Annotated in this window: 104 protein-coding genes, 2 tRNA genes and 3 pseudogenes (2 of these 109 running past the window's edge); 52 read left to right on the forward strand and 57 right to left on the reverse strand. The window is 63.0% G+C overall.

Going from position 1 to position 112,053, the window contains the following annotated elements; translation table 11 throughout:
* On the reverse strand, positions 1-1,210 hold the 5' portion of the coding sequence (locus ACNQP3_RS25970; protein ID WP_060493402.1) for a glutamate-5-semialdehyde dehydrogenase. Its footprint begins 62 nt before the window's first position; only the first 1,210 of its 1,272 coding nucleotides appear in the window; the start codon lies at positions 1,208-1,210; its stop codon lies off the left edge, out of view.
* A 294-nt stretch (positions 1,211-1,504) separates the two neighbouring features.
* On the opposite strand from ACNQP3_RS25970, the gene ACNQP3_RS25975 reads away from it, so the two are divergent.
* Positions 1,505-2,173 (forward strand): DNA-3-methyladenine glycosylase, encoded by a 669-nt coding sequence (locus tag ACNQP3_RS25975; protein ID WP_012274381.1) that lies wholly within the window; start codon positions 1,505-1,507, stop codon positions 2,171-2,173.
* Positions 2,174-2,175: 2 nt separating this feature from the next.
* The gene (locus ACNQP3_RS25980; RefSeq protein ID WP_012274382.1) at positions 2,176-3,492 is read left to right on the forward strand and encodes a bifunctional DedA family/phosphatase PAP2 family protein; all 1,317 of its coding nucleotides are present in this window, start codon (positions 2,176-2,178) and stop codon (positions 3,490-3,492) included.
* Between the two features lie 65 nt (positions 3,493-3,557).
* Here the strand turns inward: ACNQP3_RS25980 and ACNQP3_RS25985 are convergent, their stop codons facing one another.
* The 3 genes from ACNQP3_RS25985 to ACNQP3_RS25995 are packed head-to-tail and all read right to left on the reverse strand — an operon-like array spanning position 3,558 to position 5,233.
* Complete coding sequence (locus tag ACNQP3_RS25985; RefSeq protein WP_012274383.1) at positions 3,558-4,148, reverse strand: LON peptidase substrate-binding domain-containing protein; 591 nt, start codon at positions 4,146-4,148, stop codon at positions 3,558-3,560.
* Positions 4,149-4,157: 9 nt separating this feature from the next.
* The gene (locus ACNQP3_RS25990; RefSeq protein ID WP_012274384.1) at positions 4,158-4,874 is read right to left on the reverse strand and encodes an LrgB family protein; all 717 of its coding nucleotides are present in this window, start codon (positions 4,872-4,874) and stop codon (positions 4,158-4,160) included.
* A complete protein-coding gene (locus tag ACNQP3_RS25995) occupies positions 4,871-5,233 on the reverse strand; it encodes a CidA/LrgA family protein (protein WP_012274385.1) in 363 nt (120 codons plus the stop codon). The genes ACNQP3_RS25990 and ACNQP3_RS25995 overlap by 4 nt, the downstream gene beginning before the upstream one ends.
* Before the next feature lie 143 nt (positions 5,234-5,376).
* Between ACNQP3_RS25995 and ACNQP3_RS26000 the strand changes: the two genes are divergently transcribed.
* The 11 genes and pseudogenes from ACNQP3_RS26000 (at position 5,377) to ACNQP3_RS26050 (ending at position 17,176) form a co-directional block, all read left to right on the forward strand.
* The gene (locus tag ACNQP3_RS26000; protein WP_012274386.1) at positions 5,377-5,832 is read left to right on the forward strand and encodes a MaoC family dehydratase; all 456 of its coding nucleotides are present in this window, start codon (positions 5,377-5,379) and stop codon (positions 5,830-5,832) included.
* Positions 5,833-6,033: 201 nt separating this feature from the next.
* The gene (gene prmA / locus ACNQP3_RS26005; RefSeq protein ID WP_012274387.1) at positions 6,034-6,912 is read left to right on the forward strand and encodes a 50S ribosomal protein L11 methyltransferase; all 879 of its coding nucleotides are present in this window, start codon (positions 6,034-6,036) and stop codon (positions 6,910-6,912) included.
* 42 nt (positions 6,913-6,954) lie between these two features.
* Positions 6,955-7,065, forward strand: a pseudogene (locus ACNQP3_RS26010) (MJ0042-type zinc finger domain-containing protein); the annotation flags it as partial.
* A gap of 858 nt (positions 7,066-7,923) precedes the next feature.
* Positions 7,924-8,529 carry an acyl-homoserine-lactone synthase gene (rhlI, locus tag ACNQP3_RS26015; protein WP_003138177.1) on the forward strand — a complete coding sequence of 202 codons (606 nt, stop codon included), beginning with the start codon at positions 7,924-7,926 and terminating at the stop codon, positions 8,527-8,529.
* Positions 8,530-8,922: pseudogene (locus tag ACNQP3_RS26020) on the forward strand (DUF3426 domain-containing protein); the annotation flags it as partial.
* Between the two features lie 175 nt (positions 8,923-9,097).
* A complete protein-coding gene (gene dusB / locus ACNQP3_RS26025; protein ID WP_012274389.1) occupies positions 9,098-10,111 on the forward strand; it encodes a tRNA dihydrouridine synthase DusB in 1,014 nt (337 codons plus the stop codon).
* The gene (fis, locus tag ACNQP3_RS26030; RefSeq protein ID WP_012274390.1) at positions 10,108-10,428 is read left to right on the forward strand and encodes a DNA-binding transcriptional regulator Fis; all 321 of its coding nucleotides are present in this window, start codon (positions 10,108-10,110) and stop codon (positions 10,426-10,428) included. Before dusB ends, fis begins: the two co-directional genes overlap by 4 nt.
* Before the next feature lie 81 nt (positions 10,429-10,509).
* Positions 10,510-12,117 (forward strand): bifunctional phosphoribosylaminoimidazolecarboxamide formyltransferase/IMP cyclohydrolase, encoded by a 1,608-nt coding sequence (gene purH, locus ACNQP3_RS26035; protein WP_060493405.1) that lies wholly within the window; start codon positions 10,510-10,512, stop codon positions 12,115-12,117.
* A gap of 170 nt (positions 12,118-12,287) precedes the next feature.
* Positions 12,288-13,583: a phosphoribosylamine--glycine ligase gene (purD, locus tag ACNQP3_RS26040; RefSeq protein ID WP_012274392.1), complete on the forward strand. Its 1,296-nt coding sequence runs from the start codon at positions 12,288-12,290 to the stop codon at positions 13,581-13,583.
* 135 nt (positions 13,584-13,718) lie between these two features.
* Positions 13,719-16,490: a hybrid sensor histidine kinase/response regulator gene (locus tag ACNQP3_RS26045; protein WP_012274393.1), complete on the forward strand. Its 2,772-nt coding sequence runs from the start codon at positions 13,719-13,721 to the stop codon at positions 16,488-16,490.
* 89 nt (positions 16,491-16,579) lie between these two features.
* Positions 16,580-17,176 carry a MarC family protein gene (locus ACNQP3_RS26050; protein ID WP_012274394.1) on the forward strand — a complete coding sequence of 199 codons (597 nt, stop codon included), beginning with the start codon at positions 16,580-16,582 and terminating at the stop codon, positions 17,174-17,176.
* On the opposite strand, the gene ACNQP3_RS26055 is transcribed toward ACNQP3_RS26050, so the two are convergent.
* The 7 genes from ACNQP3_RS26055 to cobG form a co-directional block, all read right to left on the reverse strand.
* Positions 17,173-17,796, reverse strand: coding sequence for a hypothetical protein (locus tag ACNQP3_RS26055; protein ID WP_012274395.1), 624 nt, complete (start codon positions 17,794-17,796; stop codon positions 17,173-17,175). The genes ACNQP3_RS26050 and ACNQP3_RS26055 overlap by 4 nt on opposite strands.
* Positions 17,789-18,481 carry a hypothetical protein gene (locus ACNQP3_RS26060; RefSeq protein WP_264316590.1) on the reverse strand — a complete coding sequence of 231 codons (693 nt, stop codon included), beginning with the start codon at positions 18,479-18,481 and terminating at the stop codon, positions 17,789-17,791. Before ACNQP3_RS26060 ends, ACNQP3_RS26055 begins: the two co-directional genes overlap by 8 nt.
* Before the next feature lie 59 nt (positions 18,482-18,540).
* Positions 18,541-19,221 carry a hypothetical protein gene (locus ACNQP3_RS26065; RefSeq protein ID WP_264316591.1) on the reverse strand — a complete coding sequence of 227 codons (681 nt, stop codon included), beginning with the start codon at positions 19,219-19,221 and terminating at the stop codon, positions 18,541-18,543.
* A 93-nt stretch (positions 19,222-19,314) separates the two neighbouring features.
* A complete protein-coding gene (cobJ, locus tag ACNQP3_RS26070) occupies positions 19,315-21,012 on the reverse strand; it encodes a precorrin-3B C(17)-methyltransferase (protein WP_041166603.1) in 1,698 nt (565 codons plus the stop codon).
* Entirely contained in the window at positions 21,000-21,734 is a 735-nt protein-coding gene (locus tag ACNQP3_RS26075; RefSeq protein WP_171577229.1) for a precorrin-2 C(20)-methyltransferase, read from the reverse strand. The genes cobJ and ACNQP3_RS26075 overlap by 13 nt, the downstream gene beginning before the upstream one ends.
* Positions 21,731-22,357: a precorrin-8X methylmutase gene (locus ACNQP3_RS26080; protein ID WP_012274400.1), complete on the reverse strand. Its 627-nt coding sequence runs from the start codon at positions 22,355-22,357 to the stop codon at positions 21,731-21,733. The genes ACNQP3_RS26075 and ACNQP3_RS26080 overlap by 4 nt, the downstream gene beginning before the upstream one ends.
* Entirely contained in the window at positions 22,350-23,681 is a 1,332-nt protein-coding gene (gene cobG / locus ACNQP3_RS26085; protein WP_012274401.1) for a precorrin-3B synthase, read from the reverse strand. Before cobG ends, ACNQP3_RS26080 begins: the two co-directional genes overlap by 8 nt.
* A 145-nt stretch (positions 23,682-23,826) precedes the next feature.
* Here cobG and cbiE point away from each other — a divergent pair, with 145 nt between their 5' ends.
* The 17 genes from cbiE to ACNQP3_RS26170 all read left to right on the forward strand — a co-directional run bounded on the left by cbiE (position 23,827) and on the right by ACNQP3_RS26170 (position 41,323).
* The gene (gene cbiE, locus ACNQP3_RS26090) at positions 23,827-25,038 is read left to right on the forward strand and encodes a precorrin-6y C5,15-methyltransferase (decarboxylating) subunit CbiE (RefSeq protein WP_264316592.1); all 1,212 of its coding nucleotides are present in this window, start codon (positions 23,827-23,829) and stop codon (positions 25,036-25,038) included.
* Positions 25,031-26,125 carry a cobalt-precorrin-5B (C(1))-methyltransferase gene (locus ACNQP3_RS26095; protein ID WP_012274403.1) on the forward strand — a complete coding sequence of 365 codons (1,095 nt, stop codon included), beginning with the start codon at positions 25,031-25,033 and terminating at the stop codon, positions 26,123-26,125. The genes cbiE and ACNQP3_RS26095 overlap by 8 nt, the downstream gene beginning before the upstream one ends.
* Positions 26,122-26,841 carry a cobalt-precorrin-6A reductase gene (locus ACNQP3_RS26100; protein ID WP_060514272.1) on the forward strand — a complete coding sequence of 240 codons (720 nt, stop codon included), beginning with the start codon at positions 26,122-26,124 and terminating at the stop codon, positions 26,839-26,841. Before ACNQP3_RS26095 ends, ACNQP3_RS26100 begins: the two co-directional genes overlap by 4 nt.
* A 123-nt stretch (positions 26,842-26,964) precedes the next feature.
* Entirely contained in the window at positions 26,965-27,402 is a 438-nt protein-coding gene (locus ACNQP3_RS26105; RefSeq protein ID WP_012274405.1) for an NfeD family protein, read from the forward strand.
* A 27-nt stretch (positions 27,403-27,429) separates the two neighbouring features.
* On the forward strand, positions 27,430-28,284 hold the full coding sequence (locus tag ACNQP3_RS26110) for an SPFH domain-containing protein (RefSeq protein ID WP_012274406.1): 855 nt from the start codon (positions 27,430-27,432) through the stop codon (positions 28,282-28,284).
* A 217-nt stretch (positions 28,285-28,501) separates the two neighbouring features.
* Entirely contained in the window at positions 28,502-28,891 is a 390-nt protein-coding gene (locus tag ACNQP3_RS26115) for a DUF2946 domain-containing protein (protein ID WP_012274407.1), read from the forward strand.
* A gap of 47 nt (positions 28,892-28,938) precedes the next feature.
* Positions 28,939-29,424: a copper chaperone PCu(A)C gene (locus ACNQP3_RS26120; protein ID WP_012274408.1), complete on the forward strand. Its 486-nt coding sequence runs from the start codon at positions 28,939-28,941 to the stop codon at positions 29,422-29,424.
* A 22-nt stretch (positions 29,425-29,446) separates the two neighbouring features.
* A complete protein-coding gene (locus tag ACNQP3_RS26125) occupies positions 29,447-29,878 on the forward strand; it encodes a DUF2946 domain-containing protein (RefSeq protein WP_012274409.1) in 432 nt (143 codons plus the stop codon).
* A gap of 66 nt (positions 29,879-29,944) precedes the next feature.
* Positions 29,945-32,011: a TonB-dependent copper receptor gene (locus ACNQP3_RS26130; protein WP_264316593.1), complete on the forward strand. Its 2,067-nt coding sequence runs from the start codon at positions 29,945-29,947 to the stop codon at positions 32,009-32,011.
* Between the two features lie 58 nt (positions 32,012-32,069).
* The gene (locus tag ACNQP3_RS26135; RefSeq protein ID WP_264316594.1) at positions 32,070-33,437 is read left to right on the forward strand and encodes a PepSY-associated TM helix domain-containing protein; all 1,368 of its coding nucleotides are present in this window, start codon (positions 32,070-32,072) and stop codon (positions 33,435-33,437) included.
* 222 nt (positions 33,438-33,659) lie between these two features.
* The gene (cycA, locus tag ACNQP3_RS26140; protein WP_264316595.1) at positions 33,660-35,066 is read left to right on the forward strand and encodes a D-serine/D-alanine/glycine transporter; all 1,407 of its coding nucleotides are present in this window, start codon (positions 33,660-33,662) and stop codon (positions 35,064-35,066) included.
* Between the two features lie 188 nt (positions 35,067-35,254).
* Positions 35,255-36,520: an urea ABC transporter substrate-binding protein gene (gene urtA / locus ACNQP3_RS26145; RefSeq protein ID WP_012274414.1), complete on the forward strand. Its 1,266-nt coding sequence runs from the start codon at positions 35,255-35,257 to the stop codon at positions 36,518-36,520.
* A gap of 86 nt (positions 36,521-36,606) precedes the next feature.
* Complete coding sequence (gene urtB, locus ACNQP3_RS26150; protein WP_374701313.1) at positions 36,607-38,127, forward strand: urea ABC transporter permease subunit UrtB; 1,521 nt, start codon at positions 36,607-36,609, stop codon at positions 38,125-38,127.
* Entirely contained in the window at positions 38,127-39,206 is a 1,080-nt protein-coding gene (gene urtC, locus ACNQP3_RS26155; protein WP_012274416.1) for an urea ABC transporter permease subunit UrtC, read from the forward strand. Before urtB ends, urtC begins: the two co-directional genes overlap by 1 nt.
* Positions 39,203-40,060, forward strand: coding sequence for an urea ABC transporter ATP-binding protein UrtD (urtD, locus tag ACNQP3_RS26160; RefSeq protein WP_264316596.1), 858 nt, complete (start codon positions 39,203-39,205; stop codon positions 40,058-40,060). The genes urtC and urtD overlap by 4 nt, the downstream gene beginning before the upstream one ends.
* Positions 40,061-40,077: 17 nt before the next feature.
* Positions 40,078-40,776, forward strand: coding sequence for an urea ABC transporter ATP-binding subunit UrtE (urtE, locus tag ACNQP3_RS26165; RefSeq protein ID WP_012274418.1), 699 nt, complete (start codon positions 40,078-40,080; stop codon positions 40,774-40,776).
* 31 nt (positions 40,777-40,807) lie between these two features.
* Complete coding sequence (locus tag ACNQP3_RS26170; RefSeq protein ID WP_264316597.1) at positions 40,808-41,323, forward strand: GNAT family N-acetyltransferase; 516 nt, start codon at positions 40,808-40,810, stop codon at positions 41,321-41,323.
* Between the two features lie 68 nt (positions 41,324-41,391).
* On the opposite strand, the gene ACNQP3_RS26175 is transcribed toward ACNQP3_RS26170, so the two are convergent.
* Both ACNQP3_RS26175 and cbpA read right to left on the reverse strand, forming a co-directional pair.
* Entirely contained in the window at positions 41,392-41,697 is a 306-nt protein-coding gene (locus tag ACNQP3_RS26175; protein WP_012274420.1) for a chaperone modulator CbpM, read from the reverse strand.
* Positions 41,698-41,699: 2 nt separating this feature from the next.
* Positions 41,700-42,656: a curved DNA-binding protein gene (cbpA, locus tag ACNQP3_RS26180; protein WP_012274421.1), complete on the reverse strand. Its 957-nt coding sequence runs from the start codon at positions 42,654-42,656 to the stop codon at positions 41,700-41,702.
* A 164-nt stretch (positions 42,657-42,820) separates the two neighbouring features.
* Between cbpA and ACNQP3_RS26185 the strand changes: the two genes are divergently transcribed.
* The gene (locus ACNQP3_RS26185) at positions 42,821-44,092 is read left to right on the forward strand and encodes an Hsp70 family protein (protein WP_012274422.1); all 1,272 of its coding nucleotides are present in this window, start codon (positions 42,821-42,823) and stop codon (positions 44,090-44,092) included.
* Between the two features lie 36 nt (positions 44,093-44,128).
* On the opposite strand, the gene ACNQP3_RS26190 is transcribed toward ACNQP3_RS26185, so the two are convergent.
* From ACNQP3_RS26190 to ACNQP3_RS26200, 3 genes are all read right to left on the reverse strand, one after another.
* Positions 44,129-45,136 carry an AI-2E family transporter gene (locus ACNQP3_RS26190; RefSeq protein WP_012274423.1) on the reverse strand — a complete coding sequence of 336 codons (1,008 nt, stop codon included), beginning with the start codon at positions 45,134-45,136 and terminating at the stop codon, positions 44,129-44,131.
* Positions 45,137-45,206: 70 nt separating this feature from the next.
* Positions 45,207-45,494: a PsiF family protein gene (locus tag ACNQP3_RS26195; RefSeq protein WP_012274424.1), complete on the reverse strand. Its 288-nt coding sequence runs from the start codon at positions 45,492-45,494 to the stop codon at positions 45,207-45,209.
* A gap of 63 nt (positions 45,495-45,557) precedes the next feature.
* Entirely contained in the window at positions 45,558-46,346 is a 789-nt protein-coding gene (locus ACNQP3_RS26200; protein WP_060514279.1) for an AraC family transcriptional regulator, read from the reverse strand.
* Between the two features lie 162 nt (positions 46,347-46,508).
* Between ACNQP3_RS26200 and ACNQP3_RS26205 the strand changes: the two genes are divergently transcribed.
* Positions 46,509-47,381, forward strand: a complete 873-nt coding sequence (locus ACNQP3_RS26205) for a DMT family transporter (RefSeq protein WP_012274426.1) — start codon at positions 46,509-46,511, stop codon at positions 47,379-47,381.
* Here the strand turns inward: ACNQP3_RS26205 and ACNQP3_RS26210 are convergent.
* Positions 47,378-48,268 (reverse strand): esterase/lipase family protein, encoded by an 891-nt coding sequence (locus ACNQP3_RS26210; RefSeq protein ID WP_264316598.1) that lies wholly within the window; start codon positions 48,266-48,268, stop codon positions 47,378-47,380. The two genes, ACNQP3_RS26205 and ACNQP3_RS26210, sit on opposite strands and share 4 nt — an antisense overlap.
* A 122-nt stretch (positions 48,269-48,390) precedes the next feature.
* On the opposite strand from ACNQP3_RS26210, the gene osmE reads away from it, so the two are divergent.
* Together osmE and ACNQP3_RS26220 are read left to right on the forward strand one after the other, a co-directional pair.
* A complete protein-coding gene (gene osmE / locus ACNQP3_RS26215; protein ID WP_004576961.1) occupies positions 48,391-48,732 on the forward strand; it encodes an osmotically-inducible lipoprotein OsmE in 342 nt (113 codons plus the stop codon).
* A gap of 36 nt (positions 48,733-48,768) precedes the next feature.
* The gene (locus tag ACNQP3_RS26220; RefSeq protein ID WP_012274428.1) at positions 48,769-49,299 is read left to right on the forward strand and encodes a ferritin-like domain-containing protein; all 531 of its coding nucleotides are present in this window, start codon (positions 48,769-48,771) and stop codon (positions 49,297-49,299) included.
* A gap of 111 nt (positions 49,300-49,410) precedes the next feature.
* On the opposite strand, the gene ACNQP3_RS26225 is transcribed toward ACNQP3_RS26220, so the two are convergent.
* Positions 49,411-51,477 (reverse strand): AsmA family protein, encoded by a 2,067-nt coding sequence (locus ACNQP3_RS26225; RefSeq protein ID WP_012274429.1) that lies wholly within the window; start codon positions 51,475-51,477, stop codon positions 49,411-49,413.
* 341 nt (positions 51,478-51,818) lie between these two features.
* Between ACNQP3_RS26225 and ACNQP3_RS26230 the strand changes: the two genes are divergently transcribed.
* The 3 genes from ACNQP3_RS26230 (at position 51,819) to ACNQP3_RS26240 (ending at position 54,215) form a co-directional block, all read left to right on the forward strand.
* On the forward strand, positions 51,819-52,316 hold the full coding sequence (locus ACNQP3_RS26230) for a hypothetical protein (protein WP_012274430.1): 498 nt from the start codon (positions 51,819-51,821) through the stop codon (positions 52,314-52,316).
* Positions 52,317-52,438: 122 nt separating this feature from the next.
* A complete protein-coding gene (locus tag ACNQP3_RS26235) occupies positions 52,439-53,074 on the forward strand; it encodes a TetR family transcriptional regulator (protein ID WP_012274431.1) in 636 nt (211 codons plus the stop codon).
* A 43-nt stretch (positions 53,075-53,117) separates the two neighbouring features.
* Entirely contained in the window at positions 53,118-54,215 is a 1,098-nt protein-coding gene (locus tag ACNQP3_RS26240; protein WP_041166604.1) for an AGE family epimerase/isomerase, read from the forward strand.
* A 127-nt stretch (positions 54,216-54,342) separates the two neighbouring features.
* Here the strand turns inward: ACNQP3_RS26240 and ACNQP3_RS26245 are convergent, their stop codons facing one another.
* The 6 genes from ACNQP3_RS26245 to ACNQP3_RS26270 form a co-directional block, all read right to left on the reverse strand.
* Positions 54,343-55,110 carry an SDR family oxidoreductase gene (locus ACNQP3_RS26245; protein ID WP_012274433.1) on the reverse strand — a complete coding sequence of 256 codons (768 nt, stop codon included), beginning with the start codon at positions 55,108-55,110 and terminating at the stop codon, positions 54,343-54,345.
* A gap of 594 nt (positions 55,111-55,704) precedes the next feature.
* A complete protein-coding gene (locus ACNQP3_RS26250; protein ID WP_004576969.1) occupies positions 55,705-56,421 on the reverse strand; it encodes an ABC transporter ATP-binding protein in 717 nt (238 codons plus the stop codon).
* Positions 56,418-57,293, reverse strand: a complete 876-nt coding sequence (locus ACNQP3_RS26255) for an ATP-binding cassette domain-containing protein (RefSeq protein ID WP_010955466.1) — start codon at positions 57,291-57,293, stop codon at positions 56,418-56,420. The genes ACNQP3_RS26250 and ACNQP3_RS26255 overlap by 4 nt, the downstream gene beginning before the upstream one ends.
* Positions 57,290-58,591, reverse strand: coding sequence for a high-affinity branched-chain amino acid ABC transporter permease LivM (gene livM, locus ACNQP3_RS26260; protein WP_264316599.1), 1,302 nt, complete (start codon positions 58,589-58,591; stop codon positions 57,290-57,292). The genes ACNQP3_RS26255 and livM overlap by 4 nt, the downstream gene beginning before the upstream one ends.
* Before the next feature lie 5 nt (positions 58,592-58,596).
* Complete coding sequence (locus tag ACNQP3_RS26265) at positions 58,597-59,511, reverse strand: ABC transporter permease subunit (protein ID WP_012274436.1); 915 nt, start codon at positions 59,509-59,511, stop codon at positions 58,597-58,599.
* Between the two features lie 154 nt (positions 59,512-59,665).
* On the reverse strand, positions 59,666-60,802 hold the full coding sequence (locus ACNQP3_RS26270) for a branched-chain amino acid ABC transporter substrate-binding protein (RefSeq protein WP_264316600.1): 1,137 nt from the start codon (positions 60,800-60,802) through the stop codon (positions 59,666-59,668).
* 448 nt (positions 60,803-61,250) lie between these two features.
* Between ACNQP3_RS26270 and pncB the strand changes: the two genes are divergently transcribed.
* On the forward strand, positions 61,251-62,456 hold the full coding sequence (gene pncB / locus ACNQP3_RS26275) for a nicotinate phosphoribosyltransferase (protein WP_012274438.1): 1,206 nt from the start codon (positions 61,251-61,253) through the stop codon (positions 62,454-62,456).
* Positions 62,457-62,459: 3 nt separating this feature from the next.
* Entirely contained in the window at positions 62,460-63,287 is an 828-nt protein-coding gene (gene nadE / locus ACNQP3_RS26280) for an ammonia-dependent NAD(+) synthetase (RefSeq protein WP_060494309.1), read from the forward strand.
* A gap of 114 nt (positions 63,288-63,401) precedes the next feature.
* On the opposite strand, the gene azu is transcribed toward nadE, so the two are convergent.
* Entirely contained in the window at positions 63,402-63,851 is a 450-nt protein-coding gene (gene azu / locus ACNQP3_RS26285; protein ID WP_008099951.1) for an azurin, read from the reverse strand.
* Between the two features lie 349 nt (positions 63,852-64,200).
* On the opposite strand from azu, the gene ACNQP3_RS26290 reads away from it, so the two are divergent.
* On the forward strand, positions 64,201-64,788 hold the full coding sequence (locus tag ACNQP3_RS26290; protein WP_060494310.1) for a TIGR00730 family Rossman fold protein: 588 nt from the start codon (positions 64,201-64,203) through the stop codon (positions 64,786-64,788).
* A 43-nt stretch (positions 64,789-64,831) separates the two neighbouring features.
* Here ACNQP3_RS26290 and ACNQP3_RS26295 read toward each other — a convergent pair whose 3' ends face one another.
* Entirely contained in the window at positions 64,832-67,132 is a 2,301-nt protein-coding gene (locus tag ACNQP3_RS26295; RefSeq protein ID WP_041166605.1) for a YgiQ family radical SAM protein, read from the reverse strand.
* A gap of 476 nt (positions 67,133-67,608) precedes the next feature.
* On the opposite strand from ACNQP3_RS26295, the gene ACNQP3_RS26300 reads away from it, so the two are divergent.
* Complete coding sequence (locus ACNQP3_RS26300; RefSeq protein ID WP_060514284.1) at positions 67,609-68,547, forward strand: RHS repeat-associated core domain-containing protein; 939 nt, start codon at positions 67,609-67,611, stop codon at positions 68,545-68,547.
* A 42-nt stretch (positions 68,548-68,589) separates the two neighbouring features.
* Here ACNQP3_RS26300 and dnaB read toward each other — a convergent pair whose 3' ends face one another.
* The 7 genes from dnaB to rnr form a co-directional block, all read right to left on the reverse strand.
* The gene (gene dnaB / locus ACNQP3_RS26305) at positions 68,590-69,987 is read right to left on the reverse strand and encodes a replicative DNA helicase (protein ID WP_012274444.1); all 1,398 of its coding nucleotides are present in this window, start codon (positions 69,985-69,987) and stop codon (positions 68,590-68,592) included.
* A 113-nt stretch (positions 69,988-70,100) separates the two neighbouring features.
* Entirely contained in the window at positions 70,101-70,547 is a 447-nt protein-coding gene (rplI, locus tag ACNQP3_RS26310) for a 50S ribosomal protein L9 (RefSeq protein WP_012274445.1), read from the reverse strand.
* Between the two features lie 20 nt (positions 70,548-70,567).
* Positions 70,568-71,431, reverse strand: coding sequence for a hypothetical protein (locus ACNQP3_RS26315; RefSeq protein WP_012274446.1), 864 nt, complete (start codon positions 71,429-71,431; stop codon positions 70,568-70,570).
* 33 nt (positions 71,432-71,464) lie between these two features.
* Positions 71,465-71,695 carry a 30S ribosomal protein S18 gene (gene rpsR, locus ACNQP3_RS26320; protein WP_003249563.1) on the reverse strand — a complete coding sequence of 77 codons (231 nt, stop codon included), beginning with the start codon at positions 71,693-71,695 and terminating at the stop codon, positions 71,465-71,467.
* A 28-nt stretch (positions 71,696-71,723) separates the two neighbouring features.
* On the reverse strand, positions 71,724-72,149 hold the full coding sequence (gene rpsF, locus ACNQP3_RS26325) for a 30S ribosomal protein S6 (RefSeq protein ID WP_003249557.1): 426 nt from the start codon (positions 72,147-72,149) through the stop codon (positions 71,724-71,726).
* Between the two features lie 285 nt (positions 72,150-72,434).
* A complete protein-coding gene (gene rlmB / locus ACNQP3_RS26330; protein ID WP_060494312.1) occupies positions 72,435-73,181 on the reverse strand; it encodes a 23S rRNA (guanosine(2251)-2'-O)-methyltransferase RlmB in 747 nt (248 codons plus the stop codon).
* On the reverse strand, positions 73,178-75,751 hold the full coding sequence (gene rnr, locus ACNQP3_RS26335) for a ribonuclease R (RefSeq protein ID WP_060494313.1): 2,574 nt from the start codon (positions 75,749-75,751) through the stop codon (positions 73,178-73,180). The genes rlmB and rnr overlap by 4 nt, the downstream gene beginning before the upstream one ends.
* Positions 75,752-76,022: 271 nt before the next feature.
* Here rnr and ACNQP3_RS26340 point away from each other — a divergent pair.
* The 4 genes from ACNQP3_RS26340 (at position 76,023) to ACNQP3_RS26355 (ending at position 79,062) form a co-directional block, all read left to right on the forward strand.
* Positions 76,023-76,109, forward strand: a tRNA-Leu gene (locus tag ACNQP3_RS26340).
* A gap of 88 nt (positions 76,110-76,197) precedes the next feature.
* Positions 76,198-76,284, forward strand: a tRNA-Leu gene (locus tag ACNQP3_RS26345).
* A 199-nt stretch (positions 76,285-76,483) separates the two neighbouring features.
* Entirely contained in the window at positions 76,484-77,497 is a 1,014-nt protein-coding gene (locus ACNQP3_RS26350) for an extracellular solute-binding protein (protein WP_012274449.1), read from the forward strand.
* On the forward strand, positions 77,497-79,062 hold the full coding sequence (locus ACNQP3_RS26355; protein ID WP_264316602.1) for an ABC transporter permease: 1,566 nt from the start codon (positions 77,497-77,499) through the stop codon (positions 79,060-79,062). Before ACNQP3_RS26350 ends, ACNQP3_RS26355 begins: the two co-directional genes overlap by 1 nt.
* A 50-nt stretch (positions 79,063-79,112) precedes the next feature.
* On the opposite strand, the gene ACNQP3_RS26360 is transcribed toward ACNQP3_RS26355, so the two are convergent.
* The 14 genes and pseudogenes from ACNQP3_RS26360 to ACNQP3_RS26425 all read right to left on the reverse strand — a co-directional run bounded on the left by ACNQP3_RS26360 (position 79,113) and on the right by ACNQP3_RS26425 (position 94,082).
* Complete coding sequence (locus ACNQP3_RS26360; RefSeq protein WP_012274451.1) at positions 79,113-79,583, reverse strand: DUF2867 domain-containing protein; 471 nt, start codon at positions 79,581-79,583, stop codon at positions 79,113-79,115.
* An 89-nt stretch (positions 79,584-79,672) separates the two neighbouring features.
* The gene (locus ACNQP3_RS26365; RefSeq protein ID WP_370739372.1) at positions 79,673-80,557 is read right to left on the reverse strand and encodes a methyl-accepting chemotaxis protein; all 885 of its coding nucleotides are present in this window, start codon (positions 80,555-80,557) and stop codon (positions 79,673-79,675) included.
* A 21-nt stretch (positions 80,558-80,578) separates the two neighbouring features.
* A pseudogene (locus ACNQP3_RS26370) lies at positions 80,579-81,271 on the reverse strand (methyl-accepting chemotaxis protein); the annotation flags it as partial.
* 522 nt (positions 81,272-81,793) lie between these two features.
* The gene (locus tag ACNQP3_RS26375; protein WP_264316603.1) at positions 81,794-83,086 is read right to left on the reverse strand and encodes an adenylosuccinate synthase; all 1,293 of its coding nucleotides are present in this window, start codon (positions 83,084-83,086) and stop codon (positions 81,794-81,796) included.
* 56 nt (positions 83,087-83,142) lie between these two features.
* Positions 83,143-84,330: an ATP phosphoribosyltransferase regulatory subunit gene (locus tag ACNQP3_RS26380; protein ID WP_060494316.1), complete on the reverse strand. Its 1,188-nt coding sequence runs from the start codon at positions 84,328-84,330 to the stop codon at positions 83,143-83,145.
* A 301-nt stretch (positions 84,331-84,631) separates the two neighbouring features.
* Positions 84,632-85,501: a protease modulator HflC gene (hflC, locus tag ACNQP3_RS26385; RefSeq protein ID WP_012274454.1), complete on the reverse strand. Its 870-nt coding sequence runs from the start codon at positions 85,499-85,501 to the stop codon at positions 84,632-84,634.
* Positions 85,501-86,682 (reverse strand): FtsH protease activity modulator HflK, encoded by a 1,182-nt coding sequence (gene hflK / locus ACNQP3_RS26390; protein WP_012274455.1) that lies wholly within the window; start codon positions 86,680-86,682, stop codon positions 85,501-85,503. Before hflK ends, hflC begins: the two co-directional genes overlap by 1 nt.
* Before the next feature lie 96 nt (positions 86,683-86,778).
* On the reverse strand, positions 86,779-88,080 hold the full coding sequence (gene hflX / locus ACNQP3_RS26395) for a ribosome rescue GTPase HflX (protein ID WP_012274456.1): 1,302 nt from the start codon (positions 88,078-88,080) through the stop codon (positions 86,779-86,781).
* A 12-nt stretch (positions 88,081-88,092) separates the two neighbouring features.
* The gene (gene hfq, locus ACNQP3_RS26400; RefSeq protein WP_012274457.1) at positions 88,093-88,353 is read right to left on the reverse strand and encodes an RNA chaperone Hfq; all 261 of its coding nucleotides are present in this window, start codon (positions 88,351-88,353) and stop codon (positions 88,093-88,095) included.
* Between the two features lie 94 nt (positions 88,354-88,447).
* Positions 88,448-89,419 carry a tRNA (adenosine(37)-N6)-dimethylallyltransferase MiaA gene (gene miaA / locus ACNQP3_RS26405; protein ID WP_012274458.1) on the reverse strand — a complete coding sequence of 324 codons (972 nt, stop codon included), beginning with the start codon at positions 89,417-89,419 and terminating at the stop codon, positions 88,448-88,450.
* A gap of 1 nt (position 89,420) precedes the next feature.
* Positions 89,421-91,319: a DNA mismatch repair endonuclease MutL gene (mutL, locus tag ACNQP3_RS26410; protein WP_264316604.1), complete on the reverse strand. Its 1,899-nt coding sequence runs from the start codon at positions 91,317-91,319 to the stop codon at positions 89,421-89,423.
* Positions 91,319-92,749 (reverse strand): N-acetylmuramoyl-L-alanine amidase, encoded by a 1,431-nt coding sequence (locus tag ACNQP3_RS26415; RefSeq protein WP_060493949.1) that lies wholly within the window; start codon positions 92,747-92,749, stop codon positions 91,319-91,321. Before ACNQP3_RS26415 ends, mutL begins: the two co-directional genes overlap by 1 nt.
* 11 nt (positions 92,750-92,760) lie before the next feature.
* A complete protein-coding gene (tsaE, locus tag ACNQP3_RS26420; protein ID WP_256667174.1) occupies positions 92,761-93,219 on the reverse strand; it encodes a tRNA (adenosine(37)-N6)-threonylcarbamoyltransferase complex ATPase subunit type 1 TsaE in 459 nt (152 codons plus the stop codon).
* 2 nt (positions 93,220-93,221) lie between these two features.
* A complete protein-coding gene (locus ACNQP3_RS26425; protein WP_041166606.1) occupies positions 93,222-94,082 on the reverse strand; it encodes an NAD(P)H-hydrate dehydratase in 861 nt (286 codons plus the stop codon).
* Positions 94,083-94,147: 65 nt separating this feature from the next.
* Between ACNQP3_RS26425 and queG the strand changes: the two genes are divergently transcribed.
* Positions 94,148-95,212, forward strand: a complete 1,065-nt coding sequence (queG, locus tag ACNQP3_RS26430) for a tRNA epoxyqueuosine(34) reductase QueG (RefSeq protein ID WP_264316605.1) — start codon at positions 94,148-94,150, stop codon at positions 95,210-95,212.
* Positions 95,213-95,237: 25 nt separating this feature from the next.
* Here the strand turns inward: queG and ACNQP3_RS26435 are convergent, their stop codons facing one another.
* Together ACNQP3_RS26435 and orn are read right to left on the reverse strand one after the other, a co-directional pair.
* On the reverse strand, positions 95,238-95,849 hold the full coding sequence (locus ACNQP3_RS26435) for a trimeric intracellular cation channel family protein (RefSeq protein ID WP_012274464.1): 612 nt from the start codon (positions 95,847-95,849) through the stop codon (positions 95,238-95,240).
* Positions 95,850-95,940: 91 nt separating this feature from the next.
* Positions 95,941-96,483, reverse strand: a complete 543-nt coding sequence (gene orn, locus ACNQP3_RS26440) for an oligoribonuclease (protein WP_012274465.1) — start codon at positions 96,481-96,483, stop codon at positions 95,941-95,943.
* 152 nt (positions 96,484-96,635) lie between these two features.
* Here orn and rsgA point away from each other — a divergent pair, with 152 nt between their 5' ends.
* A complete protein-coding gene (gene rsgA, locus ACNQP3_RS26445; RefSeq protein WP_012274466.1) occupies positions 96,636-97,667 on the forward strand; it encodes a small ribosomal subunit biogenesis GTPase RsgA in 1,032 nt (343 codons plus the stop codon).
* Between the two features lie 134 nt (positions 97,668-97,801).
* Positions 97,802-98,281, forward strand: a complete 480-nt coding sequence (locus ACNQP3_RS26450) for a hypothetical protein (RefSeq protein ID WP_012274467.1) — start codon at positions 97,802-97,804, stop codon at positions 98,279-98,281.
* Between the two features lie 89 nt (positions 98,282-98,370).
* On the opposite strand, the gene motB is transcribed toward ACNQP3_RS26450, so the two are convergent.
* On the reverse strand, positions 98,371-99,423 hold the full coding sequence (gene motB, locus ACNQP3_RS26455; protein WP_264316606.1) for a flagellar motor protein MotB: 1,053 nt from the start codon (positions 99,421-99,423) through the stop codon (positions 98,371-98,373).
* A 3-nt stretch (positions 99,424-99,426) separates the two neighbouring features.
* Positions 99,427-100,278, reverse strand: a complete 852-nt coding sequence (motA, locus tag ACNQP3_RS26460; protein WP_012274469.1) for a flagellar motor stator protein MotA — start codon at positions 100,276-100,278, stop codon at positions 99,427-99,429.
* A 130-nt stretch (positions 100,279-100,408) separates the two neighbouring features.
* On the opposite strand from motA, the gene ACNQP3_RS26465 reads away from it, so the two are divergent.
* From ACNQP3_RS26465 to asd, 3 genes are read left to right on the forward strand one after another with little or no spacing between them, the layout of a single operon-like run.
* A complete protein-coding gene (locus tag ACNQP3_RS26465; protein ID WP_264316607.1) occupies positions 100,409-101,944 on the forward strand; it encodes an HDOD domain-containing protein in 1,536 nt (511 codons plus the stop codon).
* A gap of 44 nt (positions 101,945-101,988) precedes the next feature.
* The gene (locus ACNQP3_RS26470; RefSeq protein WP_264316608.1) at positions 101,989-102,798 is read left to right on the forward strand and encodes a rhodanese-like domain-containing protein; all 810 of its coding nucleotides are present in this window, start codon (positions 101,989-101,991) and stop codon (positions 102,796-102,798) included.
* 9 nt (positions 102,799-102,807) lie between these two features.
* Positions 102,808-103,671, forward strand: coding sequence for an archaetidylserine decarboxylase (gene asd, locus ACNQP3_RS26475; RefSeq protein ID WP_264316609.1), 864 nt, complete (start codon positions 102,808-102,810; stop codon positions 103,669-103,671).
* A 108-nt stretch (positions 103,672-103,779) separates the two neighbouring features.
* Here the strand turns inward: asd and serB are convergent, their stop codons facing one another.
* Positions 103,780-104,994: a phosphoserine phosphatase SerB gene (gene serB / locus ACNQP3_RS26480; protein ID WP_012274473.1), complete on the reverse strand. Its 1,215-nt coding sequence runs from the start codon at positions 104,992-104,994 to the stop codon at positions 103,780-103,782.
* A 134-nt stretch (positions 104,995-105,128) separates the two neighbouring features.
* On the opposite strand from serB, the gene ACNQP3_RS26485 reads away from it, so the two are divergent.
* Positions 105,129-106,589 (forward strand): AhpA/YtjB family protein, encoded by a 1,461-nt coding sequence (locus ACNQP3_RS26485; RefSeq protein WP_041166607.1) that lies wholly within the window; start codon positions 105,129-105,131, stop codon positions 106,587-106,589.
* A gap of 78 nt (positions 106,590-106,667) precedes the next feature.
* On the opposite strand, the gene ACNQP3_RS26490 is transcribed toward ACNQP3_RS26485, so the two are convergent.
* From ACNQP3_RS26490 to parE, 5 genes are all read right to left on the reverse strand, one after another.
* Complete coding sequence (locus ACNQP3_RS26490; RefSeq protein WP_041166608.1) at positions 106,668-107,378, reverse strand: PqiC family protein; 711 nt, start codon at positions 107,376-107,378, stop codon at positions 106,668-106,670.
* A gap of 172 nt (positions 107,379-107,550) precedes the next feature.
* Positions 107,551-109,809 (reverse strand): DNA topoisomerase IV subunit A, encoded by a 2,259-nt coding sequence (parC, locus tag ACNQP3_RS26495; RefSeq protein ID WP_012274476.1) that lies wholly within the window; start codon positions 109,807-109,809, stop codon positions 107,551-107,553.
* A gap of 10 nt (positions 109,810-109,819) precedes the next feature.
* Positions 109,820-110,338, reverse strand: a complete 519-nt coding sequence (locus ACNQP3_RS26500) for a retropepsin-like aspartic protease family protein (protein ID WP_012274477.1) — start codon at positions 110,336-110,338, stop codon at positions 109,820-109,822.
* Positions 110,335-111,321 (reverse strand): esterase-like activity of phytase family protein, encoded by a 987-nt coding sequence (locus ACNQP3_RS26505; RefSeq protein WP_012274478.1) that lies wholly within the window; start codon positions 111,319-111,321, stop codon positions 110,335-110,337. The genes ACNQP3_RS26500 and ACNQP3_RS26505 overlap by 4 nt, the downstream gene beginning before the upstream one ends.
* Positions 111,318-112,053 carry the 3' portion of a DNA topoisomerase IV subunit B gene (gene parE, locus ACNQP3_RS26510; RefSeq protein ID WP_060493956.1) on the reverse strand. It continues 1,169 nt past the right edge of the window, so 736 of the gene's 1,905 nt are visible here — the last part of the coding sequence; the start codon falls outside the window, past its right edge — the gene reads right to left on this strand; it ends in the stop codon at positions 111,318-111,320. The genes ACNQP3_RS26505 and parE overlap by 4 nt, the downstream gene beginning before the upstream one ends.

A 112,053-nucleotide genomic window follows, 5' to 3' on the forward strand; every position in this document is an offset into this window, starting at 1 on the left:
GGCCTTCCAGGCCGACCGGGCCACGGGCATGCAGCTTGTCGGTGGAAATACCGATTTCCGCGCCCAGGCCGTACTCGAAGCCGTCGGCAAAGCAGGTCGGAGTGTTGAGCATGACCGACGCCGAATCGACTTCAGCCATGAACTGGCGGGCTTCACCCTGGTGTTCGCTGATGATCGAGTCGGTGTGGTGCGAGCCATAGTGGTTGATGTGCTCGATGGCCTGGTCCAGGCCATCGACGACGCGGATCGACAGGATCGCGTCCAGGTACTCGGTGTGCCAGTCGTCTTCAGTGGCCGGTTTGGCCTCGACCAGCGCGCGAGTACGCTCGCAGCCACGCAGCTCCACGCCCTTCTCCTGGAAGCGGCGGGCCATTTCCGGCAGGAAGCGCTCCGCCACCCGCTGGTCGACCAGCAGGGTTTCCATGGCCCCGCAAATGCCGTAGCGGTAGGTCTTGGCGTTGAAGGCCACATTCCAGGCCTTGTCCAGGTCGGCATGCTGGCTGACATAAACGTGGCAGATGCCGTCCAGGTGCTTGATCACCGGTACGCGGGCATCGCGGCTGATGCGTTCGATCAGGCCACGGCCGCCGCGCGGCACGATGACATCGACGAATTGCGGCATGCTGATCAGCGCGCCCACGGCTTCGCGGTCAGTGGTCTCGACCACCTGCACCACGGCTGCCGGCAAGCCGGCTTCGGCCAGGCCACGCTGGATGCAGGTGGCAATGGCGCGGTTGGAATGGATGGCTTCGGAGCCGCCACGCAGGATGGTCGCGTTACCCGACTTCAGGCACAGGCTGGCGGCATCGATGGTCACGTTCGGGCGCGACTCGTAGATGATCCCGATCACCCCCAGCGGCGTGCGCATTTTGCCGACCTGAATACCCGATGGGCGGTAGCTCATGTCGCGGATGGCACCGACCGGGTCCGGCAGGCTGGCCACCTGGCGCAGGCCGGTGATCATGCCGTCGATGCGTGCCGGGGTCAGCGCCAGGCGGTCGAGCAGCGCTGGCTCCAGGCCATTGGCGCGGCCAGCGGCCAGGTCCAGCTCATTGGCAGCAGTGAGCTCGGCACGGGCGGCGTCCAGCGCGTCGGCGGCGGCTTGCAGGGCGCGGTTCTTCTGCGCGGTGCTGGCACGGCCGATCACCCGGGAAGCCTCACGGGCAGCGCGACCCAGGCGGGTCATATAGTCAAGAACGGACTCAGTCATGGGTTCGGTGTCTTGGCGAAGGGGAAATCGGCTGATTATAACTGCCGCGCAGGTGTACGCCCAGCGGCGGGTGGCGGATGGTAGAAAATGGCTGGGGCAATGGACGGGAAAGATGTAACCAGGGTTATCGAAAAATTCACCACCCGTTGTGGCCTTTTCGCGGGCACGCCCACGCCCACAGGGCTTTCATAAGGCCTGCCCCCTTACAACGACACTGCCAACATCACGATCGATTCAGCCTCGATTAAGCCATTCATTGCTATCATCCCGCCTCCCCAGCCACGAACCGCCCGCATGCCAGCCCTGCCCGACAGCTTTTTCGACCGTGATGCCCAAACCGTGGCCAAGGGCCTGCTCGGCAAGGTTATCCGCCATCGCCACGGCGACCTGTGGCTGGCTGCGCGCATCATCGAGACCGAGGCCTACTACCTCACCGACAAAGGCAGCCACGCCTCGCTCGGCTACACCGAAAAGCGCAAGGCGCTGTTCCTTGATGGCGGGCATATCTACATGTACTACGCCCGCGGCGGCGACTCGCTGAACTTCAGCGCTCACGGGCCGGGTAACGCGGTGCTGATCAAGTCTGCCTATCCTTGGCAGGACGCCCTCTCGGGGCCCAACAGCCTGGCGCAGATGCAGCTGAACAACCCCGACGCCAGCGGCAAGCTGCGCCCGGATGAGCGCCTGTGCGCCGGCCAGACCCTGCTGTGCCGGGCCCTGGGCCTGAAAGTACCGCACTGGGACGCCCAGCGTTTCGACGCCGAACGCCTGTACGTCGAGGATTGTGGCAACGCCGTGCCCCGGGTAATCCAGGCCGCCCGCCTGGGCATCCCACACGGGCGCGACGAGCACCTCCCGTACCGCTTCGTCGACGCCGAGTACGCGCGCTTCTGCACGCGGAACCCGTTACGTCGCGGCCAAGTCGAAGGCCGTGACTTCTTCATTCTCGAACAAGGAAGCTGAACATGGGCCAATGGCTCGACAGCCTGACCGGCTGGCTAAGCGCCAACCCCCAGTGGCTTGGCCTGGCGATTTTCCTGATCGCCTGCATTGAATGCCTGGCCATCGCCGGCATCATCGTGCCAGGCACCGTGCTGCTGTTCGCCGTCGCGGTACTGGCCGGCAGCGGCGCATTCACCCTGGGCGAAACCTTGCTGCTGGGCTTTCTAGGTGGCCTGCTGGGCGACGCCTTGTCATACACGGTGGGCAAGTACTTCCACCAGAACATCCGCCGCCTGCCCCTGCTGCGTCACCACCCGGAATGGATCGGCAGCGCCGAAAGCTACTTCCAGCGCTACGGCATTGCCAGCCTGCTGGTAGGCCGCTTCATCGGTCCGCTGCGGCCCATGCTGCCCATGGTCGCCGGCATGTTCGACATGCCACTGCCGCGCTTCATCGCCGTCAGCCTGGTGGCGGGCGCCGGCTGGTCGGTCGCGTACTTACTGCCCGGCTGGGCCACCGGTGCTGCCATGCGCCTGCCTCTGCCAGAAGGCTTCTGGCTGGATGCCGGGATCATCGCCGGTACCCTGGCGGTGCTGATCGGCCTGAGCCTGAACAGTAGCCTGCGTGACCAGCGCCACGGTACTCGGCTGGTGGCCGCCCTCAGTTTCATCGCCCTGGCCGGCGTGTTCCTCGGCTGGCCCTACCTGCATGAGTTCGACCAAGGGGTGATGACACTGGTGCAGGAACATCGCAGCCAGGCCATCGACGGCATTGTGGTCCTGGTGACGCGGCTGGGCGACTTCCGCACCCAACTGTTCCTCGGCGGCCTGCTGACCGGCCTGCTGCTGCTTGCCCGTCAGTGGCGGCATGCGTTTTTCGCCGCCGGCGCACTGATGGGCACGGCGATCGCCAACGGCACCCTGAAATGGCTGTTTGCCCGGGCCCGGCCGGAAGTGTTGACCGACCCGCTGACCAGCTACAGCATGCCCAGCGGGCACAGTTCGGCGTCGTTCGCGTTCTTTCTGGTGATGGCAGTGCTGGCCGGGCGCGGACAGCCGCCACGGATGCGCCTGACCTGGGTGATGCTGGGTTGTATTCCGGCGCTGGCGATTGCCCTGTCACGGGTTTACCTGGGGGCGCACTGGCCGACCGACATCCTGGCTGGGGCCTTGCTGGCATGTTGCGTGTGCGCGCTTAGCCTGACCCTGGTACAGCGCCAGCAGACGCTACCGGCCCTGCCGCTGCGGGTGTGGTGGCTGGTGTTGCCGGCGTGCCTGGCTTTGCTGGCGTTCTTTGCCATGCATGCACTGCCACAGGCTTTGCTCAGGTACCAATATTGAGGTCGCCAGTGCCTGCCCCTTCGGGGTGTACCCGCGAAGGGGCAGGCACAAGCAAAACAGAACCATCAGGCGAATAGCTCACCCTGAATCCGCTCCAGCAGCTTTTGGATCTCCCCCAACCGTAGCTGCGGCGAATCGATTGCCAGCAGATCCAGCTTGTCCTCTTCCATGAACGGCAGCAGGTACGCCAGCTGATTGGCCAACGCCTGGCGCCCATCCACCGGGCGCGGCATGTCCAGCGCCTCGACCATGGGGTGCTCGCCCAACGCCACCAACAGCGCCATCAGGTCGTCATCGGCCTCGAGCAACGGGCTGTCCACTTGCTCCGGCAGCCATTGCACCTGCCCCACCAGCAACTGGTCCTTCTGCACTTCGGTGCTTCCCAGATTGAAGCGTCGCACGCCCTCGACACGGATACCCAGCAAGCCGTTGTCCTGCTGCACGAAGTCGCGAATGACGGCCTCGCAGCCGATCGAGGCCACCACTGGCGGAGCCTTGCCGACCTGCTCCCCTTCAAGGATGCACACCACACCAAAACCTTCGCCCTGCTTCATGCAGCGCCCGATCATGTCCAGGTAGCGCGCCTCGAAAATCTGCAAATCGAGAAAGCAGCCGGGAAACAACACGGTATTGAGCGGAAACAGCGGTAGCGTCATCACAACTCCTCAAGCCACCAGGCTGACTGCCAGCGGCAGGAACACCGCCGTGGCCACGCCCATCAGGCTCATCGCCAGCGCGGCAAAGGCGCCGCATTCGTCACTTTCCTGCAGGGCCACCGAAGTGCCCACCGCGTGTGCAGTCACCCCCAGCGACATGCCGCGCGCCTCGGGGCTGTGCACGCCAAAGCGGCTTAGCAGGGCCGGGCCGAAGATGGCCCCGATTACCCCGGTAATCAGCACGAACACCGCTGCCAGGGCCGCCACACCGCCAATTTGCTCGGCGACCAGCATGGCGATCGGCGAGGTGACCGACTTTGGCGCCATGGTCATCAGGATCATGTGCTCGGCACCGAACCACCAGCCCAGCACCAGGCAACAGAGCGTGGCGAACAGGCCTCCGACTACCAGCGTAGTAAATGTCGGCCAGAACAGCTGGCGGATACGCCGCAGGTTGAGATAGAGCGGTACAGCCAAGGCCACGGTGGCGGGCCCCAGCAGGATGTTCATGATTTCGGTGCTCTTGCGGTATTCCCTGTAATCGATGCCACACAACAGCAGCACACCGATCACCAGCAACATCGATACCAGTACAGGTTGCAGGAAGATCCAGCGGGTTTTCTCGTAGGCTGCCAGCACCACCTGGTAGGCCCCAAGGGTGATGCCGATGCCGAACAACGGGTGATGCACGACCGCATCGAGTGCACCTTGCCAGTCGAGCATCATGGCTGCTCCTCACGCTTGCCCTGGCGATGGATGAGCTTTTGCATCAGCACACCGACGAACACCAGGGTCATCAGACAAGAAATCAGCAAGGCCCCGGCAATCGCCCAGAAGTCGGCGGCAATGTCCTTGGCATACACCATCACCCCCACTGCCGGCGGCACCAGCAACAGCGGCAAGTAGCGCAACAGGCTACTGGCGGCCTCGTTCAGCGGCTTGCCCACCTCGCCGCGAGCCATGAGGAAGAACAGCAGCAACAACAGGCCGATGATCGGCCCAGGCAAGAACGGCACAAACAGGTGATTGATCGCCGTCCCCAAAAGCTGGAACAGCACCAGCCAGGTCAAACCACGCAACAGCATAAGCATCTCCCTCGGGCATGGCCGCCATTATAAGCACGCGCGGCTATAGACCGATATTCGCCGAAAAGCAGGTAACTTGACTGAAACGGTTCGCCGTGCTGATCTTGCACTTTCGTACCAACTGACAACCCGGAGAGTCCGCGATGCCCTATGTACCGGTTACAGAGCTTTCGCAGTACGTTGGTAAGGAACTGGGCCGCTCTGCCTGGCTGAAGATCGACCAGCAGCGCATCAACCTGTTCGCCGAGGCGACTGGCGACTTCCAGTTCATCCATGTCGACCCTGAAAAAGCGGCAAAAACCCCGTTTGGCGGCACGATCGCCCACGGGTTCCTGACCTTGTCACTGATTCCCAAACTGATCGAGGACATCCTGGTCCTGCCACAAGGGCTGAAAATGGTGGTGAACTACGGGCTGGACAGCGTGCGCTTCATCCAGCCGGTCAAGGTAGACAGCCAGGTTCGGCTGAAGGTGGACCTGGCCGAGGTGGTGGAGAAGAAGCCGGGGCAGTGGCTGCTCAAGGCGATTGCCACGCTGGAGATCGACGGCGAAGAAAAGCCTGCCTATATAGCGGAGTCGCTCTCGCTCTGCTTCGTCTAGGCCGCACGGTACTTGTGGGGGCGGGCTCACCCGCGAAGCATCCGCTGCGTGGCATGGCACCGGCGTTGCCGGTGTTCGCGGCTAAAACCGCTCCCACAGGGTGTGCGCCCGGCCTTCTCTACAAACCCTGCGCACTCGCGTAAACTACCAGCCTTCGCGCAGCCAAGGGCTGCCCCTGTCGATTTACCAAAGGTGCCCGCCATGCCCTGGCTGCAAGTACGCCTGGCCATCAGCCCGGAACAAGCCGAAACCTACGAAGACGCCCTGCTTGAAGTAGGCGCCGTCTCGGTCACGTTCATGGATGCCGAAGATCAACCGATCTTCGAACCCGACCTCAACACCACACCGCTGTGGTCGCACACCCACCTGCTGGCCCTGTTCGAGGCCGATGCCGACCCAGAGCAGGTGTTCGCCCACCTGCGTTTGCTGACTGGCGCCGAGCTGCCCGAACACCAAGCCGAGGTGATCGAGGACCAGGACTGGGAACGCAGCTGGATGGACAACTTCCAGCCGATGCGCTTCGGCCGCCGTCTGTGGATCGTGCCCAGCTGGCACGAAGCCCCGGAAAAAGATGCCGTCAACCTGTTGCTCGACCCAGGCCTGGCCTTCGGTACCGGCACCCACCCCACCACGGCTCTGTGCCTGGAATGGCTCGACGGCCAGCAACTCGACGGCACCCAGGTGCTGGACTTTGGCTGCGGCTCGGGCATCCTCGCCATCGCCGCACTGCTGCTGGGCGCCCGTGAAGCGGTAGGCACCGACATCGACGTGCAGGCCATCGAGGCTTCGCGCGACAATGCCCAGCGCAACGGCGTTGCCGATGAGAAGCTGGCACTGTACCTGCCCGAGCACATGCCAGCGATGCAGGCCGACGTACTGGTCGCCAACATCCTCGCCGGCCCACTGGTGTCGCTGGCACCGCAGTTGTCCGGCCTGGTTCGCCCAGGTGGCCTGCTGGCGCTGTCGGGTATCCTTGCCGAGCAGGGCGAGGAAGTAGCCGCCGCCTACGCCGCCGACTTTGATCTGGACCCTATCGTCGTGCGCGACGGCTGGGTGCGCATCAGTGGTCGGCGCCGCTAAGCGGGCCTAGAATACTTTTCTGCACAGCTCCCGGATTGCCGCATGACCGACAGTTTCGTCACCCAGTGCCCGCATTGCCAGACCAGCTTTCGCGTCACCCACCACCAGCTGAGCGTGGCCCGTGGCGTGGTGCGCTGCGGTCACTGCCTGCAGGTGTTCAACGCCGCCAAGCAGTTGCTGGAGCAGAACCGTGCCGGTACCGCCAGCGCGGCTGCGGCACCTGCGCCGGCACCTGCCGCGCCTGCCGAGCCGCTGATCGAGCCTGCCAGTACCCCTGAGCCTACCGTCGAAGTACGCAGCAGTACCCTTGACCAGGACTGGGCGCTTACCGCCCAGGCGCTGGACGAGCTTGACCTCGACAAGGAACTGGAACGCCTGGAGCGTCGCGGCCAAACCGCCCCGACACGCCCGGCCAGCCAGGATGACGGGCTGCAGGCACGGCGCGACGAACTGCACCTGGACGAGCACGCAGACGACCTGTTCGGCACGGCCACCGATGAGCCCTTCGAGCAGCAGCACCCGGCAGAGCCCGCCCCAGTATTGCTGCAGCCGGAACCCCTTGAGCTGGACCTGGGCCCTGCACCCGGCGAGCGCACCGAGCCGACCCTGGGCAGCAACCTTGACCTGGACATCGAAGACGAGCCGCCCGCGCACCGCGCGGCCGAAACCGATGAACAGCCCGCATTCGGCGAACCGCTGCGCGCCAGCGATGACGAAACCCCGGAAAGAGGCCTGAGTGCCCGCGACGATGAGCCGCTGGCGCTGCACCTGTCGGCGCGCGACGACGAACCCGTCGAGGTACTGCCCGGGGAGCGCCTGGAACCGGGCCTTACCGGCAAAGCCGAACGCCCCTCGCGCAAGGAGCCACTGGTCGACGTGGTCGACGATCCGCTGCAACTGGGCTGGGAAAAGCCCGCGCCTAACTGGGGCAAGCGCCTGCTGTGGGGTTTTCTGACCCTGCTGGCCGCCGGCCTGCTGGCGTTTCAGTACGTGTGGTTCCACTTCGACGAAATGATCGAATTGCTCTCTGAATCGCTGGAAGGGCTTTCCGCCGCCATGATCGCCGAGCTGGGACGCTACCGGCATCAAGTCTTCATCGAGAAGCTGGGCTGGGACGTGGTCTCCACCTCCAGGGTCCGCGACCAGGAATTCGACCAGTTCGACCATCCGCAAACCCGCTACATCGTCGCCATGGGCCGCCAGGGCATCTGCGGTTGCGCCCGCCTGCTGCCGACGACCGACGCCTACCTGCTCAAGGACGTCTTCGCCTACCTGTGCAGCGAAACCCCGCCGAGCGATCCGTCGGTCTGGGAGCTTTCGCGCTACGCCGCCAGCGCGGCGGACGATCCGCAGCTGGCGATGAAGATATTCTGGTCCAGCCTGCAATGCGGCTGGTACCTGGGGGCCAGTTCGGTGGTGGCGGTGACCACCACGGCCATGGAGCGCTATTTCGTTCGCAACGGCGTGATCCTCCAGCGCCTCGGCCCGCCGCAGAAGGTCAAGGGCGAGACGCTGGTCGCGATCAGCTTCCCGGCCTACCAGGAGCGCGGCCTGGAGATGCTGTTGCGCTACCACCCGGAATGGCTGCAGGGTGTACCGCTGTCGATGGCGGTGTGAATGGCCCGCCAGGACCAGTATCGGCCGATCTTCCAGCAAATCTGCCCGATGGTCGGCTGCCAGGTACCCACCCGCGTCGACATTGCCCGTATCAAGAGCAGCAACCTGGTGGTGCGTAGCCACCCGGACTTCAAGGGCGCATTGATCGTCGACGCGATCATCTACAACCGCGCACCCTTCGCCCAGCCGTTCCCGCTGCTGGAGCTGCGCTTCGCCGACCTCAATGGCCAGCTGATCGCCAGCCGTCGCTTCAAGCCCAGCGAGTACCTGTCCGGCGAACTGGCAGGGCGTGGCGAAATGCCCAGCCAGACGCCAATCCACATCGCCCTGGACATCCTCGACCCGGGGCCGAAGGCCGTGAATTACAGCCTGAGCTTCCGTTCGCCGGAATGAAGGGCCGGCTTGCCGGGGGCTGCAACACAGTAACAAGCCCCCGCGCTTACCAAATGTCATAAGCCGACAACTGTTCAGATTTTATCCAAATCCATCTTTATCCGGTCACCGAGAGCGGGTATCATGCCAACCCTTTTTCGAACTCCAAGATTCGGCCCCACAACAGGGATCACCTATGTCGGCGGTACGCATCGGCCAATACACACTACGTAACAACCTGATCCTCGCGCCCATGGCCGGGGTCACGGACCAGCCTTTCCGTACACTTTGCCAGCGCCTGGGCGCCGGCATGGTGGTGTCGGAAATGGTCAGCAGCGACATGAGCCTGTGGAACAGCCGCAAGTCGAGCCTGCGCCGCATCCATGAAGGCGATCCCGAGCCACGCTCGGTGCAGATCGCCGGCGGTGATGCGCAGATGATGGCGGCGGCGGCGAAGGCCAACGTCGAAGCGGGTGCCCAGATCATCGATATCAACATGGGCTGCCCGGCAAAAAAAGTCTGCAACAAAGCTGCAGGCTCTGCTTTATTGAGAGATGAAGCCTTGGTCAGTGAGATCCTCCATGCCGTGGTCGGCGCTGTGGACGTTCCGGTGACCCTGAAGATCCGCACCGGCTGGGACCGGGCGAACAAGAACGGCCTGAACGTGGCGAAGATCGCTGAACAGGCCGGCATCCAGGCGCTGGCGGTGCATGGCCGCACACGCGCCGACCTGTACACCGGCGATGCCGAATACGACACCATCGCTGCCATCAAGCAGGCGGTGTCAATCCCGGTTTTTGCCAACGGCGATATCACTTCGCCAGAAAAGGCCCGAGCGGTGCTGGACGCCACCGGGGTCGATGGCCTGCTGATTGGCCGGGCTGCCCAGGGGCGGCCATGGATCTTTCGCGAGATCGAGCATTACCTGCGCACTGGCGAACATTTGCCAGCGCCGCAGCTGGACGAAGTGGAACGCATCCTGCTGGAGCACCTGGCCGCGCTGCATGCCTTCTATGGCGATGTGATGGGCGTTCGTATCGCCCGCAAGCACGTTGGCTGGTACCTGGCAACACGACCCGGCGGCAAGGAGTTTCGCTCCCGGTTCAACGCTTTGGAAGACACACAAGCGCAGTGCGCCAACGTTCGCGCGTTTTTCAGCGAACGTCGACAGAGCCTTGAGACAGAGGACGGACAAGGGGTGGCCGCATGACGATGATGACCGAGACATTTGTGAGTGGAACAACGCCCGTGAGCGACAACGCCAACCTGAAACAGCACCTCAACACGCCGAGCGAAGAGGGCCAGACCCTTCGCGACAGCGTCGAGAAGGCGCTGCACAACTACTTCGCCCACCTGGAAGGCGCGACCGTGACGGACGTGTACAACCTGGTGCTCTCCGAAGTCGAGGCGCCCCTGCTCGAAAGCGTGATGAACTACGTGAAGGGCAACCAGACCAAGGCCAGCGAGATGCTCGGGCTGAACCGAGGCACCCTGCGCAAGAAGCTCAAGCAGTACGACTTGTTGTAAGCCAGAATCCCATCCAGAAAAGGCGGCTCCCTGAACAGAGGCGCCTTTTTTGCTGACTCCACCGCGTTATTGGAACCCGAAATGACCGACCAGACTACCCGCCTGCCAGTCCGCCGCGCCCTGATCAGCGTCTCCGACAAGACCGGTATCCTCGAATTCGCCCGTGAGCTGCAGCAGCTCGGTGTCGAGATCCTGTCCACCGGCGGCACCTACAAGCTGCTCAAGGACAACGGCGTGAACGCGGTGGAAGTGGCCGACTACACCGGCTTCGCCGAAATGATGGATGGCCGGGTCAAGACCCTGCACCCGAAAATCCACGGCGGCATCCTCGGCCGTCGCGGTACCGACGACGCCATCATGAACGAGCACGGCATCAAGCCGATCGACCTGGTTGCGGTCAACCTGTACCCGTTCGAAGCCACCATTTCCAAGCCTGGCTGTGACCTGCCGACCGCCATCGAGAACATCGACATCGGCGGCCCGACCATGGTCCGCTCGGCAGCCAAGAACCACAAAGACGTCGCCATCGTGGTCAACGCCAGCGACTACGCCGGCATCGTCGAAGGCCTCAAGGCCGGCGGCCTGACCTACGCCCAGCGCTTCGACCTGATGCTCAAGGCGTTCGAACACACCGCCGCCTACGACGGCATGATCGCCAACTACATGGGCACCATCGACCAGGCCAAGGACACCCTTTCGACTGCCGATCGCAGCGAATTCCCGCGCACCTTCAACAGCCAGTTCGTCAAAGCCCAGGAAATGCGCTACGGCGAAAACCCGCACCAGAGCGCGGCGTTCTACGTCGAAGCCAAAAAAGGCGAAGCCAGCATTTCCACCGCCATCCAGCTGCAAGGCAAGGAACTGTCGTTCAACAACGTGGCCGACACCGACGCCGCGCTGGAGTGCGTGAAGAGCTTCGTCAAGCCAGCCTGTGTCATCGTCAAGCACGCCAACCCATGCGGCGTGGCCGTTGTGCCTGAAGAGGAAGGCGGCATCCGTAAGGCCTACGACCTGGCCTACGCCACCGACACCGAGTCGGCATTCGGCGGCATCATTGCCTTCAACCGCGAACTGGACGGCGAAACCGCCAAGGCCATCGTCGACCGCCAGTTCGTCGAAGTGATCATCGCCCCGAAAATTTCTCAGGCTGCCCGCGACGTGGTAGCGGCCAAGCAGAACGTACGCCTGCTGGAGTGCGGCGAGTGGCCAGCCGAGCGCGCTGCCGGCTGGGACTTCAAGCGCGTCAACGGTGGCCTGCTGGTGCAAAGCCGCGATATCGGCATGATCACCGCCGATGACCTGAAGATCGTCACCAAGCGTGCCCCGACCGAGCAAGAAATCCACGACCTGGTATTCGCCTGGAAAGTGGCCAAGTTCGTCAAGTCCAACGCCATCGTCTACGCCAAGCAGCGCCAGACCATCGGCGTCGGCGCTGGCCAGATGAGCCGCGTCAACTCCGCTCGCATCGCTGCAATCAAGGCCGAGCATGCTGGCCTGCAGGTGCAGGGCGCGGTCATGGCATCGGATGCGTTCTTCCCGTTCCGTGATGGCATCGACAATGCGGCTAAAGTGGGTATCAGCGCCGTGATCCAGCCGGGTGGCTCGATGCGTGATGCTGAAGTCATTGCCGCTGCCGACGAAGCCGGCATCGCCATGGTGTTCACCGGTATGCGCCACTTCCGCCACTAATATAGTTGTCGGGCCAATCCCGACCCTTGTGTCGCGATAGGGCCGCAGAGCGGCCCCAGCAAGTTCTGCTGCGAAGCTGAAACCCAGGGGCCGCTACGCGCCCCTTTCGCGACACAAGGCCGCTCCTACAGAAAGCGGGATCGGCGCCAAACAGAATTCGAGGTTTTGACATGAAAGTTTTGATCATCGGTAGCGGCGGCCGTGAGCACGCCCTGGCCTGGAAAGTCGCCCAGGACCCACGCGTCGAAAAAGTCTTCGTTGCCCCTGGCAACGCCGGCACCGCCATTGAAGCCAAGTGCGAGAACGTCGCCATCGACGTCTGCGCCCTGGAGCAACTGGCCGACTTCGCCGAGAAAAACGTCGACCTGACCATCGTCGGCCCGGAAGCACCACTGGTCATCGGTGTGGTCGACCTGTTCCGCAGCCGTGGCCTGGACTGCTTCGGCCCAACCAAGGGCGCGGCCCAGCTGGAAGGTTCCAAGGCCTTTACCAAGGACTTCCTGGCGCGTCACAAGATCCCGACCGCCGACTACCAGAACTTCACCGAAATCGAACCGGCCCTGGCCTACCTGCAGGAAAAAGGCGCGCCGATCGTGATCAAGGCCGACGGCCTGGCCGCGGGCAAGGGCGTGATCGTCGCCATGACCCTGGACGAAGCCGAAGCCGCCGTGCGTGACATGCTGGCTGGCAACGCCTTCGGTGAAGCCGGTTCGCGTGTGGTGATCGAAGAGTTCCTCGACGGCGAGGAAGCCAGCTTCATCGTCATGGTCGACGGCCACAACGTGCTGCCCATGGCCACCAGCCAGGACCACAAGCGCGTCGGCGACCAGGACACCGGCCCGAACACCGGCGGCATGGGTGCCTACTCCCCTGCCCCGGTGGTTACTGCCGACGTGCACCAGCGCGTGATGGACCAGGTGATCTGGCCAACCGTGCGCGGCATGGCCGAGGAAGGCAACGTCTACACTGGCTTCCTCTATGCCGGCCTGATGATCGACAAAGCGGGCAACCCCAAGGTCATCGAGTTCAACTGCCGCTTCGGCGACCCAGAGACCCAGCCAGTCATGCTGCGCCTGGAGTCGAGCCTGGTGTTGTTGATCGAAGCTGCCTTCGCCAAAGCGCTGGACAAGGTCGAAGCACAGTGGGACCCGCGCCCGAGCCTGGGCGTGGTCCTGGCCGCTGGCGGTTACCCAGGCGACTATGCCAAGGGCGACGTGATCAACGGTCTGGACGCTGCCGCAAAGATCGAAGGCAAGGTGTTCCATGCCGGTACCGCGCTCAAGGATGGCCAGGTGACCACCAACGGTGGGCGCGTGCTGTGTGCCACCGCCATGGGCAGTACTGTCGCCGACGCGCAGCAGCAGGCTTATCGCCTGGCCAAGGAAGTCAGCTGGAACGGCAGTTTCTACCGTACCGACATCGGCTATCGGGCCATCGCCCGCGAGCGCGGTGAGCACCAGCAGTAAGAAACACCGGAATGCCGCAGCACTTTCAGGCTGTGGCATCCGGCTCGTCGACAGGGCCCGGCATGGGCCTTGCCTTCGACTTGGCGCGCCGCGCATAGTTAGTACCCGGCACATCGGCTAAGAAGGGATTTCGTAGTGCGTCGGCTTCGGATTGCCTCAGCTCTGATCGTCAGCTTGCTGACCCTGCTCTTCATGTTTCCGGCTGCGGCCGAACATGACGGAGGCTGGACCGTACTGCTTGACGAACAGGCCAACCTGCAACTGAGCGATGTGCGCTCCGAGCGCTACCGCAACCAGTTCAGCCCCCTGGTCCTCGCCGAGCTGGATGCTGCCCCAGCAGAACAGGCCCTGTGGCTGCACTATCGCCTGCAACCAGGCGACCAGGAACAACTGCTGCGGGTATTCGCCCCAGACCTGTCTGGCCTGGACCTCTACGCCCTGGAAGGCGACCAACTTCTGCGTCAGCTGCACCACGGGCGGCAGGCAGGCAATGCCAGCCCTACCCTGCGCGGCAGCGACCATGTACTGCCCCTGCCCAACAGCAAGCAGCCGCTGGACATCTACCTGCGCCTGGTTTCCGAGCACCAGCTGCGCCCGGCCATCAGCCTGGAGCCGGCGGCCGAGGCCGCGTCGGACCAACGCCAGCCGCTGCTGTTCGGCATGCTGTTCGGCGGCCTGGTGATGCTGATCATGCACAACCTGATCCGCTTCCTTTACAGCCGCTCCAGCACCACCCTGATCCTGGCGCTGTACCACGGCCTTATGCTGCTCAGCGGCCTGATCCTGCTGAACCTCAGCGGCCCCTGGTGGCATGTGTGGCACAGTGCACAAACGCCTGCTGCCTACCTGACGCTGGTCCTGGCTGGCCTGTCCGGGCTGTATTTCACCCAGCATTTCTTCTCGCCATGCAACTCGCCACGGCTTAACCGCTTGCTGCAGGGTGAAATGTTGATTGTCGGGGTCAGCGGCCTGGTGTTGCTGTTCGTCGATACGCTGCCCCTCAACCTGATGACCTACGCCCTGATGGCGCTGGGCAGTGTGAGCATGCTGCTGGTCAGCAGCTATCACTGGTACAAAGGCTATGCACCCGGTCGCCTGTTCAGCCTGGCCATGGTGGTGTTCAACCTCGGTGGCCTGGTGCTGCTGCCAGCCCTGCTGGGCCTGACCCGCACCTCGACGCCCTGGCTGTTGTGTATCCTGCTGGGCCTGACCGTGGTCAGCGGCCTGCTGCTCAACCTGGCCGTCAGTGAACGCCTGCGGCGCATGAGCGAGGAGCGTTTCAGCGCCAGCCGCGCGCTGGCCGCCAGCGACGCCGAAATCAATGCCAAGGCCGAGTTCCTGGCTAAGATCAGCCACGAAATCCGCACCCCCATGAACGGTGTGCTGGGCATGACCGAGCTGTTGCTGGGCACACCGCTGTCGGTCAAGCAGCGCGACTACGTGCAGACCATCCACAGCGCCGGCAACGAGTTGCTCACGCTGATCAACGAAATTCTCGATATTTCCAAACTGGAATCCCGGCAGATCGAGCTGGATGACGTGCAGTTCGATCTCAACGCGCTGATCGAGGATTGCCTGAACATCTTCCGCGCCAAGGCCGAGCAACAAAACATCGAACTGATCAGCTTCACCCAGCCGCAAGTACCACGGGTCATCAGCGGTGACCCGACGCGGCTGCGCCAGGCCTTGTCGAGCCTGCTGGAAAACGCCCTGAAAAACACCGACCAGGGTGAAATTCTGCTGGTGGTGGCACTGGATCAACGCGGCGAGCTGCCACGCCTGCGCATTGCCGTGCAGGACAGCGGCGAGCCGCTGCCCGCCGCCGACCGCGACGCTTTGCTGCAAGCCGAACTGCACAGCCACCACTTCCTGTCCAGCAACAAGCTGGGCGGGCATCTGGGCCTGGTCATCGCCAAGCAACTGATCGGCCTGATGCAGGGCGAGTTCGGCATCAAGAGCAGCACTGGCATGGGCAACACCCTGTGGCTGACCTTGCCGCTGGACCCTTCGCGCCTGGAACAGCCGCCCGCCGACCTCGACAGCCCGCTGCGCGATGCCCGCGTGCTGGTGGTGGACGACAACGACACCTGCCGCAAGGTACTGGTCCAGCAGTGCAGCGCCTGGGGCATGAACGTCAGCGCGGTGCCGTCTGGCAAGGAAGCCCTGGCCCTGCTGCGCACCAAGGCGCACCTGCGCGACTACTTCGACGCCGTACTGCTGGACCAGAACATGCCCGGCATGACCGGCATGCAACTGGCCGCCAAGATCAAGGAAGACCCAAGCCTGAACCACGACATCCTGGTGGTGATGCTCACCGGCATCAGCAATGCGCCGAGCAAGGTCATCGCGCGCAACGCTGGGGTCAAGCGGATCCTTGCCAAACCAGTGGCCGGCTACACGCTGAAGACCACCCTGGCCGAGGAACTGGCCCAGCGCGGCCGCGAGCAGGCAGTGCCTGCCAGCCTGCCTGGCATCCCGCAGGCGCTGGACCTGCCTGGCGACTTCCGCGTGCTGGTCGCCGAAGACAACAGCATTTCCACCAAGGTTATCCGCGGTATGCTCGGCAAACTCAACCTTGAACCCGACACTGCCTGCAATGGCGAAGAAGCCTTGCAGGCGATGAAAGCGCAGCACTATGACCTGGTGTTGATGGACTGCGAAATGCCGGTGCTGGACGGCTTCTCGGCCACCCAGCAGCTGCGGGCCTGGGAAACGGCCAACCAGCGCCAACGCACACCGGTGGTGGCGCTGACCGCGCACATTCTTGCCGAGCACAAGGAACGCGCGCGGCTGGCGGGCATGGACGGCCACATGGCCAAACCGGTGGAATTGTCGCAGTTACGCGAACTGATCCAGTATTGGGCCAACCAGCGCGAAGCCAAGGCAGACCCGGCGCATACTTCCTAGGCTACGCTGTCGCACAGAGAACAGTATTCGAAAGCCCGATACGGCCCCTGTGGGAGCGCAAGCTTCAGATTGCCCAAGGAATAGTGCTCATGCTCCATGAGTTGTTCAGCGTCTACCTGAAAATGCTCGTGCTCTACAGCCCGTTCTTCGTGCTGTCGTGCTTCATCAGCCTGACCCGCGGCCACTCCAGCAAGGAGCGCAAGCAACTGGCCTGGAAGGTCGCCTTCGCAGCCTTGGTCGCCAGCGTGCTGCTGTACCTGTTCGGGCGGGTGATCTTCGGCATTTTCGGCATCACCGCCGACGCCTTCCGCATCGGGGCCGGTAGCGTGCTGTTCATTTCTGCCTTGGGTATGGCCCAGGGCAAGCCGGCGGTGCAGGCCGACAACGTGCAGCAGGATGTGACCATCGTGCCGCTGACCATTCCACTGACTGTCGGCCCTGGCACCATCGGCGCCCTGCTGGTCATGGGCGTGGGCCAGCCGCATTGGGATGACAAATTGCTGGCCATCGTCAGCATCGCGCTGGCCAGCTTTACCGTCGGCCTGGTGCTGTACTTGTCACACGGCATCGAACGCATCCTTGGCGACCAAGGGCTGCAGATCGTCAGCCGGCTGATGGGGTTGTTCGTCTGCGCCTTGGCTGCGCAAATCATCTTTACCGGCATCAAGGGCTACCTGGTGCCCTAAAGGGCGTAATCCAGAATGCGTTGCAAAGAGACCTGAACGACACGTTCCTGCACTTTTGGCAAAAAGCTGTGCTCGAACGCCAGCATGTTGAAACGTATCAACTCCGCACGCACATTCCGATGGCTGCGCCTATGGCTGATGAAGCCTGCACGGAAGGCCGAACGCACATCCGCTTCATGGTAAAGCACCATGTCCACCCGGTTGGCACCGGCCGGAGCGCAAGGCAGCAGCTGGAAATGCTGGCGTTCGTAGGCGCACCGCTCAAGCGACTGCAGCACCGACGGGTTGGCCAACAGCTTGCGCATGGAAATGCCGATCGCCGAGGCAAAGTGCTCGCCAGCCGTTGCCGCAATGGTTTCCAGCACCTGGTCGGCCTGACGGGCGCGCTGTCCATCCGGCCAATGAACCTGCTCGGCAGACACTGCATCCCAGCCCATATATTTGAGCTGGTTGCGGTAGTAGGCAAACCAGTCCTCGATCAACCCTTCTCGAAACGCCGTCTCGGTAGCACGTTCGGCCATTGCCAGGGCCAGTTTCACCTTGTTTTGCAAAGCGGCCGGAATACCTGGCAAGAACGAAACGATGCCCGCGCCGATCACGGCAGACGTGGCGTCACTCATGATGTGCTCCCGTTATCGGCGCATAAGGGTCAAACCGGTAAGCGCCTTGTGCATCCTTGGTTTTCATCAACGCCTGCAGTTCATCGCGCTGGGGTTGAAACCGAATGTTATCCAATGCCAGGGAAACGCCGTTGAACTCTGCCTCTCCTTGAAGCACCTGTTCACTCAGCCAAGTGCCCAGCGGGATATTCGAAATCGACTTGCCGACCTGCATCGAGATGCTGCACAGATCCAGCACCGGCCCTGCCTTGAGCACGCCCAGCTCGATCACAAGCTTCGCCCCCTGCGTCTGCTCCTGCGTGCTGTACTTCAGCAAGTGGCCAAAACCTTCCAGTGATCGGCTCAAACCCGTTTTCACCGCTGCCAGCACGGCCTCGTGACGGATAGAGCGCATTCTCAGCCATGCCTCAAGTGGCTGCACCGGCGCGGTGCGCAAGGGCTGCCCCAAGTGCTTGAGGTCGTGGGTAGTGGCCAGTTTGATCCAGCCAAGTTGGCGGTATGCATCCCTGTAGGCGGAGTACCAACGCTCGTAGTCGTTGAAGCGTGGCCCGGCATTCTTGTTGGCCAGCAACTGCGCATAAAGTATCGAATCGAACGCAGCTTGGCGTTGCTCCTCGGTGGCGCCTGTGGAATACAGCAATGCCGTCCCACCAATCAACATCAGCTGTTCAACTGAACTATTCATAGTCTTGTCTCATTGCAAACAAGCGAACAAGGCGGCGTTGGTGCAACGCCGCCGCGCTATCAGATGTCGTATTGGAGTACGCTCTCGACGCTGCGCACGCCGAGTTTGTTTTCCACGGTTTCGCGAACTTTGTCGTACACGAAGTTGTTGAGCGTGAGCACCGCGGTGCCGGCGTAGTAGTGGGTCTTGTCCAGCTTCCACTGGATGCCCAGCACGTCATCGTCCAGTGTCGGGGCAGATGCCTGGATGCAGCTCACGACCATGACCACATCGTTGCTCTCTGTTTCGATGCAGGCAGCCAGGCCAACCATGCCCCTGGATTTGTTCTTGCGTTTGTGGTCGAGCACCTTGGCGTCGTTTTCGACGGTGGTCATTTTATCGAAGGCCATCTTGGCCAGAGCACCCAGCTTGGTGCCCCCCAGCAGTGCGTTGCCAGCAACACCGATCGCCCGGACGGCAACGGCGCCTACGGTGACAGACAGCTCCGCCGACGTTTCCAGCTCGAAGGTGCGTCGAGGGATGGTAAAGCCAAGATCACGCATCACATCGATGAATTTGTCGTACCACTCCCGGCTCTGCTTTTCGGCATCGAACGCTTTGTCGGCCACTAATGTGGCGAAGTGGAAGGCGTTCTTGACGTCGTGACGGCTTTTCGCAGACATACCTGCGCCGCAGGCCAGCAGGTTGCCTTCGACCAGGATGGCGGTGTTGTTGGTGGTGACTTGTGTTTCATCGGACATGTAGAAACTCCTTGATGGTTGCCCCTTGAGTCAGGGGCAATCACCTTATCCAGCCCGCTGGCGATTCAGCGCGCTGAAGAGTTTCCGACGCAACTAGTTGGTGGTGGGGTACCAACGCGGGGTGTAGGCCCATACCCCGCCCGACAGACGAGGGAATACGCAGGTTGTAGAGGAGCCGACCAACACCATGGTGCGCATATCGACCATTTCTGGCTGCAGCTCGGCCAAGGTGACTACCTTCAGCGTCTGCCCCGGCCTACCGATGTCACGCCCAAGGACTACAGGCGTGCTCCCGTCGCGGTGCCGACGCACCACCTCCAGCGCCACCCCTAGCTGGTGCGGCCTGGCTTTGGAGATCGGGTTGTAGAACGCCAGCACCAGGTCGGCCTGAGCCGCCAGGTCCAGGCGCTTTTCGATGATCGACCAGGGCTTGAGGTTGTCCGACAGCGACATCACGCAGAAGTCATGCCCCAGCGGTGCTCCCGCCTGGGCGGCGGTTGCCAGCGAGGCCGACACCCCTGGCAGAATCTCAAGGTCCACGCGGTGCCAGGCGGGATCGCTGGACTCATGCAACGCTTCAAGCACCGCAGCGGCCATGGCGAACACGCCCGGGTCACCCGACGAAACCACCACCACCGAACGGCCCTGGGCCGCCAGCTCGAAGGCATGCCGGGCGCGCTGCATCTCTTCACGGTTGTCGGTGCAGTGCAGGATCTGGTCATCACGGAACGGCCCGGCCATGCGCACGTAGGTTTCGTAGCCGAGCACATCCTCAGCCTGTGCCAGTTCGGCCTTGACCGCCGGCACCATCAATTGCGCCGCACCTGGACCAAGGCCGATAACCGCCAGACGACCGCGACGGCGGCCGATTTGTGCTACATCGACCGGCGCAGGCGCCACCGCGATGACTACATCCCCATGCGTTATCAACTCGGCATTGGGCAATGCCGCAGCAACCATGCTGGCCACGTCGCCTGGGTTGCTGGCAAAGCGCAAGGCGACACCCAAGGTCTGCGCAGCCTCGTGCAAGGCACTGTCGGCCATGGCGCGCTCGTCCGCCAGCACGCAGGCTACCGATGGCTCGGCGATGCCGGCCTGCTGCAATGCCGCACGCATGCTGTGCAGGTTGCCACCGGCAACACCCACGACCACCGAGCGCGGGTGGATCAGCAGTTCGTCGCGGTTGGCCGGGCGCACCTGATGCCCCACATGGATGGTGCGCTGCGCCGCTTCGCTGGCGGGCAACTGCACCTGCTGCAACCACGGGGCGTCACCCTCGATGCGCACCGACTCACCTGCCAGCAAATCGGAAACGAAACGCTTGCCTTGCTCGATGTCCGCCAGTGCGTAACCTTGCGGCGGGTTCAACAGGCAAGTGCCGAAGCGCAGCTCACCACTGGTGGTAATGGCGGCGGCAACGCCCAGCGCTTCTGCGATTTCGCGCGCCATCAGGTTGACCCCACCGAGGCCACCGAGCAACGGCACTACCGCGCTGCCATCCTCGGCCACGGCCAGTACCGGCGGCTCGCTGCCCTTCTCGCTAAGCACGCTGGCCAGGCTGCGAATGACGATACCGGCAGCACACAGGGCAATGATCGGCATGTCCTGCTGGTACAGCCCGCGCAGGGTATCGCCGAACGCGGTGTACGACTGGTCTGCCCCCTCGACACGCCCCTGCAGGCCATGGATTGTGGCCTGTGGGTAGCACTGCTGGATTCGCTGCGCGGTGGCCAGGCTACCCGGGCCAAGGATGACGATTGCCGGTGCCTTGTGCATGTTCAACCCTGCCATTTTTCCCCCGGCACGATGATCAGCGAGAAGTACGGCGACGACTGCGGGTCGACCTGGTCCAGCGGCACGATCTTCTGGTTGGCCATGGTCGCCCGCTCCACATACAGCGCACGCCCGTCCAGGCCCAGTTCGGCCAGCACTTCGCGCACCTTGGGGAAATTGCGCCCAAGCTTCATGATCACCGCTGCATCGGCATCGGCCAGGCGGCGCTTGAGCTCTTCGGCGGGCAACACACCAGACAATACCGACAGGCTCTGGTTGCGGTACACCAGCGGCGCGCCCAGTACCGAAGCACCACCAAGCATCGAGCAGACACCGGGGATCACTTCGGCCTCATAGCGCTGCGCCAGGCGGTCATGCAGGTACATGTAGGAGCCGTAGAAGAACGGGTCACCTTCGCAGATCACCGCCACGTCGCGGCCGGCATCCAGGTGCTCGGCCACTTGCACGCTGGCTTCGTCGTAGAAGTCGCTGATCACCTGCTCATAGGACAGCGGCGCCGGCAGGGCTTCGGTGGTTACCGGGTAGACCAGCGGCAGCAGGGTCTGCTCGGGCTGCAGGTGTGCTTCGATGATCCCAAAAGCGTTACCACGCTTGCCCTTGGCCACGAAGTAACCGACCACCGGCGCCTCGCGCAGCAGGCGCAAGGCCTTGAGGGTAATCAGTTCCGGGTCGCCAGGGCCCACGCCCAGGCCCAGCAGTCGTCCACGCGGCAGCATCATTCCACCTCCGTGGCCAGGGCGTTGACCGCGGCGGCAGCCATCGCGCTACCGCCCAGGCGGCCTTGCATGATCACGAACGGCACGCCGCGGCTGTCAGCGGCGAGCATGGCCTTGGACTCGGCAGCACCGACGAAACCGACCGGAAAGCCGAGGATCAGCGCAGGCTTGGGTGCGCCAGCATCGAGCATTTCCAATAGGTAGAACAGGGCGGTGGGGGCGTTGCCGATCACCACCACGCTGCCTTCCAGGTACGGCCGCCACAGCTCCAGGGCCACGGCGGAACGGGTGTTGCCGGCGTCTTTGGCCAAGCCCGGCACGCTGGGGTCGCGCAGGGTGCAAATGACTTTGTTGTCTGCTGGCAGCCGGGCCCGGGTAATGCCTTCGGCCACCATGTGCGCATCGCACAGGATCGGCGCGCCGTTGAGCAGCGCCTCTCGCCCGGCCCGTCCGGCACCTTCGGAAAACTGCAGGCCATCGATGGCGTCGACCATGCCGCAGGCGTGGATCACGCGCACGGCGAGCTTTTCCAGGTCGGCGGGGATCCGCTCAAGCTTGGCTTCCTCTCGGATGATCCGAAAGGAATTGCGATAGATCTCCTGACCATCGCGGATGTAGTCAATCATCAAGGTGCTCCGTCGGCAGGTCGAGCATGGCGCCTGCTTCATTCAAGGTAAGGTCGGTGGCGCGCAGGGCACCGAAGCCCGGCTGGCGCGCATCACGCAGGTACAGGTCGTAACGGCCCGGCGAACGGGCCAGCAGCGTGGCCGGGGCAACATGGGCCACGGCGCAGGAACGAGGGCAACCGGACAGGTGCACGCTGGCGGGCACGCCAGGGCCCAGCAGCGCGGCCAAGGCAACGGCGTCGGCCTTGGTCTCGCCAAGGGCCTTGGCGCAGCCGCTGGCACCGGTGCAGGCGCTGATGCGCGCCAGGGGTTCGTGGTCATGGCACAGCAAACCCAGCGCAGACAGTTCGGCTTGGGCTTGGTCGATGTGTTGTGCTTGCAGGTTGGTCAGCACCAGGCTTTGCCAGGGGCTCAGACGCAGGCTGCCATCGCCCAGTTCGCGGGCAATGCGCGCGGCACCACGCAGCATGGCGGGGGTCAGGCGGCCTTGCGGCGGGGCCACGCCAAGGGCAACACCGTGCGTCTGGGGCAGCGTGCCCAACCACGAGGCGCGGTGCTCTTCACGGCGCCATCCGAGCACGGCGGCATCACGGCGGATATCCAGGCCCAGCCCGTCGACGAAATCAGTTGCCGAGTGCACTTCAAGCAACTGGCGCATGCGCGACTGCGTCGGGGTTGCCAGGTCGAGGAAGCGTTCCAGCACTGCGCGCACCAGCGCCAGGCCCTGCGCCAGCGGCACCGCGCCGAGCACTTTGCCGTCCGCCGGGCAGCCCGCCAAACCAAACGCCAGCCAGGTCTGCTGCAGCAGGCGTAGGGGCGATAGCCACAAGTCATGGGGGTGCTCAAGCATGGCCAGGCGTTCGCCAGCATCCAGTTGCACGGCGAACTTGGCCGACAACTGGTGAAAGCGCGGGGTGCCTTCCAGCAGGTCGAGGATCTGCCCGGCCAGCGGCCGCGCGTCCAGCAGCATTGCCGGGTCATGCCCGGCCAGCGGGCTGAGCATCAGGTTGCGCACATCGTCACCGGCCGCCTCGCGCGGGCCCAGGCCGGCTGCGAGCAGGGTCTCGACCAAAGCACGATGCTCGCTGCCAATGCCGCGGATCTGCAGGTTGCCACGGTTGGTGGCCTCGATCACACCACCGGCAAAACGCTCAGCTGCCGCCGCTACCGCTTCGGCCTGCTCGGCCAGCAGCAGGCCGCCAGGCAGCTTGATGCGGCAGATGCCGCCATCACGGGCACTGACGATGCGCCACAACCCCGGGCAGGCCGAGGGGCGAGACGAAACGTTGGGGGCATGGGCCTGCGTCAAAGGGGTATCCGGCAATCTGTGAAAATGCGCTTGAGTGTAGAAGGCGCGGTATTATGCCTGCTTTGTCCGGCGGCATGAAAAGCCGGTGGTCGAGCACCGTTCGAGTTTTAGCTGAAATGTTGGGGCTGCCATGCAGCTCCAACATATTGAAGAGGTACACATGGCACCCTGGCTGACAGTAGTAGGCATCGGCGAAGACGGCTTCAGTGGCCTGGGCAAACAGGCCCGGCGTGCGCTGTTGGGCGCTGCGCAGATCTTCGGCAGCCCACGCCAGCTGGCCCTGCTACCGCGCTGCGTGCCCGGCGAGCGGCTGGGCTGGCCAAGCCCGTTTTCGCTGGCCCCGGTGCTGGCCCTGCGTGGCGAGCCCGTGTGCGTACTGGCCAGCGGCGACCCGATGTTCTACGGCGTCGGTGCCAGCCTTGCACGCCAGGTACCCGCCGATGAAATGCGCGTACTGTCGATGCCCACCTCCTGCGCACTGGCCGCCGCCCGCCTGGGCTGGCCGCTGCAGGATGTGCAGGTGGTGTCTCTGGTAGCCCGCCCCCTGGCGGCGCTCAATGCTCACCTGCACAGCGGCGTACGTTTGCTGGTGCTGAGCAACGACGGCGACAGCCCGGCGGCCATTGCCACGCTGCTGCGCGAGCGTGGCTACGGGCCAAGCCGCCTGCGTGTGTTCGAACACCTGGGAGGCCCGCACGAACGTGTGTTGGCCGGCACCGCCCAAGACTGGCCACACGCCGATATCGCAGCGCTCAACCTGGTGGCCATCGAATGCCTGGCCACGCCCGAAGCGCCGCGTCTGCACCGGCTGGCCGGGCTGCCGGACAGCGCCTTCCGGCATGACGGCCAACTGACCAAACGCGATGTCCGCGCCATCACCCTGGCGCGCCTGGCGCCGCAGCCCGGTGAACTGCTGTGGGACGTGGGCGCGGGCTGCGGCTCGATCGGCATCGAATGGATGCGCGCCCACCCGGCCTGCCGCGCGCTGGCCATCGAGGCCGACGAAGGCCGCCAAGGCTTCATCGAACATAACCGCGATGCATTGGGTGTACCCGGCCTGCAGCTGGTGCGCGGCAAGGTCCCAGCGGCACTGCAAGGCCTGGAACGCCCGGATGCGATCTTCATCGGCGGCGGCGTCACCCGCGAGGGTGTGCTTGACCTGTGCTGGGCCAGCCTGCGCCCCGGTGGCCGGCTGGTAGCCAACGCGGTAACCCTGCAAAGCGAACTGGCCCTGGCGTCTTTTCGCGAGCAGCACGGTGGTGAGCTGACCCGCATCCATGTCGCCCACGCCCAGCCCTTGGGTGCGTTCGACACCTGGCGCCAGGCGCTGCCGATCACCCTGCTGGATGTGGTGAAGCCCGCCGATGCGTGAAGAGACCCGCGAACAGCCCGCGCCCCTGCGCAGCGGCCTGACCACCGGCAGCTGCGCCACCGCCACCAGCCTGGCGGCCGCTCGCTTGCTGCTGAGCGGCGAAACCAGCGATGCCGTCAGCATTACCTTGCCCAAGGGCAAGGTGGTGCAGATGCGCCTGGAGTTCTGCCGATTAGCCGGCGAAAGCGCCGAAGCCGGCACACTCAAGGACGCTGGCGACGACCCGGACGTGACCCACGGCGCCCTGCTCTACAGCCAGGTGCGCTTGCTGGACGAGCCAAGCATCCGCTTTGTCGCCGGCAGCGGTGTCGGCACCGTGACCCGGCCGGGGCTGGTGCTTGCGGTGGGTGAGCCGGCCATCAACCCGGTGCCGCGCCGCATGATCAGCGAGCACCTGCAACGCCTGGCCGACGAATGCGGCTACTTCGGCGGCTTCGAGGTCACGGTCAACGTGCAGGGCGGCGAACAGCTGGCACTCAAGACCATGAACCCGCGCCTGGGCATCCTCGGCGGGCTGTCGATCCTCGGCACCAGCGGCATCGTGCGGCCGTTCTCCTGTGCGGCCTATATCGCCTCGATCCACCAAGGTATCGACGTGGCCCACACCAACGGCTACACGCATATCGCCGCCTGCACTGGCAACGCCAGCGAAGACACCATGCGCCGGGTCTACGGCCTGCCGGAAATCGCCCTGATCGAAATGGGCGACTTTGTCGGCGCGGTGCTCAAGCACCTGCGCAAGGTGCCGGTGCCGCGCCTGACCCTGTGTGGTGGTTTTGGCAAGATCAGCAAACTGGCCGCCGGGCACATGGACCTGCACAGCCGCCATTCCAGCATCGATCTGCCGCAACTGGCGGGCTGGGCCGCAGACATTGGTGCTGACGCAGCGCTGCAGGCCGCCATCATCGGCGCCAACACTAGCCAGCAAGCGCTCGCGCTGGCGCATGCGGCCGGCATTGCCCTCGGGGACGCGGTATGCGCCCACGCCCTGGCGTTCGCCCGCAGCGTGGTGCCGGCGCAGGTGCAAGTGGAAGTGTTCGCCATCGACCGCCAAGGCGGTATCGTTGGCCGGGCAGGTGTGCAATGACTGCGCGCATCCTGCTGCTGGGCGGTGTCACTGAAGCCCTGGCCATCGCTCGTCGCCTCGGCCCGCAGCATGTCTACAGCCTGGCCGGTATCGGCCGCGTACCGCAGGACCTGCAATGCCAGGTACGGGTCGGCGGCTTTGGCGGCGCCGAGGGCTTGGCCAACTACCTGCGCGAGGCGTGTATCACCCTACTGGTCGATGCCACCCACCCCTACGCTGCACAGATCAGCCGCAATGCTGCCAGCGCTGCGCGTAGCGCCGGCGTCACGTGCTGGGCCTTGCGCCGCCCGGCCTGGCAAGCGCAAGCGGGGGACGACTGGCGTGAGGTCGAGGACTGGGCGGGGCTGAGAGAGGCACTCAAGCCGTTCCGCAGGCCTCTGTTCACGCTAGGCCGCGAGCCGTTGCAACACCTGGACGAGATTCCGCCGGAGCAGTTCTGGACGTTGCGAGCGCTGGAAGCCTGCCCAGGCAATGAGCGCTGCGAAGTGATCGGTGCACGCGGGCCGTTCCATATCGAGGATGAACGGGCATTGTTCCAGCGTCGCAGCATCGATGTGCTGATCAGCAAGAACAGCGGCAGCGTGGCGACCGAACCAAAGCTGGAGGTAGCACGGGAGCTGGGCGTACCGGTGTTGGTACTGAAGCGGCCAGCTTTACCGGATGTGGACCGCGCTTTCGAATCACCCTCAGACCTGGCTGCAGCGCTCGACCTGTAATCTCAAACTACGTACGGCGGCGGTCCTACAACCATTTCGGATCTTTCTGGCAACTTGTCAAATGGCGCTGCATCACTGTCCTCCCTTAAACTCAACACCCCTCCCCCGCAAGGTTTCACCCATATGGAAATGCAATGGTGGATCTGGCTGGTCTTCGGCATCGCGCTGATCCTGCTCGAACTGGTCCTGCCGACGTTCTTCATCCTCTGGTTCGGCATCGGTGCCGTGTTGGTCTCGCTGATCTCGCTCGCTGCTCCCAGCCTGCAACTGGACATGCAGGTGCTGCTGTGGGTACTGCTGTCATCAGTCACCACGGCGCTCTGGTTCAAGCTGTTCCGACGCAAGCAGCCAGATGTGCGCTGGACCGCCGACAGCGTGATCGGCGAAGTGGGCCTGCTGACCGCTGGGGTGTCGGAGTTCCACAAAGGCCGTGTGCGTTTCCAGAAGCCGATTCTCGGCAACGAAGAATGGACCTGCATCGCTGACAGCGAAATCCCGGCCGGCGAACGGGTGCGCCTGACCGCCATCGAGGGGAACACCGCCCGCGTCGTCCGGGCCTGAATCCGCAAAAAAAGGAATTAAAGCACCATGACCAGCCTCATCGTCGTCGGCGCCATCGCCCTGTTCGTCCTGATCACCGTGTTCAAAGGGGTGCGCATCGTGCCCCAAGGCGAGGAATGGATCGTCGAGCGCCTGGGCCGCTATCACAGCACGCTCAAACCGGGCCTGAACATTCTCATCCCGTACATGGACGTGGTCGCCTACCGCCTGCCGACCAAGGACATCATCCTCGATGTGCAACAGCAGGAAATCATCACCAGGGACAACGCCGTAATCGTCGCCAACGCCCTGTGCTTCGCCAAGGTGGTCGACCCGCAGAAAGCCTCGTATGGCGTGCAGAATTTCTCGTTCGCTGTCACCAGCCTGACGATGACCTCGCTGCGCGCCATCGTCGGCGCCATGGACCTGGACGAAGCGTTGTCCAGCCGCGAGCAGATCAAGGCCCGCCTGCGCGAGGCAATGTCCGAGCAGACCGAAGACTGGGGCGTTACCGTGCGTTCGGTGGAAATCCAGGACATCAAGCCTTCGGAAAACATGCAACTGGCCATGGAACGCCAGGCCGCCGCCGAGCGTGAGCGCAAGGCCGATGTAACCCGCGCCGAAGGTGCCAAGCAGGCAGCGATCCTTGAAGCCGAAGCACGCCTGCAGGCAGCCAGGCTGGATGCAGAGGCGCAGATCAGCCTGGCCGAGGCCTCGGCGCGGGCGATTTCGCTGGTCAAGGAAGCGGTGGGCAACGAGACCGTGCCGGCCATGTACCTGCTGGGCGAGCGCTATATCGGGGCCATGGAGAACCTGGCGGGCAGCAACAATGCCAAGGTGGTGGTGTTGCCGGCGGACCTGCAAGAGACCGTGCGCGGGTTGATGGGCCGTAACAAGGCTTGAGATTGTCGGGGGCGCTTTGCGCCCCATCGCGACACAAGGCCGCTCCTACAGGGACCGCTGCCCAACGGTACGCGGTCCTTGTGGGAGCGGCCTTGTGTCGCGATGGGCTGCGCAGCAGCCCCGTTACCCGACCACCTGCGTCACTTCACCGCACCCCGTCATTTTTACCTATACTCCGCCTTACAATACCCACCACGATTCCTGACCGGATCTCTCCATGCCCCCACGTCGGCACATTGCCTGGATAGCCTGCCTTGCAGTGCTGTTCAACCTGCTGGCCATGCCGCTGTCCTCTGCTGCGCCCAAGGGCCCGGCCGAACAGCTGCTGTGGGGGGCTTTCTGTTCCAGCATGGCCAACAAGGCCAACGTCGATGTCCAGGCCCTGGCCAAGATCGACCTCGGCCCGCAAAGCGACGACAGCGCCAGCATGATGAATTGCTGGTGCTGCTCTGGCGCCGCGCCGCTGCTGGCCCTGCCCGGCTACCCGCCACAGTTGCACAACCCGCCGACACTGCTCGCCGGCCTGTTGCCGCCGCCTGCCAAGTACCAACCCACGCCGCGCCAACTCTGGCCTGCGCTAAACCCCCGTGCCTCTCCGCTGGCCTGAGTTCATCACGCTGTCTGCCTGAACCTGAACAGAAACGGAGATTCACCATGCTCAAGCACGCCCTCGTCATGGCCGCCCTGCTGCTGCCTGGCGCCTTTGCCAATGCCCACGAATACAGCGTGGGTGACCTGCACATTGCCCACCCCTGGTCGCTGCAGCTGCCACCCAACGCGCCCAACGTCGCCGCGTATTTCGTGGTGCACAACAATGGCCAGGCCGACGACCGCCTGCTCAGTGTCGACAGCCCCATCAGCGATGACGCGCAACTGCACGAACATGCCATGAGCGCCAGCGGCGCCATGAAGATGCAACAGGTGCCCAGCGTGGTGGTGCCTGCCGGCAAGGACCTGACCTTCGCCCCCAGCGCCTACCATGTGATGCTGATGCAGCCCAAGGACCGCAGCCTGCTCACGGATGGCAAACGCTTCCCGTTGACCCTGCATTTCGAAAAGGCCGGCGACATCACCGTCGAAGTGGCTGTGCAGAAGCAGGCGCCAGCGGACCAGCCGCAAGCCCACGAACACGCGCACTGACACCTGCTGACAGGCACTCGCCATGAGCCTGCCGCGCAACAGCATCAGCCGTACCACCCGCCCTGACCGCAGGCGCGCCGGTGGCGGATGGCTGAGCCTGTTCGCCATGTGGATGATCTTCATCGGCCCGCTGATTTCCCAGTCGATGCCGATGGACCACCACGCCGGCATGAGCATGCCAATGGACATGCCGATGGCGGCTGCCCATCAGCATGGCGGCGACAGCCATCACGGCCATGGCGGCGATGGCCAACTGCACGTGATGTGGGAAAAGTGCGGTTACTGCAGCCTGTTGTTCAATTGCCCGGCCCTGCCCCAGGCCCTCAGCCCGCTCAGTGCCGGCAGCGTAATCCCCACCAGCCATCTGCTTGCGCCAACGCACCAAGGCCATGCCCGGCAGGCTGTATTCCCCGGTGCGCGCAGCCGCGCCCCGCCTTCCTCGATCAGCGTCTGAACCCACATTTTGCGCACGGAGCCAGGAGGCTTCGCGCTAACTCATGACTGATCGACTGGAATCATTATGTCCGGCTGCACCCCTGTTTTTGCCTTGTCCCTGCGTGGGACTCTCGCCGCCGTGTGCGGCTCGCTGCTCGCGCCCGTGGCCCTGGCCGCCGACCCTGGCCATGAAGGCCATGCGCACGACGCACCCGAGCTGAGCCCGACGGTGATCACCGCCGTGGCCCCAAGCTCGCCACTGACCGTGGTCACCAACCCGAAAGACCCGCGCCAGCCAGTGCCGGCCAGCGACGGCGCCGACTACCTGAAGACCATCCCCGGCTTCTCGGCGATCCGTGCCGGTGGCACCAACGGTGACCCGGTATTGCGCGGCATGTTCGGCTCGCGCCTGAACATCCTCACCAATGGCGGCCTGATGCTCGGTGCCTGCCCCAATCGCATGGACGCACCCACGTCCTACATCTCGCCGGAAACCTACGACCGCCTGACCGTCATCAAAGGCCCGCAAAGCGTGATCTGGGGCCCGGGCGGCTCGGCAGGTACCATCCTTTTCGAGCGCGAACCGGAGAAGTTCGGCACCCTCGGCAGCCGGGTCAACGCCAGCCTGCTGGCCGGCTCCAACGGCCGTTTCGACAAGGTGCTGGATGCCGCTGCCGGTAACAGCCAGGCCTATGCCCGCTTTGTCGGCAACCAGTCACGCTCGGACGATTACCACGACGGCAACGACGACACCGTGCCATCGCGCTGGGAAAAGTGGAACGGCGATGTCGCCCTAGGCTGGACTCCCGACCAGGACACCTTGCTGGAACTCACGGCCGGCAAGGGCGATGGCGAGGCCCGCTACGCCGGGCGTGGCATGGACGGCTCGCAGTTCAAGCGCGAAAGCCTGGGCCTGCGCTTTGAAAAGTCCAACCTCGGCGAAGTGCTCGACAAGGTCGAGGCGCAGGTCTACTACAACTACGCCGACCATGTGATGGACAACTACAGCCTGCGTACCCCGTCGGGCAGCGGCATGATGGGCATGCCGATGGTCAGCAACGTCGACCGGCGCACCCTGGGCGCACGCATCAAAGCCACCTGGCGCTGGGCCGATGTGCAGCTGATCAGCGGCATCGACGCGCAAACCAACGAACATCGCCAGCGTGGCGGCATGGGTGTGGACGCACACAAGGGCCAGGCCTGGACCAAGGACGCCGACTTCCACAACTACGGCGCTTTCAGCGAACTGACCTGGTATGTCAGCGGTGAAGACCGGCTGATTACCGGCGCCCGCCTGGACCGCGCCTCAGCCCGTGACTTCCGTAAAGGCAGCGCCACCGAAGGCGATACCCGCGCCGACACCCTGCCCAGCGGTTTTATCCGCTACGAGCACGACCTGGCAGCCCTCCCGGCCACCACTTACATTGGCCTCGGCCATGCCCAGCGCTTCCCTGACTACTGGGAGCTGTTCTCGCCCAAGCTGGCACCGCCTGGGGCGGCCAACGCCTTCGACGGCATCAAGCCAGAGAAGACCACCCAACTCGACTTCGGCATCCAGTACCGCACCGAACGCCTGGAGGCCTGGGCGTCGGGCTATGTCGGGCAGATCCGCGACTACATCCTGTTCGACTACCGCACCGGCATGATGGGCATGAGCACTTCCCGGGCACAGAACATCGACGCCCGCATCATGGGCGGCGAACTGGGCGCGGCCTACCTGCTGACCGAAAACTGGAAGGCCGACGCCACGCTGGCCTACGCTTGGGGCAAGAACAGCAGTGATGGCAAAGCGCTACCCCAAATGCCACCACTGGAAAGCCGTCTGGGCTTGACCTACAGCCGCGATGTGTGGAGCGTCGGCGCACTGTGGCGGCTGGTGGCGGCGCAAAACCGCATTGCCGAGAACCAAGGCAACGTGGTCGGCAAGGACTACGACAAGAGCGCCGGCTTCGGCGTGTTCTCGCTCAACGGCGCCTACAAGGTGAACAACAACCTCAAGCTCAGCGCAGGGGTCGACAACCTGTTCGACAAAACCTACGCCGAGCACTTGAACCTGGCCGGGAACGCCGGGTTCGGCTACCCGGCTACCGATCCTCAGCCGGTCAACGAGCCAGGCAGGACCTTCTGGACCAAGGTCGATTTCAGCTTCTGACAACAACAACGGGCGCAGCTTCGGTTGCGCCCATCAGCTGGTCAAACAGGAGGTTCCCATGAGAGGAACACGCAGCAATTTCTATAACCTGGCCTGGCGTTGGCACTTCTATGCGGGGCTGTTCGTGGCCCCGTTCATGATCCTGTTGGCGATCACCGGGATCATCTACCTGTTCAAGCCGCAGCTCGACCCGCTGCTGTACCGCGACTTGATGGTGGTCGAAGCCGGCCACCACCGGCAGGGCGCGGACATGATGCTGGCCGAAGTACGCCAGGCTTACCCCAAGGGCCATGTCGGCCAGTACCTGCCGCCACTGAGCGCCGAGCGCAGTGCACAGTTCGTGGTGCATGACGGCGGGCGCGAACTGAACGTTTTCGTCGACCCCTACAACGGCAAGGTCCTCGGTGAGCAGGACGGCAAGCAGAACCTGCAGGCCATCGCCCGTGCGCTGCATGGTGAACTGATGGTCGGCACGCTCGGCGACCGCCTGGTGGAACTGGCCGCCGGCTGGGGCATCGTGCTGGTGGTGTCGGGCCTGTACCTGTGGTGGCCACGCGGACGCAATGGCGCTGGCGTGCTGTGGCCCCGGTTCAGTGCGCGCGGCCGCTTGTTCTGGCGCGACCTGCATGCGGTAACTGGCTTCTGGGGTTCGGCCCTGTTGTTGCTGATGCTGGTCAGCGGCATGACCTGGACCGGCCTGTGGGGCAAGCAGTATGCCGATTTGTGGAACCGCTTCCCGGCCGCCATGTGGAACGACGTGCCCAAGTCGGACCAACAGGCGGGTGAGCTGAACAACGCACACCGCCAAACCGTGCCCTGGGCGATGGAAAACACGCCAATGCCGCAGTCTGGCGCACACGCCGAACACGCCGGCCACTCCATGATGTCAGACATGCCCGCAGCGCCTCAGGTGAGCGTGCAGCAGGTCGAGGACATCGCCACTTCGCGCCAGGTCGAGCCGGGCTACAGCATCACCCTGCCCACCACTGCCGACGGGGTGTTCACCATTGCCGTGTTCGCCGACGACCCGCGCAACGACGCTACCTTGCATGTCGATCAATACACCGCCAAGGTTCTGGCCGATGTGCGCTGGCAGGACTACAGCCCGGTCGCCCGCGCCACCGAGATGGGCGTGATGCTGCATGAAGGCAAGATGTTCGGGGCGTTCAACCAGGTCGTCATACTGCTGGTGTGCCTGATGATTCTGCTGGGCTCGGTGAGCGGCCTGGTGATGTGGTGGAAGCGCCGGCCAGCCGGTGGGCTGGGCGTGCCGCCGCTGCGTCATGACCTGCCGCGCTGGAAGACGGCGGTGGGGGTAATGCTGGTGCTGGGGGTGATGTTCCCGCTGGTGGGGGTATCGATGGTGGTGATGTGGGTTGTCGATAGCCTGGTGGTAAGGCGCCGTCGGATGCTGGTTCAGGCTTGAGATTGCCGGGGGCGCTTTGCGCCCCTTTCGCGACACAAGGCCGCTCCTACAGGAATGCGCGATCATTGTAGGAGCGGCCTTGTGTCGCGAAAGGGCTGCACAGCAGCCCACAGCTGCCACCCAAAAGTAGAGTCGATCTGTCGCGCCCTGAACTGGAACGCGCGTGTTAGCCTAGCCGGCTACCTCAGACAAGAAGACCGACCTTACAAGGGAATGCAGCCTATGACGCAAACCTCACACTCAACGCCAGATGAACAGCATCTGCAGCGCAACCTGACCAACCGCCACATCCAGCTGATCGCCATCGGCGGCGCGATCGGTACCGGCCTGTTCATGGGCTCGGGCAAAACCATCAGCCTGGCCGGGCCGTCGATCATCTTCGTCTACATGATCATCGGCTTCATGCTGTTCTTCGTCATGCGCGCCATGGGCGAACTGCTGCTGTCGAACCTGAACTACAAGTCGTTCATCGACTTCTCCGCCGACCTGCTCGGCCCCTGGGCCGGCTATTTCACCGGCTGGACCTACTGGTTCTGCTGGGTGGTCACCGGCATCGCCGACGTGGTCGCCATCGCCGCCTACACACAGTTCTGGTTTCCCGACTTGCCACAGTGGATACCGGCGCTGACCTGCGTCGGGCTGCTGCTGTCGCTGAACCTGGTGACGGTGAAAATGTTCGGCGAGCTGGAATTCTGGTTCGCCCTGGTCAAGATCGTCGCCATCCTTGGCCTGGTCGCGACTGGCCTGTACATGGTGATCACCGGCTTCACCTCGCCCAGCGGGCGCACCGCACAGCTGGCCAACCTGTGGAATGACAGCGGCATGTTCCCCCATGGCCTGATGGGCTTCTTCGCCGGTTTCCAGATCGCGGTGTTCGCCTTCGTCGGCATCGAGCTGGTGGGTACCACCGCCGCCGAAGCGAAGAACCCGGAGCGCACCCTGCCGCGGGCGATCAACTCGATCCCGATCCGCATCATCGTGTTCTATGTGCTGGCGCTGATCGCGATCATGGCCGTGACCCCATGGCGCGACGTGGTGCCAGGCAAGAGCCCGTTCGTCGAACTGTTCGTGCTGGCGGGCCTGCCGGCAGCGGCGAGCATCATCAACTTCGTGGTACTGACCTCGGCGGCCTCGTCGGCCAACAGCGGCGTGTTCTCCACCAGCCGCATGCTCTACGGCCTGAGCCAGGAGGGTGATGCGCCCAAGGCCTTCGAGAAGCTGTCGAGCCGCTCGGTACCGGCCAACGGCCTGTACTTCTCCTGCACCTGCCTGCTGCTGGGCGCGGTACTGATCTACCTGGTACCGGACGTGGTCGAGGCGTTCACCCTGGTGACCACGGTGTCGGCGGTGCTGTTCATGTTCGTCTGGACGCTGATCCTGCTGTCGTACCTGAAGTACCGCAAAAACCGCGCAGCGCTGCACCAGGCGTCGAAGTACAAGATGCCCGGCGGGCGCTTCATGTGCTACGTGTGCCTGGTGTTCTTCGCCGGCATCCTGGTGCTGCTGAGCCTGGAGGCCGACACCCGCTCGGCGCTGGTAGTGACGCCGATCTGGTTCATGATTCTGGCGGTGACGTATCAGTTCGTGCGCAGCAGACGCCATCCACGCACGGCTGTGCGTAACGGCTGATGGCCTCGGGGGCCGCTATGCGGCCCCAATCCTGTGCACACAAATATTCCAGGCACCAAGCTGGACCTCGCCAACGCCCCATCACCTCGCACAACCCTTCTATTACGCCAGTTTCGCCACTAGGCACACCCCTTGCAACGCCCCTCCCCGCTGCCCAACACCCTAAAAGAACTCAGCGGAGAGAGCACATGAAGCGTCGCAGTCTGATCAAGGCTTTTACCCTCAGCGCATCGATTGCGGCGATGGGCCTGAGCTGGAGCATCCAGGCCGCCGAGACCATCAAGGTTGGCATCCTGCATTCGCTGTCGGGGACCATGGCCATTTCCGAGACCTCGCTCAAGGACATGGCGCTGATGACCATCGACGAGATCAACGCCAAGGGTGGCGTGAACGGCAAGATGCTCGAGCCGGTAGTGGTCGACCCAGCCTCCAACTGGCCGCTGTTCGCTGAAAAGAGCCGTCAGTTGCTGACCCAGGACAAGGTCGCCGTGGTGTTCGGCTGCTGGACCTCGGTGTCGCGCAAGTCAGTGCTGCCGGTGTTCGAAGAGCTCAACGGCCTGCTGTTCTACCCGGTGCAGTACGAAGGTGAAGAGATGTCGCCGAACGTGTTCTACACCGGCGCCGCGCCCAACCAGCAGGCGATTCCGGCCGTGGAATATTTGATGAGCGAGGACGGCGGTAGCGCCAAACGCTTCTTCCTGCTGGGCACCGACTACGTCTACCCGCGCACCACCAACAAGATTCTGCGCGCCTTCCTGCATAGCAAGGGTGTGGCCGACAAGGATATCGAAGAGGTGTACACGCCGTTCGGCCACGCCGATTACCAGACCATCGTCGCCAACATCAAGAAGTTCTCCGCCGGTGGCAAGACGGCGGTCATTTCCACGGTCAACGGCGACTCCAACGTGCCGTTCTACAAGGAGCTGGCCAACCAGGGCCTGAAGGCTACCGACGTGCCAGTGGTGGCCTTCTCGGTGGGCGAAGAGGAGCTGCGCGGCATCGACACCAAGCCACTGGTGGGCCACCTGGCGGCGTGGAACTACTTCGAATCGGTGGATAACCCGGTGAACCAGAAGTTCGTCGCCGACTGGAAGGCCTATGCCAAAGCCAAGGGCCTGCCGGGTGCCGACAAGGCCGTAACCAACGACCCGATGGAAGCCACCTATGTGGGCATCCACATGTGGGCGCAAGCAGTGGAAAAAGCCAAGTCCACCGACGTCGACAAGGTGCGTGAGGCGCTGGCCGGGCAGAGCTTCAAGGCGCCCTCGGGCTTCACCCTGACCATGGACAAGACCAACCACCACCTGCACAAGCCGGTGATGATCGGCGAGATCCAGGATGACGGGCAGTTCAGCGTGGTGTGGGAAACCGAGCAGCCGCTGCGGGCGCAGCCATGGAGCCCGTTCATCCCAGGCAACGACAAGCGCCCGGACTATGCAGTGAAAGGTAACTGAGCACTGGGGCCGCCATGCGGCCCCATCGCGAGCCAGCTCGCTCCTACAAATGAAGTGCTTCCCCTGTAGGAGCGAGCTGGCTCGCGATGTATCCACCGCCGATCTCCAGGATTACCCGCATGCTCAGACTCCTGCTCACCCTGCTCCTGCTACTGCCGCTGGCAACCCAGGCCAGCGAGGGCGAATTCTTCCTTACCGCCAAGCCCGCCGAGCAAGCCCGTCTGCTCGAAGGCTGGGCGGCGCAACCAGATGCCGCGCGCCTGCCACTGCTGAATGAACTGCGCCAAGGCCGCATCGCCGCCGATGACACCCGCAAGTTACGCCTGAACAACCGCCTGCGCGGCCTGATCGACAACGCCCTGGCCAGCCACCAGTTGCTCAGCGACAACAGCGACACCCGCCTGGCCGCCGCCCAACACCTGCAAAAAAGCGCACAACCGGCGCAGATGGCCTTCCTCGACCGGCGCTTCGCCGCCGAGCCGGACGCCGCCGTCCACGCCGCCCTGGGCCTGGCCCTGGCCAACCTGCAACTGGGCGCCAGCGAACCCGCCGTTCGCCTGGCCGCCGTGCGCCTGCTGGGTGAAACCGGCGACCCGCTGGCCCGCACCCGCCTCGAAGCGCTGCTGCAACCGGATGCGGAAGCCGATGCCGGCGTACGCACCGCCGCCGAAACCAGCCTGGCCCAGGTCAAGCGCAAGCTGCTGGTCGGCGAACTGCTCGGCCAGGCATTCAGTGGCCTTTCGTTGGGTTCGATCCTGCTGCTGGCGGCGCTCGGCCTGGCGATCACCTTTGGCCTGCTCGGGGTGATCAACATGGCCCACGGCGAGATGCTGATGCTCGGCGCGTACAGCACCTACATGGTCCAGGTGCTGCTGCAGCGCTACGCCCCAGGCGCCATTGAGTTCTACCCGCTGATCGCCCTGCCGGTGGCCTTCGCGGTCAGTGCCGGTGTGGGCATGGCGCTGGAGCGCGCGGTCATCCGCCACCTGTACGGCCGCCCACTGGAAACCCTGCTGGCTACCTGGGGCATCAGCCTGATCCTGATCCAGGCCATTCGCCTGCTGTTCGGCGCGCAGAACGTCGAGGTGAGCAACCCGGCCTGGCTGTCCGGCGGTATCCAACTGCTGCCCAACCTGGTGCTGCCGTACAACCGCCTGGTGATCATCGGTTTCGCCCTGGCCGTGGTCCTGCTCACCTGGCTGCTGCTCAACCGCACGCGGCTGGGCCTGAACGTGCGCGCAGTCACCCAGAACCGCAACATGGCGGCTTGCTGCGGGGTGTCCACCGGGCGCGTCGACATGCTCGCCTTTGGCCTGGGTTCTGGCATCGCCGGGCTCGGCGGCGTAGCCCTGAGCCAGGTCGGCAACGTCGGCCCCGATCTGGGCCAAAGCTACATCATCGATTCGTTCCTGGTGGTGGTGCTGGGCGGCGTGGGGCAACTGGCCGGCAGCCTGTGGGCCGCCTTCGGCCTTGGCATCGCCAACAAGCTGCTGGAGCCGCAGATCGGTGCCGTGCTCGGCAAGATCCTCATCCTTGCGTTGATCATTCTGTTCATCCAGAAGCGTCCGCAAGGCCTGTTCGCCCTCAAGGGACGGGTAATCGACTGATGAACCAGCCACTGCTTGTCACCGCTACGCAAAAGGCCGGGCCACGCCTGACCCTGGCCATCGGCGCCGTCGTCGTGCTGCTGCTCGTCGCCCTGCCGCTGCTCTCGCTGCTGCCGGCGGACCATGCCCTGCAGGTGTCGGCCTACACCCTGACCCTGGTCGGCAAGATCCTCTGTTACGCCATCGTCGCCCTGGCCCTGGACCTGGTCTGGGGCTATGCCGGGCTGCTGTCGCTGGGCCATGGCCTGTTCTTCGCCCTGGGCGGCTATGCCATGGGCATGTACCTGATGCGCCAGGCGGCCGGCGACGGCCTGCCGGGGTTCATGACCTTTCTGTCGTGGACCGAGCTGCCGTGGTACTGGGCCGGCACCCAGCATTTTGCCTGGGCCCTGTGCCTGGTGGTGCTGGCACCGGGGCTGCTGGCGCTGGTGTTCGGCTGGTTCGCCTTCCGCTCGCGGATCAAGGGCGTGTACTTCTCGATCATGACCCAAGCCCTGACCTTCGCCGGCATGCTGCTGTTCTTCCGCAACGAAACCGGTTTTGGCGGCAACAACGGGTTTACCAACTTCCGCACCATCCTCGGCTTCGACATTACCGCGCAAGGCACTCGCGCGGTGCTGTTCCTGCTCACGGTCGGCCTTTTGCTGGCCAGCTTGTACCTGTGCTGGCGCCTGACCCGCAGCAAGTTCGGCCGCCTGCTCACGGCGGTGCGCGATGCCGAAAACCGCATGATGTTCTGCGGCTACGACCCACGCGGCTTCAAGCTGCTGGTGTGGGTCCTGAGCGCCGTGCTGTGCGGCCTGGCCGGGGCGTTGTATGTGCCACAGGTGGGCATCATCAACCCCAGCGAAATGTCGCCGACCAACTCCATCGAAGCCGCCGTGTGGGTGGCCTTGGGCGGGCGCGGCACGCTGATCGGCCCGTTGCTCGGCGCCGGCCTGGTCAATGGCATGAAAAGCTGGTTCACCGTGGCCTTCCCGGAGTTCTGGCTGTTCTTCCTGGGCGCACTGTTCATTCTTGTCACCCTGTACCTGCCCAAGGGCGTGGTCGGCCTGTTGAAGAAAAGGAGCCAGCCATGAGAGGCGTGCCCCCGGTTCACCCGGAATTCATGTTGGAGCCGGTGTTCGACCACCTCGGCGCCGGTCGCGACGCCATCGGCCTGGGCCAAAGCCGCAAGGCTGGCCTCGACACCCGCCACGGCACGGTGCTGAGCCTTGAAGACATCAGCGTCAGCTTCGATGGTTTCAAGGCGCTCAACGCGCTGAACCTGTACATCGGTGTGGGCGAGCTGCGCTGCATCATCGGTCCCAACGGCGCCGGCAAGACTACGATGATGGACGTGATCACCGGCAAGACTCGCCCTGACACCGGCAGCGCTTTCTTTGGCGACACCCTCGACCTGACCCGCATGAGCGAATACCAGATCGCCCAGGCCGGCATTGGCCGCAAGTTCCAGAAGCCCACGGTATTCGAGGCGCTGACAGCGTTCGAAAACCTGGAGCTGGCGCTGAAGGCCGACAAGTCGGTATGGGCCAGCCTGGCAGCGCGGCTGAGCGGCGAGCAACGCCAGCGCATCGAAGAGGTGCTGAGCACCTTGCGCCTGCTGCCCCTGGCCCAGCGCCAGGCTGGCTTGCTGTCGCACGGACAGAAGCAGTTTCTGGAGATAGGCATGCTGCTGGTGCAGGAGCCGAAGTTGCTATTGCTGGATGAACCGGTGGCGGGCATGACCGATGCCGAGACCGAGTTCACCGCCGAGTTGTTCAAGGGCCTGGCTGGCACGCATTCGTTGATGGTGGTGGAGCATGACATGGGCTTTGTCGGCAGCATCGCCGACCATGTCACGGTGCTGCACCAGGGCAGTGTGCTGGCAGAAGGGTCGCTGGAGCAGGTGCAGGCGGATGAGCGGGTGGTCGAGGTGTATCTGGGCCGATGATCAATCGAGGACATGACATGCTTAAAATCGACACCCTGCACCAGTACTACGGCGGCAGCCACATCCTGCGTGGCCTGTCTTTCGAAGCCAAGGTCGGCGAGGTTACCTGCCTGCTGGGCCGCAACGGCGTGGGCAAGACCACCCTGCTGCGCTGCCTGATGGGCCTGGTACCCGCCCGTGACGGGCGTATCGAATGGGAAGGCAAGCCCATCACCAGCCTCAAGCCCCAGCAACGGGTCCACGCTGGTATCGCCTACGTGCCCCAGGGCCGCGAGATATTCCCGCGCCTTACCGTCGAGGAAAACCTGCTGATGGGCCTGTCGCGCTTCCCCGCCCGTGAAGCCCGCGAAGTGCCGACCTTCATCTACGAGCTGTTCCCGGTGCTGGAGCAGATGAAGCAACGCCGTGGCGGCGATTTGTCTGGCGGCCAGCAGCAACAGCTGGCCATCGGCCGCGCCCTGGCCAGCCGCCCGCGCCTGCTGATTCTCGACGAGCCCACCGAAGGCATCCAACCTTCGGTGATCAAGGAAATCGGCGCCGTAATCCGCCGCCTGGCGCAGCGCGGCGACATGGCGATTCTGCTGGTGGAGCAGTTCTACGACTTTGCCGAAGAACTGGCCGACCAATACCTGGTCATGTCCCGCGGCGAAATCGTCCAGCGCGGCCGCGGTGAAAACATGCAAGCCGAAGGTGTGCGCGGGCTGGTAACCATTTAATCTGCATTCAACGACCCTGCGAGACGCTGTCATGAGTTACGAAATCCGCGATGCCCTGCCCACCGACGTGCCCGGCATCCTCGACATCTACAACGACGCCGTGCGCAACACCACGGCGATCTGGAACGAAACGCCGGTAGACCTGGCCAACCGCCAGGCCTGGTTCGAAGCGCGGGCGCAGCAGGGTTATCCGATCCTGGTCGCGGTAGATGAGACAGGCGTGCTGGGCTATGCCTCGTTTGGCGACTGGCGGCCGTTCGAGGGCTTTCGCCTGACCGTGGAGCACTCGGTGTATATCCGGGGTGACCAGCGCGGAAAAGGGCTGGGACCGGTGTTGATGGCAGCGCTGGTCGAGCGTGCGCGTGGTTGCGGCAAACATGTGATGGTGGCGGCCATCGAGAGTGGCAATGCGGCCTCGGTGCGCCTGCATGAGCGACTGGGCTTCGTGGAGACCGGGCAAATGCCGCAAGTGGGGGTGAAGTTTGGCCGCTGGCTGGATTTGACCTTCATGCAACTGGTGTTGAACCCAGGGGCCGAACCAACCTGAAATACGGCCCATTGTGGGAACGGCCTTGCGCGACGCAAGGCCGCTCCCACAGGCGCCAGCATGATCGCCTACATCTGGGTAAACCTGCCCAGCCGCTGGCGCAGCATGCTGTTCTCGCTGCGCAACTGCTGCACTTCCTGCAACAGCTCCAGCGCCAGCGCCACCCCTTCCCACTCCAGTTCCAGCTCCTGGTGCAGCTTGGCCGCACGCCTGGTCAGCAGCGGCGCCTGATCGTCGAACAACCAGTCCTCCGGCGTTCGCCCGGAAGGTTCGACAATGCCGTGCTCGACGATTTCGATCACGCAGTCCGCCGTGACATCGGCTTCCTGACACAGGGTACGCATGTCCAATTGAACGATCAGGGTGCTGCTCATGATCACTTACTCCATTGTGCCCTCGGGTTGAACGCGGCCTTTTCGGAAAGCTTGGCCCACAGTTCACGGGTAGACTCGTCAGACGTGGTCGGCATCACCACTTTGAGCTGCGCGTAAAGGTTGCCGCGCTCGCCCTGCTTGTTCGCCAGGCCCTTGCCGGGTACGCGCAGGCGCTGCCCGCTCTGGCTGTCCGGGCGGATGGTCAGGTTGATCTTGCCCTCCAGGGTCGGTACCGCCACCTTGGCGCCCAGGGCAGCCTCCCACGGTGCCAAGGGCACGGTGATGATCAGGTCATGGCCTTCGACATCGAACAGTGGGTGCGGCGCCATGCGAAGGGTCAGGAACAAGTCGCCATTGGCCCCGCCACCGCTGCCCGGTGCGCCCTGGCCCTTGAGGCGAATGCGCTCGCCGTCGGTCACCCCGGCCGGAATCTTCACGTTCAGGGTCTTGGTGGTAAAGCCGGTGCGCTGGCCCATGGCATTGGTTTGCGGCACCTGGAAGCTGATCTGCTTGGACTCCTTGCTCAGGGTTTCTTCAAGGAACACTGCCAGTTCAAGCTCCACGTCCTGCCCCCGCCTGCCTGCACTGCGTTGCTGCTGCCGAGCGCCACCGAAGGGGTTGCCGCCCCCGCGCCCACCGAAGATCGAGCTGAAGAAGTCGGAGAAATCGCCGCCTTCGAAGCCACCGCCACCGCCACGGTTTTCCCAGCCCGGTGGCGCCTGGAACGGCCGGCCATGCTGGCCGCCGTACTTGCGAATTTCATCGAACTCGGCACGTTTCTGCGCGTCGCCCAGCACTTCGTAGGCCTCGTTGGCCTCTTTGAACTTGTCCTCGGCGTCGCGCTCCTTGCTGACATCGGGGTGATACTTGCGCGCCAGCTTACGGTACGCGGCCTTGATCGCCTTGTCGTCCGCCGTGGGCTCTACGCCGAGTATCTTGTAATAGTCTTTGAAGTCCATCTGTGGATCACCAATGTGAATGTGCGTGTTGCAACAGAAGATAGGGGTCAAGCATAGCCTTTCAAGACCGCCTTGGGTTTGCCCCATGGCAGACGACTGGTCTTGATTCTGTAGCCAAGTGGCATAAACTGCGCGGCCGTTTTCGCTCCGGAAGCTGATTTCCCATGTCTGACGTATCCCCGGCCCGCGCCCTGGGCATCGATTTTGGCACCTCCAACTCCACGGTCGGCTGGCACCGCCCTGGCGTGGAGTCGCTGATTGCCCTGGAAGACGGCAAGATCACCTTGCCCTCGGTGGTGTTCTTCAATATCGAAGAGCGGCGCCCGGTGTATGGCCGCCTGGCGCTGCACGAGTACCTGGAAGGCTACGAAGGCCGCCTGATGCGCTCGCTGAAAAGCCTGCTGGGCTCGAAGCTGATCAAGCACGACACCAGCGTGCTGGGCAGCGCCCTGCCGTTCAAGGACCTGCTGGGCATGTTCATCGGCGAGCTGAAAAAACGTGCCGAAGCCGCTGCGGGCCGTGAATTCGACCAGGTGGTGCTGGGCCGCCCGGTGTTCTTCGTCGACGAAGACCCGGCCGCCGACCAGGAAGCAGAAGATACCCTTGCCGAAGTAGCGCGCAAGATCGGCTTCAAGGACGTCTCGTTCCAGTACGAGCCGATTGCCGCAGCCTTCGACTACGAGTCGAGCATCAGCCGCGAAGAGCTGGTGCTGATCGTCGACATCGGCGGTGGTACTTCGGACTTCACCCTGATCCGTCTGTCGCCCGAGCGCCACTTGGTCGCCGAACGCCAGAGCGACATCCTCGCCACCGGCGGCGTGCACATCGGCGGTACCGACTTCGACAAACAGCTGAGCCTGCAGGGCGTGATGCCGCTGTTCGGCTACGGCAGCCGCATGAAGAGCGGCGCGCTGATGCCCACCAGCTACCACCTCAACCTGGCCACATGGCACACCATCAACGCCCTGTACTCGCAAAAGTCGCAGTTGGCGCTGGGCAGCATGCGCTACGACATCGAGGACAGCTTCGGTATCGACCGCCTGTTCAAACTGATCGAGCAACGCGCCGGGCACTGGCTGGCGATGGAAGTGGAAGCCAGCAAGATCGAACTGACCGAGCACGACAGCCGCCGCATCGACCTGCGCCGCGTCGAGCCCGAGCTGACGGCAGAACTGACACGTGCGCTGTTCGAAGAGGCCATCGACGGCCTGCTGGAGCGGGTGCGCGGTAGCGTGACCGAGCTGTTGGCCAAGGCTGGCGTGAGCGAAGGGCAGGTCGACACGGTGTTCTTCACCGGGGGTTCCAGCGGAATTCCGGCGCTGCGCAACAGCGTGTCGGCGATGCTGCCGAATGCGCGGCATGTGGAAGGCAACATCTTTGGCAGCATTGGTAGCGGCCTGGCCATCGAGGCCCGCAAGCGTTACGGCGCAGCCTGAGCCATCTTGGGGCTGCTTTGCAGCCCCAGCACGCTGTCAGACCAGCTCCGCCCGCTTCAGCTCACTCTTCAGGTAGGCATAGTAGATCGGCCCTGCCACCACCCCAGGCAGCCCGAACGCCGCCTCGAACACCAGCATCGCCAACAGCAGTTCCCACGCCTTGGCACTGATCTGCCCGCCCACGATCCGCGCGTTGAGGAAATACTCGACCTTGTGGATGACGATCAGGTAACCCAGCGCCGCCGCCGCCACCCAGATCGACAGCGACAAGCCGACGATGGTGATCAGGGTGTTGGACATCAGGTTGCCGATCACCGGTAGCAGGCCCAACAGGAAGGTCAGCACGATCAGCGTCTTGGTCAACGGCAGGTGCACACCGAACAACGGCATCACCACCGCCAGGAAGATGCCGGTGAAGGCCGTGTTGAGCAGCGAAATCTTGATCTGCGCGAAGACGATGTTGCGAAACGCCTTCACCAGCAGATTGAGGCGCTCGAACAGCGCCGCCGCCAGGGGCTTGCGCCGGGAAACATCGGGAATGCGCTGCAAGGCGATGATGGCGCCGAGGATCATGCCGATCAGCAGCGTGACGAACATGTGCGCCATGCCCTTGCCCACCAATTGCAAATCGCTCAGGTGGCTCTTGATCCAGTCGCCGATGGCGACCTTGAACTCTGCGGCACTGGCGGGCAGGTAGCCTTCGATGAAGGGTGGCAGCTGGCCGCGGGCACGCTCGACCAAGGCCATGAACTTGTCCAGCGAGGCGCCGGGGTTCTCCGCCTCGTGCAGCAAAAAGCTGAAGGCACCGGCAATCAGCAGCGTCAGGGTGCTGACCACCAGCGTGCCGAGCAGGGCCACCGCCAGCCAGCGCGCGCGTTGCCCAGCCAACAGCGGCTGCAGGCGCGGGGTCAGCATGTTGACCAGTTCGAACACCAGCAGGCCGGCCAGCAGGCTGGGCAGCAACTTCAGGGGCAAAGCCAGCAGCAGCCCGGCCATGACGATGATCAGGCTGGCCAGGGTGATCTGACGGGGGGTAAAGGTCATACAGCCTCGACGGCAGACAGCGGGAATGCCCGCAGTCTGCCAGCCTTGGCGGCGCAGGCATAGGCGCAGGTCATTTCTTCTTCAGGCAGTCGCTCATGTAGGCTTTACGCTCGTCACCCTTCAGGGCTTTGGTGGTGGCGTCGGCGTTGCAGGTTTTCATCTTCTCTTGTTGGGTTTGCGGCACATCCTTCTTCAGGCAGGTGCTCATGAAGGCTTTGCGCTCATCGCCCTTCAGGGCCTTGGTGGTGGCGTCGGCATTGCAGGTTTTCATTTTTTCCTGCTGCGCGGTATTGGCCGCGAAGCCTTGGGCGCTGAACAACACAGCCAACGCCAGCAATGGAATGTGCAGCACTTTCATGGAGTGGTCTCCTTGGCTCCGCGCCCGATGCACGGGGGTCGAGCTGAGTGTAGCCAAGAATTCTCAGCGCCCCGCCCGCGCCTGCCGGCGGTATTGCTCGGGCGTGCATTGGGCCTGGCGCTGGAACATGGCGATGAACGCCGAAGCGCTGCTGTAGCCCAGGTCGAAGGCGATGGCCTGAATCGGCAGGCCAGCTTCCAGCGCTTCGATGGCGCGCAAAAAACGCAGGCGCAAGCGCCATTCGCCAAAACTGATGCCCAATTCGCGCAGAAACTGGCGGGCCAGGGTGCGTTCGCTGACATGCACTCGGGCAGCCCAGTCGGCCAACGGGCGGTTGTCGCCAGGCTCGGCGCTGAGCGCGTCGAGCACCTGGCGCAAGCCATCGCTGTGGGCAAACGGCAGGTAGCAGGCCTGGGTGGGTGCCAGCAGCAATTGATCGAGCAGAACCTGCACCAGGCGTTGGTCGCGCGGGTCTTCGGCCACCTTGAGGTCGCGGCGGGCGAAGTCGGCGAGGATGGCCTTGAGAATGTCACTGATCATCAAGCTGCACGGTTGCCGTGGCAGCGCGGCGCACAGGCTGCGGTCGAGGTAGATGGAGCGGTAGACGATGGCCTGCGGGTTGTAGCAACCATGCGCGGTGTCGGGCGGCACCCACACGGCGTAGCTTGGCGGTGACAGGAAGCGCTGGCCGGCAACGTCCAGATGCATCACGCCGTGAGCGGTGTAGTTCAGTTGACCCCAGGCGTGGCAGTGCACGGCGCTGTGGGTGTCGGCAACGAACTCATCGTGGCGGAAGTACACCGGGGCCGGGAGCTGGGTGAACTGAGGGATGTCCAGGTATTTGCGCGGCATGCTGTCTGCTTGGCAGGGTGGGTTGTCTGGATGGAAGTATAGGCTTTTAGACAGACAGTTGATAATGGCTGCCATCGGGGCCTGCTGCGCAGGCCTTGTGTCGCAAAAGGGGCGCACAGCGCTCCAAAAAATCATCGCGATACTTCAGAGAATCTCTGCAACATGAATTACCTGTTCCCCCTCACCGCCATCCTCATCTGGGCCGGTAACACCGTGGTCACCAAGATGTCCGCCGGCGCCATCCACCCCGCCGAGATCGGCTTTTATCGCTGGCTGCTGGCTGCCTTGCTGTTCACCCCGTTCCTGCTGCCCGCCGTGTGGCGCAACCGAGCGGCCATCCGCCCGCACCTGGGCAAGGTGTTCGTGCTCGGCGTACTGGGCATGGCGATGTACCAAAGCCTGGCCTACTTCGCCGCCGGCATCACCAGCGCCACCAACATGGGCATCATTCTCTCGCTGATGCCGCTGATGTCACTGGCACTGTCCATCGCCTGGCTGGGCCAGCGCCTGAGCTACGGCGCCCTGTTGGGTGCGCTGGTATCGTTCTTCGGGGTACTGGAGGTGGTCAGCGCCGGCCACCCCGCCAGCCTGCTGCAACAAGGGCTGAACAGCGGCGACCTGCTGATGCTGGTGGCTACCCTGGCCTATGCGCTGTACAGCTTCCTGCTGAAGAAATGGCAGCTCCGCCTGCCGCCGATGCAGTTGCTGTACCTGCAGGTGCTGGTGGCCATCGTCGTGTTGCTGCCGCTGTTCCTGCTGTCGGACAAAACCGGCCTGAACAGCCACAACATCGGCCTGGTGTTGTATGCCTGCGTGCTGGCTTCGATGATCGCGCCACGGGTGTGGATGCAGGCCGTGCACCGCCTAGGGCCAAGCCGCACCACGCTGTTCTTCAACCTGCTGCCGTTGGTCACTGCGCTGATCGCCGCCGGTGTGCTCGACGAGCAACTGGCCAGTTATCACCTGGTCGGCGGCTTGCTGACCCTGGCCGGCGTAGTGCTGGCCGAGCGCTGGACCACGCCGATCCGCCGCTAAAGCCCGGCGGCCTTGAGCCGGGCGGCATGTTCGGTAAACAGCCGCACGGGCTCGGCGCCCTTGCCCACAGCGCCGAGCGACTGGTTGACGATGTCCAGGTGATCGAGCGGGTAATCGTCGCCGATCACCTGCCCCAGGTGCGAACTGAAACGCCCGACCATACCGTCGCACTGGCCCTTTTCCTTGATGAAACTGCGCGCGAACAGGCGGCAGAAACGGTTGCTGCCGTCAAAACGGTTACGCCCCTGGTCGGTCAGGCCAGGCTGCAAGGTGCCCGACCAAGAGTAATAGCGCACGCCGTTGACCTCATGGGCCCCTTCCCCACCCCAGGTCTGCGGCAGGCCCTGTGGATAAGCCTGGTTGAACAGTGCCACCCCGGCACTGGTCAGCGACTGGTGCGAGGCATGCACATCCACCGGCAGCGGCTCGCGGCGCCAGCCCGTTTCCAGCCATACCAGCAAAACGGCAAAACCATGCAGCACGGCCTTGAGGATGCGCCCCTGGGGTGAATCGCCCGGTGCCGTACGCGCCAGGTGGTCGGCCAGTTCCGAGCCATGGTTGGGCCCGGCCACCGAGGTGACCGAAGCCACCCGCTCAGGCCGCTTGGCCGCGGCGTAGCGTGCACTCAGGGCGCCCTGGCTGTGGCCGATGAGGTTGACCTTGTCGGCGCCGGTGCGTTGGCAGATGTCTTCGATGATCGCCAGCAACTGCTCACCGCGCACCTCGCTGCAATGCAGCGGCGAAACCTGCACCGGAAATACCTGCGCCCCACCCTTGCGCAGGGCCGGCACGATGCCGAACCAGTAGGGGTAGAGCACCACCCGGACAAACCCGAGCATGCCCGGCACCAGCACCAACGGGTATCGCGTGGCCAATTCCTGTGGCATCACCCAGCCCCTTTGCGTGAACGACCGGCCAACACTACAGCGGCCATCATGGCCATCGCAATCGAACTCCCGGCGTGCGCTGTGGTTCCAAACCACACAGACCCTTTGCAAGGAGCGGGACCATGTACAAGCAGACCCTGGCAATCCTTCTGGCAAGCGCCACCCTGGCCGCCTGCGGCAGCCGCCCGGAAAACCCGGTGGACTACGTCACCTACCGCGACGAGCCGCTGGTCAAGCAGGTAGAGAACGGTATGACCATGCAGAAGGTCATCGCCATTGGCGGCAGCCCGTCGAACGTGATCGACCTGCCGCACGGGGGCACCTGCAACGACTACATCCTCAACCGCGATGGCAAACAGCAGCCCTACTACGTGCGCTTCGACGCCACCGGCCATGTCGACGCCAAAGGTTTCAAAACCTGCAAGCAACGCCAGGAAGACAGCGACGCCTTGCATGGCGCATAAGCCAATGCCCAAACCTGACCCCTGCTGGAGATAACCATGAGCAACGTTGAACTCACCGATGTGAAAACCCTGCGCGAACGTGCCCGCCAGCATGTAGAGCAAGGCGCCGTGACCGAGGGCTATCATGCCGATCGCAAAGAGATCCTGCGCCTGCTGAACGAGTCGCTGGCCACCGAGCTGGTCTGCGTACTGCGCTACAAGCGCCACTACTTCATGGCCAGCGGCATCAAGGCCAGCGTGGCAGCCGAGGAGTTTCTGGAGCATGCCACCCAGGAAGCCGAACACGCCGACAAGCTGGCCGAGCGCATCGTGCAGCTGGGCGGCGAGCCAGACTTCAACCCCGATAACCTGACCAAGAATTCGCATGCCCAGTACGTGGCAGGCAATTCGTTGAAAGAGATGGTGCTGGAAGACCTGGTGGCGGAGCGGATTGCCATTGATAGCTACCGCGAGATCATTCAGTACATTGGCGATAAAGACCCGACTACGCGGCGCATCTTCGAAGACATTCTGGCGCAGGAAGAAGAGCACGCGGACGACATGTCCGACCTGTTGCAAGGGTTGTAATCGTTAGGGGCTGCTGTGCAGCCCATCGCGACACAAGGCCGCTCCTACAAGGGATCGCGTACCCCTGTAGGAGCGGCCTTGTGTCGCGATGGGCCGCACAGCGGCCCCCTGCTATTTCCGCCCTTTCACCGCCGCCGGTGCCTTGCCCGCTTTCATCTGCTGCAACAACGGCGTGCACTGGTTTGGATCATCCCCGCTGCTGGGCGCAATCAGTGCCAGCAACCCTGCCGCCGGCCCGGCCACCACACCCAGCGCCACCATTCCCGCGCCGCGCAACGCCAGCGGCAGCGCCTGCACACCGGCACTCGGTTTGGCAAACGGTCCACGCACGTACAACGGCGAGCGCAGCGAGAACAACCGCAGCCCTTTCGACTCCGGGGTGATCTTCAAGTCCAACTGCTCGGAGGCAAAATTGGCGGTGCCGTTGATGTAGATGATCGCGTTCTCGGTATCGAAGATGAACAGCCGCGTAGTCGCCAGGCCATCCTTGATACCCACATCGGCTGCCGCGCAGTTGATCTTCACGTCCTCATCACCGAACAGCTTGCCGACCACATAGTTACCCACGTTCAAACCGGCAATCTCCATCAGGCTGCGGCTGATGGCGCCATCGTTGATCAGCATGCGCAGGTCGCCATTGGCCGTACCCAGCAAGGCTGCCACCGAGTTGCCACGGCCCGTGATGTCGGCATCGCCGTTCAATTCGCCAAAGCTGGTCTGCATCGGCGCAAACGTGGGGAACAGTTGCTTGAGCTTGAAACCCCGTGCCGTCAACTGTGCCCGGCCCTGCAAGGGCACGCTGCGCCCGTCAAGGCGGATATTGGAGGCCAGGCTGCCACCGGCCACGCCAAAACGCAGGGGCTCCAGGCGCAGCAGGCCGTCATCGAGTATCACGTGGGCCGACAGGTCATTGAACGGCAGTTGCGTGCTGTGCACGATGCGCTTGCCAGCAAAAGTGACGTCAGCATCCATCGCGCGCCAGCGCTCGGTGCGGAACTCTTCAACCGGTAGCACCTTGCCCGTCGGCTGCTTGCTGGCACCACCCCGGGCCTTCTGCTCGGCGTTGGAATCGGCGCCGATCAGCGGCGCCAGGTCTTTGAACAGTAACTGGTTCGATACCAGTTTGCCGGACAGTTTGGGCCGTGGCTGGCTGGCGACGAAGGCCAGGTCACCGTGAATATCGCTGTCGCCGATCTTGCCGTTGAAGCCCTGGTAATTGAACGACGCCCCTTGCGCCGCGTGCAGGTTGGCGCTGAGGCGGCCATCGGTGGAGTAGGCCGGCGTGTCCGGCAGGGTTACCCCGGTCAACGGGTAGAGGTTGCCCAGGCTGGCACCCGACAGGCGCAAGCGCAGGTCGAGGGCGCCGAGGTTGCGCGGGTCGGTCAGGGTGCCGGCTAGCACCACGTGGGTGTCGGCGATGCGCACATCGGCCTGCAGCGGGAACGGCTGGCTGGCGTCCTGCAGCGCCAGCAGGCCGCCGATCTTGCCAGTGCCGGACACTGGCTGGCCTTTGTAGCGGCCCTGGGCCTTGAGGCCGAAGGCATAGTCCTGTGCAGCGCCAGCCTTTTCGGCGCTGGCCTTGCCGACAATGTCGCTGAACGGGATTGGCTTGCCCAGCGGGTCGATCTGCACCTTCATGCTGGTTTTCAGTGTTTGGTCGTCGAAGCTGACGTTGCCCTGGTCGAAGCCGATGGCGCCAATATCCAACTGCCACTTTGAAGGTTCTGCGTTTTCATCCTTGGGGCCGAAGTCGAACACCCAGTTAGCGCGTCCATCGGCCAGGCGGGTGAGGTTGGCGGTAGGCTTGGTAAGGTTGATGCGGGGGATGCTGATCTGCTGGAACACCAGCGGTAGCGGCGCCAGGCGGAACTCCACGCGCGCCAGGCCGACCATATCAGGCTCCTTGAGCCACTCCGGGTTGCCCAAGGTCAGGTCCTCGGCAATGAAGTGTGGCCACGGCACCCAGGCACGCCAGCCACCCTCTTCGGGCTCGGTACGCCAATGCACAGCGAGGTTGCCATTGATTGCGAAAGGCCGGTGCAAGGCCTCGGAGACCTTCTCGTTGAGCAGCGGCTTGACGCGGTTCCAGTCGAAGGTGGCGATCACCACCACCAGGATTGCCAGCAGGGTGAACAGGCTGGTGAGGGTCCAGACGAGAATTCTGGCGGGACGCGTCATTGCGTGAATCTCCTTGCGGTATGACACAGAACAGGCACTTCAGTGGCACTCAATATCTCGGACTCATGAAAACCCATGGGGTTTTATCGATGGCGCCATGATAGCGAAGTTTTTCCTGGCCCTTTGCTCAGCAATTTATCGCGCCAGGCTGTACATGTTACCCAACGGAGGCACGGCCAGCGGTTTGCCTGCGCGCCTGAAAGGCGCTGGTTAGAGGCGTTGCGAACCTCTATCAATACGGTCGATTGTTACCATTACCCGTATGAACTTCTCTCTGGCGTTACGCGGCGTAGCATTGGCTTCGTACCCACTTTCCAGCCCCCGAGAGGAGCACCGAAATCATGAAACGCCACCTGCTGACCCTGACCCTGTCCCTTTTGGCCGCCAACGCTTTTGCCCTGCCGGCTTCCGAGCAACACCTGACCGCCGAATCGCGCTCCAGCGCTGCCGAAATCGCCCAGCCACTGAAAACCGTAGCTGAAGGTGGTTCCGATCGGTTGATCGAACGCAGTGGCCGCGTTGCCGAAGGTGGTTCCGATCGCCTGATCGAACGCAGTGGCCGCGTTGCCGAAGGTGGCTCGGATCGTCTGATCGAACGCAGTGGCCGCGTTGCCGAAGGTGGCTCGGATCGCCTGATCGAACGCAGTGGCCGCGTTGCCGAAGGTGGCTCGGATCGCCTGATCGAACGCAGTGGCCGCGTTGCCGAAGGTGGTTCCGATCGCCTGATCGAACGCAATGGCCGCGTCGCCGAAGGTGGCTCGGATCGCCTGATCGAACGCAATGGCCGCGTTGCCGAAGGTGGCTCGGATCGTCTGGTTGAACTCAGCCGTGTGAGCTGATCACCATGGCCGAAAAGAACAACCTCTGTCACAACGCTTGCTCCCCTCCAGGCCCGGTCCATTGACCGGGCTTTGTTTTTTTATCTAGAGTGCCCAGCCTTACCGTCACAGAAGCCCGCATCATGCTACCGCGCGCCGAACAGAAGCTTCAGACCCGCCAGGCCCTGCTCGATGCAGCCTGCCTGCTCATGGAGAGTGGCCGTGGTTTCGGCAGTGTCAGCCTGCGCGAAGTGGCGAAGACCGCTGGCATCGTACCGACCGGCTTCTACCGGCATTTTTCCGACATGGATGCCCTGGGCCTGGCCTTGGTGGCCGAAATCGACACCACCTTCCGCCAGACCATCCGCCTGGTGCGGCAAAACGAATTCGAACTGGGCGGCATCACCGACGCTTCGGTGCGCATCTTCCTCGACGTGGTAGCCGCCCACCGCGCGCAGTTCCTGTTCCTGGCCCGCGAACAGTACGGCGGTTCGCAGGCCGTGCGCCAGGCCATTGCCCGCCTGCGCCAGGACATAAGCGACGACCTAGCCACCGACCTTGCGCGCATGAAGCGCTGGCAGCACCTGGACAGCGCCGCGCTGGCGGTGATGGCCGACCTGGTGGTGAAGACCGTGTTCGCCACCCTGCCCGAACTTATCGACAGCCCGGAAGCGGGTTACCCACAGGCGCTGACGCCGCAGGAAAAGATCACCCAGCAGTTGCGCTTCATCTTCGTCGGGGCGCGGCATTGGCAGGGCTTGGGCAACCCTCAACCCTAGTTCTGCTAACATGGCGCCCTGCCCGACAGCGACGAGCGCCGACATGTCCGACCCCCGCCCCACCCTGCCCGAACTGGCCCGTTTCAACCAGCACTTCGCCGAACGCATCGTGCCAATGTGGCAAGGCCCAGGCTGGAACGCCGACATGGCCCTGCCCTACGAGGCGCTGGACGCCCAGCACCAACCCTTGCCGGTGCAGCGCTACCGGGCCATGGCCTGCGCACGCCAGCTGTACCTGTTCAGCAGCCGTATCGGGCAACCGGGCGCCGCCGAGCGCGCATCAGCCCTGTTCCGTTCGCTGCAAAAGCACTTCCACGATGCCGAGCACGGTGGCTGGTTCTACAGCATCGACGCCCAGGGCAAGCCGCTGGACCGGCGCAAAGACCTGTACACCCATGCCTTCATCGTGTTCGCCTGCGCGCACTACTGGGGCAAGGTGCGTGAAAGCCTGGTGGAATCCACCCTCAACGCCGCGCTCGACATCATCGACCAGCAGTTCGCCCGTGACGACGGCCTGTACGAAGCCAGCCTGGGCGAAGACTGGGCCGACCTGGGCAGCGGCCCACTGCAGAACCCGCAGATGCACTTGGCCGAGGCGTTTCTGCAGGTACTGGCAGTGCGTGACGATGAACATGTCCGCCAGTCACTGCTGCAACTGTGCGAGGCGCTTGAGGCGCACTTCATCGAACCGGCCCACGGCCTGATGCTGGAAAAGCCACGCGGGGCTGTGGATAACTGGTTCGAACCGGGGCACCAGTTCGAATGGTTCTACTTGCTGCACACCTCGCCGCTGCTACGTGACACGCCGCTTTATGCGTCCATCGACCGGGCTTTCGGCTTTGCCGAACAGTTCGGGGTGAACGATGCGGCGGTGTTGGCGATGCTGAATGTGGACGGTCAGGTGCTTGATGCCACCCAGCGCATCTGGGCACAGGCGGAATACCTGCGGGCGCTTGTGTTGCGCGCGGGGGGCGAGGCGAAGCTGTCGGGGCAGTTGCAGGCGCTGCAAACGCGGTTCCTGCGGGAAGCGGGCTGGTATGAGTGCCGCGATGGTGAGGGGGCGGTGAGTCGGCATGATATGCCCTCTACTACGCCCTATCATTTGGCGACCTGCCTGGAAGGGTTGCAGCGCCTGAACTGACGCATTCGCGGGTAAACCCGCTCCCACAGTGATCGCGCCAGCTTTTAGGTTTTGTGCAAGACCGGTGCTCCCACAAGGATTGCACAGTACCTGTGGGAGCGGGTTTACCCGCGAAAAGGCCCTTGGATCAGCCCTTGGCCGACCGGTCGATCGAGAAGCCTGCCCAGTCCTGACTCACCGGCATCAGCTCCAGGCTGTTGATGTTGATGTGCGCCGGCTGGTTAAGGATCCAGAAGATGGTCTCGGCAATGTCCTGCGGCTGGATCGGCTCGGCACCTGCGTAGGTGGCGTCGTACTTGGCCTGGTCACCGCCGAAACGCACCAGCGAGAACTCGCTCTCGCACAGGCCCGGCTCGATGTTGCTCACGCGCACGCCGGTGCCGCGCAGGTCGCAGCGCAGGCTCAACGAGAACTGGCCGACGAAGGCCTTGGTGCCACCGTAGACGTTGCTGCCCGGGTACGGGTAGTTGCCCGCCACGGAACCTACGTTGAGGATCGAAGCGCCGCGGCCATGGGCGATCAGCCGTGGCAGCAGCAGCCGGGTGGTGTACATCAGGCCCTTGATGTTGGTATCGACCATGGTTTCCCAGTCGTCCAGGCTACAGTTCTGCGCCGCATCCACACCCAATGCAAGGCCGGCGTTGTTGACCAGGCCGCGAATCTTTTCGAACCCGGCCGGCAGATTGGCGATGGCCTGCTCCATGGCCTTGCGGTCACGTACGTCGAGCACCAGGCCATGCACTTCGGTCTTTGCCGACAGCTCGGCGCACAGGGCGTCCAGGCGCTCCTTGCGGCGGCCAGTGAGCACCAGCTTCCAGCCAGCCTCAGCGAAGCGGCGGGCGGTGGCCTCACCGAAACCGGAAGTGGCACCAGTGATGAATACGGTGGACGTCATGCTCTGTTCCTCAAGGTAGGTTCTCATGGCAGCTTTGCAGCATGCCCTCGCCAAGCGCCGGCAGCAAGCCGTTCAAGGCACTGATCATTTTTTGTTCATATTCGGCAAACCCTTGTGGCAGAGGGCTCGCCGACAGGTATGCGCATGTTATCCACAAGGCTTTCCCCACGGATTGGGGGCAACTTTTCCACCGTGCGGAACCCATTCAGCGCTCCGTGGTCGGTGGATATCTTTCAGGTGATGGCGCAAGGCTTTCAAGCATGCCGCCTGCAGCGGTCTGTCCAAGGTTTTTGCACAGAGTTATGCACAGGTTCGGCGCTAATTCCGGGGTGCTTTCAGGGCTGTGGGAAACCTTGGAAAATCATCCACAACGGGGATGTGATCAAAAAATGATCGCATCGCTGCAGAGCCTGGTATCAGTGGGCTGGAGCGAGATGCCACCATGTTTTCCACAGGCGGTTCCACATTATCCGTGGACAAGATCAACTTTGTGGAAACAAGGGTTTGTGAGGGAGTATTGGTGTGTGTCGAGAGCAAGACGCGGCAAGTTGTCCACATTGAGAATGGGGCTGCCTTGCAGCCCCCGAATACAACTCAGTGCCCGCCAAGGTAGGCGTTACGCACCTCCTCGTTGACCAACAGCTCCTGCCCGGTACCGGTCATGCGAATCTGCCCGTTGACCATCACATACGCCCGGTCCGACAGTTTCAGCGCATGGTTGGCGTTCTGCTCCACCAGGAAGATGGTCATCCCGGTCTTGGCCAGCTCTCGCAAGGTCGAGAAGATCTGCTTGACCACGATCGGCGCCAGCCCCAGCGAGGGCTCGTCCAGCAACAACAACTTCGGCCGGCTCATCAGCGCCCGGGCAATCGCCAACATCTGCTGCTCGCCACCGGACATGGTCATGGCCCGCTGGTTACGCCGCTCCTTCAAGCGTGGGAACAACTCGTACATGCGCTGCATGTCTTCGTCGGCATGTTTGTCGCCGATGGGGATGGTACCCATCATCAGGTTTTCCTCGACGGTCATGTCAGGGAACACCCGGCGCCCTTCCGGCGACTGGGCAATACCGTTGGAGGCGATGTAGTGCGACGACTTGCGGGTAATGTCGGTGCCGCGATAGACGATATGCCCAGACGCTGCCCGCGGCTGGCCGAAAATCGACATCAGCAGGGTCGACTTACCGGCACCGTTGGCACCAATCAGGCTGACCGTCTCACCTTCGTTGATGTGCATCGAGACCTTTTTCAACGCCTGGATCGGCCCATAGAACACGTCCAGGTCCTTCAGCTCCAGAATGGGTGCACTCATACCAGTTCCTCTTCGTCTGCACCCAGGTAGGCGGCGATCACCGTCGGGTTGTGGCGGATGTCCTGCGGCGCGCCTTCGGCAATCACGTTGCCATGGTCCAGCACCACGATATGGTCGGAAATGCTCATGACCATGCCCATGTCATGCTCGATCAGCACCACGGTGATGTCGTGCTCGTCACGCAGTACGCGGATCATGCGGCTGAGGGCTTCGGTTTCCTGGGGGTTCAGGCCCGCCGCCGGTTCATCCAGGCAGATGATTTTCGGCCGTGTGCACATGGCTCGGGCAATTTCCAGGCGCCGCTGCTGGCCGTACGACAACTCGCCGGCCAGGCGGTTGGCGCAGTCGACCAGGTCGACCACTTCAAGCCAGTAGAACGCGTGGTCCAACGCATCGCTTTCGGCCTTGCGGTAGGCCTTGGTGTTGAGCACCCCGGCCAGCAGGTTGCGATTGACCCACATGTGCTGGGCCACCAGCAGGTTCTCCACCACCGACATTTCCTTGAACAGGCGAATGTTCTGGAAGGTGCGTGCCAGGCCCGCGCGGTTGACCAGGTGGGTGCCGCCGAACATCTTGTAGTACATGCGGTTGGCAAAGCGCGCAGGCGACACGAAATCGGCCGCCTGGAAGCGTTCGCCAAGCAGCTGGATGACGTTGGTGTGGCTGCCGCGCACGTTCAGCTCGATACGCCCGCCACTGGCCTTGTAGAAGCCGGTCAGGCAGTTGAATACCGTGGTCTTGCCGGCGCCGTTGGGGCCGATCAAGGCAAAGATCTGATTGCGCCGGACCTTGAGGCTGACGTCGCTGAGCGCCTTGATGCCACCGAACTGCATCATCAGGTTGTCGACCGAGAGAATGATATCGTCGCTCATGGCGCCACTCCTTTACGCGGGGTCACACCGGTACGGCTGATGCGGATCAGCCCACGCGGTCGCCAGATCATCATCAGCACCATCAACACGCCGAACAGCAACACCCGGTACTCGGAGAAGCTGCGCAGCAGCTCCGGCGCCACTGTAAGCACGAACGCCGCGATGACCACGCCCACGGTCGACCCCATGCCACCCAGTACGACGATGGCCAAGATCAGCGCCGACTCGAAGAAGGTGAATGACGACGGGTTGACGAAGCCCTGGTAGGTGGCGAAGAACACCCCGGCCAAGCCGGCGGTGGAGGCACCCAAGGTAAACGCCGAAAGCTTGACCAGCACGTGGTTCAAGCCCATCGAACGGCAGGCGATTTCGTCTTCGCGCAGCGCTTCCCAGGCCCGGCCGACCGGCATGCGAGTCAGGCGGTGCTTGATGTACAGCACGGCCAGCACAACCAGGAACAGCACGGCGTAGATGAACACGAACTTGAGGTTGACGTTGTACTCGAAGCCGAAGAACTCGTGGATCGGCACCCCGCCATCCTTGGCCCGGCGGCCGAACTCCAGGCCGAAGAAGGTTGGCGAAGGCGCCGGCATGCCGTTGGGGCCACCGGTGAACGACAGCCAGTTGTTCAGCACCAGGCGGATGATCTCGCCAAAGCCCAGGGTCACGATCGCCAGGTAGTCACCGTGCATTCGTAGCACCGGGAAACCAAGGATGCACCCCGCCAGCGCCGCAGCGATGGCCGCCAGCGGCAGCACGCTCCAGAAGCCCAGGCCGAGGTACTGGTAACCCAGCGCCAGGCCGTAGGCACCGATGGCGTAGAACGCCACGTAGCCCAGGTCGAGCAGGCCGGCCAAGCCGACCACGATGTTCAGGCCAAGGCCCAGCAGCACGTAGATCAGGCCGAGGATGACCACGGTCAGCAGGTACTTGTTGGCGAAGATCGGGAAGACGATGGCAATCACGATCAGTGCAGGGATGATGTAGCGCAGGCGCGACTTGTAGTCCGGGGCATTCACATGCACGCCCGAGCCACCGCTGTCGAAGCCCTGGAGCATGCGCTGCCCAGGGGCAGTCTGCAGGAACAGGCTGAGCAGGAAGCGCCCGACCATCACACCACCGACCAGCCACGCCACGCGGCGCGGCTCGGCATTGAAGGTGTAGCCGTCGAGCACCACGCCAACGACCGGGCCAAACACGATGAGTGCCAGCAGGCCAGCGACGAGGGTCTCCAGCAGGCTGCGTTTAATGTCGAAACCCTTGGTTTCGCTAACAGAGGCAGTTTTGGCAACGGACATGTTCATCACACCTTAGCCACGAGCGGGCGACCCAGCAGGCCTTGTGGGCGGAAGATAAGGATCATCACCAGCAGCGAGAAGCTGAACACATCCTTGTAGTCGGAGTTGATCAAGCCAGAGAACAGCGACTCGGAAATACCCAGGATGATGCCGCCGAGCATGGCGCCAGGCAGTGAGCCGATCCCCCCGAGCACCGCGGCGGTGAATGCCTTGATACCGATGATGAAGCCGGCATAGAAGTCGAACGTGCCGTAGTTCATGGTGATCAGCACGCCGGCCAGGGCGGCCATCACTGCACCGATGACGAACACGTAGGAGATTACCCGGTCGGTGTTGATGCCCAGGATCGAGGCCATCTTGCGGTCTTGCTGGGTGGCACGGCACATGCGGCCGAGCTTGGTGTACTTGATCACGTAGGTCAGCAGGCCCATGCCGACGAAGGCTGCCACCAGAATGAAGATCTTGGTATAGGTCAGTTGCACGAAGCCGGTGCCGACTTCGACACGCATGGCACCTTCCAGCAAGGTTGGCACGCCTTGCTGGCGGGCGCCCTGGCTGATCTGAGCGTAGTTCTGCAGGATCAGCGAAATGCCGATGGCACTGATCAGCGGCGCCAGACGGGTGGAGTTACGCAGGGGTTTGTAGGCGATGCGCTCGATGGTGAAGCCATAGACGCCCGTGACGACGACGGTGAACAACAGCGTGCCCAACATCAGTAGCGGGAACGACTCGACGCCGAAGTAAGCCAGCAATGCCAGGCTGATTGCCGCGAGGTACGCGGAAATCATATACACCTCGCCGTGCGCGAAGTTGATCATGCCGATGATGCCATAGACCATTGTGTAGCCGATGGCGATCAGGCCATAGACCGACCCGAGGGTCAGGCCGTTGACCAGTTGCTGCAGGAAAATACCATCCATAACGCAATCTCACCTGATTGAGATTGCACGAGCGCCGACCACGGCGCGGGCCACCTGAGCGGGGCCCTCGCAGCGCAGAACTGTGCAGATCTACGAATAAAGACTGGTACCGCGGGGCTTGGGCCCGAGCATCAGCCCGGGCCGTGGGCCGTTTTTATTTTTGTTTTTCCAGCTGGTGGTATTTACCGGTCTCGTCCCACTGGTAGACCACATAGTCGGAGACGGTCAGGTCACCTTTGCTGTCCCACTTTTTCTCGCCCATGACGGTCTGCACCGGGTTGGCCTTGAGCCACTTGGCAGCGTCTTCGCCTTTGTTCGACTTGGCGCCATTGAACGCGGCGGCCAGGGCCTGCAGCGAGGCATAAGCGTACAGGGTGTAGCCTTCAGGTTCGGTACCGGCCTTACGGAACTCCTCCACCACCGCCTTGCTGTCTGGCAGCAGGCGCGGGTCGGCACCGAAGGTCATGTACACGCCATCGACGTACTGCGCACCGCCAGCGGTGGACACCAGTTCGTCGGTGACGATGCCGTCATCGGACATGAACTTGACGTCCTTCAGGCCCTGCTCGCGCATCTGGCGTACCAGCGGGCCGGCTTCCGGGTGCAGACCACCGAAGTAGACCACGTCGGCGCCGGTGGAGCGGATCTTGGTCACTACGGCGCTGAAGTCTTTCTCGCCACGGGTCAGGCCTTCGTACAACACTGGCTTCACGCCGCGTTTTTCCAGCTGCGCCTTGGTCGCGTCCGCCAGGCCCTGGCCATAGGTGTCCTTGTCGTGCAGTACCGCGACTTTCTTGCCCTTGAGCACGTCGACGATGTAGTCGCCAGCGACGATACCCTGCTGGTCGTCACGGCCGCACATGCGGAACATGGCGCTCAGGCCGCGCTCGGTAACCTGTGGGTTGGTGGAGCCCGGAGTAATGGCGATGACACCCGCCTCGTCATACACCTCGGACGCCGGGATGGTGTTGGAGGAACAGAAGTGGCCGACCACGCCGATCACCTTGTCCTGATCCACCAGGCGGTTGGCCACGGCCACGGCCTGCTTCGGTTCACAGGCGTCATCGCCTTTGACCAGGACGATTTTCTCGCCGTTCACGCCACCGGCGGCGTTGATCTTGTCGGCCGCTGCCTGCGCACCTTTCATGTACTGCTCGCCAAACGCTGCGTTTGCCCCGGTCATGGGGCCCGCTACACCGATCTTGACGTCGGCCTGAACATACGAAGAAACACCCAGTGCCGTAGCTACGGCCAGAGCCAGGAAACCTTTCTTGTAAAACGTCTGCGACATGAGGTGGTGCTCCTAGAGTTTTTTTTGGTTGGCACTACAACTTCTCAGCCCTGTGCTCTGAGCAAGGGCCGTGCCATAGGTTTTGTCTTCCGGGAAAACACACTGTGCAGGGTGCCAGCAGGCGACCGGCGGCCTTTTCTTTATTGAGCGTGCAACCGTCTGCCGTGCGGCGGGCGCCACCACACGTACAGACAAGGAGCAACCGCCTGGTGCCATCATTGCAACCTCGGCAAGTGTTTACGTGCAACCGCCCTGTAACAGCGGACGTCACCGAAGTGCACACCGCTGGTGCGCGACTGCTACAGGCGGCACCGTTTGAAGGCTAGCCGGTGCACGGAAAAACACCTCTGTTTTGGCTGTTCTGGCTTCTTCGCGGGCCGGAACAGGCACAACAAGGCGCAAAAGGCTGGCACAATGTCGGCCATTCGCCGCTTCCGGAGCCCCCTTGATGAGCGAAAGCGCATTCGCCGAGCGCATCGTGCACAACCTGCTCGACACCGACTTCTACAAACTCACCATGATGCAGGGTGTGCTGCACAACTACCCGGACGCCGACGTCGAATGGGAATTCCGCTGCCGCAACGGCGAGGACTTGCGCCCTTACCTCGGCGAGATCCGCAACCAGCTGGAACGGCTCAACGACCTTACGCTGGACGATGGCCAACTGCCTTTCCTGGAACGCATCAGCTTCCTCAAGCCCGACTTCCTGCGCTTTCTGCGCCTGTTTCGCTTCAACTTGCGCTATGTGCGCGTCGGCATCGAGAACGACCAGCTGTTCCTGCGCCTGAAAGGCCCATGGCTGCATGTAATCCTGTTCGAAGTGCCGCTGCTGGCCATCATCAGCGAAGTGCGCAACCGCCAGCTGCACCCGCACATGCGCCTGGCCGAGGCGCGCGACCAGCTGTACCGCAAGTTCGACTGGCTGCGCGCGCATGCCAGCGACGAAGAACTGGCCGAACTGCAGGTAGCCGACTTCGGTACCCGTAGACGCTTCTCCAGCCGCGTGCAGGAAGAAGTGGTTCGCGTGTTGCGCGATGATTTTCCGGCCCGCTTCGTCGGCACCAGCAATGTCGACCTGGCATGGAAACTGGATATCAAGCCGCTAGGCACCATGGCCCATGAATGGATCATGGCCCACCAGCAGCTCGGCCCACGGCTGATCGACAGCCAGATTGCCGCGCTGGACTGCTGGGTGCGCGAGTACCGCGGCCTGCTCGGCATCGCACTGACCGACTGCATCACCATGGATGCCTTCCTCGGCGACTTCGATCTGTACTTCGCCAAGCTGTTCGACGGCCTGCGCCACGACTCGGGCGAGCCGGTGGCCTGGGCAGAAAAGGCCATCGCCCATTACCAGAAACTGGGTATCGACCCGATGACCAAGACCCTGGTGTTTTCCGATGGCCTCAACCTGACCCGCTCGCTGGAGATCTTCCGTGCCCTGCGCGGTCGCATCAACGTCAGTTTTGGCATCGGCACCAACCTGACCTGCGACATCCCGGGTGTGGCGCCAATGAGCATCGTGCTTAAAATGACCGACTGCAACGGCGCGCCGGTGGCCAAGATCTCGGACGAAGCCGCCAAGACCCAGTGCCGCGACGAGAACTTCGTCGCCTACATGCGCCACGTATTCAAAGTCCCCAGCAAGGAGTAACCCATGCAAGCGGTTCAGCAAGAGATTGCCCAGGCGCTGAAGGTACAGCCGCCGTTCGCCGACGCTGCAGCGCTTGAGGCCGAAGTTGCCCGGCGCGTGGCGTTCATCAAGGGCTGCCTGGCCAACGCCCGGCTCAAGACCCTGGTGCTGGGCATCAGCGGTGGCGTCGACTCGCTGACTGCCGCCCTGCTCGCCCAGCGCGCCATCAACGAGTTGCGCGCCGAGACCGGCGACAAGGCCTACACCTTCATAGCCGTGCGCCTGCCGTACCAGGTGCAGCATGACGAGCATGACGCCCAGGCCTGCCTGGACGTGATCAAGGCCGATGAAGTGCACACCGTGGACATTGCCCCGGCGGTACGGGCTTTGGCGGCTGAAGTGGTGGAGTTGAAGAACGGCTCGCCGACGTTGGTGGACTTCGTGGTCGGCAACGTCAAGGCGCGTACGCGCATGGTCGCCCAATACACCATCGCTGGCGCCCGCGCAGGCCTGGTGATCGGTACCGACCACGCTGCCGAGGCGGTGATGGGCTTCTTCACCAAGTTTGGTGATGGTGCCTGCGACCTGGCGCCGCTGAGCGGGCTGGTGAAGAACCAGGTGCGAGCGATTGCACGCAGCTTCGGCGCACCGGAGTCACTGGTGGAGAAAGTGCCGACGGCGGACCTGGAAGACCTGGAGCCGGGCAAGCCGGACGAAGCGTCGCATGGCGTGACCTACCAGCAGATCGATGCCTTCCTGCATGGGCAGCCGGTTGACCAGGCAGCGTTCGACATCATCGTCGCCACCTACCGCAAGACCCAGCACAAGCGCGAACTGCCGTTCGCCCCATGAAAGCTTCGCGGGCACGCCCGCACCCACAGATACACCACGCAAGCTGAACCTTGTGGTGTACCTGTGGGAGCGGGCGTGCCCGCGAATAGGCCCGAAAGCCCTGCAGCGCTATCGTTACTTGACGATGACCTTGCCTTTCATCATCGAGATGTGGCCCGGGAAGGTGCAGAAGAAGCTGTAGTCACCACCGGCTTCCAGCTTGGAAGTGTCGAACTTCACTTCGGTTTCTTTTTCTGGCGCACCGATCATTGCGGTGTGGGCGATGATGTTGGCGTTATCTTCCTTAAGGTAACCCTTTTCAATGCCCTGGCTCATGCCTTCGGTAGCAATGCCCTGCATGTCGGCAGTCTTGCTGATCACCAGGTTGTGGCCCATGACGTTCTTCGGCAGGTTGCCGGAGTGGGTCAGTTTGACGGTGAATTCCTTGCAGCTCTTGTCGACGGTGAATTCCTTGGTGGTATAGGACATTTGGTCCGTCGATTCGACAGTTACCGAGCACTCGGCGGCGAAGACAGAGGCGCTGGCGAGGGTCAGCAGGGATACCGCTACAGCTTTCGCAAACATCATGAATCTCCTTGGCAGGGTTTTATCAATTGCGAGACTGCCTGAACCCGTTCAGCCCCTTGCTGATATGGGTCAAGGGGGTGTCAAGTGGCCAGCCAGTAGAATTGTTCAATGGATTGTATACAACCAATCTAAGGGCACATCATGCCCTTTTATTGGACGATGGGACAACCTCTCATTTAGGAGCAATACCAAATGCCCATCTCCAACTTCCTGAATAGCCTGCTCGCTGCCTACGCCCATGGAGCCACCGGCGCCATCTGCGAATTCTCCCGGCCGGAGTGAAAGCGGCCTTGGAAGCGACGGACATGCACCGTACCCTGTGCACCTGAGTGACAGGAGATGAGCAATGCCCGTACGTTCCGTTTGTGTGTTCTGCGGCGCCAGCATCGGCGCCAACCCCGCCTACCGTGAAGCGGCCGTCGCACTGGGCCAGGCCATTGCGCGTCGCGGCCTGACCTTGGTGTATGGCGGAGGTGCCGTAGGCCTGATGGGTGTTGTGGCCGACGCGGCCATGGCAGCAGGTGGCGAGGTGGTAGGGATCATTCCGCAGAGCCTGCTGGACGCTGAAGTCGGCCACAAAGGCCTGACCCGCCTTGAAGTGGTTGATGGCATGCACGCACGCAAGGCCCGCATGGCCGAGCTGAGCGATGCCTTCATTGCCTTGCCGGGCGGGCTCGGTACGCTGGAGGAGTTGTTCGAAGTGTGGACCTGGGGGCAGTTGGGCTATCACGCCAAGCCGCTGGGGCTGCTCGATGTGAATGGCTTCTACGACAAGCTGGGCGGCTTCCTCGACCATATCGTCGAAGAAGGCTTTGTGCGCCCGCAGCACCGGGCGATGTTGCTGCTGGCGCAGCAGCCAGATGAGCTGCTAAATGGCATGGACAGCTTCGTCGCGCCGGTGGCGCCGAAGTGGGTCGACAAGAAGCCTGATTGACCTTGAGATGTTGGGACCGCTTTGCGGTCCCAACATGGATCGATCAGCGCGGGATAACAGGCTGACGTGGCTTCTTGTTGCCCTTGCCACCCTTGGCCGCTTCCTTGCGCTCCTTGGCCGCCTTCTCGTTTCGGGCAAACGCTTCGGCCTTGGCCTTCTCACGCTTGTCCCAAGGCTTGCTGCCATCGCTGGCACGCGGCGGCAGACCGGTGTGCTGGGTCAGGATCTTCTGGTCCTTGCCCACCTTGTGGCTACCCGCCGGCGTCGAGTTCTTGCGGCGCGCGCTCTGGTAGGTATCGCTCTGCGGCTGGTGCAGCGGGATCAGTTGGTGCTTACCCGGCCCGATCAGGTCGGCGCGGCCCATGCGCTCCAGCGCTTCACGCAGCATTGGCCAGCCTTTCGGGTCGTGGTAGCGCAAGAACGCCTTGTGCAGGCGGCGTTGCTCGTCGCTCTTGACGATCTCCACCCCTTCGCTCTTGTAGGTCACCTTGCGCAGCGGGTTCTTGCCCGAGTGGTACATGGCCGTAGCCGACGCCATCGGTGACGGGTAGAACGCCTGCACCTGGTCGGCGCGGAAGCCGTTGCCCTTCAGCCACAGGGCCAGGTTCATCATGTCTTCGTCGGTGGTGCCTGGGTGGGCGGCGATGAAGTACGGGATCAGGTACTGCTCCTTGCCCGCTTCCTTCGAGAACTTCTCGAACATGCGCTTGAAGCGGTCGTAGGTGCCGATACCCGGCTTCATCATCTTGTCCAACGGGCCACGCTCGGTGTGCTCCGGGGCAATCTTCAGGTAACCACCAACGTGGTGGGTCACCAGCTCCTTGACGTACTCCGGTGATTCCACCGCCAGGTCGTAGCGCAGGCCGGAGGCGATCAGGATCTTCTTCACACCCGGCAAGGCACGGGCCTTGCGGTACAGCTCGATCAGCGAGCTGTGGTCGGTGTTGAGGTTTTCGCAGATGCCCGGGAACACGCACGACGGCTTGCGGCAGTGCTTCTCGATGTCGTGGCTCTTGCAGGCGATGCGGTACATGTTGGCAGTCGGGCCGCCAAGGTCGGAGACCACGCCGGTGAAGCCCGGCACCTTGTCGCGCATCTCTTCGATCTCGTTCAGGATCGATTCGTGCGAGCGGTTCTGGATGATGCGGCCTTCGTGCTCGGTGATCGAGCAGAAGGTGCAGCCACCAAAGCAGCCACGCATGATGTTCACCGAGAAACGGATCATTTCGTAGGCCGGGATGCGCTCCTTGCCATAGGCCGGGTGCGGCACACGGGCGTAAGGCATGCCGAACACGTAGTCCATTTCTTCGGTGCTCATGGGGATGGGTGGCGGGTTGAACCACACATCCACTTCGCCATGCTTCTGCACCAGTGCGCGGGCGTTGCCTGGGTTGGTCTCCAGGTGCAGCACGCGGTTGGCGTGGGCGTAGAGTACCGGGTCGTTACGCACCTTTTCGAACGACGGCAGGCGGATCACCGACTTTTCCCGGGTCACGCTCGGGCTGTCGAGAATCTGCACCACCTTGGCTTCGTTCGGGTCTTCCTGGTCGCCCTTGGCCTGCTCGATGGCGCAGGCCTGGGTGTCCTGGGTGTTCACGTACGGGTTGATGATCTTGTCGACGCGGCCCGGGCGGTCGATACGGGTGGAGTCGATTTCGTACCAGCCTTGTGGTGTATCACGGCGCACGAAGGCGGTGCCACGCACGTCGGTGATGGTCTCGATCTTCTCGCCGTTGGACAGGCGCTGGGCCACTTCGACCACCGCGCGCTCGGCGTTGCCGAACAGCAGGATATCGGCGCTGGCGTCGATCAGGATCGAATGGCGAACCTTGTCCTGCCAGTAGTCGTAGTGGGCAATGCGGCGCAGCGAAGCCTCGATGCCGCCGAGCACGATCGGCACATGCTTGTAGGCTTCCTTGCAGCGCTGGCTGTACACCAGGCTGGCGCGGTCCGGACGGCTGCCGGCCAGGCCACCTGGGGTGTAGGCGTCGTCGGAACGGATCTTCTTGTCTGCGGTGTAACGGTTGATCATCGAGTCCATGTTGCCGGCGGCCACGCCGAAGAACAGGTTCGGCTCGCCGAGCTTCATGAAGTCGTCTTTCGACTGCCAGTTCGGCTGGGCGATGATGCCCACGCGGAAGCCCTGGGCCTCCAGCAGACGGCCGATGATGGCCATGCCGAACGATGGGTGGTCGACGTAGGCATCACCGGTCACGATGATGATGTCGCAGGAATCCCAGCCGAGCAGATCCATCTCCTCCCTGCTCATCGGCAGGAAAGGTGCTGGCCCGAAGCATTCGGCCCAGTACTTGGGATAGTCGTAGAGTGGTTTGGCTGCTTGCATGTCAGTGACCGGTTCTGGTGTGCAGGGAAATCGCGGGCGCGGAATATAGCACAAATTTTGACCAAATCCGACTGGATTCGTGGGGATTGATGAGCTGGGACGACAGTTGGGGGCGCGGGGTGTCGGCGATCACCGGCGCAGGCGGTGCCATCCTCCGCGCTGGATTCTTCGCGACTGAAGCCGCTCCCAGAGGTGTCCCTGCTAACCCAGTGAATTACGCGCTGCTACACGAAAACAGGCTTTATTCATCATCGAAGTTATACATACCCGGCGCCAAGTTATTGAAGCGGGTGTACTAACAGATAACCGGCTCTGATGTAATAGGAACTAGCAGGTGCGGGATATAGCACAAATTTTGACCTAATCCGACTGCAATGGCCGGCTGATCTCCCTCGAATGATCTGGCAATGTTGCCAGTTTCATCAACTTCCTGGCCCACCTAGCATTTAGGAAACACCCAACCCAGGAAGCAAGTGATGAAAATATTCTACGCGTCTCATCGCCCAACCCTATTGCTGGATGGCCGTGGATTCACCCGTATCTTCAATGCAGGGCCAGGCACCCTTACCACGCACCAGGAAAATCACAGCCGCTTGATCGGCAGTGAAATGTCCAATTCACCCTCTTGCACACTTGACCAAAACGGCCGCACCCAGCTGACCTTCAGTGCATACGGCGCTAGAGTCGACCACGGACAAATACCTGCCTTCAAAGGCGAGCTTGAGGATCTGGTCACCGGCCATTACCTGCTGGGAAATGGCTACCGCGCTTACAACCCTCATCTCATGCGTTTCAACAGTCCAGACAGCGACAGCCCATTCGCAAAAGGAGGGTTGAATACCTACTCATTTGCTCTTTGCGACCCGATCAACCGCCGTGATCCGACGGGGCACGCTTTCGAGTTCATTCGTAAGCTATTCGTCAACAAGACCTATCGCGGACCTATCGTGGCGGAGTTCGACGGAATTGTTGTTTTTACTGGGCAAGAACGACCGGACGGAAAATTACCCACCCTGTATATCAGCGCCCATGGCGCTCCAGGCGTGATAGGTGCTGACGGCACCAATATTTACGATGCAACACGCACTTTCAAGGCACTGACAAGCCGCAATATCCAGCTGCACAACAGGCAAATTCATGTACTTGCATGTGACACAGCTTTCCCCGACCCGCTTACCGGCAGCTCATATATCAGCGACCTAAGCGCCCTTACAAAGTTTCAAGTTTCTGGCTACGCGACCACAGTTGCAGTCGTGGAGCGCCGTCAAGGCAACGAATACATTGTAGAGAAACAAAGGGTGCTGCCGCACCATGGAATGACATCGACAAAGACCCGAGCGGGTAAAGGTAGAAAGCAGCAAGACGCCACTGACGACATTCAGGCTGAGATATCCAAGCGGATCAGGACCGCCTGAACATTGAGTCGCTCTAACGAGGCGAGCCTCTACCGACTCTTCTCATTCGTCGTCGTCGAAGTTGTACATGCCCGGTGCGAGGTTCTCGAAGCGGGTGTACTTGCCGATAAACGCCAGGCGCACAAAGCCAATAGGGCCGTTACGCTGTTTACCGATGATGATTTCCGCCACACCCTTGTGCTCGGTCTCGGGGTGGTACACCTCGTCGCGGTACACGAACATGATCACGTCGGCGTCCTGCTCGATTGCACCGGATTCACGCAAGTCGGAGTTCACCGGGCGTTTGTTCGGGCGCTGTTCCAGGGAGCGGTTCAGCTGCGACAGGGCGATGACCGGGCAGTTGAATTCCTTGGCCAGGGCCTTGAGCGAGCGGGAAATTTCGGAAATCTCGTTGGTGCGGTTATCACCGGAAGAGCCCGGGATCTGCATCAGCTGCAGGTAGTCGACCATGATCATGCCGATTTCACCGTGCTCACGCGCCAAGCGCCGCGTACGCGCACGCATTTCAGACGGGCTGATGCCGGCGGTATCGTCGATGAACAGCTTGCGGTCGTTAAGCAGGTTGACTGCCGAGGTCAGGCGTGGCCAGTCGTCGTCGTCCAGCTGGCCGGAACGAACCTTGGTCTGATCGATACGGCCAAGGGAGGAAAGCATACGCATGATCAGCGATTCACCTGGCATTTCGAGGGAGAACACCAGCACCGCCTTTTCGCTGCGTAGCACGGCGTTCTCAACCAGGTTCATGGCAAAGGTGGTTTTACCCATCGACGGACGGCCGGCGACGATGATCAAGTCGGCAGCCTGCAGGCCGCTGGTTTTTTCGTCCAGGTCGGTGTACCCGGTAGAGATACCGGTGATATCACTGTCGGAATTGAACAGCGTATCGATACGGTCGATGGCCATGGTCAACAGCTCGTTGACGCCTACCGGGCCACCGGTTTTTGGCCGAGCCTCGGCGATCTGGAAGATTTGCCGCTCGGCATCGTCGAGAATCTCTGCAGCGTTGCGCCCCTGGGGGTTGAACGCGTTGTCGGCGATGTCGGTACTGATACTGATCAACTGGCGCAGCGTAGCCCGTTCGCGAATGATCGCGGCGTAGGCCTTGATGTTGGCCACCGACGGGGTGTTCTTGGCCAGCTCGGCCAGGTACGCCAGGCCGCCTACCTGCGAGGACAGGCCTTCCTTGTCCAACTGCTCGTGCAGGGTCACCACGTCGAATGGCTGGTTGGCATCGACCAACTTGTGCACGGCGCGGAAGATCAGCCGGTGGTCATGCCGGTAGAAGTCACCATCCGACACCTGGTCCAGCACCCGCTCCCAGGCATCGTTGTCCAGCATCAGGCCACCGAGCACGGCCTGTTCGGCCTCGATGGAATGCGGCGGTACCTTCAGGGCTGCGGTTTGCAGGTCTAGCTGTTCGGAGGTGGTGATCTCGTTCATGGCCACGAAAGAATTCTGGAGGATGAAAAAGACAAAGGGCACGGCCTGTAAAAAACAGGACCGTGCCCGATGTTAACCGCCTGACTCGCAAGGAGCCAGCCAGTTAGCGCAGCTTAGGCAGCTACGACGACCACACGTACGGTGGCTTCAACGTCGCTGTGCAGGTGCACGGCTACGTCGTATTCGCCAACCTGACGGATGGTGCCGTTCGGCAGACGAACTTCAGCTTTGGCCACTTCTACGCCGGAGGCGGTCAGGGCGTCAGCGATGTCGTGGGTGCCGATCGAACCGAACAGCTTGCCTTCGTCGCCAGCGGTGGCAGTGATGGTCACTTCCAGCTCGGCCAGTTGGGCAGCACGGCTTTCAGCCGACGATTTCTTGTCAGCAGCTGCTTTTTCCAGCTCGGCGCGACGTTCTTCGAACGCAGCCAGGTTGGCGGCGTTGGCAACGGTGGCCTTGCCGAATGGCAGCAGGAAGTTACGGCCGTAACCAGCCTTAACTTTTACTTTGTCGCCCAGGTTGCCCAGGTTAGCGACTTTTTCCAGCAGGATCAGTTCCATTTGGTAAAACCTCTTAACTTTTAACCTTCACCGTTCGCGGAGTCATTCCCCTTGGGGGACTTGCGACCGCGAAAATCAATCAGGCTGTCGACAATGGCCAAAACCATCAGCAAGGGGTAAATCAGCTGCATGATCAGCGGCAGCGTCACGTACATGCCCACCAGCCAGAAACCAGCCAGTCGGCCCTGTGCCACCAGCCCATGCATCAAAGCGATGCCGGCCAGCACCAGAACCAGGCTTGAGGCCGATGCCAGGATGATGAACTGCGGCCCGATGAACGGGGCCACCACCATCACTGCCACCAAGACCGCCATGGTCTGTTTCGGCAACTTCAGCGCGCGAAACTCGCGACCGAAGCCTCCAGGGTTGTACAACGCTGCCTGCCAGTAGCGCGCCAGCACCAAGGCCAGCACACTGAACAACTGCACCGTCACTGCTGTGGAAGCGACCAGCACAGGGCGGATCAGCTCACCGGAGAGCACCGGCTGCCCCTCGATTTTCGGCATGGCTTCGGCAAACGCCTTGGCCAGCACATCGAAGGTTTGCGCCAGCGCCAGATCGAGCACGAGGCTGAAAGCCACGGCGAACACGGCACTGACCAGCAACACACGGCTCCAGGGATGCTCGGCACGCAACAGGGCGGCCAAGGCCACAGCACCCGCAATCACCAAAAAGGTGATGGGATCGCCCATGACCCATACGGCCAGCCCGGCCAGCAGGCCGCCGGCGATGACCGTTGTAGCATCCTTGAACCCACGCCGCAGCAGCACAAGGCTGCAGGCAGCGGCACTCAACCAGAACAGCAGCGGCAGTACCGCGCTGATGACCACCACCAGGGTGGCCTGCACACGACCGCGCATGATGAAACTTGCTAACGCTCGCATGCTAATCCCTTACTGCTTGTCGACGACCCGGTCTCAGCGGCCGTGGCTGTCGGTGTAGGGCAGCAGGGCCAGGAAGCGGGCGCGCTTGATAGCGGTAGCCAGCTGACGCTGATAACGAGCTTTGGTACCGGTGATACGGCTTGGAACGATCTTGCCGGTTTCGGATACGTAAGCTTTCAGGGTGTTGAGATCTTTGAAGTCGATCTCTTTCACGTCTTCAGCAGTGAAGCGGCAGAATTTACGACGACGGAAGAAACGTGCCATTTAATAGGCTCCTCTAAAGGTCCGTGGATTACTCGTCAGCGTTATCGCTGGAGTCGCTGTCATTGCTGTCGTCGCCTTCGGCGGAGTCAGCATGCTCAGGACGCTCACGACGCTCACGGCGCTCGCTGCGGTTTTCTTCAGCCTTCAGCATCTCGGACTGGCCGGTAACGGCTTCGTCGCGACGGATGACCAGGTTACGGATAACGGCATCGTTGTAGCGGAAGTTGTCTTCCAGCTCGGCCAGGGCCTTGCCGGTGCACTCAACGTTCAGCATCACGTAGTGAGCCTTGTGAACATTGTTGATTGCGTAGGCCAGTTGACGACGGCCCCAGTCTTCCAGGCGGTGGATCTTGCCACCGTCTTCTTCGATCAGCTTGGTGTAACGCTCAACCATGCCGCCGACTTGCTCGCTCTGGTCCGGGTGAACCAGGAAGATGATTTCGTAATGACGCATGAATGCTCCTTACGGGTTAGTAGTCTGCCAGCGAATCTGGTCAGACAAGGAGTGAATGACACTGTATGTCTTGCACGGAGGGGAGGCACATAAGCGCCTGCCAGCTCGGCAAGGGGCGCAATTGTAGAGAAGGCGGGGCGCACAAGCAAGGCAATTGGTGAATATTTGAACAGCCTGAAACATATTCAGAATGCGCCCGCCCCCACAAGCAATCCGCATTGCCAAAGGCAACAGTGAACCAGTGGGAGCGGGCGCGCTCGCGAAGACGGTGGAACTGGCTGAAGATCAGCGCTTGGCTTGACGCTGACGCACCGCTTCGAACAGGCAAACCCCGGTCGCAACCGACACGTTCAGGCTGCTGACGCTGCCAGCCATCGGCAATTTCACCAGAAAATCGCAATGCTCGCGGGTGAGACGGCGCATGCCCTTGCCTTCTGCGCCCATGATCATCACCAGGGGGCCGGTCAGGTCCTGCTGGTAGATCTCCTGCTCGGCCTCGCCAGCGGTACCCACTACCCACAAGCCACGCTGCTGCAGCTTTTCCAGGGTACGCGCCAGGTTGGTCACGGCCACCAGCGGGATCACTTCCGCCGCACCGCATGCCACCTTGCGCACAACCGGCGTCAGCGTTGCAGACTTGTCCTTGGGCACGATCACTGCCGTGGCACCCGCCGCATCGGCCGTGCGCAGGCAAGCGCCAAGGTTGTGCGGATCGGTGACACCGTCCAGCACCAGGATCAGCGGCGGCGTTTCAGTGCGCTCGAGCAACTCCTCGAGCATCAACTCGCCCCATACCTGGCTCGGGCTCACCTCGGCGACCACGCCCTGATGCACGCCCTCTACCCAGGCATCCAACTCACGGCGCTCGGCCTGGCCGACCGGCACGCGGTTCTCCGCGGCCAGCGCCAGCAAGGTTTCGAGGCGTGGCTCGCTGCGCCCTTCCGACAGCCAGATCTGCTTGACCCGCTTTGGATGGTGCTGCAGCAATGCCTGCACGGCGTGCACGCCGTAGATCTTTTCCAGCTGACTCATGACTTGCTCTTGCTCTTGCGTGGCGCGCCGGACTTCGGCGGGCCTTTACGGTGCTTGGTCGGTTTGCCGGACGGTTTGCCACCTTTTTCCGCCTTGCTGCCAGCGCTGCTGCGCGCGTCGGTCATCAGGGCTTTTTTCATCTCACGGCTTTTACGCACTTCAGCATTGCGCTGCACGGCATCCTTGGGGAAATACGCTTCGGACGCTTCGCTTTTGCGGCTGCGCGGCTTGGGCGTGGCTTTCGCTTCGGCAACCGGCGGCTGCTCGGCCTTTTCGGTAGCCTGTGCGGCGCCGCGCTGCTTGCGGCCGATCGGTGCGGCGAGGGTCTTGTCCGACACTTCGAAGTCGATCTTGCGCTCGTCCAGATCGACGCGCATGACCTTGACTTCGATGGTGTCGCCCAGGCGGAAGCTGCGCCCTGTGCGCTCGCCGGACAGGCGGTGATGCACCGGGTCGAAGTGGTAATAGTCGCCCGGCAGCGCACTGACGTGCACCAGGCCTTCCACATAGATATCGGTCAGCTCGACGAACAGGCCAAAACCGGTCACCGCAGTGATCACACCCGGGAACGTCTCGCCCACACGGTCCTTCATGAACTCGCACTTGAGCCAGTTGACCACGTCACGGGTGGCCTCGTCGGCCCGGCGCTCGGTCATCGAGCACTGTTCGCCGAGTTGCTCCAGGGTGTTTTCGTCGTACGGGTAGATACGCGCCTTGGGGATGCTCATGGCACCGGCACGCTTGACGTGCGGGGTATCTACCTTGGAACGGATGATGCTGCGGATGGCGCGGTGCACCAGCAGGTCCGGGTAACGGCGGATCGGCGAGGTAAAGTGGGTGTACGCCTCGTAGTTCAAGCCAAAGTGGCCGTTGTTCTCGGTGCTGTACACCGCCTGGCTCAGCGAGCGCAGCATGACGGTCTGAATCAGGTGGAAGTCCGGGCGCCCGGCGATGCTCGCCAGCAGAGCCTGGTAGTCCTTCGGCGACGGGTCCTTGCCCTTGTGCAGGCTCAGGCCCAGCTCACCCAGGAAGGCGCGCAGCTTTTCCAGGCGCTCTGGCGGCGGGCCGTCGTGCACGCGGTACAGGGCTGGCACGCCATGCTTCTGCAGGAACTCGGCGGTGGCCACGTTGGCCGCCAGCATGCATTCCTCGATCAGCTTGTGGGCATCATTGCGTACGGTCGGGCGAATTTCCGCGATCTTGCGCTGGTCACCGAAGATGATGCGGGTTTCCTGGGTTTCGAAGTCGATGGCACCACGCGTATGACGCGCATCCACCAGCACCTTGTACAGGTTGTACAGGTTCTTCAGGTCCGGCACGACTTCCTTGTACTCTTCGCGCAGCGCTTTGCCCTCACGGGTACGGGCGTGCTCGAGCATGCTGCTGACCTTGTTGTAGGTCAGGCGGGCGTGAGAGTGGATCACGCCTTCGTAGAACTGATAGTCGACCATCTGGCCGGCTTTGTTCATGGTCATTTCACAAACCATGGCCAACCGGTCGACATGCGGGTTCAGCGAGCACAGGCCGTTGGACAGCTCTTCGGGGAGCATCGGCACCACACGCTCGGGGAAGTACACCGAGTTGCCGCGCTGCTGGGCTTCGACATCCAGGGCCGAGCCCAGGCGCACGTAGCTGGAAACGTCGGCAATGGCCACGTACAGACGCCAGCCACCGGAGAACAGGCGCAGCTTGCCCAGGGGCTCGCAATAAACGGCATCGTCGAAGTCGCGGGCGTCTTCACCATCAATGGTGACGAACGGCAGATGGCGCAGGTCGACGCGCTTCTCTTTATCCTTCTCCTCGACTTCGGAGCGGAACTTGCGTGCTTCCTTGACCACATCAGCAGGCCAGACGTGCGGGATGTCGTAGCTGCGCAGGGCTACGTCGATTTCCATGCCTGGGGCCATGTAGTTGCCGATGACCTCGACCACATCGCCTTGCGGCTGGAAGCGCGGGGTTGGCCAGTGGGTGATCTTGATTTCGACGAACTGACCGATCTTGGCACCGCCGTTACGCCCGGCGGTCACCAGCACTTCCTGCTGGATCTTCGGGTTGTCCGGCGTCACGTAGCCAATGCCGCCTTCTTCGAAATAGCGACCGACCACGCTCTCATGGGCGCGGGAAATGACCTCGACGATCACCCCTTCACGGCGCCCACGGCGGTCTGTGCCGGAAACCCGCGCCAACGCGCGGTCGCCATCGAAGGCCAGACGCATCTGCGACGGGCCAAGGAACAGGTCATCACTGCCATCATCGGGGATGAGGAAACCAAAACCGTCGCGGTGGCCGGAGATACGGCCGCAGATCAGGTCCAGCTTGTCCACCGGGGCATAAGTGCCGCGCCGGGTATAGATAAGCTGGCCATCGCGCTCCATGGCACGCAGGCGGCGGCGCAGGGCTTCGATCTGGTCTTCCTCATACAGACCAAACTCTTTCGCCAGCTCCTCGCGGGCAGCGGGTTCGCCACGGTCGGCGAGGCGCTGCAGGATCAGCTCACGGCTGGGAATGGGGTTGTCGTATTTTTCCGCTTCGCGAGCGGCCTCGGGATCGAGGGATTGCCAATCGGCCATCAGAAGGGGTTCACCTTGGGGTATATAGATAGGAATTCTGGCATAGGCGTATTGAAACCGGAAATGTCTGCCTTGGACAGCCCCCGCTGCAGTGCATAGACAGCCGTAATAGGCCTGTGGAATCAACAAGTTGAATTTTTTGATTTTTTTTTGATTGGGGGCTTTACAGCCTTGGGGAGCGTCCGTATAGTGCGCACCACAACGACGGACAACCCCGAAGTTGTAGTAGAGATGAACGGCGCTGTAAAGCATCTTGTAATCTCGAATGTGTGCCCAGGTGGCGGAATTGGTAGACGCGCTGGTTTCAGGTATCAGTGACCGCAAGGTCGTGGAAGTTCGAGTCTTCTCCTGGGCACCAAATATTTTCAAGTAACAGATGACCAAGGATCTGTTACTACTGTGTGAAAGCGAACGATAGTCGCCTTCTGCAGATGATGTAAAGCTTTGCCCAGGTGGCGGAATTGGTAGACGCGCTGGTTTCAGGTATCAGTGACCGCAAGGTCGTGGAAGTTCGAGTCTTCTCCTGGGCACCATACAAAAACCCACTAGCTTGCTAGTGGGTTTTTTCTTGCCTGCGTTTTGTGCATCCCTCCCCTTTCGGCCATTGGTGCAAACCCATTTCGACGGTTACACCATCGTCTGACCATGAATTTCTCGTCACCCGGCCACTTGAGAAACGATTTCGTTTACCATTGTTTCCAAATATGTAGCCGTAAGCGAGGAAGTACCCGCATGACGATCCGCCCGCAACCGCTGATGCGCACCTTGGCCGCCGCCGTGCTGAGCCTGGTCATCGGCGCTCCGGCCGCCATGGCAGACGCACCGGTCAGCCTGACCATGTACAACGGTCAGCACAAGGAAATCGGCGAAGCCATCGCCAAGGCCTACGAGGCCAAGACCGGTATTCATATCGACATCCGCAAGGGCAGCAGCAACCAGCTGGCCAGCCAGATCATCGAGGAAGGCGACCGTTCGCCGGCCGACATCATCTACACCGAAGAGTCCCCACCCCTGAACAACCTGGGCGAACTGGGCCTGCTGGCCAAGATCGACGACGCCACCGCGAACATGATGCCCAAGGAGTACGTTGGCGCCAACGGTACCTGGATGGGTATCACGGCCCGTACGCGCATCGTGGTGTACAACCCGAAGAAGGTCGACGAAAAAGACCTGCCAACCACGGTGATGGACTTCGCCAACCCTGAGTGGGAAGGCCGCGTCGGCTACGTGCCCACCAGTGGTGCGTTCCAGGAGCAGGCCGTGGCCATTCTGAAGATGCATGGCCGCGAAGCCACCGAAGAATGGCTGACCGGCCTGAAAGCTTTCGGCAAGACCTACACCAACAACATGGTCGCCCTCAAAGCCGTGGAAAAAGGCGAAGTGGCGGCGGTCCTGGTGAACAATTACTACTGGTACGCGCTTGAACGCGAGCGCGGCAAGCTGGACACCAAGCTCTACTACCTGGCCGACGGCGATGCCGGCAACCTGGTCACCATCTCTGGCGCGGCCGTGGTCAAGGCCAGCAAGCACCCGAAAGAAGCCCAGGCTCTGCTCAACTGGATGGCCAGCGAAGAGGGCCAACGCGTGATTACCCAGACTACCGCCGAGTACCCGCTGCACAAGGGCATGGTTTCGGACCGTGGCCTGAAGCCGTTCAACGAGCTGCGCCCGCCGAACATCTCGCCAGCCGACCTGGGTAATGCCGAAGAAGCCATCGAGCTCGAGCGCGAGGTCGGTCTGCTCTGATGACTGCCGCCCTGTCCGAACCGGCGCCGGTACGCTTCGTTCCGCGCCGCAAGCGCCCGTCCATCTGGGTGGTGCTGCCTGTGCTGTTCCTGGTGGCGATGAGCTTGCTGCCACTGGCTTACGTCGCCATCAAAGCCTGGGAAGCAGGCTGGCGCGAAGCCTTGCACCTGCTGTGGCGGCCCTTTGTCTGGGGGCTGATGCGCAACACCCTGATGCTGATGGTCGGGGTGACACTGACCTGCATGGTGGTCGGCCTGGCGCTGGCCTGGTTGCTGGAGCGCAGCAACCTGGCCGGCCGTCGGCTGTGGGGCGTGGTGTTGTGCCTGCCGTTCGCCGTGCCATCGTTCGTCAGCAGCTTCACCTGGGTGTCGCTGAGCTCGAACTTCGAAGGCCTTGGCGGGGCGATCATGGTCATGGCCCTGTCCAAGTACCCGCTGGTGTTCCTGCCTGTTGCCGCGACCCTGCGCAACCTCGACACCTCGCTTGAGGAATCGGCGCGCACCCTGGGCTGCAGCCGCTGGGGCGTGTTCAGCAAGGTCACCCTGCCGCTGCTGTGGCCGTCGATGCTCGGTGGTGCGCTACTGATTGCCCTGCATATGCTGGTGGAGTTTGGCGCGCTGTCGATCCTAGGCCTGCAGACGTTCACCACGGCCATCTACCAGCAGTTCGAACTGGAGTTCAGCAATGCCAACGCGGCCATGCTGTCTGCTGTGCTGCTGGCGATGTGCCTGGTGATGCTTTGGTTGGAACTGCGCGTACGCGGCAAAGCCCGCCATGTGCGCATCGGCCAAGGCGTAGCGCGGCGCGCGCAACCCGTGCGGCTGCGGGGCTGGGCGGTGCTGGCGCAGCTGTTCTGCATTGGCCTGGCAGTGCTGGGCAGCGGTATTCCGCTGGCCATGCTCGGCTACTGGCTTAGCGTCGGTTCATCGGCAGCGTTCCCGGTGGCAGCCATTTCCAAGGCGCTGTTCACTTCGCTGTCGGTGTCACTTGGCGGTGCAGGTTTCTGTGTGTTGCTGGCCCTGCCGATCAGCTTCCTGGTGGTACGTTACAAAGGTCGCCTGGCGATCTGGGCCGAGCGCCTGCCGTACCTGTTGCACGCCCTCCCCGGCCTAGTGATTGCCCTGACCTTGGTGTTCTTCGCCCTGCACTACGTGCCGGCGCTGTACCAGACCACGGCATTGCTGCTGCTGGCTTATGCGCTGCTCTTCTTGCCATTGGCCCAGTCGCCAGTGCGCACCGCGCTGAACAAGGCCTCGCCGACGCTGGAGGAAGCCGCGCGCACGCTGGGTGCCAACAGCTTCGCGGCGTTCTGCCGGGTGACCTTGCCAATCATCTTCCCAGCCATGGCGGCAGCGTTTGCGCTGGTGTTCCTGGATGCCATGAAAGAGCTGACCGCTACCCTGCTACTGAGCCCGACCGGGATGACCACCCTGGCGACCGAGGTATGGGCACACACCGCCAACGTCGAATTCGCCGCAGCGGCGCCTTATGCGGCATTGCTGATTGTGGTGTCGGGGCTGCCGGTTTATCTGCTGACCACGCGGATGTACCTGAACAAGGCATGAGTCGTGTAGCCCTCATCACCTGCAAGGCAGCGATGAGGGCACCCCAGCCATCACGCGATATTGCGCAGCATGCGCCGCACGATTGGCCCGTGAGCCATGCCGACAGGCAGCATGTAGTAGCGACCGAAACGATTGAAGCACTGCACCGAGGTGGTGACGCTAAGGCGCTGCCGGCCTTGCTCTGCTTCATCCAGGTCCATGCTCACCATGACCGCCAAGTGCGTGTCACGTGAAGTCAGGACCAGTTGCTGGTCGCTGATCGCCTCAACGGTGAAGAAATCCAGAAGCCCACCCACTACCGGAGCCCGCTCGGGGTTAAGTGACGAGAAGCCGTGGATAGCAGCGACGTTGAACCGGCGCGAGATGAAGTCGCGCAGGCGGAAGGCTGCAGCCAACCAGCCCGGCACGTCCGAGGTCATGGCGTAATAGGCCTTGATGGCAGTCATTGGCGCAGTGACGTTTATGCCATCGCTATGAAGAAAATCCAGCTCCGCCGGAGCGGCGACCAGTTGGGCGGACATGAACAACTCCTTTTGTCACGTGTCGCCGCCATCATAGCAATGCCGCCCACGGAGTAACGGCCCTGTGTGCCGCTCCCACAACGCTCACCTTATGCCCTGAATTGTCCCAGGCTTGCCCGCAATTGCGCCGCCAAGTCATCCAGCACCTTGCTGCTGGCCGTGGTCTGCATCACCACCTCAGCCGAGCGCTCAGCCTGGGCATGGATGGTTTCCACCCGGCCACGCACCGCCTGCGCGCCATTCGCCTGCTGCTCAGCAGCGCGGGTAGCAAGGCCAATGGCCGCATGCACCTGCTCGACCGCCGCCTGCACCGACTGTTGCCGGCGTTCGTTGTCACGCAGCACCAGCAACCCTTCGCTGGCCTTGAGCCCGGCCTGGCTGATAGTCGCCACTGCTTCCTTGGCGCCCTTCTGCAACGCGGCAATATGCGCCTGGATATCCCCGGTGGAGCTTTGCGTCTTGCTCGCCAGCGCCCGCACTTCGTCGGCTACCACGGCAAAACCGCGCCCGGTTTCACCAGCTCGGGCCGCCTCGATGGCAGCATTCAAGGCCAACAGATTGGTCTGCTCGGCGATGCCATGGATCACTGTCAGCACCACTTCGATCTGCTCACTCTGCTTGGCCAGCCGCTCGATCACCTGGGAGCCGGTATTCACTTGCCCGGCCAGGTTCTCGATCAAGCCGGCGAGCTGGGTCGAGGTGCGACTGTTCTCGTCAGTGGCCTGGCGGATATCCACCACCTGCTGCAAGGCCGCCTGCATCGCATGGCTTTCGGCCTGAGCCTCATCGGCCATGCTCGACAGGTCACGCAGGCTAGCCGCCACTTCATCGCGCTGCAGCGCAGCAGCGGCATCGGCACCCGCATTGCGCTGGGCCATTGCACCAATTTCCACGCCGGTGCGCTGCGCCACTTCACCCGCCTCGCGCACGATCGGTTGCAGCTTGTCGACAAAGCGGTTCACCGCCGAGGCCATGTCGCCAATTTCATCGCGGCTGTCGAGCGGCACACGCTTGGTCAGGTCACCTTCACCGGCCGCCAGATCGTCCAAGGCGCCAATTAACAAACGCAGCTTGCTCAACACTCGACGACCCAGCACTAAAGCCACCACCAACAGTACGCCCAGGCCAACCAGCACCAGGCCCAGACCGATGCGCCAGCGCAGCTCGGCGGCGGCTTCGCGCACGGTCTGCGCGGTATTGGCCTGCATTGCGGCCGCGCTGCCTTGGGCTTTCTCCAGGCGTTCGCGCAGGGTCTTGCCACTGTCGGCAGCAGCGCCGACCAGGCTGTCACCAACCAGCTGTTCACCACTGGCGATCAGTGCCGCAAAGCGTTGATCCAGGGCTTTGAGCTCCTGATCGATACCGGCCGTGGAAACCCCCATCACCACCTTGCCGATTTCTGCGCCATTGGGGTTGATCGAGGCTTCGACAAAGTACACCGCCTGGTCGCGCCGGGCGGCGTCGATCACCTTGTCCAGCGCACGTTCGCCCTGGCCCTTTTCCATCAGCGCCTGATTGATCGGGTTTTGCCGGTTGAGGTAGCGGGTCAGGTGCTGGCCCTGGGCGTCGTCGTACACCACGAACAGCACGTTAGGGTTGCGCTGGGCGCGCCGGGCGAAGTCGGAGAGTACCGGCACATCGTTGTCCCAGATCGCCCTAGGCGCAACCGAAGCCAGTAGCTCGGCCATGTCGTTGGCGGAGTCCTTGAGGTTCTTTTCCAGGGTGTTGCGCAGTTGCTGCTGTTCGCTTTGCAGGCGTTCCGACAACCCTGCACTCAGGCGCTGACGGGTGCTGCTGGACAGGCCGTCGAGCCCCGTGCGCACATCTTGCCCAGCTTGCTCCAGGTCGCTGGCGAGCTGGCGGCTGTCATTGCCCAGGCGCTCGCCAAGGTCGGCCTCCAGAGCAGTGACTGTGCTTCGGGTAAGCGCAACGGCCACCAGCACCTGCACCAAAAGAGCGATACCAAGGGCAACAAACACAGGCCGCAAGAGGCGGCTTCGTAACAGTGAGAGGATGGCAGACACGGTGTAACCCTCGTGTTTTCTGGCGCCACTATTTTGATGGCATCTACAGAAACTTCTTACAGCAAGGGTTGTGCCGGAGGCAGCAGGGATAAACGCCAAGGTTCAGCAAGGCGGTTACCTGCCCCACAAATGAAAACGCCGCAGCCCCTTTCAGGGCCACGGCGTCAGATCAGCCTGGAGGGCAGATCAGGCGAACGGGTGACGCAGCACGATGGTCTCGTTGCGGTCCGGGCCGGTCGAAATGATGTCGATCGGTGCGCCGACCAGCGCTTCGATGCGCTTGATGTAGTCACGCGCAGCTTGCGGCAGCTCTTCCAGGGTTTTCACGCCCAGGGTCGACTCGCTCCAGCCTGGCATCTCTTCGTACACCGGCTCCAGGCCAATGTAGCTGTCGGCGTCGGAAGGCGCGTCGATGACCGCACCGTTCTCGTTCTTGTAGCCCACGCAGATGTTGATGGTTTCCAGGCCGTCCAGTACGTCCAGCTTGGTCAGGCAGATGCCCGAGATGCTGTTGACGTCGATGGCGCGACGCAGGATCACGGCATCGAACCAGCCGCAACGACGGGCACGGCCAGTGGTGGAACCGAACTCGTGGCCACGCTTGGCCAGGGTAGCGCCGGTCTCGTCGAACAGCTCGGTCGGGAACGGACCGGAACCTACGCGAGTGGTGTAGGCCTTGGTGATACCCAGGATGTAGTCCAGGTACATAGGACCAACGCCGGAACCGGTGGAGATACCGCCAGCAGTGGTGTTGGAGCTGGTGACATACGGGTAGGTACCGTGGTCGATGTCCAGCAGCGAGCCCTGGGCGCCTTCGAACATGATGTCCTTGCCGGCGCGACGCAGGTTGTGCAGCTCGGCGGTGACATCGAGCATCATCGGCTTGAGCTGTTCGGCGTAGGCCATGCACTCATCCAGGGTTTGCTGGAAGTCGATGGCCGGCTCTTTGTAGTAGTTCACCAGCTGGAAGTTGTGGTAGTCCAGCAGTTCACCCAGCTTGGCAGCGAAACGCTCGCGGTGGAACAGGTCACCCACGCGCAGGCCGCGGCGCGCGACCTTGTCTTCGTAGGCTGGGCCGATGCCACGGCCGGTGGTGCCGATCTTGGCTTCGCCACGGGCTTTTTCACGGGCCTGGTCCAGGGCCACGTGGTACGACAGGATCAGCGGCGCAGCCGGGGAGATGCGCAGGCGCTCGCGCACCGGTACGCCCTTCTCTTCCAGCTTGGTGATTTCACGCATCAGTGCGTCCGGGGCAACGACCACGCCGTTGCCGATCAGGCACTGTACGCCTTCACGCAGGATGCCGGACGGAATCAGGTGCAGAACGGTCTTCTCACCGTTGATCACCAGGGTGTGGCCCGCGTTGTGGCCACCTTGGTAGCGCACTACGGCGGCAGCATGTTCGGTCAGCAGATCGACGATCTTGCCTTTGCCCTCATCACCCCACTGGGTGCCCAGGACGACGACATTCTTACCCATTACATTGGTCCTCATTCACGCAAACTTGGTTGCCGGCCTGTTGCCGACGCAGAAACTCACTGGGCCAGCGGCAGAACCTGCCAGCGCCCGTCTTGCTGAATCAATTGCCGATCACAATCCGCCTCGAGAGCAGCACTCAACGGCTGGCCAGGCAAAGCCTGGACCACACGCTGGCCCTCGTTGCGCAACTGGCAGACTTGCTGCCAGAGGGCCGCGTCGCCACTGTCCGGCATCCAGATGCCGCCCGTAGGCAATACGACCTCCGCTCGCCCCAGTGTGACCAGGGTCTTCAAATCCGTGGAGAAACCGGTGGCCGGGCGTGCCCGGCCAAAGTCGGCGCCGATGTCGTCGTAGCGCCCGCCCTGGGCGATCGATTGACCCTCGCCCGGCACGAACACGGCGAACACCACGCCAGTGTGATAGTTGTAACCGCGCAGTTCGCCGAGGTCGAAGTACAGCGGCAGGTCGGGGTAGCGCGACGCCAGGCGATCAGCGATCGCCAGCAGGTCGTCCAGCGCCGCCAGCACGCTGGCCGGGGCACGGCCCAGGCGCACGCGGGCGTCGGCCAGCACTTCACGGCCACCGCACAGCTCGACCAGTGCGCGCAGCATGTTGCCCAGATCCTTCGGCAGGTCAGCGGTCAGCGCCTGCACTTCATCGACGGCCTTGCGCTGCAGGGCGTCGAACAGCTGCTGCTCGACCGCGCCGGACAGGCCGGCAGCACGGGCCAGGCCGCGGTAGATACCGACGTGGCCCAGGTCCATGTGCACGTCCGGCACATCGGTCAGTTGCAGCGTGGCAAGCATCAGGCTGATGACTTCGACGTCGCTGGTCGGGCTGGCATCGCCATACAGTTCAGCGCCCAACTGGATCGGGCTGCGCGAGGTGGACAGTGCACGCGGCTGAGCGTGCAGCACGCTGCCGGCATAGCACAGGCGGCTCGGGCCTTCACGGCGCAGGGTATGGGCGTCGATACGCGCCACCTGCGGAGTGAAGTCGGCGCGGAAGCCCATCAGGCGGCCGGACTGCGGGTCCACTACCTTGAAGGTGCGCTGATCCAGGTCCTGGCCGGCGCCGGTGAGCAGCGACTCCAGGTACTCGATATGCGGGGTGACGACCAGTTCGTAGCCCCAACTCTGGAACAGGTCCAACACCTGGCGACGCGCGATCTCGATGCGCGCAGCCTCAGGTGGCAGTACTTCCTCGATGCCATCTGGCAGCAGCCAGCGGTCTACCGTTGCCATTACGCCATTTCCCCTCTGGTCCGGGCGGCTTGCCAGCAGGCGAGCCGTCAGTAAAGCCGGTATCGCGCACAGCAGCGGGCAGCACTGATCCCAGCGCAGCCACCGTACCCGACACCCTCGAATTGCCTTGCGACCTGACCAAACCGTCAACTGGCGCGGTGCCAATCAACCTTGCAGACGCAAAAAAGCCGGGAAATTTCCCGGCTGCCTCATCATACACCCCTTTTCATTCAGGATGCACCCCGCCTGGTGTTTTAGCTGCCAGGCGGGGCGCCGCTGCATTAAAATCAGGGCCTGAGCATCACGGCTTGCTCTTGTCCAGGTAACGGAAGAACTCGTTCTTCGGGTCCAGGACCAGCACGTCGCTCTTGCTCGAGAAGCTTTCGCGGTATGCCTGCAGGCTACGGTGGAACGCATAGAAATCAGCGTCCTGGCTGTAGGCCTTGGCATAGATGGCGGCCGCCTGGGCGTCACCATCACCGCGGGTTTCTTCTGCTTCGCGATAGGCCTCGGCCAGCAGCACACGGCGCTGACGGTCGGCATCGGCACGGATACCTTCAGCCAGCTCGTTACCTTTGGCACGGTGCTCGCGGGCTTCACGCTCACGCTCGGTGCTCATGCGATCGAACACGCTGCGGTTGACTTCCTTCGGCAGGTCGATGGCCTTGACGCGCACGTCGACCACCTCGATACCCAGCTCCTTGTTGGCCATGCGGTTCAGCGATGCAGTGATGTCAGCCATCAGTGCGTCACGTTCACCGGAAACCACCTCGTGCAAGGTACGTTTACCGAACTGGTCACGCAGGCCGCTTTCCAGACGACGCGACAGACGCTCGTCGGCGATCTGCTTCATACCGGACGTGGCAGTGTAGAAGCGCTCGGCATCCTTGACGCGCCACTTGGCGTAGGCGTCGACCATCACGGCTTTCTTCTCCAGGGTCAGGAACCGCTGGGTCGGGGCGTCGAGGGTCATGAGGCGGGCGTCGAACTTGCGCACCTGGTTCACGTACGGAATCTTCACGTGCAGGCCAGGCTGAACGTCCGCCTGGACCACCTTACCAAAGCGCAGCAGTACCGCACGTTCGGTCTGGGACACGATGTAGAAGCTGTTCCAGGCCACGATGGCCAGGACCACGGCGGCGATCAGGGCGATCAGCGATCTATTGCTCATCAGCGGCTCTCCCTAGTACGCAGCGGCTGCTGTTGCTGTTGCATGTCCTGCGCCGCACGGGCGGCCGCATCGTTGACCGATGGCGACACAGTGCTGCTTGGCGTGGACGGGTTGCGGCTGCCTTCGACCATCTTGTCCAGTGGCAGGTAGAGCAGGTTGTTCTGCCCGTCCTTGGTCGCCACCATGACCTTGCTCGAATTGCTGTAGACCTCTTGCATGGTCTCCAGGTACAGACGCTGACGGGTCACGTCAGGTGCCTTGTGGTACTCGGCAACCAGCTTGGTGAAACGGTCGGCCTCACCCTTGGCGCGGGCGATGACTTCGTCGCGGTAACCGTTGGCGTCCTCGATGATGCGCTGGGCCTGACCACGGGCTTCCGGCACCACGCCATTGGCGTAGGATTCGGCCTGGTTGCGGGCACGCTGCTCGTCTTCGCGGGCACGGATCACGTCATCGAAGGCTTCCTGCACTTCACGCGGGGCTGCCGCGCTCTGTACGTTGACCTGGGTAACGGTGATACCGGTACGGTAGTTGTCGAGGAAGCGCTGCAGACGTTCGCGGATATCCACGGCCATCTGTTCACGGCCTTCGGTCAGCACCTGGTCCATCGAGGTGGAACCCACCACGTGGCGCAAGGCACTGTCGGTCGCGTGCTGCAGGCTCACCTCAGGCTGGTCGACGTTGAGCACGAAGTCCTGAAGGTTGCTGATCTTGTACTGGACGGTCAGCGGCACCTCGACGATGTTCTCGTCTTCGGTCAGCATCTGGCCCTGCTTGGTATAGGCACGCTCGCGCGTGACGTTTTCCATGTACTTGCGATCGATCGGCGGGAAGTAGATGTTCAGGCCGGGACCGACCGTCTCGTAGTACTTGCCGAAGCGCAGCACCACGGCCTGCTCCTGCTCGTCGACCACGTACACGGCGCTGTACAGCCAGATGGCCGCCAGTACCGCCAGGCCAATGCCCAGCAGGCCCAGGCCACCGCCCTTGCCGACATTGCGGTCACCGCCGCCACGTTTTTTGCTACCGCCGAACATGCCGTTGAGGCTGTCCTGCAGTTTGCGGAAGGCCTCGTCCAGATCCGGCGGACCTTTTTTGTCACCACCACCGCCACCGCCACCACGGCGGCCGCCCCAGGGATCCTGATTGTTCGAGTTGCCACCCGGCTCGTTCCAAGCCATAGCGCTCTCCATCTGATAAAGCAAAGACGCGCCCACGGCGCGCCGTCCAATGCTACAGAATGCCTGTCACTGCTGCCCGGCGACCTCGACGAGCATTTATTGCAAAGTGTGTTGCTCGACAAACACTTGCGGCTCCATGCCTTCGCGGCTGACCAGGCGATTCAGTTCGACCATGGGCAGTCGCACGCTCAGCAGGCTGCGCCCTTCTTCATCATGCTCTTCACTCTGCACGGCACCCAGGGCAAAGAATTGCGCGCGCAAGCGGGCAAAACGCTGCTCCAGGCACAGGGTACCGACAAACAGATCATCCCCCAGCAACTCGGCAACCGCCTGGCCAACCAGCTCCAGGCCACGCCCATCGCGTGCCGATACCCAGACCCGTTCCGGCTTGCCATCGGCATTGCGCTGGATCTGTGGCTCGACATCTTCGAGCAGGTCGAGTTTGTTATACACCTCGAGGATCGGCAAGCCTTCAGCGCCAATCTCACCCAACACGGCCAGCACCTGCTCGATCTGCTCCATGCGCTCTGGCTCATGGGCGTCGATCACATGCAGCAACAGGTCGGAGTTGCTCGACTCTTCGAGCGTAGCCCGAAATGCCTCGACCAGCTTGTGCGGCAGGTGGCGAATGAAGCCCACGGTGTCGGCCAGCACGATTGGCCCCAGGTCATTGAGCTCGAGCCGGCGCAGGGTCGGGTCGAGGGTGGCGAACAGCTGGTCCGCAGCGTACACCTCGGACTCGGTCAGGGCGTTGAACAGTGTGGACTTGCCGGCGTTGGTGTAACCCACCAGCGACACGGACGGAATATCCGCACGCTTGCGCCCACGCCGCGCCTGCTCGCGCTGGCTGCGCACTTTCTCCAGGCGTGACTTGATCTGGCGTATGCGCACCCGCAACAGTCGGCGGTCGGTTTCGAGCTGCGTTTCACCCGGGCCGCGCAGGCCGATACCACCTTTCTGTCGCTCAAGGTGAGTCCAGCCGCGCACCAGCCGCGTGCTCATGTGCTCCAGCTGGGCCAGTTCGACCTGCAGCTTGCCTTCATGGGTACGCGCCCGTTGGGCGAAGATATCGAGGATCAGCCCGGTACGGTCGAGCACACGACACTCGAACACACGTTCAAGGTTGCGCTCCTGACTGGGCGTGAGGGTGTGATTGAAAATCACCAGGTCTACCTGCTCGGCATGGACCAGGTCGTGCAATTCCTCGACCTTGCCACTGCCAATCAGGTATTTGGCGGAAGGCTGATGCCTTGTCACCGTGACCAGCGAGACGATGTCGGCACCGGCCGACAATGCCAACTCCTGAAACTCCTGCGGGTCTTCGCGCGCCTCAGGGTTCTGACCTTCCAAGTGAACGAGCAACGCTCGCTCACCACCACCGTGGCGCTCAAAGAACAATGCAGGCTCCTATCAGGCGTTGCCTGGCTCGCTGTCGCCGTGCTCGCCATCGGTCGGGCTTGGCAGGCGGACCGGACGGGCCGGAACCACGGTCGAAATGGCGTGCTTGTAGACCATCTGGCTGACGGTGTTCTTCAGCAGAACCACGAACTGGTCGAACGATTCGATCGAACCCTGCAGCTTGATACCGTTGACCAGGTAGATGGATACCGGGACCTTTTCTTTTCTCAAGGTGTTCAAGTAAGGGTCTTGTAGCGAATGCCCTTTTGACATATGCCGCACTCCTGTAAGGATAAATAATAGAAAATCAATAAAATCGATAAATTAGGCCGCCCCTTCGCAAGAATAGACGGCAATCAGCAGGGACTCAGCTCAATATGGAGATGGCCCCAAGGTATTTCAAGGTGCGGGACAGATTGTCGCAGGCCAGGCTGTCAAGCCAGTGCACTTCAGGCCAGCCACGCAACCAGGTGAACTGCCGTTTGGCCAGCTGCCGAGTAGCAATGATACCGCGTTCACGCATCTCATTCTCAGTCAGCTTGCCGTCCAGGTAATCCCAGACTTGCCGATAACCCACTGCCCGTATAGACGGCAGCCCGGCGTGCAAGTCACTTCTGGCTCGCAGCGATCGGACCTCCTCAACGAAGCCCTGTTCCAGCATCTGCGAAAATCGTAACGCAATTCGCTGATGCAAAATGTGACGATCTGTAGGAGCAATCGCCAAACTGGCGACAGTATAGGGCAAATGTCCGCCAGCGCCTGCGTCTGCGCCGCGACTTTCCGCGAATTGACGTTGACGATGGGCCGTCATGCTCTCGCCGCTCACCCGGTATACCTCCAGCGCCCGGATCAGCCGCTGCGGGTCGTTGGGGTGGATGCGCGCCGCCGACACCGGGTCGACCTCGGCCAGTTGACGGTGCAACTCGGCCAGCCCCAAGGCTTCGGCCTGGGCTTCCAGCTCGGCGCGCACTGCGGCATCGGCCGCCGGCATGTCGGCCAGGCCATCGATCAACGCCTTGTAATAGAGCATGGTGCCGCCGACCAGCAACGGGATCTTGCCGCGCGCAGTGATCTCGGCCATGGCCTCCAAGGCATCGGCACGGAACTGTGCGGCCGAATAGCTCTCGGCCGGGTCACGAATGTCGATCAGCCGGTGCGGGTGGGCGGCGAGGATTTCTTTCGAGGGTTTGGCCGAGCCGATGTCCATGCCCCGGTAGACCAGTGCCGAATCGACGCTGATCAGTTCACAGGGCAGCACTTTGGTCAGCTCGATGGCCAGGTCGGTCTTGCCGGCCGCCGTCGGACCCATCAGGAATATTGCAGGGGGCTTGCTGCTCATTTCATCGACCGCGCAGGAAGAGTTTGTCCAGGTCGTCCAGGCCCATCTGGGTCCAGGTGGGACGGCCATGGTTGCACTGGCCGCTGCGCTCGGTGTTTTCCATGTCGCGCAGCAGGGCGTTCATCTCGGGAATTGCCAGGCGCCGGTTGGCGCGCACGGCGCCATGGCAGGCCATGGTACCGAGCAGTTCGTTGAGGTGCGCCTGAATACGGTCGCTGGTGCCGTATTCCATCAAGTCGGCCAGCACGTCCTGCACCAGGCGGTTGGCCTCGGCCTGCTTGAGCAAGGCCGGGATCTGGCGAACCGCCAAGGTCTCGGGGCCCAGGCGTTGCAATTCGAAGCCCAGGCGCTGGAACCACTGAGCATGCTCTTCGGCACAGTCGGCCTCACGCTGGCTCAGGGCCAGGGTTTCCGGCACCAGCAGCGGCTGGCCACTGAGGCCCTCGCTGGCCATGGCCACCTTGAGCCGCTCGTACATGATCCGCTCATGGGCGGCGTGCATGTCCACCAGCACCAGGCCGACGGCATTCTCGGCCAGGATGTAGATACCCTTGAGCTGCGCCAGCGCGTAGCCAAGCGGGGGAATGTCACCTTGGCTTTCGGGCAAGGCCGTCGCAGCTGCGGCACCGTTGTCCAACGGCTTGTAGAACTCGCGATACACCGCCTGCGCCTCGGCGGCCGGCAGCGGCTGCGAAGGACGCGGGGTGTACTGGTACTGGTAACCGGCGCCACTGCCGCCATTGGAAAATGACTGTTGCGGGGCTCGCGGCTGTTCGAGCACCGGCGAGGCCAGGCGCATTTCACCCTGGGGGCCGAACTCACCAGCCTGCTGGCCAGTGGGGCGAGCCAGCTCGGGCACGGCGGCAGGCGCGGCCAGTTGGTCTTCCGGGCGAACATCAGCCAGGGCTCGGTGCAAAGTGCCATACAGGAAATCGTGCACCGAGCGCCCTTCGCGGAAGCGCACTTCATGCTTGGTCGGGTGCACGTTCACATCGACGCCGTTGGGCTCCAGCTCCAGGAACAGCACGAACGTGGGGTGACGACCATTGAACAACACATCGCGGTAGGCCTGGCGCACGGCGTGGGCGACCAGCTTGTCGCGCACCGCACGGCCATTGACGAAGAAGTACTGCAAGTCGGCCTGGCTGCGCGAGAACGTCGGCAGGCCAACCCAGCCCCACAGGCGCAGGCCGTTGCGCTCGACGTCGATCGGCAGCGCCTGCTCCATGAAGCCAGGGCCGCAGATGGCACCCACCCGCCGTGCACGGGCGGTTTCGTCGTGAGCCTCGTGCAGGCTGAGGATGCTCTTGCCGTTGTGGCGCAGGTGGAAGCCGACATCGAAACGCGCCAGCGCCAGCCGGCGGATCACTTCCTGCAGGTGGTCGAATTCGGTTTTTTCGGCCTTGAGGAACTTGCGCCGGGCCGGGGTATTGAAGAACAGGTCGCGCACTTCCACAGAGGTCCCGACCGGGTGCGCCGCTGGCTGCACCCGTGGGGTCATGTCGCGGCCTTCGGTTTCCACCTGCCAGGCCTCGCTGGCACTGGCAGTACGGGAGGTCATGGTCAAACGCGCCACCGAGCTGATCGAGGCCAGCGCCTCGCCACGGAAGCCCAGGCTCATGACGCGTTCCAGGTCCTCCAGCTCACGAATCTTGCTGGTGGCGTGACGCGCCAGGGCCAGCGGCAGGTCATCGGCAGAAATACCGCTGCCATCGTCCCGTACCTTCAGCAGCTTGACGCCGCCCTGCTCCACTTCCACATCGATGCGCCGGGCACCGGAGTCCAGGCTGTTTTCCAGCAATTCCTTGGCGACAGAAGCCGGCCGCTCGACAACCTCGCCGGCGGCAATCTGGTTGGCCAGCCGCGGGCTAAGCAGCTGAATGCGCGAACCGCCGCTCATTATTGCGCCGCCAGGGTCGTGGCGGGTACATCAAGGCGTTGGCCGACCTTCAGCTCATCGGTCTTGAGGCTGTTGGTGCTGCGCAGGCTGGCCACGCTGACCTGGTAGCGCACAGCCAGCATCGCCAGGGTTTCGCCAGGCCGGACGGTGTGCTCACGCGGCCCAGCCGCAATCTTGCCGGTGTCGCGCAGCCAGGCGATATAAGTGCCTGGCGGCGGGTTCTGCTGGAAGTACTGGCGTACACCGGTGTGGATCGAGCGGGCCAGGGCTTGCTGGTGGCTCGCAGTGGCCAGCTTGGCGGCTTCGTTGTTGTTCGAAATGAACCCGGTTTCAACCAGGATCGACGGAATATCCGGCGACTTCAGCACCATGAAGCCGGCCTGTTCCACGCGCTGTTTGTGCAGCGAGGTGACACGCCCCATGTTGCCCAGCACTTTCTGCCCCACATTGAGGCTGGAGCTGAGCGTGGCGGTCATGGAGAGGTCGAGCAGCACCCCCGCGAGCATACGGTCCTTGTCGTCGAGGCTGACGTTACCCGCACCACCGATCAGGTCGGAGCGGTTTTCCGTGTCGGCCAGCCAGCGCGCAGTCTCGGAAGTGGCGCCGCGGTCGGACAGGGCAAATACCGAGGCGCCAAAGGCCGCACGCGACGGCGCGGCGTCGGCGTGGATCGAAATGAACAGGTCGGCGCCCTTCTTGCGGGCGATTTCCGTGCGTTTACGCAGTGGAATGAAGTAGTCGCCAGTGCGGGTCAGCTCCGCCCGGAAGCCGCGTTCGCTGTTGATCTGGCGCTGCAGTTCCTTGGCGATCTGCAGCACGATGTCTTTTTCATGCTGGCCACGCGAACCGGATGCACCGGGGTCTTCGCCACCGTGACCGGCATCGATGGCCACAACGATTTCACGCTTGCCGCTCGGCACCGGTGGCAGCTTGATGGCAGGCTGGGCCGGGCTTACCGGCACCGCAGGCGTGGTCGCAGGTGTTTGTACCGGGGTCGGGGCAGGAGGTGGCGCGCTGGCTGCAATGGCGTCGGCTTCCTGGTCGTACAGGTCGACCACCAGGCGATTGCCGTACTGGGCATTGGGCGCCAAGGTGAAGCTTTTTGGGGTAACCGACTTTTTCAGGTCGACCACCACGCGCAGGTCGGTCGGGGTACGTTGTGCCGAACGCACGCTGCTGATCGGCGTGTTGGAGGTGGCCACGTTCAATGGCGCGGCCAGGGTCGCACCATTGATGTCGATAACCAGACGATCCGGTGCGCTCAAGGTGAAGACGCTGTGCTGCACGGGGCCAGACAGGTCGAAGACCAGCCGCGTGTTGTCTGGCGCGCGCCACAGGCGCATGCTCTTGACTTGTGTGACGGCCAGAGCGTCAACGGTCACCGTTGTCAGCAGCAGCCCAACGATGGCGACCAGTGCGCGTATGCGCATACCTACCCCACTTACTGTTTATAGTGTTCGGCCAGTGCCACGCACCAGGCCTCGCCGCGAGCCCCCTGCGGCGAAAGGATCAGCGAGCGTCCGCCCGCTTGGGGGCTTATGGTAATGGTCAGGTCAGGCTTTGGCAAAACGCCCGCACCCTTTTGTGGCCACTCGAACAGGCACAGCGGGTCGCCCTCGAAATAATCACGAATACCCATGAACTCAAGCTCCTCCGGGTCGACCAGGCGATACAGGTCGAAGTGAAAGGCTCGGACCTCGCCGATTTCGTAGGGTTCGACCACGGTAAAGGTCGGGCTTTTCACTGCACCAGTATGGCCCAGGCCACGGATCAGCCCCCGGGAAAGCGTAGTCTTGCCCGCCCCCAGGTCGCCTTCAAGAAAGATCACGCCGCGACCACCGGTCACCTCGGCCATTTTTGCACCGAAGTCGACCGTGGCCGCTTCATCGGCCAGAAACAGATTTAAGCCAGACACGCAGAATGCTCCTCCAACAACTCACGAATGACCGGCGCCAGATCACTGGCCGCCAGGCCTCTACCTTTTACCCCCAGACGCTCGCCCGCACAGGCGTGCAGCCATGTTCCCAAGCAACCCGCGCTCCAGGCGTCCAGGCCTTGGGCCAACAGTGCCGCCAGCACGCCGGTCAGCACGTCGCCCAGCCCGGCGCCAGCCATCGCCGGGTGGCCGCGCTCGCATAGCGCCAGTTGCCCGGCCGGTGCGGCCACCAGGGTGCCGGCACCTTTGAGTACGCAGACGCTGTTGTAACGGCGCGCCAACTTGCGCGCAGCCCCTGGGCGGTCGGCCTGCACGGCCTCGGTGGAAATGCCCAGCAGCCGCGCCGCCTCCCCCGGGTGAGGGGTGAGGATACTGCCACTGGGCAAGGCCAGCGGGGTGCGCGCCAGCAAATTCAGGGCATCGGCATCCCACACCTGCGGCCGCTCGGCGTTGGCCACCGCCGACAACAGGCTGCGGCCCCACGCCGCCTGCCCGAGGCCCGGACCGACCACCAGCACCGAGGCGCGCTCCAGCACGCCCATCAGCTGGTTGGCCGAACTGGCGCCAAGGCACATGACTTCGGGCAGGCGCGCCAGGCTGGCCGCTACATGCTCCGGCCGGGTTGCCACGCTGACCAGCCCGGCCCCGCAACGCAGGGCGGCTTCGGCACTGAGCAATACGGCGCCACCCGTGCCGAGGTCGCCACCGACCACCAGCACATGGCCAAAGTCACCTTTATGGGCAAGCGCGTGGCGTGCCGGCAGGTGCGCCACGGTCACGCTGCTGAGCAATTGAGGGGCATTGCTGGGGTGTTTGGTCTGCGGCATGGGGTCAAAGGCTCCAATGTCTGGCAGAATTATACGCACCCGAGCCCGTATTGCCTTGCCCATCCATGTCCGCCTCTACACCTGACCTCGCCCAACTGGCCCAATCGATCAAGATTTGGGGCCAGGAACTCGGTTTTGCCCATGTTGGCATCGCCGGGGTTGACCTTGGCGAACACGAACACCACCTGCAGCGCTGGCTCGACGCCGGCTACCAGGGCGAAATGGAATACCTGGGCGCCCACGGCAGCAAAAGGTCACACCCCGACCAGCTGATCCCCGGCACGGTACGCGTGGTCTCGCTGCGCATGGACTACCTGCCTGGCGACACACAAATGGCGCAGCGCCTGGCACAACCGGAAAAGGCCTACATTTCGCGCTATGCGCTGGGCCGGGACTACCACAAACTGGTGCGCAAGCGCGTGCAGTTCCTTGCCGATCGTATTCAGGAAGCCATCGGCCCGTTCGGGTACCGCGCCTTCGTCGACAGCGCCCCGGTGCTGGAAAAGGCCTTGGCCGAACAGGCCGGGCTGGGCTGGATCGGCAAGAACACGCTGTTGCTCAACCGCAAGGCCGGTAGCTATTTCTTCCTTGCCGAACTGTTTGTCGACCTGCCGTTGCCGGTGGACGAAGCCACCACCAGCGAGCACTGCGGGCGGTGCCAGGCCTGCCTGGACATCTGCCCGACCCAGGCGTTTGTCGGGCCCTATGTGCTGGATGCACGGCGCTGCATCTCGTACCTGACCATCGAGCTGAGGGGCGCGATCCCTGTCGAGCTGCGCGCGAAGATGGGCAACCGGGTGTTCGGTTGCGACGACTGCCAGATCGTCTGCCCCTGGAACCGCTTCGCCAAGCACAGCCAGGAGCAGGACTTCCAGCCACGGCACGGGCTGGAGAATGCCGAGTTGGCGGAAATGTTCCTGTGGGATGAACGCACCTTCCTGCGCAAGACCGAAGGCGGGCCGTTGCGACGGGCGGGGTATGAGCGGTTCTTGCGCAACCTGGCGGTGGGGTTGGGCAATGCGCCGTCCACGATTCCAGTGATAGAGGCACTGAAGGCGCGGCGCGAGGATGCATCTGAGCTGGTGCGCGAGCACGTTGCATGGGCGCTGGCCCGACACGACATTCAATAGCTGGGGCCGCGGCGCGGCCCAGAATTCACTGCTGGTCGTTGTAGTGGAACTTGGGCATTTCCCAGTGGAAGCGAATCGCCAACAGGCGCAGCAGGAACCCGCCAAACAAGGTCAGCAGCATCGCCTGCTCCGCCGGCACCTTGAAATACACGCAGCCCAGATAGAACCACGCCGCCGCGAACGACACGCTGGCATACAGCTCGCGACGGAACACCAGTGGGATGTCGTTGCAGAAGATATCCCGCAGGATGCCGCCAAACACCCCGGTGATCACCCCGCTGATGGACGCCACCAGCATGCCCTGCCCCATTTCCAGCGCCGTCATGCAGCCAATCAGGGTAAACGCCACCAGCCCCAGGGCATCGAGCACCAGAAACAGCGAGCGCAGGCGGCGCATCATCGGCGCAATGAAAATAGTCAGCAGCGCCGCAAAGCTGGTCAACACGAGGTACTCGGGGTGCTTCACCCAGGTCAGCGGGTAGTGCCCGAGCAGCACATCACGCACCGAGCCGCCCCCCAGGGCGGTGACGCAGGCAATCAGCACCACGCCGAACCAGTCCATGCCGCGACGCCCGGCAGACAGCGCGCCAGTCATGGCTTCGGCGGTGATGGCAACGAGATAGAGCATCAACAACATGGTGCGGGTCCGTGCAGGAAAGGCGCGCAGTCTAACCAGTTGCCCAAGGCACCAAAAGGGGGCGCAGACACAATATCTGCGCCGTTTCGGATCACAGCTTGATGAAGTGCTCGCGGTAGTGACGCAGTTCGGCGATCGACTCGCGAATATCGTCCAGCGCCAGGTGGGTATTGCCCTTCTTGAAGCTGTCACGCACATTCGGCGCCCAGCGCGCGGCCAGCTCCTTCAGAGTGGAAACATCCAGGTTGCGATAGTGGAAGTAGTTTTCCAGGTTGCGCATGTGACGGTAGAGGAAACGGCGGTCCTGGCAGATGCTGTTGCCGCAGATCGGCGACTTGCCTTTGGGTACCCACTGTTCAAGGAAGGCGATGGTCTGCGCCTCGGCTTCAGCCATGCTGACCTTGCTCTCGCGCACGCGCTGGGTCAGGCCCGAAGCGCCATGGGTGCGGGTGTTCCACTCATCCATACGCGCCAGCACGTCGTCACTGTGGTGGATGGCGATCACCGGCCCTTCGGCCAGGGTGTTCAGCTCGCTGTCGGTGACGATGGTTGCCATTTCGATGATGACGTCGCTGTCTGGATCCAGGCCGGTCATTTCCAGGTCGATCCAGATCAGGTTCTGTGGGTTTTGCATGCAGGGGCTCCTCGTATAGCCCGTCATAGTAGCCTAGTGGCCCAGGCACGCCCATTCACCGCTCAAAGGTTAGCGGAATAGTCCAGCGCCTGGCGTGCTAAACTGCCTGCCGTTTTCAATGCCCCACCCCGGGCCTTTCTCACGGTACCTTCATGGCCAAACGCCAGCTCAATCGCCGCCAGAACTGGCGGATCGAAAAAATCCAGGGCGAGCGCGCCGCTCGTGCAGCCAAACGCGAGCAGCATGCGCTGCAGGAACTGGAGGGAGGCGACCTGGGGCCGGAGCAACTGGGCCTGGTGATCGCGCACTTCGGCGTGCAGGTAGAAGTAGAAGCCCAGGACGGCGAAGGCGCAGGCCAGGTATTCCGCTGCCACCTGCGCGCCAACCTGCCGGCGCTGGTTACCGGCGACCGCGTCGTGTGGCGGGCGGGCAACCAGGGCATTGGCGTGATCGTGGCGCAGATGCCTCGCAGCACCGAGCTTTGCCGGCCGAACAACCACGGCCAGCTGAAACCGGTGGCGGCCAACGTCGACCTGATCGTGATTGTCTTTGCCCCGGCCCCGGAGCCACACCCGAACCTGATCGACCGCTACCTGGTAGCTGCCGAGCACGCCGGCCTGCGCCCGCTGCTGCTGCTGAACAAAGCCGACCTGATCAACGACGAGAACGGCCCCGGCCTGCATGCACTGCTGGAGGTCTACCGCGAACTGGGCTACCCGCTGCTGGAAGTATCGGCACACCAGGGTGACGGCATGCAGCGCCTGCAACAGCAACTCGACGGTCACATCAGCGTGTTCGTCGGCCAGTCGGGGGTGGGCAAGTCATCGCTGGTCAACAGCCTGCTGCCAGACGCTGGCACTCGCGTCGGCGACCTGTCGGAATGGTCGGGCCAAGGCACTCACACCACCACCACGGCGCGGCTGTACCACTTCCCGAACGGCGGCGACCTGATCGACTCGCCGGGTATTCGTGAGTTCGGCCTTGGCCACGTCAGCCGCGACGACGTGGAAGATGGCTTCATCGAGTTCCGTGACCTGTTCGGTACATGCCGTTTCCGCGACTGCAAGCATGACCGAGAACCGGGCTGTGCGTTGCTCAAGGCCCTGGACGAGGGGCGTATCAAGCCGCAGCGCATGAACAGCTACCGCTCGATCATCGCCAGCCTCACAGAAGACAGCTACTGACTGGGCGGCGGGCCAGAGCAATCTGTAGGATTTATTACCGAGCCGTGTAGGACGGCTCTGGTTTCGCCGTCATCTATTGCCCACACGTCCGCTTTCCCTGATGGTCATGGCTTCTATCAGGGAGGGTAACCGCCATGCCGGTTCTTATCAGCTACCGCCACGAAGTGCGGCTCGACGCCTTTATTCTCAACGAGCGCCTGCTGCTCGAAGGCATCCCCACCCAAGTGGTGCAGTTGGACTGCGACGGGCAAACCCATGACGACCTGTATGGCAGTTTCTGCCAGCAGATGAACGATGCCACCCACTGGATCGGAGTATTGCCGACCGATACCAACGACGCCTGGTGGACCGCCTGGCTGCTGGGGGCGGCAGCGATTACCTGCCGGCGAGTGAGTTTCTTCCGCAAAGGTTCAGGCGCACTGCCGGTTTGCCTGAGCAAATGGCCGGCCATGCGCGAACGTACGCATATCGACCTGTTCGTGCGGGCTTATCATGACGAACGCATGTTCGAGCGAGCCATGACACTGCCGCCGGGGCGCGGCTCTTGCACTGACAGGGATAATGCAGCCTTCTTTCATGCTGATCTCAAGGCCAAGATCAGGCGGGGGTTCTGACGGAGATGCAGCCGCAAACACCGGCTACGCCGGTGATCGCGAACCCCCTGGATGTTGAGCAAGACAGTTGTGCCCGCGAAATGCCGGGCTTACTGGTCCTTGGCGTCATCCATCTTCAACGTACCATCCTCGAAGATGTTCAGTTTCTGGCGCAGTTCGCGCGGCTGCATCGGTGCCTGTTCGGCCTCGCCACCCGTCCCCGATGCAGCTGGCGCGGCCGGTGCCGAAGCCCCTGGCGCAGCGTCATTGGCTGGCGGTGCGGCAGGCGGGGCGGCCGGTGCCTCCGGCGCTCCCTGCTCACCCTCGATGTTGCGCTGGGCCTTCTTGGTCAGCACGATGATGTCGATGCGGCGGTTGACCGGGTTGAACGGGTCCTTGCGGTCGAACAGCGACGACGAGGCGTAGCCCACCACCCGCGCCACCTGGCCGTCCGGGTAACCACCGGCCACCAGCGCACGACGTGCGGCGTTGGCGCGGTTGGCCGACAGCTCCCAGTTACCGAACTCGCCAGTGCCGGCATACGGCTTGGCATCGGTGTGGCCGCTGATGCTGATCTTGTTCGGCACCGCCTTGATGGTGTCGGCCATGGCCAGCAGGATGTCTTCGAAGTACGGCTGCAGGCGCGCACTGCCAATGTCGAACATTGGCCGGTTCTCGGCGTCCATGATCTGGATACGCAGGCCGTCCTGGGTGATCTCGAACAGAATCTGGTCCTTGAACTTCTGCAACTGCGGGTTCTCTTCCACCTTGTTCTGCAGTTCTTGCAGCAGCAGTTCCAGGCGCTCACGCTCCACCTGCTCGGCCATGGTCTCGACCTGGTCCTTGCTCAGTTGGGTGGTGGACTCTTGCGTCGGTTCGGCCTTCACTTCCGGGTTGATGGTCTTTTCCGGTGCCAGCTCAGGCGAGCCGCCCAGGTCGATGACGTAGGGCGTGCCGCTTTCCGAAAAGCCGATCGGGTCTTTGAAGTAGCCGGCAATAGCGATCTTCTGTTCTGGCGTGGCCGTGGACATCAGCCACAGCACCAGGAAGAACGCCATCATCGCCGTGGCGAAGTCGGCGAAGGCGATTTTCCAGGCGCCGCCGTGGTGGCCGCCGCCAAAGCGCTTGACGCGCTTGACGATAATGGGCTGGTTGTTTTCCATGACTCAGCGACCGCGAACCGCTTGTTCCAGTTCGGCGAAGCTTGGGCGGTGCTTGGGGTACAGCACCTTGCGCCCGAACTCGACCGCCAACGAAGGCGGCATGCCCGAGGCAGAGGCCACCAGCGAAGCCTTGATCGATTCGTACAAGTTCAGCTCTTCCTTGGCGTCGTGCTCCAGGCACTTGGCCAGCGGGCCGAAGAAGCCGTACGCCGCCAGAATACCGAAGAAGGTACCGACCAGCGCCGCACCCACGTGCATGCCGATGGCCGCCTGGTCACCTTCGCCCAGCGAGGCCATGGTCACCACGATACCCAGTACCGCCGCGACGATGCCGAAGCCCGGCATGCCGTCGGCGATGCCGGTCACCGCGTGCGACGGGTGCTCCAGCTCTTCTTTCATGCTCAGCAGTTCCATGTCGAACAGGCCCTCGAGCTCGTGCGGGGCCATGTTGCCGGTAGACATGATGCGCAGGTAGTCGCAGACGAACGCAGTCATGCGTTCATCGGCCAGTACCGTCGGGTACTTGGCGAAAATCGGGCTGGCGGCGGCGTCCTCGATGTCGGCCTCGATGGCCATCATGCCTTCGCGACGGCTCTTGTTGAGGATCTCGTACACCAGGCCCAACACCTCCAGATAGAAGGCATGGCTGAAGCGCGAGCCGAACATTTTCATCGACTTCTTGATGACGTGCATGGTCATGTGGCCAGGGTTGGCCTGCAGGAACGCACCAAAGGCCGCACCGCCAATGATCAGTACTTCGAACGGCTGGATCAGCGCTGCGATTTTGCCGTGGGAGAGCACGTAGCCGCCGAGCACGCTCGCGAATACGACGATGATGCCGATAATTTTAGCCATAGGTTCAAAGCACTTGCTGTCGTGGTCAGGGGAAGAGACGGGAGCTTTAAAACTCTTCTTCTACTTATCGGCAGAACTGCGCCAGACTATAGCCACTCAATGCGAAAAGCCAGTTCGGACTGATGTCAAAATGCCAATTGAAACCAAGGTGCCCGCTCAGGCCCCGCGTACGTTAGAGGCCTGGGTAAAGCTGCTCGAGAGTGTTCGCATCCCCGTGCCGAAGCACAGCTACGACCGGGTCATGGCCGCCATAAACGATAGCCGCCGCTCGCTGCGCGATATCGCCGAACTGATGCAGGACAGCCCGGCACTGGTGCTGTCGGTGATGCGCGAAGCCAATCACCCCACCAATGCCAGCCTGGCCGAGCCCGCCGAAAGCCTGGAAGTCGCACTCAACCGCCTGGGCCTGGAGCGCAGCGAACAGCTGCTCAGACGCCTGCCAGCGTTGCCTGTGGAAGAAATCCCGCCGGTACTGTGCCAGTTCCAGATGATCAGCCAGCACGCCGCACAGCAGGCCAGTGGTCTGTTCGCCAGCCGCCTGGCACGGCTCTGGCAGGAAATTCACTGGGGCAGCCTGCTGTTCCTTTCGCCACTGTGGCCGCTGGCGCTGGCCTACCCCAAGTTGCTCGATATCTGGGAGTTGCGGGTAATCCACAAGGGGGAGGACGCAGCAGGGGTGGAGGAAGAACTGTTTGGCGTGCGCATCATGGCGCTGTGCCAGACCATGGCCGAGTACTGGCGCCTGCCACAATGGGTCACCCAGGGTTACCGCCTGCTGCTGGAAGAACGCGATCAACTGGCCCAGGTGCTGAACATCGCCCGCGACGAAGACCTGCTCAGCCAGCAGCACCGCCTGGACGCCGAGCCCGGCCTGCGGCGCTGGTTCAACCAGCCGGCCAATACCGTGTTGCTGGCCAACAACCTGGCACTGGCAGCACAGGTCGGCTGGGACAACCCACACTTGCTGCGCTGGCAACTGCTGACTGCGTTGTACCTGCAGACCTCGCTGGAAGACGTGCAGCATCAGGTGCACCAGCAGGCCGCTGCCAGCGCCCGCCGCCACGCCCGACATGCCTTGTTCCATCCGGCAGAAGCGTTGATCTGGCCGTGGCACCAACGCCGCCCGCACCCGGACATGCTGGCCCCGCCACCGCCCAGCAGCGACGACCTGGCACGCTGGCGCACACTGTGCCAGGACCTGCTGGCCCAACCCAGCCCGTTCACCAACACCGTGCACCTGGCCACCCAGGCCCGCGAGGCCCTGCTGGCCTGCGGCATGCAACGCATCATGCTGTTGAGCCTGGACAAGGCCAGTGACTACCTGCGCGTACAGCAGATTGCCGGCCTGCCCAAGGAAGCCGGGGCTTTGGCCCTGCAGGTGTCGCAGAACAAGCTGCTGCAAAAGCTGATGAGCCAGGCTGGGCAACTGCGCATAACCCCGGAAAACCACAGCCAGTTTTCGGCCCTGCTGCCCGCCCCGCTGCGTGCCTTGTTCCGCAGCGAGCATGTACTGCTGCGCTCATTGGCGGTGAACGACCAGGTGCTGATGCTGCTGGTGGCCGACCAGGGCTGTCGGCCCTTGGCCGATATCAGCGTGCAAGCTGTCGGCAAGACCGCGCAATGCATCGAGCGCGCCCTGTCGGTGTTTGCCAACCGCAAGGGCTGAGCCTTGCGCTACAATCGCCCCTCTTTCCACACTGGAGACCGTGGATGACTGACTTTTCCGGCCTGCCCCTGGTGATCGAAGCTGCAGACCTGCTGCCACGCCTGGATTCGCCGCAGCTGATCCTGGTCGACCTGAGCAGCGCCAACCGCTATGTCAGCGGGCATATCCCCGGCGCACGCTTTGTCGAAGGCAAGCGCACCCAGCTTGGCCAGCCACCCGCGCCCGGCCTGCTGCCGGCCCTGGGCGAACTGGAAAAACTGTTCAGCGAACTCGGCCATCGCGACGACGCCGTGTATGTGGTGTACGACGATGAAGGCGGCGGCTGGGCGGGGCGTTTCATCTGGCTGCTCGATGTGATCGGGCACAAGGGCTACCACTACCTCAATGGCGGTATCCAGGCCTGGCCGGCAGATACGCTGTCCACTGAAGTGCCCGCCAGCGGCAACGCCCGGGTACGCCTGCGTATCGACAGCGCCCCCACGGCCACGCGCGAGTACCTGCAAAGCCGCCTGGGCGCCGATGACCTGGTCATCTGGGACGCGCGCGGCCCGCAGGAATTCAGTGGCGAGAAAGTGCTGGCAGCCAAGGGCGGCCACATCCCCGGTGCGATCAACTTCGAGTGGACCGCCGGCATGGACCTCAACGACCACCTGCGCATTCGCCAGGACATCGCCGACGTCCTGCTGGAGCTGGGCATCACACCGGACAAGGAAGTGATCACCCATTGCCAGACCCACCGCCGCTCCGGCTTCACTTATCTGGTGGCCAAGGCCCTCGGCTACCCACGCGTCAAGGCTTACGCCGGCTCGTGGAGCGAATGGGGCAACCACCCGGACACGCCTGTAGAAGTTTAAGGAACCTGCATGAAATCCCGTTTGTTCATCATCAGCCAGTACCTGCTGCCGCACCACCTGCTGTCGCGACTGGCCGGCTGCGTCGCCGAGTGCCGCGCACGCTGGTTCAAAAATGCCTTCACTGCCTGGTTCGCCAAGCGCTATCAGGTCAACATGAGCGAAGCGCTGGTCGAAGACCTGAGCGCGTACGAGCATTTCAACGCGTTCTTCACCCGCGCCCTGAAGCCAGGCGCCCGCCCGCTGGACGAAACCCCGGGCGCCATCCTGTGCCCGGCCGACGGTGCTGTCAGCCAGCTCGGCCCGATCGAGCACGGCCGCATCTTCCAGGCCAAAGGCCACGGTTTCAGCGCGCAAGAGCTGCTGGGCGGTGACCCGGCCATGGCCGCGCCGTTCATGGGCGGCGAGTTCGCCACCATTTACCTGTCGCCCAAGGACTACCACCGCGTGCACATGCCGCTGGCCGGCACCCTGCGTGAAATGGTCTATGTGCCGGGCCGCCTGTTCTCGGTCAACCAGACCACCGCAGAGAACGTTCCCGAGCTGTTCGCTCGCAACGAGCGTGTGGTCTGCCTGTTCGATACCGAACGTGGGCCAATGGCTGTGGTGCTGGTTGGCGCGATGATCGTTGCCTCGATCGAAACCGTATGGGCCGGGCTGGTCACGCCGCCAAAGCGTGAGCTGAAAACCTTCCGTTACGACGAAGCCAGCCGCGCGCCGATCCATCTGGAAAAGGGCGCCGAGCTGGGCCGCTTCAAGCTGGGCTCGACCGCCATCGTGCTGTTCGGGCCGGAGCAGGTGAAGTGGGCTGAAAGCCTGGGTGCTGGTTCTGCAGTGCGCATGGGGCAACTGCTGGCAGAGCCTGCACAGGCTTGACTGCGGTTTTTGCTTTGAAGTGGCTGGCGCGGTTTATTTAGCGCCTGTGAGATCGAGCGCCACCCGCGCGGCGCTCGATCTCACAGGCACTGAAGATACAACGACAAACTAGCCGCGCGCGTCGCGGTCGCGTAGGCCCAGCAGGTACAGCACGCCATCCAGCCCCAGGGTAGAAATAGCCTGCTTGGCCGATTGGCGCACCAGCGGCTTGGCACGGAACGCGACACCCAGCCCAGCCAGCGACAGCATCGGCAGGTCGTTGGCACCATCCCCCACGGCAATGGTCTGCTCCAGCTGCAAGCCTTCTTCGTTGGCCAGCTTTTGCAACAGCTCGGCTTTGCGCTGGGCGTCGACGATCGGCTCTACCGCCACCCCGGTCACCTTGCCATCGACCACTTCCAGCTCGTTGGCGAACACATAGTCGATACCCAGGCGCGCCTGCACCTGGCGGGCGAAGTAGGTAAAGCCACCGGACAGGATCGCAGTCTTGTAACCCAGGCGCTTGAGCTCGGCGAACAGGTTTTCGGCACCCTCGGTCAGGCGCAGCGAGGCACCGATTTCGTCCAGCACCCCCACATCCAGGCCCTTGAGCAGCGCCATGCGCTCCTTGAAACTGGCGCGGAAATCCAGCTCCCCGCGCATGGCACGCTCGGTGATCGCCGCGACCTGCTCGCCCACACCGGCCGCCTTGGCCAGCTCGTCGATGACTTCAGCCTCAATCAGCGTGGAATCCATGTCGAACACGGCCAGGCGGCGGTTGCGGCGGAACAGGTCGTCTTTCTGGAAGGCGATGTCGATGCTCAGCGCTTCAGCCAAGGCAAAGAAATCGGCACGCAGGGCCTGGGCATCGCTCGGTACGCCGCGCACGGAAATCTCGACGGCTGCCTTGCCCTTGTCGGTTTCGGCATCCAGCGCCACACGGGCCGACAGGCGCTCGATGCGCTCGATGGTCAGGCCGTACTGGCTGATCACCGCACTCACCCGCTGCAACTGCTCGGGGGTGATCTTGCGGCTGAGCAGCGTAACGATGTGGCGCGCTTCGCCATGGCCATCGGCCCAGTGCTGGTAATCCGCCTCGGAAATCGGGGTGTAGCGGGCCTGCAGGTTCAGCTCGTGGGCCTTGGCCTGCACGCTTTGCAGCAGGGCAGTCGCCACTTCGTTGTCCGGGATATCGACCAGGATGCCAAACGACAAGGTGCCGTGCATGACCGCCAGGCCGATGTCGAGGATACTCACACCGCCCTGCAGCAGGACGCCGGTGATAGCCGCAGTGAGACCGGGACGGTCCTCACCGGTGATGTTGATCAGGACGATTTCGCGCACAACCTGGCTCCGACTTCGATGAAAAATGCGCATTCTACCGATTTTCCATGACCATCGGGCGCCAACGATACTTTGCCGACAAAACCCGGCTCGCTATACTCCCCCCACTTTCATGCCATTAAGAGCCGAGCTCAGTGAACCGGCCCACGCCAGTCAAACCAGATAACTTCTTCCTGATGATCTATCGTGCCCTGAGTCAACGTCGCGTGCCGCTGGCACTGCGCATCGCCTGCACCAACATCTTCCTGGTGGCGCTGGCGCTGGTGATCTACGCCTGCGTGATGGGCCTGCAGTTCAAGCAGGCCATGCATGAGCAGGCCGATGCCCTGGGGCAGAGCCTGACCACCCAGACTGCCACGTCGGCAACCGAGCTGCTGGTGTCGAACGACATCCTCAGCCTCAATGTGCTGCTCGGCAACCTGGTGAAAAACCCGCTGGTGGCCCATGCGGCGATCTACAGCGTGGACAACCGTATCCTCGCCGAAGCTGGCCAGCGCCCGCGCAACAGCCTGTTGGGCGAAGCCGAAGGCCTGTACCAGACCAAGATCACCTTCCAGGACGTGACAGCCGGGCAGTTGCGCATCAGCCTGGACATGAGCCAGTTCCAGCAGCCGATGTTGATCAGCCTGCAGAGCATGGGCATTCTGGCCGCGATTCTGCTGGCCCTGGCCTTGGCCCTGAGCTTGCGTCAAGGCCGCTACATCACCCTGCCGCTGCTGCAACTGCGGGTATGGCTGCGCGACCCACAGCCCTATACCCCGGCCACCGACCGCCAGGACGAGATTGGCGACATCGCCCGCCAGCTGCATGCACGCCTGGCTCCACCGCCGCCGCCAGAACCAGAGCTCGAGGAAGACGACGACGAGTCGTTTGACGACCTGCACGAAGCTGCCCCCCCCGCCAAGGCCGCGCCGCGCGCCAAGGTTGTCGCCGTGGAAGACGAGCATGACGACGAAGCCTTCGCCGGCCTGCTGGACGACGACCCTGCGCCCAAAGCCGCCGCGCTGGTCGAGTCCGATGAGCCGCAGTACAGCGCCGTACTGGCCGTGCAGCTGGGCTCGCAGGAGCAACTGCGCCGCCTGCCACGCACACGCCTGACCGAGCTGACCGAGCGCTACCGCGACTGCCTGGAGCACGCGGCCTCACTCTACGACGGCGAAACCCACACGCTCGACGATGGCAGCACCCTGGTGCTGTTCCACAGCCGCGAGTGTGGCGAAGACTATCTGACCAACGCCATTTGTTGCGGCGAGCTGTTGCGCGCCCTGGGCCATGCTCTGCAGATCGAAGTGGCCGACAGCGGCATCACCTTGCAGCTGCAACTGGGCCTGGTGCTGGGCAACGACCTGCATGGGCTGGAACTGGTTGATCTGCTGATGGCCGAGAAGGTTCAGGATGCTTTGGCACTGTCGCAGCACAGCCGCAACCTGTTGTTGGTGGAGCGGCAGATCAGCGATGACGCGCTGATTCGTCAGCGCGCCCGCATTCGTCCGATTGCCAGCCCAGAAGGCGCCTGCTGCGTAGAGCGCCTGATGGAGCCCTACCCGTCGATGCTGGAACGGCAGCTGGCGCGGATGCACGAGCGCAGGGCCTGACAGCTATGGAAGCGGCCTCTCTGTAGAGGCAAAAAAAAGCCCGCATGATCGCGGGCTTTTTCGTACCTGGCAGTTCGATCAGAACCGATAAACTTCCATATCGGTACGAATCGGGGAGGCCATCGGGATCTTGGATTTCTCCGGTGCCTTCTTCACCTGTACCGGCGCAGCGGGCTTTTTAGGCGACTCTTCGGCAATCGCCGGCTGGTTGGCCAGCGGCTTCAGCGCTGTGCTCAGCTGTTCGGCCAGCTTCTGCAGCAGTTGGCCCTGAGCCTGAACCTGCGACGATTCACTGCCCTCGTGCGGCTGTTCGAGGTGAACGATACGGTTGTCACGCACATGGCCACGGCGGTCGAGCAGACGCCACTGGGCATCCAGTATGGCCGGCTGATCCTTGCCCGAGTCCAGGCGAGTGATCGACAACAACACCTGCACGTCCGGGCTGAAGCCCGTGGTCGCCGGTGCCAGCACAACGCGTTGGCTGTCCAGACGCCAGGCCAGTTGGCGCACCAGCAGTTGGTCGATATCCGACGAAAGGCTGCCAGCCCAACGGCCGTCGGTCGCCGCACTCAGGCTGCCATCGGCTTGACGCTGCAGAAAGGTTTCACGCTGCAGGTAATCGGCCACCGATACCGGGCCGAGCACCACGGCCATGCCCGCACTCTGCGAAGGCTGGCCAGGATCACCACTGTCGAGCTGGTACAGGGCAACCGGCTGATGCATGGTGCACCCGCCAAGGCCCAGCAGGCCAGTCATCAACAGCGCAAATGGAAGGCGCAGAAATTTCATCATCCCATCCAGGCGGCCGCCACAAGGCACACCGCAGTGATACATGTAGATTCAAACGGGCACACGACTACGTCGGCACCGCAAGGGCCATATCATCCGCGAAATAACCGTCCGACTCCAGCATTTCTGCCCGGAACGGCGCTGAAATTGCCGTTCCAGACATTTCTGGTCGTTACGCCGGCACTTCCACCTGCAACCCATCGACGCGCTGGAACCCGCGTGGCAGCTTGCTGCCGCGCCGCCCACGCTCGCCCTTGTAATGCTCCAGATCGTCCCCTTTCAAAGACAGGGTACGCTTGCCGGCCTGCAATACAAGGGTTGCACCTTCGGGAATCACGGCCAGATCGGTGACAAATTCTTCACGGCTGGCCACCCGATCGCCGGGCACGCCAATGATCTTGTTGCCCTTGCCTTTACCCAGCTGTGGCAGGTCGCTGACCTTGAACACCAACAGGCGACCTTCGGTGGTCACCGCCGCCAGCCAGTCCTGCTCGCGGTCCGCCACCGGGCGTGGGGTCATGACCTTGGCGCCGTTGGGCAGGCTGAGCAAACCTTTGCCGGCCTTGTTCTTGGCCTGCAGGTCTTCACCTTTGACCACGAAGCCGTAGCCGGCATCCGAAGCCACCACGTACAGCGCATCGTCATCAGGCAGCAATACGCATTCGAAAGTGGCCCCCGGTGGCGGTGTCAGGCGGCCTGTCAGCGGCTCGCCCTGGCCACGCGCCGATGGCAGGCTGTGGGCGGGCAGCGAGTAGCTGCGCCCGGTGGAATCGATCAGCACGGCAAACTGGTTGGAGCGCCCGGCCGCAGCGGCCTTGAAGCCGTCGCCAGCCTTGTAGGAAAGGCCGGTGGCGTCGATGTCATGGCCCTTGGCGCAGCGCACCCAGCCCTTCTCGGAGAGCACCACGGTGACCGGCTCGGTCGGCATCAGCTCGTTTTCCGACAGGGCCTTGGCTTCGGCGCGCTCGACAATTGGCGAACGGCGATCGTCGCCATAGGTTTCGGCATCCTTGATCAGCTCGCTGCGCACCAACTTGCGCAGTTTGGCCTCGCTGCCCAGCAGGGCCTGCAGCTTGGCTTGCTCCTTCAGCAACTCGTCCTGTTCGCCGCGGATCTTCATTTCTTCCAGGCGCGCCAACTGCCGCAGGCGGGTCTCGAGGATGTAGTCGGCCTGGATTTCGGTGAGTTCGAAGCGGGCGATCAACGCCTGCTTGGGGTGCTCCTCGGTACGGATGATGTGGATCACTTCATCCAGGTTGAGGAACGCGGTGAGCAAACCGTCCAACAGGTGCAAGCGCTTCTCGACCTTATCCAGACGGTGCTGCAAGCGGCGACGAACGGTATTGGTACGGAACTCCAGCCACTCCACCAGGATGGTTCGCAGGTTTTTCAACTGCGGCCGGCCGTCGAGGCCGATGATATTCACGTTGACCCGGTAGGTGCTCTCCAGGTCGGTGGTGGCAAACAGGTGCTGCATCAGCTCGTCGGCATCCACGCGATTGGACCGAGGGATGATGACGATACGGCACGGGTTTTCGTGGTCCGACTCGTCGCGCAGGTCGGCGACCATCGGCAGCTTCTTGGCCTGCATCTGTGCGGCGATCTGCTCCAGCACCTTGGCCCCGGAGACCTGGTGCGGCAGCGCGGTGACAACGACGTCGCCATCCTCGACACGGTACACGGCGCGCATGCGGATCGAGCCACGGCCACTTTCGTACATTTTGAGGATTTCGGCCCGTGGCGTGACGATTTCGGCCTCGGTCGGGTAATCCGGCCCCTGGATATGCTCGCACAGCTGCTCGATGGTGGCCTTGGGCTCGTCGAGCAGGCGCACGCACGCGCTGGCTACTTCACGCAGGTTGTGCGGCGGCACGTCGGTGGCCATGCCCACGGCGATACCGGTGGTGCCATTGAGCAGGATATTGGGCAGGCGCGCCGGTAACACGGCCGGCTCCTGCAAGGTGCCGTCGAAGTTCGGCACCCAGTCCACGGTGCCCTGGCCGACTTCGCTAAGCAGCACTTCGGCGTAGCGCGACAACCGCGCTTCGGTGTAACGCATGGCGGCGAATGACTTCGGATCGTCCGGCGCACCCCAGTTGCCCTGGCCATCGACCAGGGTATAGCGGTAGCTGAACGGCTGCGCCATCAGCACCATGGCCTCGTAGCAGGCCGAGTCGCCGTGGGGATGGAACTTGCCGAGCACGTCACCGACGGTACGCGCCGACTTCTTGTGCTTGGAATCGGCATCGAGCCCCAACTCGCTCATGGCGTAGACGATGCGTCGCTGCACCGGCTTCAGGCCGTCGCCGATGTGCGGCAAGGCGCGGTCCATGATCACGTACATGGAGTAGTTGAGGTAGGCCTGTTCGGTGAAGTCAGCCAGCGAGCGGCGTTCGACACCGTCCAGGCTGAGTTCCAGTGAGTCGCTCATGCGGGCCTCGTCATTTCAGGTTCTGGCGCAACAGCATGGTGCCGCCGCGCTGGGTAAATTCAAGTTGCTGCAGGGCACTCATGCCCAGCAATACGGTGGGCCCGTCCAGGCCCGGTACCACGATGGCGCGTACGTCCTGCAGGCGGATATCGCCCAATTGCAGGCTTGCCAGACGCGTGCGGTAACCCTCGGTACGGCCGTTGGCAGTGCTGAGCAGCACCGGGCTGCCGCGTTCGAGGTTCAACTCGCGGGCCAGCGCTTCAGGGATCGCCACGTCGGTGGCACCGGTGTCGAGCATGAAGTGCACCACCTGGCCGTTGATCGCACCGTCGAGCACGAAGTGCCCTTGGCCGTTGCCCAACAGGCGCACTTCGATAAAACCTTCGCCATGCTCGGACTGCACCTGGCTATTGGGGTTGCGCTGGCTGTCTTCCCATTGGCCGAAAAAGCGCGTGGCAAGGAACAGCGCCGCCGCCCAAGCGACGACCATCAGCACCCTGCCCGCGCGCTTGCCCGGCGCCTGGCTCATGGCTTGGCGCTCCAGCCGCCTTGCGGCGCATCAAAACGCCAGACGATCGGGCGGGTTTCGCCATCGGCGCGGGCGCCGTTGTTGTTGTCCAGGCCTATCCAGGCGCCCTTGGCATCGATCACCAGTGCTTCGGCAAGGCCAAACGGCTGCGAATAGCGGCGTGATTCCACCAGCGCATCGGCAGCGAACGACCAGCAACGCTCGACCTTGCCACTGTCGGCATCCCGCCGGCACACCCGGTAGGCGTTACGTTCGAGGGTAAACAGCTTGCCCTCGTACCAGGCCAGGTCGGCGAAATCGCGCGACAAGGCCCGGGCATCGGGCATTTGCGCCGGCTGCATCTCGACCCCGGCCTCGCTCAGCAGCACGCAACTACGCCCGCAGGTCCATACCGATTGCTGGCGCTCGATAGCCACCAGGCCGCGGCGTTCACGCTCGGCGGCCAGCCACAGACGGTCCCCCGCCGGGTTGATCGCCAAGCCTTCGAACAAGGCATTGAAGTTCAGCAACATGCCACTGGCCCGGGCCTGACGCACCATGGCCGGGTCGATCTTCAACCAGTCCGGCTCGCCTTGCAGCGGCAATTGCAGCACCGCGGCATGGGCTTCACTGACCAGGTACAGGTTACCCGCCTGGTCACAGGTGATGCCTTCGAAATCCAGCTCGCCACCGCGAATGTACGACGCTGCCCAGTTGCGCGACTTCAGCCCCCACGGCAGGCCGCTTTCCGGCGGCGTTGGCGGGGTGAAGGTAAGCGGTTGTGCGCGCCAGGTGGTGTTCTGCTGGTCGAAGCGGTAAATGCGGTCGTCGTCGCGATCGGAAACACCCCACAGCCCGCCCCGACATTGCGCCAGGCCAGACAGGTTGCCACCGCGCATGCCATCGATCGGGTGCTCGCCACTGAGCTTCAGCTCTGGCCAGTTGCCCGCCAGGCAAGGCAGGGCAACCAGCGCAAGGCAAACGGCAAGTACTTGCCGAATCAAACCATGACCTCGGCCAGGTTGCCTTTGGTTTCCAGCCAACTCTTGCGGTCACCGGCGCGCTTCTTGGCCAACAGCTTGTCCATCAGCTCGCAGGTGGCCTCCACGTCATCCAGGGTCAACTGCACCAGGCGCCGGGTGTTCGGGTCCATGGTGGTTTCGCGCAGCTGTGGCGGGTTCATCTCGCCCAGGCCCTTGAAGCGGGTGACCTGCGGCTTGCCGCGCTTCTTCTCGGCCACCAGGCGGTCGAGAATGCCGTCACGCTCGGCTTCGTCGAGGGCGTAGTAGATTTCCTTGCCAAGGTCGATGCGGTACAGCGGCGGCATGGCCACGTACACATGCCCGGCCTCGACCAGCGCACGGAAGTGCTGGACGAACAGCGCGCACAGCAGCGTGGCGATGTGCAGCCCGTCGGAGTCGGCGTCGGCGAGGATGCAGATCTTGCCGTAGCGCAGCTGCGCAAGGTCGGTGGCACCCGGATCTACGCCGATGGCCACGGCAATGTTATGCACTTCCTGGCTGGCCAGGACTTCGCCACCGTCCACTTCCCAGGTGTTGAGGATCTTGCCGCGCAGCGGCAGGATGGCCTGGAACTCCTTGTCCCGCGCCTGCTTGGCCGAGCCACCTGCCGAGTCACCCTCAACCAGGAACAGTTCGGCACGCATCGGGTCCTGGCCGGCGCAATCGGCCAGCTTGCCAGGCAGTGCGGGGCCCTGGGTGATGCGCTTGCGTTCG

This window comes from Pseudomonas sp. LFS074 (genome assembly GCF_047978165.1).
Taxonomy (GTDB): Bacteria; Pseudomonadota; Gammaproteobacteria; order Pseudomonadales; family Pseudomonadaceae; genus Aquipseudomonas; species Aquipseudomonas putida_P.

What these genes read in the sequence shown, in the direction of transcription:
- ACNQP3_RS25990 (WP_012274384.1), bottom strand. Translation starts at nt 4,874, where the DNA reads ATGATGCTCGACTGGCAAGGTGCACTCGATGCGGTCGTGCATCACCCG.
- ACNQP3_RS25980 (WP_012274382.1), top strand. Translation starts at nt 2,176, where the DNA reads ATGGGCCAATGGCTCGACAGCCTGACCGGCTGGCTAAGCGCCAACCCC.
- ACNQP3_RS26435 (WP_012274464.1), bottom strand. Translation starts at nt 95,849, where the DNA reads ATGTTGTTGATGCTCTATCTCGTTGCCATCACCGCCGAAGCCATGACT.
- ACNQP3_RS26355 (WP_264316602.1), top strand. Translation starts at nt 77,497, where the DNA reads ATGACTGCCGCCCTGTCCGAACCGGCGCCGGTACGCTTCGTTCCGCGC.
- pncB (WP_012274438.1), top strand. Translation starts at nt 61,251, where the DNA reads ATGAGCGAAAGCGCATTCGCCGAGCGCATCGTGCACAACCTGCTCGAC.
- ACNQP3_RS26205 (WP_012274426.1), top strand. Translation starts at nt 46,509, where the DNA reads ATGAATTACCTGTTCCCCCTCACCGCCATCCTCATCTGGGCCGGTAAC.
- mutL (WP_264316604.1), bottom strand. Translation starts at nt 91,319, where the DNA reads ATGAGCGGCGGTTCGCGCATTCAGCTGCTTAGCCCGCGGCTGGCCAAC.
- ACNQP3_RS26295 (WP_041166605.1), bottom strand. Translation starts at nt 67,132, where the DNA reads ATGCAAGCAGCCAAACCACTCTACGACTATCCCAAGTACTGGGCCGAA.
- rnr (WP_060494313.1), bottom strand. Translation starts at nt 75,751, where the DNA reads ATGGCCGATTGGCAATCCCTCGATCCCGAGGCCGCTCGCGAAGCGGAA.
- nadE (WP_060494309.1), top strand. Translation starts at nt 62,460, where the DNA reads ATGCAAGCGGTTCAGCAAGAGATTGCCCAGGCGCTGAAGGTACAGCCG.
- ACNQP3_RS26060 (WP_264316590.1), bottom strand. Translation starts at nt 18,481, where the DNA reads ATGAATAGTTCAGTTGAACAGCTGATGTTGATTGGTGGGACGGCATTG.
- ACNQP3_RS26200 (WP_060514279.1), bottom strand. Translation starts at nt 46,346, where the DNA reads ATGCCGCGCAAATACCTGGACATCCCTCAGTTCACCCAGCTCCCGGCC.
- cbiE (WP_264316592.1), top strand. Translation starts at nt 23,827, where the DNA reads ATGGCACCCTGGCTGACAGTAGTAGGCATCGGCGAAGACGGCTTCAGT.
- ACNQP3_RS26110 (WP_012274406.1), top strand. Translation starts at nt 27,430, where the DNA reads ATGACCAGCCTCATCGTCGTCGGCGCCATCGCCCTGTTCGTCCTGATC.
- ACNQP3_RS26425 (WP_041166606.1), bottom strand. Translation starts at nt 94,082, where the DNA reads ATGCCGCAGACCAAACACCCCAGCAATGCCCCTCAATTGCTCAGCAGC.
- urtC (WP_012274416.1), top strand. Translation starts at nt 38,127, where the DNA reads ATGAACCAGCCACTGCTTGTCACCGCTACGCAAAAGGCCGGGCCACGC.
- ACNQP3_RS26270 (WP_264316600.1), bottom strand. Translation starts at nt 60,802, where the DNA reads ATGTCGCAGACGTTTTACAAGAAAGGTTTCCTGGCTCTGGCCGTAGCT.
- ACNQP3_RS26080 (WP_012274400.1), bottom strand. Translation starts at nt 22,357, where the DNA reads ATGATTGACTACATCCGCGATGGTCAGGAGATCTATCGCAATTCCTTT.
- dusB (WP_012274389.1), top strand. Translation starts at nt 9,098, where the DNA reads ATGTCGGCGGTACGCATCGGCCAATACACACTACGTAACAACCTGATC.
- ACNQP3_RS26450 (WP_012274467.1), top strand. Translation starts at nt 97,802, where the DNA reads ATGCCGGTTCTTATCAGCTACCGCCACGAAGTGCGGCTCGACGCCTTT.
- hflK (WP_012274455.1), bottom strand. Translation starts at nt 86,682, where the DNA reads ATGGCTTGGAACGAGCCGGGTGGCAACTCGAACAATCAGGATCCCTGG.
- ACNQP3_RS26225 (WP_012274429.1), bottom strand. Translation starts at nt 51,477, where the DNA reads ATGACGCGTCCCGCCAGAATTCTCGTCTGGACCCTCACCAGCCTGTTC.
- rplI (WP_012274445.1), bottom strand. Translation starts at nt 70,547, where the DNA reads ATGGAACTGATCCTGCTGGAAAAAGTCGCTAACCTGGGCAACCTGGGC.
- ACNQP3_RS26135 (WP_264316594.1), top strand. Translation starts at nt 32,070, where the DNA reads ATGAGAGGAACACGCAGCAATTTCTATAACCTGGCCTGGCGTTGGCAC.
- urtA (WP_012274414.1), top strand. Translation starts at nt 35,255, where the DNA reads ATGAAGCGTCGCAGTCTGATCAAGGCTTTTACCCTCAGCGCATCGATT.
- ACNQP3_RS26115 (WP_012274407.1), top strand. Translation starts at nt 28,502, where the DNA reads ATGCCCCCACGTCGGCACATTGCCTGGATAGCCTGCCTTGCAGTGCTG.
- ACNQP3_RS26240 (WP_041166604.1), top strand. Translation starts at nt 53,118, where the DNA reads ATGTCCGACCCCCGCCCCACCCTGCCCGAACTGGCCCGTTTCAACCAG.
- rpsF (WP_003249557.1), bottom strand. Translation starts at nt 72,149, where the DNA reads ATGCGTCATTACGAAATCATCTTCCTGGTTCACCCGGACCAGAGCGAG.
- ACNQP3_RS26175 (WP_012274420.1), bottom strand. Translation starts at nt 41,697, where the DNA reads ATGAGCAGCACCCTGATCGTTCAATTGGACATGCGTACCCTGTGTCAG.
- ACNQP3_RS25985 (WP_012274383.1), bottom strand. Translation starts at nt 4,148, where the DNA reads ATGACGCTACCGCTGTTTCCGCTCAATACCGTGTTGTTTCCCGGCTGC.
- ACNQP3_RS26190 (WP_012274423.1), bottom strand. Translation starts at nt 45,136, where the DNA reads ATGACCTTTACCCCCCGTCAGATCACCCTGGCCAGCCTGATCATCGTC.
- purD (WP_012274392.1), top strand. Translation starts at nt 12,288, where the DNA reads ATGAAAGTTTTGATCATCGGTAGCGGCGGCCGTGAGCACGCCCTGGCC.
- urtD (WP_264316596.1), top strand. Translation starts at nt 39,203, where the DNA reads ATGAGAGGCGTGCCCCCGGTTCACCCGGAATTCATGTTGGAGCCGGTG.
- ACNQP3_RS26130 (WP_264316593.1), top strand. Translation starts at nt 29,945, where the DNA reads ATGTCCGGCTGCACCCCTGTTTTTGCCTTGTCCCTGCGTGGGACTCTC.
- motA (WP_012274469.1), bottom strand. Translation starts at nt 100,278, where the DNA reads ATGGCTAAAATTATCGGCATCATCGTCGTATTCGCGAGCGTGCTCGGC.
- ACNQP3_RS26500 (WP_012274477.1), bottom strand. Translation starts at nt 110,338, where the DNA reads ATGAGCCAGGCGCCGGGCAAGCGCGCGGGCAGGGTGCTGATGGTCGTC.
- ACNQP3_RS26415 (WP_060493949.1), bottom strand. Translation starts at nt 92,749, where the DNA reads ATGCGCATACGCGCACTGGTCGCCATCGTTGGGCTGCTGCTGACAACG.
- ACNQP3_RS25995 (WP_012274385.1), bottom strand. Translation starts at nt 5,233, where the DNA reads ATGCTGTTGCGTGGTTTGACCTGGCTGGTGCTGTTCCAGCTTTTGGGG.
- ACNQP3_RS26220 (WP_012274428.1), top strand. Translation starts at nt 48,769, where the DNA reads ATGAGCAACGTTGAACTCACCGATGTGAAAACCCTGCGCGAACGTGCC.
- ACNQP3_RS26185 (WP_012274422.1), top strand. Translation starts at nt 42,821, where the DNA reads ATGTCTGACGTATCCCCGGCCCGCGCCCTGGGCATCGATTTTGGCACC.
- ACNQP3_RS26000 (WP_012274386.1), top strand. Translation starts at nt 5,377, where the DNA reads ATGCCCTATGTACCGGTTACAGAGCTTTCGCAGTACGTTGGTAAGGAA.
- ACNQP3_RS26235 (WP_012274431.1), top strand. Translation starts at nt 52,439, where the DNA reads ATGCTACCGCGCGCCGAACAGAAGCTTCAGACCCGCCAGGCCCTGCTC.
- hflC (WP_012274454.1), bottom strand. Translation starts at nt 85,501, where the DNA reads ATGAGCAATAGATCGCTGATCGCCCTGATCGCCGCCGTGGTCCTGGCC.
- ACNQP3_RS26250 (WP_004576969.1), bottom strand. Translation starts at nt 56,421, where the DNA reads ATGAGTGCACCCATTCTGGAGCTGAAGGACCTGGACGTGTTCTATGGG.
- ACNQP3_RS26265 (WP_012274436.1), bottom strand. Translation starts at nt 59,511, where the DNA reads ATGGATGGTATTTTCCTGCAGCAACTGGTCAACGGCCTGACCCTCGGG.
- ACNQP3_RS26075 (WP_171577229.1), bottom strand. Translation starts at nt 21,734, where the DNA reads ATGATGCTGCCGCGTGGACGACTGCTGGGCCTGGGCGTGGGCCCTGGC.
- cbpA (WP_012274421.1), bottom strand. Translation starts at nt 42,656, where the DNA reads ATGGACTTCAAAGACTATTACAAGATACTCGGCGTAGAGCCCACGGCG.
- ACNQP3_RS26375 (WP_264316603.1), bottom strand. Translation starts at nt 83,086, where the DNA reads ATGGGTAAGAATGTCGTCGTCCTGGGCACCCAGTGGGGTGATGAGGGC.
- ACNQP3_RS26360 (WP_012274451.1), bottom strand. Translation starts at nt 79,583, where the DNA reads ATGTCCGCCCAACTGGTCGCCGCTCCGGCGGAGCTGGATTTTCTTCAT.
- ACNQP3_RS26230 (WP_012274430.1), top strand. Translation starts at nt 51,819, where the DNA reads ATGAAACGCCACCTGCTGACCCTGACCCTGTCCCTTTTGGCCGCCAAC.
- urtB (WP_374701313.1), top strand. Translation starts at nt 36,607, where the DNA reads ATGTATCCACCGCCGATCTCCAGGATTACCCGCATGCTCAGACTCCTG.
- ACNQP3_RS26300 (WP_060514284.1), top strand. Translation starts at nt 67,609, where the DNA reads ATGAAAATATTCTACGCGTCTCATCGCCCAACCCTATTGCTGGATGGC.
- hfq (WP_012274457.1), bottom strand. Translation starts at nt 88,353, where the DNA reads ATGTCAAAAGGGCATTCGCTACAAGACCCTTACTTGAACACCTTGAGA.
- orn (WP_012274465.1), bottom strand. Translation starts at nt 96,483, where the DNA reads ATGCAAAACCCACAGAACCTGATCTGGATCGACCTGGAAATGACCGGC.
- ACNQP3_RS26100 (WP_060514272.1), top strand. Translation starts at nt 26,122, where the DNA reads ATGACTGCGCGCATCCTGCTGCTGGGCGGTGTCACTGAAGCCCTGGCC.
- ACNQP3_RS26365 (WP_370739372.1), bottom strand. Translation starts at nt 80,557, where the DNA reads ATGGCCTCGGCGGTGAACCGCTTTGTCGACAAGCTGCAACCGATCGTG.
- urtE (WP_012274418.1), top strand. Translation starts at nt 40,078, where the DNA reads ATGCTTAAAATCGACACCCTGCACCAGTACTACGGCGGCAGCCACATC.
- ACNQP3_RS26380 (WP_060494316.1), bottom strand. Translation starts at nt 84,330, where the DNA reads ATGGCAACGGTAGACCGCTGGCTGCTGCCAGATGGCATCGAGGAAGTA.
- asd (WP_264316609.1), top strand. Translation starts at nt 102,808, where the DNA reads ATGAAATCCCGTTTGTTCATCATCAGCCAGTACCTGCTGCCGCACCAC.
- fis (WP_012274390.1), top strand. Translation starts at nt 10,108, where the DNA reads ATGACGATGATGACCGAGACATTTGTGAGTGGAACAACGCCCGTGAGC.
- ACNQP3_RS26065 (WP_264316591.1), bottom strand. Translation starts at nt 19,221, where the DNA reads ATGTCCGATGAAACACAAGTCACCACCAACAACACCGCCATCCTGGTC.
- purH (WP_060493405.1), top strand. Translation starts at nt 10,510, where the DNA reads ATGACCGACCAGACTACCCGCCTGCCAGTCCGCCGCGCCCTGATCAGC.
- ACNQP3_RS26105 (WP_012274405.1), top strand. Translation starts at nt 26,965, where the DNA reads ATGGAAATGCAATGGTGGATCTGGCTGGTCTTCGGCATCGCGCTGATC.
- ACNQP3_RS26095 (WP_012274403.1), top strand. Translation starts at nt 25,031, where the DNA reads ATGCGTGAAGAGACCCGCGAACAGCCCGCGCCCCTGCGCAGCGGCCTG.
- ACNQP3_RS26350 (WP_012274449.1), top strand. Translation starts at nt 76,484, where the DNA reads ATGACGATCCGCCCGCAACCGCTGATGCGCACCTTGGCCGCCGCCGTG.
- cobJ (WP_041166603.1), bottom strand. Translation starts at nt 21,012, where the DNA reads ATGGCAGGGTTGAACATGCACAAGGCACCGGCAATCGTCATCCTTGGC.
- ACNQP3_RS26315 (WP_012274446.1), bottom strand. Translation starts at nt 71,431, where the DNA reads ATGCGAGCGTTAGCAAGTTTCATCATGCGCGGTCGTGTGCAGGCCACC.
- queG (WP_264316605.1), top strand. Translation starts at nt 94,148, where the DNA reads ATGTCCGCCTCTACACCTGACCTCGCCCAACTGGCCCAATCGATCAAG.
- cycA (WP_264316595.1), top strand. Translation starts at nt 33,660, where the DNA reads ATGACGCAAACCTCACACTCAACGCCAGATGAACAGCATCTGCAGCGC.
- ACNQP3_RS26290 (WP_060494310.1), top strand. Translation starts at nt 64,201, where the DNA reads ATGCCCGTACGTTCCGTTTGTGTGTTCTGCGGCGCCAGCATCGGCGCC.
- ACNQP3_RS26470 (WP_264316608.1), top strand. Translation starts at nt 101,989, where the DNA reads ATGACTGACTTTTCCGGCCTGCCCCTGGTGATCGAAGCTGCAGACCTG.
- rsgA (WP_012274466.1), top strand. Translation starts at nt 96,636, where the DNA reads ATGGCCAAACGCCAGCTCAATCGCCGCCAGAACTGGCGGATCGAAAAA.
- ACNQP3_RS26050 (WP_012274394.1), top strand. Translation starts at nt 16,580, where the DNA reads ATGCTCCATGAGTTGTTCAGCGTCTACCTGAAAATGCTCGTGCTCTAC.
- rpsR (WP_003249563.1), bottom strand. Translation starts at nt 71,695, where the DNA reads ATGGCACGTTTCTTCCGTCGTCGTAAATTCTGCCGCTTCACTGCTGAA.
- ACNQP3_RS26210 (WP_264316598.1), bottom strand. Translation starts at nt 48,268, where the DNA reads ATGCCACAGGAATTGGCCACGCGATACCCGTTGGTGCTGGTGCCGGGC.
- ACNQP3_RS26055 (WP_012274395.1), bottom strand. Translation starts at nt 17,796, where the DNA reads ATGAGTGACGCCACGTCTGCCGTGATCGGCGCGGGCATCGTTTCGTTC.
- rhlI (WP_003138177.1), top strand. Translation starts at nt 7,924, where the DNA reads ATGATCGAATTGCTCTCTGAATCGCTGGAAGGGCTTTCCGCCGCCATG.
- ACNQP3_RS26245 (WP_012274433.1), bottom strand. Translation starts at nt 55,110, where the DNA reads ATGACGTCCACCGTATTCATCACTGGTGCCACTTCCGGTTTCGGTGAG.
- parC (WP_012274476.1), bottom strand. Translation starts at nt 109,809, where the DNA reads ATGAGCGACTCACTGGAACTCAGCCTGGACGGTGTCGAACGCCGCTCG.
- ACNQP3_RS26120 (WP_012274408.1), top strand. Translation starts at nt 28,939, where the DNA reads ATGCTCAAGCACGCCCTCGTCATGGCCGCCCTGCTGCTGCCTGGCGCC.
- miaA (WP_012274458.1), bottom strand. Translation starts at nt 89,419, where the DNA reads ATGAGCAGCAAGCCCCCTGCAATATTCCTGATGGGTCCGACGGCGGCC.
- ACNQP3_RS26125 (WP_012274409.1), top strand. Translation starts at nt 29,447, where the DNA reads ATGAGCCTGCCGCGCAACAGCATCAGCCGTACCACCCGCCCTGACCGC.
- azu (WP_008099951.1), bottom strand. Translation starts at nt 63,851, where the DNA reads ATGTTTGCGAAAGCTGTAGCGGTATCCCTGCTGACCCTCGCCAGCGCC.
- ACNQP3_RS26490 (WP_041166608.1), bottom strand. Translation starts at nt 107,378, where the DNA reads ATGAAATTTCTGCGCCTTCCATTTGCGCTGTTGATGACTGGCCTGCTG.
- osmE (WP_004576961.1), top strand. Translation starts at nt 48,391, where the DNA reads ATGTACAAGCAGACCCTGGCAATCCTTCTGGCAAGCGCCACCCTGGCC.
- rlmB (WP_060494312.1), bottom strand. Translation starts at nt 73,181, where the DNA reads ATGAGTCAGCTGGAAAAGATCTACGGCGTGCACGCCGTGCAGGCATTG.
- ACNQP3_RS26255 (WP_010955466.1), bottom strand. Translation starts at nt 57,293, where the DNA reads ATGAGCGACGATATCATTCTCTCGGTCGACAACCTGATGATGCAGTTC.
- ACNQP3_RS26195 (WP_012274424.1), bottom strand. Translation starts at nt 45,494, where the DNA reads ATGAAAGTGCTGCACATTCCATTGCTGGCGTTGGCTGTGTTGTTCAGC.
- livM (WP_264316599.1), bottom strand. Translation starts at nt 58,591, where the DNA reads ATGTCCGTTGCCAAAACTGCCTCTGTTAGCGAAACCAAGGGTTTCGAC.
- motB (WP_264316606.1), bottom strand. Translation starts at nt 99,423, where the DNA reads ATGGAAAACAACCAGCCCATTATCGTCAAGCGCGTCAAGCGCTTTGGC.
- ACNQP3_RS26170 (WP_264316597.1), top strand. Translation starts at nt 40,808, where the DNA reads ATGAGTTACGAAATCCGCGATGCCCTGCCCACCGACGTGCCCGGCATC.
- prmA (WP_012274387.1), top strand. Translation starts at nt 6,034, where the DNA reads ATGCCCTGGCTGCAAGTACGCCTGGCCATCAGCCCGGAACAAGCCGAA.
- ACNQP3_RS25975 (WP_012274381.1), top strand. Translation starts at nt 1,505, where the DNA reads ATGCCAGCCCTGCCCGACAGCTTTTTCGACCGTGATGCCCAAACCGTG.
- dnaB (WP_012274444.1), bottom strand. Translation starts at nt 69,987, where the DNA reads ATGAACGAGATCACCACCTCCGAACAGCTAGACCTGCAAACCGCAGCC.
- ACNQP3_RS26465 (WP_264316607.1), top strand. Translation starts at nt 100,409, where the DNA reads ATGCCAATTGAAACCAAGGTGCCCGCTCAGGCCCCGCGTACGTTAGAG.